The 115,106-nt window shown below is 66.1% G+C and carries 96 protein-coding genes, 1 pseudogene and 1 riboswitch (1 of these 98 running past the window's edge); of the genes and pseudogenes, 35 read left to right on the top strand and 62 right to left on the bottom strand.

The window, feature by feature from the left end:
* Positions 1-193: 193 nt before the first annotated feature.
* Positions 194-571, bottom strand: coding sequence for a cytoplasmic protein (locus VNN77_12215; protein ID HXG52157.1), 378 nt, complete (start codon positions 569-571; stop codon positions 194-196).
* A 1,225-nt stretch (positions 572-1,796) separates the two neighbouring features.
* Between VNN77_12215 and VNN77_12210 the strand changes: the two genes are divergently transcribed.
* Positions 1,797-3,077 carry an MFS transporter gene (locus VNN77_12210; protein ID HXG52156.1) on the top strand — a complete coding sequence of 427 codons (1,281 nt, stop codon included), beginning with the start codon at positions 1,797-1,799 and terminating at the stop codon, positions 3,075-3,077.
* 119 nt (positions 3,078-3,196) lie between these two features.
* Here the strand turns inward: VNN77_12210 and VNN77_12205 are convergent, their stop codons facing one another.
* Genes VNN77_12205 through VNN77_12190 form a run of 4 tightly spaced genes read right to left on the bottom strand, consistent with a single transcriptional unit; the run spans position 3,197 to position 7,774 of the window.
* Positions 3,197-3,409: a hypothetical protein gene (locus tag VNN77_12205; GenBank protein HXG52155.1), complete on the bottom strand. Its 213-nt coding sequence runs from the start codon at positions 3,407-3,409 to the stop codon at positions 3,197-3,199.
* Positions 3,410-3,454: 45 nt separating this feature from the next.
* A complete protein-coding gene (locus VNN77_12200; GenBank protein HXG52154.1) occupies positions 3,455-5,080 on the bottom strand; it encodes an acyl-CoA synthetase in 1,626 nt (541 codons plus the stop codon).
* A 45-nt stretch (positions 5,081-5,125) separates the two neighbouring features.
* Positions 5,126-6,043: an enoyl-CoA hydratase/isomerase family protein gene (locus VNN77_12195; protein ID HXG52153.1), complete on the bottom strand. Its 918-nt coding sequence runs from the start codon at positions 6,041-6,043 to the stop codon at positions 5,126-5,128.
* Between the two features lie 54 nt (positions 6,044-6,097).
* A complete protein-coding gene (locus tag VNN77_12190) occupies positions 6,098-7,774 on the bottom strand; it encodes a UbiD family decarboxylase (protein ID HXG52152.1) in 1,677 nt (558 codons plus the stop codon).
* Positions 7,775-8,735: 961 nt separating this feature from the next.
* Here VNN77_12190 and VNN77_12185 point away from each other — a divergent pair.
* The gene (locus tag VNN77_12185; protein HXG52151.1) at positions 8,736-10,517 is read left to right on the top strand and encodes a thiamine pyrophosphate-binding protein; all 1,782 of its coding nucleotides are present in this window, start codon (positions 8,736-8,738) and stop codon (positions 10,515-10,517) included.
* 58 nt (positions 10,518-10,575) lie between these two features.
* The gene (locus VNN77_12180) at positions 10,576-12,363 is read left to right on the top strand and encodes a thiamine pyrophosphate-binding protein (GenBank protein ID HXG52150.1); all 1,788 of its coding nucleotides are present in this window, start codon (positions 10,576-10,578) and stop codon (positions 12,361-12,363) included.
* 219 nt (positions 12,364-12,582) lie between these two features.
* Here VNN77_12180 and VNN77_12175 read toward each other — a convergent pair whose 3' ends face one another.
* The 4 genes from VNN77_12175 to VNN77_12160 form a co-directional block, all read right to left on the bottom strand.
* Positions 12,583-13,656: an AbrB family transcriptional regulator gene (locus tag VNN77_12175; GenBank protein ID HXG52149.1), complete on the bottom strand. Its 1,074-nt coding sequence runs from the start codon at positions 13,654-13,656 to the stop codon at positions 12,583-12,585.
* 173 nt (positions 13,657-13,829) lie between these two features.
* Positions 13,830-14,378, bottom strand: coding sequence for a hypothetical protein (locus VNN77_12170; GenBank protein HXG52148.1), 549 nt, complete (start codon positions 14,376-14,378; stop codon positions 13,830-13,832).
* A 156-nt stretch (positions 14,379-14,534) separates the two neighbouring features.
* Positions 14,535-14,882 (bottom strand): tetratricopeptide repeat protein, encoded by a 348-nt coding sequence (locus VNN77_12165; GenBank protein ID HXG52147.1) that lies wholly within the window; start codon positions 14,880-14,882, stop codon positions 14,535-14,537.
* 31 nt (positions 14,883-14,913) lie between these two features.
* Complete coding sequence (locus VNN77_12160; protein HXG52146.1) at positions 14,914-16,032, bottom strand: response regulator; 1,119 nt, start codon at positions 16,030-16,032, stop codon at positions 14,914-14,916.
* Positions 16,033-16,149: 117 nt separating this feature from the next.
* Between VNN77_12160 and VNN77_12155 the strand changes: the two genes are divergently transcribed.
* Entirely contained in the window at positions 16,150-17,988 is a 1,839-nt protein-coding gene (locus VNN77_12155; GenBank protein HXG52145.1) for a universal stress protein, read from the top strand.
* A 67-nt stretch (positions 17,989-18,055) separates the two neighbouring features.
* On the opposite strand, the gene VNN77_12150 is transcribed toward VNN77_12155, so the two are convergent.
* The 13 genes from VNN77_12150 to coaBC form a co-directional block, all read right to left on the bottom strand.
* Positions 18,056-18,742, bottom strand: coding sequence for a queuosine precursor transporter (locus tag VNN77_12150; protein HXG52144.1), 687 nt, complete (start codon positions 18,740-18,742; stop codon positions 18,056-18,058).
* 38 nt (positions 18,743-18,780) lie between these two features.
* The gene (locus tag VNN77_12145; protein ID HXG52143.1) at positions 18,781-19,791 is read right to left on the bottom strand and encodes an ABC transporter substrate-binding protein; all 1,011 of its coding nucleotides are present in this window, start codon (positions 19,789-19,791) and stop codon (positions 18,781-18,783) included.
* Between the two features lie 48 nt (positions 19,792-19,839).
* Entirely contained in the window at positions 19,840-21,552 is a 1,713-nt protein-coding gene (gene recJ / locus VNN77_12140) for a single-stranded-DNA-specific exonuclease RecJ (protein ID HXG52142.1), read from the bottom strand.
* 9 nt (positions 21,553-21,561) lie between these two features.
* Entirely contained in the window at positions 21,562-22,461 is a 900-nt protein-coding gene (secF, locus tag VNN77_12135) for a protein translocase subunit SecF (protein HXG52141.1), read from the bottom strand.
* A gap of 7 nt (positions 22,462-22,468) precedes the next feature.
* Positions 22,469-24,061 carry a protein translocase subunit SecD gene (gene secD, locus VNN77_12130; protein HXG52140.1) on the bottom strand — a complete coding sequence of 531 codons (1,593 nt, stop codon included), beginning with the start codon at positions 24,059-24,061 and terminating at the stop codon, positions 22,469-22,471.
* 4 nt (positions 24,062-24,065) lie between these two features.
* Positions 24,066-24,401 (bottom strand): preprotein translocase subunit YajC, encoded by a 336-nt coding sequence (gene yajC / locus VNN77_12125; GenBank protein HXG52139.1) that lies wholly within the window; start codon positions 24,399-24,401, stop codon positions 24,066-24,068.
* A 15-nt stretch (positions 24,402-24,416) separates the two neighbouring features.
* Complete coding sequence (tgt, locus tag VNN77_12120) at positions 24,417-25,535, bottom strand: tRNA guanosine(34) transglycosylase Tgt (GenBank protein HXG52138.1); 1,119 nt, start codon at positions 25,533-25,535, stop codon at positions 24,417-24,419.
* Between the two features lie 73 nt (positions 25,536-25,608).
* On the bottom strand, positions 25,609-26,646 hold the full coding sequence (gene queA, locus VNN77_12115; protein HXG52137.1) for a tRNA preQ1(34) S-adenosylmethionine ribosyltransferase-isomerase QueA: 1,038 nt from the start codon (positions 26,644-26,646) through the stop codon (positions 25,609-25,611).
* Between the two features lie 133 nt (positions 26,647-26,779).
* Complete coding sequence (locus tag VNN77_12110) at positions 26,780-27,538, bottom strand: slipin family protein (protein HXG52136.1); 759 nt, start codon at positions 27,536-27,538, stop codon at positions 26,780-26,782.
* 11 nt (positions 27,539-27,549) lie between these two features.
* Positions 27,550-28,866 carry a nodulation protein NfeD gene (locus VNN77_12105; protein HXG52135.1) on the bottom strand — a complete coding sequence of 439 codons (1,317 nt, stop codon included), beginning with the start codon at positions 28,864-28,866 and terminating at the stop codon, positions 27,550-27,552.
* Positions 28,853-29,605: a uracil-DNA glycosylase gene (locus VNN77_12100; GenBank protein ID HXG52134.1), complete on the bottom strand. Its 753-nt coding sequence runs from the start codon at positions 29,603-29,605 to the stop codon at positions 28,853-28,855. The genes VNN77_12105 and VNN77_12100 overlap by 14 nt, the downstream gene beginning before the upstream one ends.
* A gap of 61 nt (positions 29,606-29,666) precedes the next feature.
* Positions 29,667-30,212 (bottom strand): DUF4416 family protein, encoded by a 546-nt coding sequence (locus VNN77_12095; protein HXG52133.1) that lies wholly within the window; start codon positions 30,210-30,212, stop codon positions 29,667-29,669.
* Between the two features lies 1 nt (position 30,213).
* Positions 30,214-31,395, bottom strand: coding sequence for a bifunctional phosphopantothenoylcysteine decarboxylase/phosphopantothenate--cysteine ligase CoaBC (gene coaBC, locus VNN77_12090; protein HXG52132.1), 1,182 nt, complete (start codon positions 31,393-31,395; stop codon positions 30,214-30,216).
* A gap of 329 nt (positions 31,396-31,724) precedes the next feature.
* Between coaBC and VNN77_12085 the strand changes: the two genes are divergently transcribed.
* Both VNN77_12085 and VNN77_12080 read left to right on the top strand, forming a co-directional pair.
* Positions 31,725-32,510 carry a VacJ family lipoprotein gene (locus VNN77_12085; protein HXG52131.1) on the top strand — a complete coding sequence of 262 codons (786 nt, stop codon included), beginning with the start codon at positions 31,725-31,727 and terminating at the stop codon, positions 32,508-32,510.
* Positions 32,511-32,667: 157 nt separating this feature from the next.
* Positions 32,668-33,027, top strand: a complete 360-nt coding sequence (locus tag VNN77_12080; GenBank protein HXG52130.1) for a hypothetical protein — start codon at positions 32,668-32,670, stop codon at positions 33,025-33,027.
* Here VNN77_12080 and VNN77_12075 read toward each other — a convergent pair.
* Positions 33,024-33,989 carry an RluA family pseudouridine synthase gene (locus VNN77_12075; GenBank protein HXG52129.1) on the bottom strand — a complete coding sequence of 322 codons (966 nt, stop codon included), beginning with the start codon at positions 33,987-33,989 and terminating at the stop codon, positions 33,024-33,026. The two genes, VNN77_12080 and VNN77_12075, sit on opposite strands and share 4 nt — an antisense overlap.
* A 45-nt stretch (positions 33,990-34,034) precedes the next feature.
* Here VNN77_12075 and VNN77_12070 point away from each other — a divergent pair, with 45 nt between their 5' ends.
* From VNN77_12070 to VNN77_12050, 5 genes are all read left to right on the top strand, one after another.
* Entirely contained in the window at positions 34,035-35,153 is a 1,119-nt protein-coding gene (locus tag VNN77_12070) for a mannose-1-phosphate guanylyltransferase (protein HXG52128.1), read from the top strand.
* A 1-nt stretch (position 35,154) separates the two neighbouring features.
* Positions 35,155-35,949, top strand: a complete 795-nt coding sequence (locus VNN77_12065) for a tRNA (adenine-N1)-methyltransferase (GenBank protein HXG52127.1) — start codon at positions 35,155-35,157, stop codon at positions 35,947-35,949.
* A 148-nt stretch (positions 35,950-36,097) separates the two neighbouring features.
* Complete coding sequence (locus VNN77_12060) at positions 36,098-36,883, top strand: ABC transporter ATP-binding protein (GenBank protein HXG52126.1); 786 nt, start codon at positions 36,098-36,100, stop codon at positions 36,881-36,883.
* Entirely contained in the window at positions 36,873-37,661 is a 789-nt protein-coding gene (locus tag VNN77_12055; protein ID HXG52125.1) for an ABC transporter permease, read from the top strand. The genes VNN77_12060 and VNN77_12055 overlap by 11 nt, the downstream gene beginning before the upstream one ends.
* Complete coding sequence (locus VNN77_12050; protein HXG52124.1) at positions 37,658-38,458, top strand: ABC transporter permease; 801 nt, start codon at positions 37,658-37,660, stop codon at positions 38,456-38,458. Before VNN77_12055 ends, VNN77_12050 begins: the two co-directional genes overlap by 4 nt.
* Positions 38,459-38,461: 3 nt before the next feature.
* On the opposite strand, the gene VNN77_12045 is transcribed toward VNN77_12050, so the two are convergent.
* The 3 genes from VNN77_12045 to VNN77_12035 all read right to left on the bottom strand — a co-directional run bounded on the left by VNN77_12045 (position 38,462) and on the right by VNN77_12035 (position 41,126).
* Entirely contained in the window at positions 38,462-39,472 is a 1,011-nt protein-coding gene (locus VNN77_12045; GenBank protein HXG52123.1) for an ABC transporter substrate-binding protein, read from the bottom strand.
* Between the two features lie 161 nt (positions 39,473-39,633).
* Positions 39,634-40,344 (bottom strand): glycosyltransferase family 2 protein, encoded by a 711-nt coding sequence (locus VNN77_12040; protein ID HXG52122.1) that lies wholly within the window; start codon positions 40,342-40,344, stop codon positions 39,634-39,636.
* Complete coding sequence (locus tag VNN77_12035; GenBank protein HXG52121.1) at positions 40,341-41,126, bottom strand: PAC2 family protein; 786 nt, start codon at positions 41,124-41,126, stop codon at positions 40,341-40,343. The genes VNN77_12040 and VNN77_12035 overlap by 4 nt, the downstream gene beginning before the upstream one ends.
* Before the next feature lie 167 nt (positions 41,127-41,293).
* Between VNN77_12035 and VNN77_12030 the strand changes: the two genes are divergently transcribed.
* Positions 41,294-42,028: an SDR family oxidoreductase gene (locus VNN77_12030; GenBank protein HXG52120.1), complete on the top strand. Its 735-nt coding sequence runs from the start codon at positions 41,294-41,296 to the stop codon at positions 42,026-42,028.
* Between the two features lie 60 nt (positions 42,029-42,088).
* Positions 42,089-42,574, top strand: coding sequence for a tetratricopeptide repeat protein (locus tag VNN77_12025; protein ID HXG52119.1), 486 nt, complete (start codon positions 42,089-42,091; stop codon positions 42,572-42,574).
* Positions 42,575-42,580: 6 nt separating this feature from the next.
* On the opposite strand, the gene VNN77_12020 is transcribed toward VNN77_12025, so the two are convergent.
* On the bottom strand, positions 42,581-43,906 hold the full coding sequence (locus VNN77_12020; GenBank protein ID HXG52118.1) for an acetyl ornithine aminotransferase family protein: 1,326 nt from the start codon (positions 43,904-43,906) through the stop codon (positions 42,581-42,583).
* A gap of 82 nt (positions 43,907-43,988) precedes the next feature.
* Positions 43,989-45,479, bottom strand: coding sequence for an aldehyde dehydrogenase family protein (locus VNN77_12015; protein ID HXG52117.1), 1,491 nt, complete (start codon positions 45,477-45,479; stop codon positions 43,989-43,991).
* A gap of 163 nt (positions 45,480-45,642) precedes the next feature.
* Between VNN77_12015 and VNN77_12010 the strand changes: the two genes are divergently transcribed.
* The 3 genes from VNN77_12010 to VNN77_12000 all read left to right on the top strand — a co-directional run bounded on the left by VNN77_12010 (position 45,643) and on the right by VNN77_12000 (position 51,753).
* Complete coding sequence (locus tag VNN77_12010) at positions 45,643-48,576, top strand: GAF domain-containing sensor histidine kinase (protein ID HXG52116.1); 2,934 nt, start codon at positions 45,643-45,645, stop codon at positions 48,574-48,576.
* Between the two features lie 87 nt (positions 48,577-48,663).
* The gene (locus VNN77_12005) at positions 48,664-49,689 is read left to right on the top strand and encodes a tripartite tricarboxylate transporter substrate-binding protein (GenBank protein ID HXG52115.1); all 1,026 of its coding nucleotides are present in this window, start codon (positions 48,664-48,666) and stop codon (positions 49,687-49,689) included.
* A gap of 54 nt (positions 49,690-49,743) precedes the next feature.
* Positions 49,744-51,753: a tripartite tricarboxylate transporter permease gene (locus VNN77_12000; GenBank protein HXG52114.1), complete on the top strand. Its 2,010-nt coding sequence runs from the start codon at positions 49,744-49,746 to the stop codon at positions 51,751-51,753.
* Here VNN77_12000 and VNN77_11995 read toward each other — a convergent pair.
* The 5 genes from VNN77_11995 to VNN77_11975 all read right to left on the bottom strand — a co-directional run bounded on the left by VNN77_11995 (position 51,701) and on the right by VNN77_11975 (position 58,497).
* Entirely contained in the window at positions 51,701-54,070 is a 2,370-nt protein-coding gene (locus tag VNN77_11995; protein HXG52113.1) for a xanthine dehydrogenase family protein molybdopterin-binding subunit, read from the bottom strand. The genes VNN77_12000 and VNN77_11995 overlap by 53 nt on opposite strands.
* Positions 54,067-55,386 carry a CCA tRNA nucleotidyltransferase gene (locus VNN77_11990; protein HXG52112.1) on the bottom strand — a complete coding sequence of 440 codons (1,320 nt, stop codon included), beginning with the start codon at positions 55,384-55,386 and terminating at the stop codon, positions 54,067-54,069. The genes VNN77_11995 and VNN77_11990 overlap by 4 nt, the downstream gene beginning before the upstream one ends.
* Before the next feature lie 66 nt (positions 55,387-55,452).
* Positions 55,453-55,824, bottom strand: a complete 372-nt coding sequence (locus VNN77_11985; protein HXG52111.1) for a response regulator — start codon at positions 55,822-55,824, stop codon at positions 55,453-55,455.
* Between the two features lie 103 nt (positions 55,825-55,927).
* Positions 55,928-57,253 carry a pitrilysin family protein gene (locus VNN77_11980; protein HXG52110.1) on the bottom strand — a complete coding sequence of 442 codons (1,326 nt, stop codon included), beginning with the start codon at positions 57,251-57,253 and terminating at the stop codon, positions 55,928-55,930.
* Positions 57,250-58,497, bottom strand: coding sequence for a pitrilysin family protein (locus VNN77_11975; protein HXG52109.1), 1,248 nt, complete (start codon positions 58,495-58,497; stop codon positions 57,250-57,252). Before VNN77_11975 ends, VNN77_11980 begins: the two co-directional genes overlap by 4 nt.
* Positions 58,498-58,723: 226 nt before the next feature.
* On the opposite strand from VNN77_11975, the gene VNN77_11970 reads away from it, so the two are divergent.
* From VNN77_11970 to VNN77_11955, 4 genes are all read left to right on the top strand, one after another.
* The gene (locus tag VNN77_11970) at positions 58,724-60,160 is read left to right on the top strand and encodes a UbiD family decarboxylase (protein ID HXG52108.1); all 1,437 of its coding nucleotides are present in this window, start codon (positions 58,724-58,726) and stop codon (positions 60,158-60,160) included.
* A 168-nt stretch (positions 60,161-60,328) separates the two neighbouring features.
* A complete protein-coding gene (locus tag VNN77_11965) occupies positions 60,329-60,979 on the top strand; it encodes a DUF4126 domain-containing protein (GenBank protein ID HXG52107.1) in 651 nt (216 codons plus the stop codon).
* 7 nt (positions 60,980-60,986) lie between these two features.
* Positions 60,987-61,847, top strand: a complete 861-nt coding sequence (hemQ, locus tag VNN77_11960; GenBank protein ID HXG52106.1) for a hydrogen peroxide-dependent heme synthase — start codon at positions 60,987-60,989, stop codon at positions 61,845-61,847.
* Between the two features lie 16 nt (positions 61,848-61,863).
* On the top strand, positions 61,864-62,625 hold the full coding sequence (locus VNN77_11955) for a glucose 1-dehydrogenase (protein HXG52105.1): 762 nt from the start codon (positions 61,864-61,866) through the stop codon (positions 62,623-62,625).
* A 297-nt stretch (positions 62,626-62,922) separates the two neighbouring features.
* Here the strand turns inward: VNN77_11955 and VNN77_11950 are convergent.
* From VNN77_11950 to rimP, 9 genes and pseudogenes are all read right to left on the bottom strand, one after another.
* Positions 62,923-63,126: pseudogene (locus tag VNN77_11950) on the bottom strand (DnaJ domain-containing protein).
* A 65-nt stretch (positions 63,127-63,191) separates the two neighbouring features.
* On the bottom strand, positions 63,192-63,677 hold the full coding sequence (locus VNN77_11945) for a hypothetical protein (GenBank protein HXG52104.1): 486 nt from the start codon (positions 63,675-63,677) through the stop codon (positions 63,192-63,194).
* A 293-nt stretch (positions 63,678-63,970) separates the two neighbouring features.
* Positions 63,971-65,746: a phosphoenolpyruvate carboxykinase (GTP) gene (locus tag VNN77_11940; GenBank protein ID HXG52103.1), complete on the bottom strand. Its 1,776-nt coding sequence runs from the start codon at positions 65,744-65,746 to the stop codon at positions 63,971-63,973.
* A 176-nt stretch (positions 65,747-65,922) separates the two neighbouring features.
* Positions 65,923-66,822, bottom strand: coding sequence for a tRNA pseudouridine(55) synthase TruB (gene truB / locus VNN77_11935; protein ID HXG52102.1), 900 nt, complete (start codon positions 66,820-66,822; stop codon positions 65,923-65,925).
* A 29-nt stretch (positions 66,823-66,851) separates the two neighbouring features.
* Positions 66,852-67,193 carry a 30S ribosome-binding factor RbfA gene (rbfA, locus tag VNN77_11930; protein ID HXG52101.1) on the bottom strand — a complete coding sequence of 114 codons (342 nt, stop codon included), beginning with the start codon at positions 67,191-67,193 and terminating at the stop codon, positions 66,852-66,854.
* A gap of 37 nt (positions 67,194-67,230) precedes the next feature.
* Entirely contained in the window at positions 67,231-67,518 is a 288-nt protein-coding gene (locus VNN77_11925; GenBank protein ID HXG52100.1) for a DUF503 domain-containing protein, read from the bottom strand.
* A 21-nt stretch (positions 67,519-67,539) separates the two neighbouring features.
* Positions 67,540-70,293, bottom strand: a complete 2,754-nt coding sequence (infB, locus tag VNN77_11920) for a translation initiation factor IF-2 (protein HXG52099.1) — start codon at positions 70,291-70,293, stop codon at positions 67,540-67,542.
* 283 nt (positions 70,294-70,576) lie between these two features.
* Positions 70,577-71,917 (bottom strand): transcription termination factor NusA, encoded by a 1,341-nt coding sequence (gene nusA / locus VNN77_11915; protein ID HXG52098.1) that lies wholly within the window; start codon positions 71,915-71,917, stop codon positions 70,577-70,579.
* On the bottom strand, positions 71,889-72,374 hold the full coding sequence (gene rimP, locus VNN77_11910; protein HXG52097.1) for a ribosome maturation factor RimP: 486 nt from the start codon (positions 72,372-72,374) through the stop codon (positions 71,889-71,891). The genes nusA and rimP overlap by 29 nt, the downstream gene beginning before the upstream one ends.
* Positions 72,375-72,550: 176 nt before the next feature.
* Between rimP and VNN77_11905 the strand changes: the two genes are divergently transcribed.
* Genes VNN77_11905 through VNN77_11890 form a run of 4 tightly spaced genes read left to right on the top strand, consistent with a single transcriptional unit; the run spans position 72,551 to position 76,253 of the window.
* On the top strand, positions 72,551-73,651 hold the full coding sequence (locus VNN77_11905; protein ID HXG52096.1) for an ATP-binding protein: 1,101 nt from the start codon (positions 72,551-72,553) through the stop codon (positions 73,649-73,651).
* A gap of 1 nt (position 73,652) precedes the next feature.
* Positions 73,653-75,101, top strand: a complete 1,449-nt coding sequence (locus VNN77_11900; GenBank protein ID HXG52095.1) for a sigma-54 dependent transcriptional regulator — start codon at positions 73,653-73,655, stop codon at positions 75,099-75,101.
* A gap of 4 nt (positions 75,102-75,105) precedes the next feature.
* Entirely contained in the window at positions 75,106-75,765 is a 660-nt protein-coding gene (thiE, locus tag VNN77_11895) for a thiamine phosphate synthase (protein HXG52094.1), read from the top strand.
* Complete coding sequence (locus VNN77_11890; GenBank protein ID HXG52093.1) at positions 75,762-76,253, top strand: MaoC family dehydratase; 492 nt, start codon at positions 75,762-75,764, stop codon at positions 76,251-76,253. Before thiE ends, VNN77_11890 begins: the two co-directional genes overlap by 4 nt.
* Before the next feature lie 25 nt (positions 76,254-76,278).
* Here VNN77_11890 and dnaB read toward each other — a convergent pair whose 3' ends face one another.
* The 3 genes from dnaB to queF form a co-directional block, all read right to left on the bottom strand.
* On the bottom strand, positions 76,279-77,652 hold the full coding sequence (dnaB, locus tag VNN77_11885; GenBank protein HXG52092.1) for a replicative DNA helicase: 1,374 nt from the start codon (positions 77,650-77,652) through the stop codon (positions 76,279-76,281).
* Between the two features lie 141 nt (positions 77,653-77,793).
* A complete protein-coding gene (locus tag VNN77_11880; GenBank protein ID HXG52091.1) occupies positions 77,794-79,785 on the bottom strand; it encodes a cation:proton antiporter in 1,992 nt (663 codons plus the stop codon).
* Positions 79,786-79,849: 64 nt separating this feature from the next.
* The gene (gene queF, locus VNN77_11875; GenBank protein ID HXG52090.1) at positions 79,850-80,206 is read right to left on the bottom strand and encodes a preQ(1) synthase; all 357 of its coding nucleotides are present in this window, start codon (positions 80,204-80,206) and stop codon (positions 79,850-79,852) included.
* A gap of 147 nt (positions 80,207-80,353) precedes the next feature.
* Between queF and VNN77_11870 the strand changes: the two genes are divergently transcribed.
* Entirely contained in the window at positions 80,354-81,109 is a 756-nt protein-coding gene (locus VNN77_11870) for an iron-containing redox enzyme family protein (GenBank protein ID HXG52089.1), read from the top strand.
* Positions 81,110-81,125: 16 nt separating this feature from the next.
* Here the strand turns inward: VNN77_11870 and VNN77_11865 are convergent, their stop codons facing one another.
* The 3 genes from VNN77_11865 to ilvD form a co-directional block, all read right to left on the bottom strand.
* A complete protein-coding gene (locus VNN77_11865; protein HXG52088.1) occupies positions 81,126-82,202 on the bottom strand; it encodes an alpha-hydroxy acid oxidase in 1,077 nt (358 codons plus the stop codon).
* Between the two features lie 204 nt (positions 82,203-82,406).
* Positions 82,407-82,727 carry a hypothetical protein gene (locus VNN77_11860; GenBank protein ID HXG52087.1) on the bottom strand — a complete coding sequence of 107 codons (321 nt, stop codon included), beginning with the start codon at positions 82,725-82,727 and terminating at the stop codon, positions 82,407-82,409.
* 37 nt (positions 82,728-82,764) lie between these two features.
* Positions 82,765-84,438, bottom strand: coding sequence for a dihydroxy-acid dehydratase (ilvD, locus tag VNN77_11855; GenBank protein ID HXG52086.1), 1,674 nt, complete (start codon positions 84,436-84,438; stop codon positions 82,765-82,767).
* Positions 84,439-84,747: 309 nt separating this feature from the next.
* Between ilvD and VNN77_11850 the strand changes: the two genes are divergently transcribed.
* A complete protein-coding gene (locus tag VNN77_11850) occupies positions 84,748-85,338 on the top strand; it encodes a hypothetical protein (GenBank protein ID HXG52085.1) in 591 nt (196 codons plus the stop codon).
* Here the strand turns inward: VNN77_11850 and VNN77_11845 are convergent.
* The 12 genes from VNN77_11845 to dinB all read right to left on the bottom strand — a co-directional run bounded on the left by VNN77_11845 (position 85,328) and on the right by dinB (position 99,897).
* The gene (locus VNN77_11845; GenBank protein ID HXG52084.1) at positions 85,328-87,289 is read right to left on the bottom strand and encodes a TRAP transporter fused permease subunit; all 1,962 of its coding nucleotides are present in this window, start codon (positions 87,287-87,289) and stop codon (positions 85,328-85,330) included. The two genes, VNN77_11850 and VNN77_11845, sit on opposite strands and share 11 nt — an antisense overlap.
* A gap of 58 nt (positions 87,290-87,347) precedes the next feature.
* Positions 87,348-88,376 (bottom strand): TAXI family TRAP transporter solute-binding subunit, encoded by a 1,029-nt coding sequence (locus VNN77_11840; protein ID HXG52083.1) that lies wholly within the window; start codon positions 88,374-88,376, stop codon positions 87,348-87,350.
* A 125-nt stretch (positions 88,377-88,501) separates the two neighbouring features.
* Complete coding sequence (locus tag VNN77_11835; GenBank protein ID HXG52082.1) at positions 88,502-89,725, bottom strand: MFS transporter; 1,224 nt, start codon at positions 89,723-89,725, stop codon at positions 88,502-88,504.
* A 328-nt stretch (positions 89,726-90,053) separates the two neighbouring features.
* Complete coding sequence (locus tag VNN77_11830; GenBank protein ID HXG52081.1) at positions 90,054-91,124, bottom strand: DUF6282 family protein; 1,071 nt, start codon at positions 91,122-91,124, stop codon at positions 90,054-90,056.
* Between the two features lie 327 nt (positions 91,125-91,451).
* Positions 91,452-92,453: an LLM class flavin-dependent oxidoreductase gene (locus VNN77_11825; GenBank protein ID HXG52080.1), complete on the bottom strand. Its 1,002-nt coding sequence runs from the start codon at positions 92,451-92,453 to the stop codon at positions 91,452-91,454.
* Between the two features lie 93 nt (positions 92,454-92,546).
* Positions 92,547-93,743 (bottom strand): CoA transferase, encoded by a 1,197-nt coding sequence (locus VNN77_11820; protein ID HXG52079.1) that lies wholly within the window; start codon positions 93,741-93,743, stop codon positions 92,547-92,549.
* A 23-nt stretch (positions 93,744-93,766) separates the two neighbouring features.
* Positions 93,767-95,014, bottom strand: coding sequence for a Xaa-Pro peptidase family protein (locus tag VNN77_11815; protein HXG52078.1), 1,248 nt, complete (start codon positions 95,012-95,014; stop codon positions 93,767-93,769).
* Between the two features lie 184 nt (positions 95,015-95,198).
* Positions 95,199-96,419, bottom strand: coding sequence for an MFS transporter (locus VNN77_11810; GenBank protein HXG52077.1), 1,221 nt, complete (start codon positions 96,417-96,419; stop codon positions 95,199-95,201).
* 36 nt (positions 96,420-96,455) lie between these two features.
* Entirely contained in the window at positions 96,456-96,680 is a 225-nt protein-coding gene (locus VNN77_11805) for a DUF167 domain-containing protein (GenBank protein HXG52076.1), read from the bottom strand.
* 197 nt (positions 96,681-96,877) lie between these two features.
* A complete protein-coding gene (locus VNN77_11800; protein ID HXG52075.1) occupies positions 96,878-97,885 on the bottom strand; it encodes an aldo/keto reductase in 1,008 nt (335 codons plus the stop codon).
* 11 nt (positions 97,886-97,896) lie between these two features.
* On the bottom strand, positions 97,897-98,592 hold the full coding sequence (locus VNN77_11795) for an HAD family hydrolase (GenBank protein HXG52074.1): 696 nt from the start codon (positions 98,590-98,592) through the stop codon (positions 97,897-97,899).
* Positions 98,593-98,805: 213 nt separating this feature from the next.
* Positions 98,806-99,897 (bottom strand): DNA polymerase IV, encoded by a 1,092-nt coding sequence (dinB, locus tag VNN77_11790; protein HXG52073.1) that lies wholly within the window; start codon positions 99,895-99,897, stop codon positions 98,806-98,808.
* A gap of 100 nt (positions 99,898-99,997) precedes the next feature.
* A riboswitch (ZMP/ZTP riboswitch) is annotated at positions 99,998-100,081 on the top strand.
* Between the two features lie 175 nt (positions 100,082-100,256).
* Between dinB and VNN77_11785 the strand changes: the two genes are divergently transcribed.
* From VNN77_11785 to VNN77_11775, 3 genes are read left to right on the top strand one after another with little or no spacing between them, the layout of a single operon-like run.
* On the top strand, positions 100,257-101,399 hold the full coding sequence (locus VNN77_11785; protein HXG52072.1) for an alanine--glyoxylate aminotransferase family protein: 1,143 nt from the start codon (positions 100,257-100,259) through the stop codon (positions 101,397-101,399).
* A gap of 1 nt (position 101,400) precedes the next feature.
* A complete protein-coding gene (gene serA, locus VNN77_11780) occupies positions 101,401-102,984 on the top strand; it encodes a phosphoglycerate dehydrogenase (protein ID HXG52071.1) in 1,584 nt (527 codons plus the stop codon).
* Positions 102,985-103,012: 28 nt separating this feature from the next.
* A complete protein-coding gene (locus tag VNN77_11775) occupies positions 103,013-104,320 on the top strand; it encodes an adenylosuccinate synthase (protein HXG52070.1) in 1,308 nt (435 codons plus the stop codon).
* Between the two features lie 7 nt (positions 104,321-104,327).
* Here VNN77_11775 and VNN77_11770 read toward each other — a convergent pair whose 3' ends face one another.
* The gene (locus tag VNN77_11770; GenBank protein ID HXG52069.1) at positions 104,328-105,350 is read right to left on the bottom strand and encodes an extracellular solute-binding protein; all 1,023 of its coding nucleotides are present in this window, start codon (positions 105,348-105,350) and stop codon (positions 104,328-104,330) included.
* A 169-nt stretch (positions 105,351-105,519) separates the two neighbouring features.
* On the opposite strand from VNN77_11770, the gene VNN77_11765 reads away from it, so the two are divergent.
* The 3 genes from VNN77_11765 to VNN77_11755 are packed head-to-tail and all read left to right on the top strand — an operon-like array spanning position 105,520 to position 106,555.
* A complete protein-coding gene (locus VNN77_11765) occupies positions 105,520-105,825 on the top strand; it encodes a DUF883 family protein (protein HXG52068.1) in 306 nt (101 codons plus the stop codon).
* A 9-nt stretch (positions 105,826-105,834) separates the two neighbouring features.
* Positions 105,835-106,245 carry a phage holin family protein gene (locus tag VNN77_11760; protein ID HXG52067.1) on the top strand — a complete coding sequence of 137 codons (411 nt, stop codon included), beginning with the start codon at positions 105,835-105,837 and terminating at the stop codon, positions 106,243-106,245.
* Complete coding sequence (locus VNN77_11755; protein HXG52066.1) at positions 106,238-106,555, top strand: hypothetical protein; 318 nt, start codon at positions 106,238-106,240, stop codon at positions 106,553-106,555. Before VNN77_11760 ends, VNN77_11755 begins: the two co-directional genes overlap by 8 nt.
* Before the next feature lie 7 nt (positions 106,556-106,562).
* Here the strand turns inward: VNN77_11755 and ggt are convergent, their stop codons facing one another.
* Entirely contained in the window at positions 106,563-108,239 is a 1,677-nt protein-coding gene (ggt, locus tag VNN77_11750) for a gamma-glutamyltransferase (protein HXG52065.1), read from the bottom strand.
* A 105-nt stretch (positions 108,240-108,344) separates the two neighbouring features.
* Here ggt and VNN77_11745 point away from each other — a divergent pair, with 105 nt between their 5' ends.
* The 3 genes in view from VNN77_11745 to VNN77_11735 are tightly spaced (each overlapping or abutting the next) and all read left to right on the top strand, a layout consistent with a single transcriptional unit that may run on beyond the window.
* The gene (locus VNN77_11745) at positions 108,345-111,566 is read left to right on the top strand and encodes a PD-(D/E)XK nuclease family protein (protein HXG52064.1); all 3,222 of its coding nucleotides are present in this window, start codon (positions 108,345-108,347) and stop codon (positions 111,564-111,566) included.
* Entirely contained in the window at positions 111,559-114,984 is a 3,426-nt protein-coding gene (locus tag VNN77_11740) for a UvrD-helicase domain-containing protein (protein ID HXG52063.1), read from the top strand. Before VNN77_11745 ends, VNN77_11740 begins: the two co-directional genes overlap by 8 nt.
* Positions 114,981-115,106, top strand: the 5' portion of a protein-coding gene (locus tag VNN77_11735; GenBank protein HXG52062.1) for a ribonuclease H-like domain-containing protein. It continues 465 nt past the right edge of the window; 126 of the gene's 591 nt are visible here — the first part of the coding sequence; the start codon lies at positions 114,981-114,983; its stop codon lies beyond the right edge, outside the window. The genes VNN77_11740 and VNN77_11735 overlap by 4 nt, the downstream gene beginning before the upstream one ends.

Raw genomic sequence — 115,106 nt, 5'->3', positions numbered from 1 at the left:
TGCCGGCGGACCGTACCGAGCTTTGGGACCGCTCTCCTCTTTCCGAACAAACGCTGACGGCCGACGCGCGAGCCGAGAAGATGGCAGACCAGTCCCACGCAGGAATCTGCGGGCATCGAGAAGTCGTCGGGCCGCTCTGGCGCGGCCCGGCGGTGCACATCAACAAAAGAGCCGCGACCTTTTTCCTTCGGCGTCACTTCTGTGCGCAAGCGCCGATACCCGGCTTCATTTCCACAAGGATGACGTGGGTGGGTGTGTCTCCGGTGTTGATGCCGATGTGGACCTGCGAATTCGACCACATGACGTCTCCGGCATTGAACTGTCGCTGCAAAATTTTTCCGTCGGGCAGAGCGATGCTTCGCTTGAACGTCGACAGAGCGTACACGACAAAGGCCGGATGCCTGTGCTGCTGTGTCTTCTCGCCTGGGCTGTCTTTGTAGTCCAAAACGCGCACGCAGTCGTTTTCAAAGATGACTTTGTACTTGTCTCCATCCGTACTGACCGGATCCTGTGCGAAGGCCGCCATGGAGAAAAGCAGACATGCAATGAAGCCGAGCAGCAGTTGGTGCATATGTGCCTCCTGAGTTGCCGGATGGCTCAGCACTATAGCTGCGGCATCACTAAAGATCCAGTTGGAGCCGCGTAACTATTGAGTCAACTGCCCCGCATGTTCCGGTCCAGCGGGGACGGTCGGTCGCCGCGAGGAATTATAGTTATAGGGGGTCAGGTCTAGTATCGTAGCATTCGTGTTAAACGGCACCGCTCAATTACTGCCACCCATGCACCTCCTTTAGCAATTCAACCGCTTGCGGTGGCGTTACTACCCAAATGCCAACAAGCCGAAGCGCGTCCTGCCTTCCGTGCGTAATGAAATCATTGAGGTTGAGGGTAACAAAGAGGTCACCACCCGTGCGCACGTGATGGAAAAGATGTTCGACGTCCCGCTCTTGGTTCGCGGTAAGCGCACTCGCTGTTGGGAAAAGGATCCGTCGAAGTTCTTCGCTCATGTCCGGTCCAGCTAGGACATCTGGTCCGCCCAAAACGCTTGCGTCAAGCGTGAAAAGCTCTGGCTGTGGAGCAAGGGAGGACGCCTTTTGTACTCGGTGCCGACCCTTGAGCTCTTTCAACATAGTGTCCGTGCGCTGTAACTCGATTTGCCCGGTCTGCGCCCAACTCTCCAGGATGTTTAGATCTCGGTTCCGACCTTTGGCATTAATGCATCCTGTATCGAGCGTTACGCGACGCGGCCGAAGGCTAGTTGTCTTCCATGCCTCACGGCTAAACGGCCATGTGCAACCAGCACAGGCTGCGGCACCTTTTTTATTGTGGTGACCGCATTTCACGCACTCGAACAGATCGTCTTCCTCGGGCATCCGTTTTCTGTGCCGTTTAACTAATTTATGTAAGCTGGTCAGCCTATCCCGGCCGGCCGTTTTTGAACTTGGGACTGATTCTATAACCGTCTCTGGGTAGTTAGCAAGAAATGCAATCGTTATAGGGGGTCAGGTCTAGCATTGTAGCACAATTCAATTTCGGCCAAGCCCACTGTTCGCGGATGCTTGACCATGGAGGCCCGCAACGGACTGGCAATCGGCAGTCGTGTTGGCCTTTGGCCGGGGAGCACGCTGCGTCCCCGCAGCCGGCCGAGAAGACAAAACTAGAAAGCGCCCTGTCCCCCTTTTCCTCTTCTCGCGCGCCGCCGCGATCTCTGGTACCTTACGCTGAAACGTTGTCCTGGCCTCCCTCGCGCACTTTGTCGGCGGTGAATCGCAAGGGCAACCGAGGGAAGGTCGTTCATGTCCATCGCGAGCCGGCTACTTCGCGCGCCCCGGATCTTTTACGGCTGGTACATCGTTGCCGCCTCGGTGGCGATGAATTTCTACCTCTCCCTGGTCTTTTTCCAGGGCTTTCAATCCTTCTTTCTGCCGATTTCCGAGGAATTCCACTGGGACCGCGCCACCACCTCGGGGGCTTTTTCGCTCCGCCAGCTGGAATCGGGGCTCCTTGCGCCCCTGCTCGGATTCGTCGTCGACCGCTGGGGACCGCGCAACGTGATCCTTTGCAGCGTCGTCGTGACCGGCGCGGGCATGATCCTGATGAGCTTCATCACCAACCTGTGGATGTTTTACGGCGCCTTCCTGGTCATCTCGTTCGGCGCGAGCGGCGCCTCGCACGCGATTTCCTGGCCCGCGGCCATCGTGAACTGGTTTCAACGGCTTCGCGGCCGGGCGCTGGGACTCGCCTGCATGGGTCCCGTCGCCAGCGGCCCTTTTCTTTTCACGATCGCGATGCTGGAGGAAGCCGTGGGATGGCGCAACGCCGTCCGTCTGGCGGGTCTGGGGACGTGGCTCATCGGCGTCCCTCTCGCGCTCATGGTGCGCTCGGAGCCGACCCGCTACGGCTATCTTCCGGACGGGGATCCGCCGGAACGCAAATCCGAAATGGCGGCCGGTGGAAAAGCGAGGTCCAAAGACGCCGGCGCTGCGCTGAGCGTCGGCGAGGCCGTCCGCACCCGGGCGTTCTGGCTCCTGCTCCTGGTGCTGGCGCTGCAGTTTGTCGGCCTGAGCGGCGTGACCGTGCACCTGATTCCCCTGCTCGAGGACAAGGGCTACAGCTCCACGGAGGCCGCGAGCATTCTCGGGCTCGTGTTTCTGTTGAGCGGCATCGGGCGCTTCGGCAGCGGGATCGTTTCCGAGTGGATCGACCGCCGCGCGGTCCTGGCGGGCCTTTTGGCGTTTCAGGTCGGAGCCGCGCTTTCCCTCACGCAGATCCAGCCGGCGGCGCTGTGGCAGGCGGCGCTGTTCGCTCTTTTCTACGGCATAGGCTTCGGCGGCATCATTCCCTTGCGGTCGCTCTTCATCGGGGATCTCTTCGGGTCCCGCTCGTTCGGCGCCATCCAGGGCCTGATTCAAGGCGGCGCAATCGCCGCGGGCGTGCTCGGGCCCGTTTTCTTCGGCAGGGTCTTCGACGTCACGCGGTCCTACAATCTCGCTCTCTACATTTCATCGGCGATCTCGGCGATAGCCATCCCCGCAGCCTTCCTGCTCCCCCGCTCCTCGAAGCGACGCCAGGCGTAGCCCCGGTTTCTTCCACCGCAAGGCCGCTGCGGCCGGTTCAAGGGCGAGCTGCGCTCTCGCGCATCGCCTCGGCTACGGACTCGCTGAACCGGCATCGCCGTCGCCGGCCACTCCGAGCGCTACAGGGCGCGTTCGCCGCCCGGGTCGAGCTCTGCGGCGTCGTCGCATCGCCTTCTGGCCCAACACCCGGCGCAGTAGGATTTTTCGCAGGCCAGGCACGTGTACCAGGCATGGCGCCGAAGCTGCCGTCTCGCCTCCAGGCCGCGCGCGCCGATGTCCCAGTCGTGCCACTCCGATTCCGGAAGGGGTTTGAAGCAGCGGTTGCACTTCACGTCGTCAGTATAGCATCCTTTCGCCCCGAGTCGCCCCCGGCCGCCTTACCTTCGCTCCTCGCCCGGGACCAGCGCCGAGCGAAGGATCTTGCCGATGGGGCTTTTCGGCAGTGAATCGGCGAACTCGACCACGTGAGGAACCTTGTACGGCGCGAGCCGCGCCCGAAGATGGCTGCGGATCGCTTCGGCGAGCCGGTTCGACGGGGCCCGCCTGTCGCGCGGCACCACCACCGCCCTGATCCGGTTGCCGATCTCGCGGTCGGGCAGGGGCACGACCGCGGCCTCGATCACGTCGGGGTGCTCCTGCAGCGCGTTTTCGATCTCCACCGGCGAGATGAAGATTCCGCGGCTCTTGAAACAATCGTCCTTCCGGCCGGCGATGAAGAAGTACCCCTCCTGGTCCCGATACGCGAGGTCGCCGGTGAGATACCAGCCATCACGGATCGCCGCTTCGGTTCGCGCCGCGTCCCGGTAGTATCCAAGGAAAAGGCCGGGATCTTTCGTCGAGATGGCGAAGTGGCCGAGCTCTCCGGGCGGGACGGACCGCAGATCGTCGTTCAGGATTTCCACGGCCGTGCCGGGCAGCAGCCTGCCGACGGAGCCCGGCTTCACCGGGTGGCGCGATCCGTGGCCGACGACGAGCTGGTACTCGGAGACACCGTAGTGCTCGTAAAGCTCGCACCCCACTCGCCTCTTCCATTCCCCGTATGTCGCCTCCCGAAGGGCCTCGCCCGTGGAATGAGCGCAGCGAAGGCTGCGGAGATCGTACCGCTTCTCGAAATCGGGCTCGGCGAGCATACGGCGGTAGACGGTCGCCACCGAGTAAAGCACGGTGACCCGGTGCCGCTCGACGGCCGACAGGATGTTTTCCACCGTAGCGCGCCCGCCGAGGATCGCCCCGGTGACCCCGTTTCGCAGCGGAAAGAGCAGGTTGTGTCCCAGAGCGCTGATGAAGCTCCACTCGCCGGTCGCCATCACCACGTCGTTTTCCCGTGGCGGAAGCCGGTAGCGGTTGAGATCGCCGAGCGCGACGATCCAGCGATGCGCGTGGACGATGGCCTTGGGCTTCGCGGTGGTGCCGGAGGTGCAGACGATGAACGCCGGCTCGTCGGCCGCCGTGTCAGCGCCGGCGAAGGTCTCCGCCCTCCCTTGCACCAGCGACTCCCACGCCAGCTCGCCGGCAGCGGCGCCGCCGGCGCAGATGAGACGCTCGATGGAGCTCGACGGCCGCAGAGCGCGCACCACGCCCGCGCGCGAGCTCTCGGTGATCGCCCACCTGGGCTCGGTCCGCTCCAGGATGGCTTCGAGGTCGGCCATGCCGAGCAGCGAGTTGACGAGCACCGGAATCGCTCCGGCCTGGAGCGTCCCCAGAAACGAGACCGCGAACTCGACGGAGCTGGGGAGAAGAAAGAGAACCAGGTCTCCTCGTTTCAATCCCAGCCCGGCCAGATTCGCCGCGAGCGCCGTTGCCCCGCGATGGAGTTCCTCGTAGGTCGTGACGCCGCCGTCGTGAACCAGCGCGGGCCGGGGGCCGAAGCCGCGCTCGATCTGCCGGCCCAGTACCTCGGCGGCGATATTGAGGCGCGCCGGGACGGTCCGGTAGCCCGGCCAGGGCCATTCTCCTTCAGCCGGTACGCCTTGGGTCGGCGAGGTTCGTTCCACTGCCGTCACGATGCCGGCGCCTTCGCCCCGTGCCGGGGCCTCGAAGCGCCGCTCCTACGTTTTCTTCTTTTTCGCCTTCGTGTCCGGCGGCGCGAACGGCCAGCGCGCATGGTACGGGTAGCGATAGTCGGGCCGGCGCTTCTCCTTGAACGCGCGCATGCCCTCGAGGCAGTCTTCGGTGCGGGTGATCTCCAGCACGGCGTCGAGCTCCTGCCGGTAGCCTTCCTCGGTGCGGTTCCAGTTCCAGTACATCTTGATCAGCCGCTTGGCGTGGCGCACGGAAAGGTACGGGTTGACGGCGATCCGGCCCGCGAGGTTGAAAGCCTCCTCCATCAAACGCGCGTGAGGATAGACGTCGTCCACCAGCCCGATCCGCAGCGCCTCCTTCGCGTCGATGATCTCGCCGGTGAGGATCAACCGCATCGCCCTGCCGATCCCGACGAGCTTCGGCAGGTTCCTCGCGCCGCCGCTTTCGGGCACGAATCCCGCGGCCACCGCCACCTCGCCGAAGCGCGCCCGATCGGAGGCGAGCCTCATGTCGCACAGCGCCGCCATCTCCAGACCGACGCCCACGGCCGGACCGTTCACGGCCGCGATCGTCACCTGCGGCAGATCCTCGAGCTTTCTCATCGCGCTCTGGAGCACCCGATGGCGCAGGTCGTTGAAGAAGTGCTCCGCCATTTCCTTGTAGGGCCCGGTGATGCCCATCGAGCCTTCAAAGGCCCCGAGCGCTTCGCCCTCCGAGGGGAGATCTCCGCCGGCGCAAAATCCCCTGCCCTCGCCTGTCAGAATGACGACCTTCACGACCGAGTTGTGGGCGATCTCGTTGCAAAGGGCGTCGAGCTCGAGCCGCATCAGCGGGTCCACCGCGTTCAGGCGGTCCGGCCGGTTGAGCGTGATCTTGCCGATGCAGGGCTCGCCGGGCCGAAACGGGTTGTCGTGTATCGACCATTTGATGGCTCTGAAGTTCATGCTGGCTCCTCGAGACCCGAGCTTTGAGAAATGCGGCTCTGGGATCGCCGGCCTCTATTCGTCCTTCGGCTCTCCGTAGTACGAGGCGTTGACCGGCGTCTCCTTTGCAGGCCGCCGCTGCCCGGCGATCTTCTCTCCGGTTTTCCAGAATTCTCCGGCGACGGCGAGCCTCGCCTCTTCCTCCAGCTCGTCGTTCCAGTCGCCGAGGGAATAGCCGTACCACGGCGATTCGGGCTCGATCCGCGGCAGACCCAGCCGGTTCCACAGCTCGAGCGCTCGCTCCATGTACTCCCTCTTCGGCAGCGAGATGGGCGGGAACGTCTGCTTGAGCGTCGCGTCCCAGAGGAGGCAGGAGTCGTCGGCCGATCCGCGCGCGTCGTGGCGCGGCGCGTGGCCGACGTCCATGCCGCGAACGATCTGGACGTCGCGGTGCGGCTGGGAACGGTAACCCAGCGCCCAGAAGACCGCGTCGAGGTTTTCCGGATCGATGTCGTCGTCGACGGCGATCACGATCTTCGACATCGAGGGACGGAAGGCCACCGCGCCCATCAGCGCGCGCTGGACCTCCGCGCGGCTCGGCTTTCTCATCTGGACGACCGTGAGCTTTTGCGTCGCCGTAAGCGGCTCGTGGAGCATCACGCGAACCACGCTCTTCACCCCGAGCACGTTCCTCAGGTGGTCGAGATAGAGCGGCTCGTAAGCCATCTTTTTCATCACGCTCGATTCCGAGGGCGTCACCTGGCTGATGATCGAGCAGAGGATGGCTTTCCTGCGCCGCGTGATCGCGGTGACCTCCATGTAGGGATTGTATTCCTTCGGGTTGACGTGGCCGTGCGACTCGCCGAACGGCGCCTCCGGCTCGAGGAACTCCGTGTTCACCCAGCCCTCGATGACGATCTCGGCGTCGGCCGGGACCAGGAGCGGCACGGTCTTCGCCCGCACGACGCGAATCGGCGCCTTCACCAGCCCGCCCGCCACGGTGTACTCGTCCACGTCGTAGTTGAGCTTTTGCGCGGCGACGTAGGAGATCGCGGGCACGCCGCCGATGCTGAGCGCGGCCGGCATCTTCTCGCCCCGGGCGCGGTACTTCTCCCAGTGGATATAAATACCCTGTCCCAGCTCGAGGGACGGGTTGCACCCGACGCGATCCGGCGCCTTGATCATGGCGCGATAGGTGCCGATGTTGTGAATGCCGCTTTCCGGGTCCTTCGTGATGTAGTGAGCGGCGCTCACGTAGGGAGCGTTGTCCCAACCCGGAGTGGAGATCGGCACCGGTATCCCGTCGACGCCCTGTCCGGGAGCTTTGAGCTCGCTTCCCTGGAGGACGATCTCGTGAACGGGCGCCGCCCGGGAGGGAATTTCCACCGGCGGGATCGGGTTGGCCCTGGCCTGCGCCCAGAGCTCGTTCACCCTGGCGGGATCGGCGCCCAGGCCGATGCCGTAAATCCTGCGGTTAGCCGCGAGAACGCCGATCGCCACCGGAATGTCGTACCGCCTGCCTTTGGCGTCGACCGGCTTTTCGAAGAGAAACGCCTTGCGGTCCCGTTCCTTGATGCCGCCGCGAAACTGCCAGCGGACCAGCGGGTGCATTTCCGTATCCTTGCAGACCGGCTCCTTCACCCGGACCAGAAGGCCCTCGCGCTCGAGCCGCTCCAGATGCTGGTGGAGGTCCGGGTAGCGGCGCGGCGCGATTGCAACGCCCGCGGTCTTGACTGACCTCGATTTCGCCATTGCGGATTCCGTGCTTGCCTGTGTAACGCTCGCCGCGGAAAAACCAGCCGCGGTTCGAAGCCTTCTTATCCCAGCGCCGTGGAAATGTCCACCAGCCCGCGACCGCGACGTTTGCGGCGCCGGTGTCATCGGATCGCGGAGAAGGCATCTTCGATTTCCTCGGGACTTCGGTCCATCAACGACCGCGACCGTATTCTGGAATTCCGGGGTCCGCCGGGCTCGCCGTCCTGTGTATCCGGCCTCGACACAAGTAGCTACCGGGAGCTACATTGCTGTGTGAGATCCGTCCGGTTCCGTATTCACGCGCGCCACCTTGTCCGCTCGCACGCGGACGACGTCCGCGCCCTGCTGGGCCGGCTGGCGTTTATAGAACTTTCGCCGCCCGTGCTAGCGAGCGCCCCGGACTCCTTCCCGAAACCCGCGAGAACTTCGGAAGCGTTCATCTGGCATCGATGGATTTTCTGCGCAAGCAAGGACACCCGTAACGCTCGCGAGCTATGATAATCGGCTCATTACCTGCGCCCACAATCATTGGATCACCTTGTCCGCCTTCACCAGCACATTGGGCGGAATCGTAAGACCGGTAGCTTTTGCCCGGTCCCATTGTATGGTTTCAGACGCAGAGAACGGCGACAGAGACCCGATCTTGTAGATTTTGCCGACCGGTTGAGCTGCACCGGACGCCGGGGCGCCGGCCTTGACGCGTCGAGCGTTTTCCGGATAACTATGATTCACCGCGGAGGCTCGGGGGACCGAGAGGGTGAACCCCGAGATTTCCCCGGGGCCTTGAAACGTCTCTCCGGCGAGTACCGGTCGGAATCCCCCGGTGAGATAAGAAACACTTTCGCCGCGCGCAGGCCGCTCAAGCGACAGGGGTGAGCAGAAAGCCGGAATCTCCGCGCGCGCCCCGGCCGGCGGCAAGCTGCGATTCCGGTCTTGGGGAACCTGAGGAGGACCATAAATGGCAAAGCCCGCCGCGAAGGAAACGATCAAGAAATCCAGCCAGCGCTGGCAATCCGACGTCATCGTCGACCTTATCAAGCAGTTCGAGTTTCCCTATATCGCGCTCAATCCCGGTGCGAGCTTCCGCGGCCTGCACGACTCCCTGGTCAACTACGGCGAGAACCAGCCGCCAATGCTCCTCTGCAACCACGAGAAGATCGCGGTGCAGATCGCGCACGGCTACGCCAAAGCCACCGGCCGCCCGATGATGGCGATCGTCCACAACGTCGTCGGGCTGCTGCATGCTCCGATGGGGATCTACTACGCCTACATCGACCGCTGCCCGGTCTTCATCGTCGGGGCGACCGGCCCGATGGACGAGAAGCTCCGCCGGCCGTTCATCGACTGGATCCACACCGCGTTCGCCCAGAGCGATGCGATCCGCAACTTCATCAAGTGGGATTACCAGCCCGGCAGCATCCACGGCGTCCCTGACTCCTTCGCCCGCGCCTACTCGATCATGATGACCGAGCCGCAGGGGCCGGTTTACGTGTGCTACGACTCGGCGCTGCAGGAAAGCCCGCTCAAGGAGGAGCTGCAGCTCCCGAGGTACACCGTGAAAATCCCCTCCCGGATCGCGCCCGAGCCCGCCGCGATCGAGCAGGGCGCCGACATGCTGGTGGCCGCCGAGAACCCGTTGCTGCTCACCGAGTACGCCGCGCGCATGCCCATCGGCTTCCAGCCCACCGTCGAGCTGGCGGAAACCGTCGGCGCGTCGGTTTACGACGTCAACAAGCGGCTGGGATTCCCCAACCGCCATCCGCTGAGCGTCAGCTTTCATCCCGACGCCTTCAAGGGCGTCGATCTCGTCGCGGCGCTGGACGTCGTCGACTGGACGCGAGGCTCGCACAAGCTCAATACCCAGACGCGCGAGATCACCGTGGTGACCGAGCCGGACTGCAAATGGATCGACGTCGGTTTCGCCGACATCGAGATCAGCAAGTGGGCGACCGACTACAACAAGCACCACAACTGGGATCTCCGCGTGCTCGGCGACACCGCGCTGGCGATTCCCGCCCTCACGGCCGCCTGCCGCAAGCGGATCGACGGCGACAAGCGACTGGCGGCGCGCGTCGCGGAGCGCAAGCGGGCGATCGGCGAGCGGCATGCGCGCCAGTGGCAGAAATGGCAGGAGCAGGTCAAGGAGCAGTGGGACCAGCGCCCGATGGCCGAGTCGCGTCTCGCGCACGAGGTCTGGCAGGTGATCAAGGACGAGGACTGGGTGCTCACAGCCAACACGCTCAAAGAGTGGGTGCACAAGGTCTGGGACTTCGACCGTCCCTACCGCCACGCGGGCCGCGAGCTCGGCACCGGCACGCAGATCGGCATGTCGATCGGCGTGGCGCTCGCCTACAAGGGAACGGGCAAGCTCGTGGTCGACCTCCAGCCCGACGGGGATCTGATGTTCGACCTCGGCGCGCTGTGGATGCCGGTCAAGCACGAGATCCCGATGTTGATCGTGATGTACAACAACCGCGCCTACTACAACGACTGGGCGCACCAGATCCACATGGCGCACCAGAGGGGCACCGACCCCGCCCGCGCCTACATCGGCATGGACCTCGAGGCGCCGGCCCCCGACTTCGCGCACATCGCGCGGGGCATGGGATGGTACGCCGAGGGGCCCATCGAGGACCCGGCCGAGGTCGCCCCGGCGCTGCGGCGCGCGATCGCCCGGGTGAAAGCCGGAACGCCCGCGCTGGTGGACACGGTCGTCTGGCGGCGGGGCGAGAACGCGTAAAGAGGTCGCCGACCGGGAAGGACCTGAAGAGAAGAAGGATTTCGAGGAGGAACGTTCAATGGCAAAGCCGGCCACCCAAGCCCAACCCATCAAGAAGTCCGACCGGCGCTGGCAATCCGATGTCATCGTCGACATGATCAAGCGCTACGGCTTCGAGTACATCGCGCTCAATCCCGGCGCGAGCTACCGCGGCCTGCACGACTCCCTGGTCAACTACGGCGAGAACGATCCGCCCATGCTTCTCTGCCCGCACGAGAAGATCGCGGTGCAGATCGCCCATGGCTACGCCCGGGCGAAGGGCAGGCCGATGATCGCGATCGTTCACGACCTGGTCGGGCTGCTCCACGCGCCGATGGGCATCTACTATGCGTATCTCGACCGCGCGCCGGTCTTCATCATCGGCGCCACCGGACCGATGGCGGAGCCCAAGCGCCGCCCCTTCATCGACTGGATCCACACCGCCAACGTCCAGGGCGAGGCGATCCGGAACTTCGTCAAGTGGGACTATCAGCCCACCACCGTCGACGGCGTGCCCGGCGCCTTCGCCCGTGCGTACTCCGTGATGATGAGCGCGCGCCAGGGCCCGGTCTACATGTGCTACGACGCCGGGCTGCAGGAGGCTGAGCTCGACCACGACGTCGAGATGCCGCCCCCGGGGGCGATCGAGGTTCCGGCGCCGCCGGCCGCCGATCCGGCGGCGCTCGAGAAGGCGGCGGACACGCTCGCCGCCGCGCGACGCGTCGCGATCATCGCGGATTTCGCAGCCCGGCCGCCCCATGGCTGGGACCACGTCGTCGCGCTGGCCGAAACCCTCGGCGCCTCGGTCTGGGACGTGGGCTCCCGGCTCAACTTCCCGACCGACCATCCGCTGAACCTCACGATGGACCCCGAGGGCTGCTACAAGGACGTCGACGTCGTCCTCACCCTCGACATTGCCGACTTCGAGAAACCGACCCACGTGCGCGACATTGCGACTCGCACGGTCGTGAGCAAGGTGCCGGCCGGCGCCACCTGGATCGACATCGGCTTCACCGACGTCGAGATCAGCAAGTGGTCGATGGACTACGCCCGGCCTTTCTACGCGCACCAGCGGATGACCGCCGACCCGGTCACCACCGTGCCGCGGCTTACGCGCATGCTCGAGGAGCGGATCGCCAGGACGCCGGGGCTCGCCGAAAGGATCGCGCGCCGCAAGCAGGAGATCGCCGCGCGCCACGCCGAGGTCCGCGCCCGGTGGCGCAAGCAGGCCGAGGAGCACTGGGATCAAAAGCCGATGACCGTACCGCGCCTCGCGCTCGAGGTGTGGGAGGCGATCAAGGGCGAGGACTGGGTCCTGACGGCGGGCGATCTCGGGAGCTGGGGCAAGAAGCTCTGGAGCTTCGACCGCCCCTACTGCCACGGAGGCCGCGAGCTGGGCACCGGCACGCAGATCGGAACCTCGCTCGGCGTCGCCCTCGCCAACAAGGGAACCGGGCGCCTGGTCGTCGATCTTCAGCCCGACGGCGACCTCATGTTCGACGCGGGCTCGCTCTGGGTCGCGGCGAAATACAGGATTCCGATGCTGATCGTCATGTTCAACAACCGCGCCTACTACAACGACTGGAACCACCAGCTCGTGCTGGCGCGGACCCGCGGCACGGACCCCGCCCGGGCGCACATCGGGATGGATCTCTTCGACCCCGACCCGGACTTCGCCGGCCTGGCGCGATCGATGGGCTGGTACGGCGAAGGGCCGATCGAGAACGGCGACGATCTCGGGCCGGCGCTGAAGCGCGCCATCGAGCAGGTGAAACAAGGCCGCCCCGCCCTGGTCGACGCGGTCTGCGACCGCCGCAACCACGGCTGAAGCCGGATTGAACCGGGGTTCCGCAACCCGGCCGACAAAGCGAGGAGCGGCCCTGGAGCGGCGAAGGCGCCGGAACGCGAGGCTTCAGAGCCTTCGTGCGCCGGGGCTCCGAGTGTGGGCATGAACCACGGGCTTTCATCGAGGCAGCCCGATCGGTCCCTGCTCCGAGGCACCGGCCCATCGTCTTCGCTGCGGCTGGCGCACGAGGCGCCGAAGTGATCACGTCCGCGGCGCGCCCGACCGGGCGAGGACGCGTCCCGCCCACGCGTAGATGTACTGCGTGCCCATGTTGACGGCCACGACCCGGAAGAGGTGAAACGCCACCACCAGGGGCACGCTGATCTGCAGGGCCTGGGCGGTGATGGTCATCTCGGCAAGGCCGCCGGGGGCGGTCGCGATGATCATCGTGGCGATCGGCAGGCTGAAAAGGCGGGCGAGGACGGCGGCGACGGCCGCCGAGGCGATCAGGATGAAGAATGAGTTCAGCAGCGCGAACGGCACGAACAGCCGGTAACGGGCGAAGAAGGCCCGCTCGTAGCGCGCGCCGAGCACGAGCCCGAACATCAGCTGGGCGAAATCGGTCATCCAGCCCGGGACCGCCGACAGGCGGACGCCGGCGATCGTGAGCGCGGCGCCGAAAAAGATCGGCGACAGCAGGTAGCCGTTGTGCAATCCCAGCCGCTCCGAAACTTCTCCCAGGGCGAAGCCGGCGGCGAGCCACGGCACCAGGATAGCGTAGTCGAGGGGAAGCGACGGGCGATAGGGACTCGCCTCGAGCGGCACCCCGCCGTAGGTGAGCGCGAACGGAATCACGATCACCACGATCGAGACCCGCAGGCTGTGGGCGACGGCCACGGGGACGATCTGCGCGCCGTTGCGCTCGGCCAGCACCGCCATCGCCATCGCGCCGCCCGGTATCGAGGCGAAGAAAGTCGACTTCTCTTCGACGCCGGAGACCCGGGTGAGGATCATCGCCCCGAACGCGCCGACCACGAAAGCCGCGGCGGTCGCCGCCAGGATCGCGGGAAAGTTGGCCCCCAGGGCCGCCACCACGGGCGGCGTGAAGTAGAGGGAAACCGAGGAGCCGAGAACCACCTGGCCCATCTGCCGGGCATAGGGCGGCGCCAGCATCCGCACTCCGGCGAGGTTGAGCGCGGCGACCGCGATCATCGGCCCGACCATCCAGGGGATCGGCGTATCGAGGCGGTCGAAGAGATAGCCGGCGGGAAGGCCGACGGCCACTGCCCTGAGAATCGCCGCAAGCCGCTTACGTAGATCGCTCGATCCGCTCATCGCCCACCGAATTCCGAAATCGCAGACGGTCCTGCGCGCCGTCGAGCAGTCCGAGCCCTGTGCCGCGGTGCGGCGCTCCGCAATCCGAGCTTCGAAACGCGAAGCTCGGACTTCGAAATCCGCAGTGCGATTGCGCGGGACCGGAATGCCCGGCCCCGGGCGTCAGGGGTGGACTACAGCTTGCCCTGGGACCTCAGGTAATCGATCCGCTGGCGCACGATCTCTCCGAGATCGGAGTTCGGCAGGCCCTCGGGAATTTCCAGGGAATCGGCCCCCAGCTGGGACAGCTTTTCGTTGAGCGCGTGCAGGCTCAGCCGGATGCGTTCGTATTCCTGCAAGTATTGGCGGCACGCCAGGATGTTCTCGTCGATCTCTTCCAGGCATTTGCTCAAACGGCGGCTCTCGTCGCCGAAGGACTTTCTCAGGTGCTCGACGTTCGCTTGAATGATCTGCTCTTCGACCGGCCTGATCTGCTTGGCGATTTCGTTTTTCATGTCCTGCAGAGCTTGCAGCAATCGCTCGTACGACTGTTCCTCTCTCATGAGATCCTCCGGCATTTGAATTCTCGAATCCTTGAGAACGTAATGGTGCGCCAGCGACTCCGAAACCCGCTTCTTCACGAGTGCCAGCGCCGCCCGGGCGTCCCGGATCTTTTCGTCGAGCTTCGCCTCCTCGGCCAGAAGCCTGGCGAGCTTTCCGATCGGACCTGATGCCGGCGTCACCTCGTGCCCTTTCGCGTCGGTCGCGCGGGGATTTTGGCTTGCAGGACTTCTATGTATCCACTCCCGCGACAAACTGCAAGCGGTTTTTGGCGACGGCGCGCGGGAGAAGGGAAAGAACCGACGGGAAGCCCGATCCGAAGACGCGCGACGGCGAAGCTAGTCTTTCTTGGAGGCCTTTTGCTCTTCGAGCTGCCGCTTCCAGCCGAGGGTGCGGGCCTGCGCCGCGACTCGCTCGGCTTCCGCGATCATTCCCTTGCGCTGGTAGAAGATCGACAGGCTCGTGTAAGCCAGCTCGTCCTGCGGCGCGACCTCGATCAGCTTCTCGCCGACCGCGATCGCGTCGTCGAGCTTCTCCTGCTGGGCATAGGTCATGGCGAGCGCGTGCAGCGCGTCGGGATAAGCCGGGTCGTCCGCAAGAGCCGCCCGATAAGCGGCGGCCGCCTCTTCGAGGCGCCCCTCGGCAAAAAGCTCCATTCCCCGGATGTAGAGCTCTTCCTTGGTCATTGCCGCGTCGGGATGAAGCGTCGGTGAACGTTCAATGGAGGCTCGGTCGTCGGGGCTCTCGGGCCCGTCGGGGGCGACATTGCTGGAGAAGAAGTCTCTTGAGGAGGACCGGGTTGACGGGTTTTTTGAAGATCGCCCCCTGAAGGCCCTCCAGACAGCTTCGCTTGATGATATGGTCTTTGTCGTAGTTGAAGGCCGTCATCAGGACCACCGGCAGCCCCGGGAGCTCCTTCTTTACCGACTGGTAGAGCTGGTAACCGTCCATGTCGGGCATCACCACGTCGCTCAGGACCATGTCGAACTCGCCGTGCCCCAGCTGCTCCAGCGCCTCGGCGCCCGAGGCCGCGGTCGCGATCTCGCAGCGCTCTTCCTCGAGCAGGTCGCGCAGCGACTGGCGAATGCCGGGGTCGTCGTCGACCACCAGCACCCGCAGGCCGCTCAGCGGATAGCGTGCGTCGACCTTCGACCGCGCCGCGCACGAGCCCGCGTCCTCGACGCGAAGGTCGGCCATCATCTTGCCGCCGAGATATTCCCGCGTCCCGTACTCGCCCTCCTCGGCCATCCGCCCGATGCGGCTCGTGATCTCCTGGATCTTGCGGATCTGGGAAGCCACCGACTCGATCCGCTCGGACTCGACGATGTAGTCCTCGTCCGTCGAGACGCGCCCCACGTAGCAGCGCAGCATCTCCACCTGGTTGACGAGGACCTCCAGGGAGTTGTTGATCTCGTGCGAAAGTCCGATGGCCACCTCGGCGAGAGTGACGAGACGATCCCGCCGCCGGATCTCGCGGATGTCCTTGGCGAAGCCGATCGAGCCGACCTCGCGCCCCCGCTCGTCATAGATGATCGATGCGGAAATCGCCACCGGGATCAGCTCACCCTTTTTCGTCTTGAACGTGGTCTCGAAATTGCGCACACGCCCCCTGCCGTCGCCCGAGTCGGCCCGCATCGCCGCCATGACCTTGCGCGCTTCGTCGAGGCTGGGATATATCTCCAGGACGCTTTTGCCCAGCACCTCGCCCGGCGAAAAGCCGAGGTTCTGGCGCGCTCCGTCGTTGTAGAAGGTGACGATACCTCGCCGGTCGACCGAGATGATGATGTCGGGGCAGCTCTCGACGAGCTTTTGAAAGTATTGTAGGGGTAGAGACATACGCCCGGCTAGATTTCCTTATGATAGATCCAACGTTCACGATAATGCAAGCATGGGGTCTCCGGGCGGCCTTCGAGGGCTCCTGCCCGCGAAAATCCGCTTCGATTCTTCCGCTTCATGCAGCCCCCCAAGGACACGCGGCAGCTTAACTGGCTCCTCGCCTGGGCCGTTGTCTTTTGCGACATCGGCACCTCGGTGTACTACGTTCCCGGGATTCTCTACGGCTACGTCAGGGACGCGACCCCCTTTTTCGTCCTGCTCACCACCGGCGGATTCATTCTCCTTTCGCTCAAGTACATCGAGATCTCCTGGCGCAATCCCGAGGGCGGCGGGGTCGTCACCATCACCACCAAGGCCTTCGGTCCGATGTGGGGCTGCCTCGGCGGCATGCTCATCACCGTGGACTACTTCCTCACCACGGCGATTTCCGCCGTGTCGGGCTTCGAGTACGTCGGGAGCGTCTTCCCCTCGCTCGACCCGCACATCGTCCTGATCTCCTGTGCCGGCGTGGCGATCCTGGCCGGGCTGAACATCATCGGCATCCGCGAGAGCGCCACGGTCGCCTTGGTGATGGCCTCGGCTTCGTTCCTCGCGAACCTCGTGGTGATCGCGACCGCGGTGGCGGTCATGGACGCCGCGCAGTGGCAGGCGGTGCTCCGCCATTTCCAGATGGGAAAAGGGATCTCGAACTACGATCTGCTCGTCGGCTTCGGCTCGGCGTGGCTCGCCTTCTCGGGGCTGGAGAGCATCAGTCAGCTCAGCCCCGCGATGCGTTTTCCGTTGCGGCGGACGACGCGTTACGCGATGGCCGCCGTCATCGTCACGATGCTCGTCACTTCGCCGGTCCTCACCGCGCTTTCCATCGGTCTGCTGCCCGAGAACGTCAAGGCCACCCAGACCGAGCGTTTCATCTCCGAGCTCGGCGCCGCCGTCGGCGGCTTCGGCGTCAAGCTCGCGGTGGTGCTTACCGCCTCGAGCCTGCTGCTTTTCGCGGCGAACACGGCCATCATCGGCGCCTATCACGTCTTTCTCGCCCTGGTGAAGGGAGGTTTCCTGCCGCGGATCGTGGCGATGCGGAGCACCACGTTCAACACGCCGCACATCGCCATCGGGATCGCCACGTTCGTCCCGATAATGGTGATCGTCCTGACCGGCGGCGAAATGAAGGTCCTCGGCGACATGTACGCCTTCGGCCTGCTCGGCGCGTTCGTCTTCTCTTCGCTCAGCCTCGATACGATCCGCTGGAACCTCGGGCGGCGGGACCCGGGCTTCTGGATCGGCGTCCTCACCACCGGGATGGTCCTGGTGGCCTGGGGCGTGAACCTGGTGGAGAAGGAGCTGGCCACCTACTTCGGCGGCGCGGTGACGGCGATCGGCATGCTCACGGCCGTCGGCGTGCGCCGCGCCTGGTTCCTCGACCTGCTCGTCCAGGTTCCTTTCATCCAGCGGCTCCAGGCGCGGGCCTACCGGGCGAGCGAAGAGCTGGTCAAGGAGGAGCTGCAGGGATTGATGACGCTCTCGGAAGCGGTGGAGGTGAAGGCGCTCTACCCCTCCTCGACCCTGATCGCCGTCAGAGACGAGGTCCCGCGCCTGATCCAGGAAGGGATCATCCGTGCCCGCGGCAAGGGTGAATCGGCGCTCTACTGCATCTACGTCGAGGAGTGGCCGGGTCTGTTCGCCGGCGATACGCCGCACGTCCCCAACGAGGAGGGACGCCGCACGCTGAGCGCCGCCCTCCAGACCGTCAAGCAAAAACAGGTCGAGATCGTTCCGATCTGGACGGTCTCGCACAACGCGGCCGAGGCGATCGCCAAGGCTGCCAAGGCGCTCGACGTCGACTCGGTCATCATCGGCGCGTCGCGTCGGTCGGCCTTCTACCATATGCTGCGCGGCCACGTCGTCAAAGGGCTGATGAAAAAGCTGCCGCGCGACTGCCACCTGATGATCGTGAACTGAGAAGGGACGCGGCTCGACGAAGGGGCACGCGCTCTGGCCGGCCCGGAAGAAGCCGGCGCTCAGACGCCTAGCTGGTCGTGGCCGATCGTTCGATCAGACGGTGCGCCTCCTCCAACCCCAGGAACCGGTCGATCAGCGAGTGGCCCAGGTAGATGAACGGCGTCATGCCGACGGCGATCAGGAACTTGTACGAGTAGTTCGACGCGGCGACGGTCAGGAACTCCGCCGTCCGGATCTTTCCCGGCAGCCAGAAGGCGATGGCGATGATCACGAAGCTGTCGATGAACTGCGAGATCGCGGTCGATCCCGTGGCCCGGAGCCAGAGCAGCCTGCCGCCCGTGCGGTGGCGGACGATCCAGAAAACCGCGACGTCAACGAGCTGGCTGACGGCGAATGCGGTCACGCTGCCGGCGATGATCCACAGCGACTGGCCGAAGACCGCCCGGAACTGCTCGTCGGTCACGGGCGAAAACGGCGCCGCGGGCACCTCGATTGCGGCGAACAGCACCACGAAGGCGTAGACGATCAGGGCGATCGTGATCAGCGTGAGCCGTTTCACGCCCTCGCGGCCGAAGTACTCGTTGATCAGATCGGTGGTGAGAAAGACCACCGGCCACGGGATGACCCCGATGCTCGCCGTGAAAGGGCCGATCGTAAAAAGCTTGCCGCCGGTGACCTCGCCCAGGATCGCGTTGGTGACGAAGACACCGGCGAGCACCAGAAAGACGAGATCGCGGCGGGTTGGAGCGTCCATATCGGTCGGCGCCGCTTGCCGCAGCCGGGGCGAAGCCCCTACTTCGTCATGCCCAGGCTTTTCAGGAAGCCCGAGCGCTCGAGTTGCGCCACGAAGGAGTTGTCGAAGAACTCCTTCGGATCGGCGTTCTTCGCGTTCGGGAACTCCCTCTCGTCGAGATATTCGAACTGCGCCTGGACTGCCTCGGGGCGCACGGCGAGGCTCAGCGCCCAGTAGGGCGCGAACGCCTCGTAGGTCCCGTCCACGAGCTTCGGCTCCTCGATCTTGGCGTATTTGGCGATCGCCTTCTTCGCCGTCGCCGGATCCTTGCGCGACACCGCCACGCCCTCCGCAATCGCCTTGAGGAACGCGAGCACCGTGTTGGGGTGGTTCTTCAGGTATTTCTCGGTCGTGCCGTAGGCGACCTGGAAGGCCGGAATGTTGAGCTTGCCGATATCGACGAGCAGATTCAGCCCGGCGTCCCTGGCCTTGAGCGTGTTGGGGGCGGAAAGGGTCCCGGCTTGGGTCTTGCCGCCGATCACCGAGCTCAGGATCGCTGGCACGGTCTGCACGTAGAGAATCTGCACGTCGCGGTCGGGAACCAGGCCGTGCTTCTTCAGCGCCTCGCGCGTCGCCGTGTCCAGGGCCGCCCTCGGCGTGCTCGCCGCGACGGTCTTTCCTCTGAGGTCCTGCACGCTCTTCAGCTCTCTGGCGCCCCAGAGTTGAAAGACCAGCTGCTGCATCGTCCCGCCGAAATACTTCACCTGTCCGCCGCGCAGCCGCGCGTTGATCAGGTCGGGACCGTCGGTGTAGAAGTCGGCCTGTTCGGAGATCACGGCCTGAGCCGAGACCTGGGGATTGAGCAGCTGGAGCTTCGAGTTGAGCCCGTGCTTGCGAAAGAGCCCGGCTTCATGCGCCACCCACACCGGGGTGAAGGCGCCGCTCGGCTGCGCGTAGGTGACCACGACTTCCGTTTTCTCCGGCTTGCCGCCGTCCGCGGCGAACGCGCGGGACGCCAGCAGGGCGACGAGCGGGACAAGGAAGAATTTTCCGATCGTGAAACGAACCATGGCTTCCGCGGCTCCTCTTTCCTTTTCGGTTTGCGCGCCCGCGACCGATCACGCCGGACGCGCGTCGACGATTTTCAACTCGATGGTTGCGGTCCCGCTCCACTCGTTCTCGGTGAGGCGGTACACGAGATCCATGCTGTTTCCGGGGGCGGGGCAGGCGTCGCCATCCGGCCCGAACGCGACCGCGGTGACGAACCGGCCGCTCTGGCGCAGGCGGAAACGCGAGCCTCCGGAAAACGGCTTGCGGTCGCAGACCTCGACTCCCCTTGTTAGCAGCAACGGCTCCGGATTTCCAATGCCGAAGGGCTTGAGCGACTCCAGGTCGCGCGCCAGCCCGCCGCCGATCAGCGAGAAATCGATCTCGGCGTCGATCTCGAGGGGCGGCTCGAGGTCCTCGGGGGAGAGCCGCTGGCGCGCGCTTTCCTCGAAGGCCTCCGCAAAACGGGCGAAATTCTCCTCCCGGATCGTCAGCCCGCCGGCGTACTCGTGGCCGCCGAACTTTTCCAGGAGCGCGCCGCAAGCGCGAAAGCCCTCGACCATGTGGAAGCCCCGGATGCTGCGGGCGGAGCCCTTGCCGAACCCGCGGTCGAAACCGATCACCACCGCGGGCCGGTAATACTTCTCGACGACGCGGGAGGCGACGATCCCGAGCACCCCCGGGTGCCACCCTTCGCCCCCGACCACGAGCGAAAACCGCTCCGCGGCGCCGCCGGCGGCGTCGGCCTGCGCCAGAGCCTGCTTGAGCACCTCGGACTCGAGCTTGCGCCGCTCCTGGTTGTGGGCCTCGAGCTCCCGGGCGATGCGCAGCGCGACCTCGCTCGAATCCGTAGTGAGCAGCTCCACCACCTTGAGGCCGTAGTCCACCCGTCCGGCGGCGTTGATGCGAGGGCCGAGCTGGTAGCCGACCTGCCCCGCGCGCACCTCTCCGGGCGCGATGCCGGCGACCTGCTTGAGCGCGACGATCCCCGGGCGGGCGGAATCGCCCAGCTCCTTGAGGCCGCGGCGGATCAGGGTGCGATTGACGCCCCGCAGCGGCACCATGTCGGCGATCGTGCCGAGAGCGACGATGTCGAGATAGCGACGCAGATCGGGGTCGCCTCCGTCCCGAAATCGCCCCGCATCGCGCAGGCGAGCGCGCAGCCCGATCGCCAGGTAGAAGGCCAGGCCGGCCGCGCAAAGCCCTTTGTCCGGGAACTCGCAGTCCGGCCGGTGCGGATCGATCACCGCGACAGCGGGCGGCAGCTCGCCGCAAATCTCGTGATGGTCGACGACCACGACATCGAGCCCCATCGCGGCGGCCGCTTCGATCTCCCGGGAGCAGGAGATTCCGCAGTCGACCGAGACGACCAGTCCCACGCCGCGCTCGCGCAGCCGGGCGAGCCCCTCGACGTTCAGGCCGTAGCCCTCCTCGATCCGGTGCGGGACGTGAAACGTGCATTCGGCCCCGATCTCCGCCAGAAAGGAGACGAGCAGGGCCGCGCCGGTGGTACCGTCGACGTCGTAGTCGCCCCAGATGGCGATCGGCTCGCGGTGCTCCACCGCGCGGACGATGCGGGAGACCGCCGCCTCCATGCCGGCCATGAGAAACGGCGACGGAAGATCATGGCGCAGGCTGGAGGAGAGATAACGTCTGGCCTCGGCGCCGTCGTCGAGGCCGCGCAGCAGGAGCAAACGGGCCAGGAGCGGCGAGACGCCGAGCTCCCGGCAGTGGCGGTCCACCCGATCGCGATCGACTTGTCTGACGATCCAGTGCTTCGCCATCCGCCCGCGTCACGCCCTGGCTTTTTTCTCCCAGAGGAGAATGACCGGGCTCGCGATGAAGATCGTCGAGTAAACCCCGGAGATGAAGCCGACAAGGAGGGAGAAGGCGAATGGCCGGATGACGGCGCCGCCGAGAAAGTAAAGGGCGAGGAGGACGAGCAGCGTGGTGCTGGTGGTCAGGATGGTCCGGCTGAGCGTCTCATTGATGCTGAGATTGATGATGTTCTCCAGCGTGTCGCGGCGGATCTTGCGCATGTTCTCCCGGATGCGGTCGCAGACCACGACCGTATCGTTGACGGAAAAACCCACGATCGTGAGCAGCGCCGCGATGATCGTGAGATCGAACTCGTAGTTGGCCAGGAGCAGCGCTCCTACCGTGACCAGCACGTCGTGAACCAGCGCGATGATGGCGCCCAGCCCGAAGCGGAGCTCGAAGCGGACCCAGATGTAGGCTCCCATCATGATCGTGGCGAAGATCACGGAGAGAACGCCGCGGCGCCGCAGGTCCTCCCCGATCTTGGCGCCGACCGACTCGATGCGGCGCACCTGGAAGGCCTCGGGGCCGAACTGTCCCGCGAGCGCCTTCTTGACCTGCTCGCCGAGCGCGCCGAGCTCGACCGCGGTCCGATCGAGCCGCACCAGGTACTCGTTCTCGCCCGGCTGGCCGAAGTCCTGGATGACCGCGCTGCCGAGACCGATGGTCTCGAGCCCCTGCCGGATCCGAGCGATCGCGGTCGGCTGCTGGAACTTGAGGTGGACCACCGTCCCCCCGGCGAAATCGACCCCCAGATTCGGCCCCTTGACGAACAACAGGATCAGGACGGCGAGGTTGACGGCCGTCGAGACGGCGACGGCGATCTTGCGGTACTTGGTGAACGGGATCCGGGTCCCGGGCTTGATCAGCTCCATGGTGCCCTCAAATACTGATGCGCTCCAGGCGGCCCGCGCTCATGCGGTAGTCGTAGTAGATCCGCGTGATGTACACGGCCGTCAGGACCGTGGTGATGATTCCGGCGCAAAGCGTCACGGCGAATCCCTTGATCGGCCCGGTGCCGAACTGGAACAGGATCACTCCCGAGAGGAAGGTGGTGATGTTCGAGTCCATGATCGAGGGGAGCGCGTTTTGATAGCCCGCCTCGATCGCCGACCGGACGGAGCGTCCGGCGCGGAGCTCTTCGCGGATCCGCTCGTTGATCAGCACGTTGGCGTCCACCGCCATCCCCACGGTGAGAACGATGCCCGCGATGCCCGGCAGCGTCAGCACCGCCTGGAAGCCGGCGAGGATCGCCATCATGAAGAGCACGTTGAAGACGAGCGCCGCGACCGCGACCACGCCCGCGCCGCGGTAGTAGACGATCATGAAAAGAACCACGAGGGCGCCGCCGACGATGAACGAGGTGATGCCCTGCTGGATCGAGTCGCGGCCCAGCGACGGGCCGACCGTGCGCTCCTCGACGATCTCGACCGGCGCGGGGAGCGCTCCGGCCCGCAGCACGATCGCCAGGTCACGCGCTTCCTTGATGTCGAAATTCCCGGTGATCGAGGCCCGGCCGCCGCCGATGCGCTCCTGGATCACCGGCGCCGAATAGACCCGGTTGTCGAGAATGATGGCGAGGCGCCGCTTGACGTTGGCGGCGGTGATCTGCTCGAAAAGCCGGGCTCCCGTGGAGTTCAGGATCAGCTCCACGTAGGGGCCTTCGAGCTGCGTGCTCGGCCGCACCCGCGCGTCCGCGATGTACTCGCCGGTCATGAGGGTGCGCGACTCCAGCAGGTAGGGAACCTTTTCGCCTCCCTTGCCGCCGTCCGCGCCGTAGCCGTAGAGGATCTGCCGCCCCGGAGGCGGCCCGCTGCGCAACGCTTCCTCGAGGTTGCCCGTGTCGTCGACCAGCTTGAACTCGAGCAGCGCAGTCTTCCCGATGATCTCCTTCGCGCGTTCGGGGTCCTGGATGCCGGGGAGCTGGATCAGGATGTCCTGGCTTCCCTGGCGCTGGATGGTCGGCTCGCTGACGCCGAACTGGTCGATCCGGTTGCGAATCGTCTCGAGCGACTGGTCGACGACCAGCTCGCGGAGCGAGCGCAGCTCCTCCTTGCTGAGCGCCACGGAAAAGGTCGTCCGGCCCCCGGCGGCCTGGCTGCCGACGATCTCGAGGCCCGGGAAATCGCTCTTGAGAACTCCGCGCACGCGCTCGGCGTCCGCGGAAGCCGCCGCAATCTGCAGGGTCTGCCCGGAACGCTCGACGGACACCCCCGAGATGCCGCGCTCGCGCAGAACGTTGGCGAGATCTCCCCGCGCCCGATCGAGGTTGTTCTCGATCGCGCGATCGACCTTCACCTCGAGCACCAGATGGCTTCCCCCTTGAAGGTCGAGGCCGAGATGGAGCCGGTTCTCCGGCAGCACGGCGGACCACCACGAGGGAAGCTTCGTCGTGAGCGAAGGGAGCAGGCAGATCACCGAGGCCAGAGTGGCTACGAGAAGAACCGAGAACCGAATCGCAACGCTCCGCCGCATGCCGCTACTCCTTGGGCTCCTTCCCGGCGGATTTCTCGCCGGTGACCACCGCCGCGATCTGCGGCCGGTGAACGCGGATCCTCACGTTGGGAGCCACTTCGAGCGTCACGACGTTTTCCGCCAGGGCTGTCACCTTACCGTAAATTCCTCCCGAGGTCATCACCTCGTCGTTCTTTTTGAGCTTCTTGAGCATTTCCTGGTGCTCCCTCGCCTTCTTCTGTTGCGGCCGGATCAGCAGGAAATAGAAAATAACGAACACCAGGACCAGCGGCAAAAAGTTGAGCAACGGGCTCGGACCGTCCACCGCGGGCGCGCTTTGCGCGAACGCCACATCCAACATGGTTCCTCCTCCGGATCAGCGACCGCGCAGAAGGACGCGGAACCCGGACTCCTCGATCCAGTCGTCCAGCCGGCCCCGGCGGATCGCTTCCCGACACCTTTCCATAAGGCGATGGTAAAAGTAAAGATTGTGCAGCGTGTTGAGCTGCGACGAGAGGATCTCCCCGGACACATAGAGATGGCGCAGGTAGGCGCGCGAAAAGCTCCGACACGCGTAGCAGCGACAGGCCTCGTCGAGCGGCCGCGGGTCGTCGGCGTACTCGAGCCGCTTGATGCTGAGCTTTCCCTGCGACGTAAAGAGCGTGCCGTTGCGCGCGTTGCGGGTCGGAACCACGCAATCGAAGAGATCGAAGCCCGCCCTGACCGCGTTGACCAGGTCCTCCGGCGAGCCTATCCCCATCAGGTAGCGCGGCCGATCCTCGGGCAGCAACGCCGCCGTGAAGGATGCGATGCCGTGCAGCTGCTCGGGCGGCTCGCCCAGCCCCAGCCCGCCGACCGCGTATCCTTCGAACCCGAGCCGGCCGAGCTCCCCGGCGCACCAGCGGCGCAGATCCTCGTAGAGCCCGCCTTGAACGATGCCGAACACCATCTGATCGGGCTTGCGCCGGGCGGCGAGGCAGCGCTCGGCCCATCGCACGGTGCGCTCGGTCGACTTCTGCGCGTACGAGCGAGGCGCGTCGTGCGCGAAGCACTCGTCCAGCGCCATGGCGATATCGCTGCCCAGGGATTCCTGGGCCTCGATGGCCCTTTCCGGGGTGAGCAGGTGAAAGGAGCCGTCGAGGTGAGACTGGAAGCGCGCGCCCTCCTCCGAGATCTTGCGCGTCGCGGCGAGACTGAAGACCTGGTAGCCGCCGCTGTCGGTCAGGATCGGCCCCTTCCAGGCCATGAAGCGGTGCAGGCCGCCCAGCTCCCGGATCCTCTCCGTCCCGGGACGAAGATAGAGGTGGTAGGTGTTGGCCAGAACGATCTGGCAACCGATCTCCTCGAGGTCGCGCGGCAGCATCGCCTTGACCGTCCCCTGGGTGCCGACCGGCATGAAAGCGGGCGTTTCGATGCTCCCGTGCGGAGTCTTGAGACGGCCCACCCGCGCCCCCGTCCTGGAGTCGCGGCTCACTACCGTAAAGCTGGAAAGCATTCTCGTTTCTCGGCTCCCCGTTCCCAATCTTCGGTTTCGATCGACCGGATCCGCGAACCAAAAGACCCTCGGGCTAGAGGATCAGCATCGCGTCCCCGTAGCTGTAAAAGCGATAACGGAGCCGGACCGCCTCGGCGTAAGCCTGGCGCACCAGCTCGATCCCCGCGAACGCCGCCACGAGCGCCAGCGGCGTCGATCCGGGGAGGTGAAAATTCGTGACCAGCGCGTCCACGACGAGGAAAGGAGTCCCGGGACGGATGAAGAGGCGGGTGATCCCCTCGTCGGCCTCGATCCTCCCCCTCTGCCGCACCACCCACTCGAGCACGCGCGTCGTCGTGGATCCCACGGCGACCACCCTCCGCCCGAGCTGCTTAACTCGCCGGATGGCCTCCGCGGCCTCCGAACCAAGGCGGTATCTCTCCCCTTCCATCCGGTGACTGTCGAGCCGCCCACCGCGCAAGGGCTGAAACGTACCGGGGCCGACGTGCAGCGTCAATAGAGCCCTGCCGATTCCCCGGGCGGCGAGCTGCTCGAAGAGCTTCCCGGTAAAGTGAAAGCCCGCGGTCGGAGCGGCGATCGCTCCCGGGTTCGCGGCATAGACCGTCTGGTAGCGCTCCCGATCGAGAACGGCCGGCGCCCGTCGGCGCGTGATGTACGGCGGAAGCGGAGGCTCGCCGCGGGCCTCGAGCTGCGCGGCGAAGTCGCCGGAGTGGTGAAACTCCAGCGCAAAGCGGCCGCGTCCCAGATCGCCCAGGACTTCGGCGGCGAGATCGTCCGCGAAGCGGATCCGGCTCCCCACCCGGGGCTTCTTGGCCGAATCGATCAGCGCCATCCAGAGGCTGCGCTTGTCCGGAAAGCGCTCCAGCAGCAGCACCTCCGCCGCGCCGCCGGTCTCCTTCACGCCTCGCAGCCGCGCCGGAAAGACCTTGGTGTCGTTCAGCACCAGCAGGTCGCCGGGATCGAGGAAATCTCCGAGGGACGCAAAGACGGTATGGATCAGCTCGCTCCGGTCGCGGCGAACCACCATGAGGCGCGCCGACTCGCGTTCGCCGGTCGGGTAGGCCGCGATCAGCGATTCGGGTAGCTCGTAGTACAGATCGTCGACGTTCATCCGCTGGTCCGGCGCGACGAGCCTCGCCTTCCGGCCGGCGCGGCCCCGAGGACCGCGGCCGAGACCGCCGCGACCCCGGGCTCGGGCCGCAAACCATGAAGCAGCCGCGCGGCGGAGCGACCCGCCCCGGGGGCTAGGCCTGATCGCTTTTCTTCAGGAACGGCGTGAGCAAGTCGATGGGAACCGGGAAAATCGTCGTAGAGTTCTTCTCGGAGGCGACCTCGACGAGGCTCTGCAGGAACCGGAGCTGCAGAGCCATCGGCTGCTGTCCGATGACCGCGGCGGCATCGGCGAGCTTCTGGGAGGCCTGGAACTCGCCGTCGGCGTGAATGATCTTGGCCCGCCGCTCCCGCTCGGCCTCCGCCTGCTTGGCCATCGCGCGCTGCATTTCCTGCGGCAGGTCGATGTGCTTCAGCTCGACCAGCACGACCTTGATCCCCCAGGGATCGGTCTGCGCGTCCAGGATCTCCTGGATCCGGCTGTTGATCCGCTCGCGCTCGGAGAGCAGCTCGTCCAGCTCGGCCTGCCCGCAGACGCTCCGCAGCGTCACCTGCGCGAGCTGCGACGTGGCGAAAAGGTAGTTTTCGACCTCCCGCACCGCCTTGTTGGGCTCCAGCACCCGGAAGTACAGAACCGCGTTGACCTTGACCGACACGTTGTCGCGCGTGATCACGTCCTGCGGCGGAATGTCCATCGTCACCGTGCGCAGGTCCATCCGCACCATTTTCTCGATCCCGGGAATCACGTACACCAGCCCCGGTCCGCGCGCCCCCACCATCCGCCCGAGGCGGAAGATGACCGCGCGCTCGTACTCCTTCAGGATCTTGATGCCGCTGATGACCGCGGCGCCGACAATGATGATAAACGTCCACAAGGGTCCCAACACTGGCATGGATGCCTCCCCTAAGAGCCCGCCGATTGCTTCTCGGGGATGCGGCTGACCTTCAGCCGCATCCCCTCGTAGCCCACCACCTTGACCTTTTCCCCGACCTCAATAGCACTGTCGGCTTCCGCGTTCCAATACTCGCCGTGGACGAAGACTTTGCCGACCGGGGAAAGCCGGGTGCGCGCCTCGCCGACTTCTCCGATCAAACCCTGGTATCCCAGGCTGGGCTTGGCCTTCTGCGACCTGAAGACGAGATAGCTCACCGCCAGGACGAAGGAACCGAGCGTCGCGACCGCCGTGAAAACGATGGAGCGATCGACCGCCACCTCGGAGTTTTCGGTATCGAACAACAGGAGCGAGCCGAACGCCAGCGCAACCATCCCGCCGATGCCGAGGACGCCGAAGCTCGGGGCGAAGGCTTCGCCGATCAGCATCGCCACCCCGAGCACGACCAGCGCGAGCCCGGCGTAATTGAGCGGCAGCAGCTGAAAGGCGGTCAGCGCGAGCAGCAGGCAGATGGCGCCCACGACTCCCGGGAAGATCGTCCCGGGATGGGAAAATTCCATGTAGAGCCCGAGAATGCCGGCCATCATGAGCAGGTAGGCGATATTCGGGTCGGCGAGCGCGTTCAGGATTTTCTGCTTCAGGCTCATGTCGTGGCGCACCACGCGCACGTCCTTGAGCGAAAGCACGGTCTGTTTGCCGTCCAGATCCACCGTCCGCCCGTGGGCCTGCCGCAGAAGGTCGTCGATATCGCGCGCGATGATGTCGATGACGTTTTTCTTCAGCGCCTCCTGCTCCGTGATCGAAACGCTCTTGCGCACGGCCTGGATCGCCCATTCGGTATTGCGACCGCGCTTCTGGGCGATCGTCTCACTGAACGAGGCGACGAAGTTTTCCATCTTTTCGCCCATCACGCCCTTCACTTCCTGTCCTCCGCCCGCCACCGGATGAGCGGCCCCGATGTTGGTCCCCGGCGCCATGGCCGCGATATGCGCGGCCATCGTGATGAAAACGCCGGCCGACCCGGCTCCCGCCCCGCTCGGCGCGACGTAAACCACTACCGGGATCTGGGCCCCGAGGAGATCCTTCACGATGGTCCGCGTGGAGGTCAGCAGCCCGCCGGGCGTATCGAGCTGGATGATCAGCGCCCGCGCCCCGTTCGCCCGGGCACGCCCGATGCTCTCGCGGATGAAATCGTCCACCGCCGGATTGATGCTGCCGTCGACTACGATCAGATCGACGTGCGGCCCGGTTCCCCCCTCGGGTTGGGCCGCCGCCAGGATCCCTGCGGCGAGGAGCACGAGAAGAAAAACCCGCTTAAGCGTCCGCACCGCGCAGCTCCTTGATCACCTTCTTGATGTCTTCCCAAACCAGCTTCTTGTCCGCCGGGTTGCGCAGCAGATAAGCGGGATGGAACGTCGGCATCAGCTTGATGCCGTGATAGCGATGCCAGTTGCCCCGCAACCGCGTGATCGGGGTCTTGCTCTGCAGCAGGGTCTGAACCGCGAACTTGCCGAGCGCGACGATGATCTCGGGACGCACGAGCTCGATTTGCTTCTTGAGGAACGGCTCGCACGCGGCGACCTCGTCGGGCTCCGGGTTGCGGTTGTCGGGCGGGCGGCACTTCACCACATTGGCGATGTAGACGTCCTCGCGCCGCAGCCCCATCCCTTTCGTGATGATGTCGGTCAGCAGCTGTCCGGCCCGACCGACGAACGGCTCGCCCTGCAGATCCTCCTCCCGGCCCGGCCCCTCGCCCACGAACATCAACCGCGCGCGCGGATTGCCCACCCCGAAAACCAAGTGGGTCCGACCCGCGCAGAGCTTGCAGCGCCGGCAGTCGCCGATCAGCGCCCGAAGCTGCTCCAGGCTCTGAGCCGAAAGCGCCTCGGCCGTCCCGGCGAACAGATCGCCTTCCAGCCCGCGCAAGAGTGCCCCGGTCGGCTCCGCCCTTTCAGTGCGCTGGCTCCGGGGCAAGAAGGCGAGCCCCGCACGTTGCCGCCGCTCGAGGTGGCGGCGCAGCGACGCCGCCAGCCCGGCCAGCTCGCTCGGATCGACTTGGCTTTCCATCACGAAAGTCCTCGAACGATCTTAGCACTCGACGCCGAGTGGCCGCAATCGCCGCCACCTCTCAGCGCTTCCGCTCGCGGAGCTGCTTCAGGTAGGCCGCTCGGACCGCGGCGAAGAAGGCGAGCGTCGGCGCCCAGGCGTAGTCGCGGTAGGTGTGAGGCTGGGGCTGAAAGGCGCCGCCGCGATAGATCAAAGTCGCCTCGGCGAAAATTCCCGACCCGAGATAGACACGATGGCCGGCGTTCTTGGTCGACGCCAGCACGATCTTCCCCGCCTCCAGGTAACCGGGATCGACGTTGACCCGCCGCCGCACGATCCCGTCACGCAGCTCGCCGTGGCGCTCCTCGATCACCTGAGCCGAGAGCTTGAACCCGGCCAGCCGATCCGGGCTCCCGAGGGGGGCGAAGGAGACGAAGCGGCGCACCAGGTTCGGCCCCATCTCTCGCTCGTAGTAGGTCGACACGTTCCAGGGCAGCGGCTCGCTTACGGCCTCGACGCACCCGAAGATCGTCTCCAGCTCCCGCGCGACGGCCTCGAACAGACCGGCATCGGAGTAAAGAAGCGCCGCAAAATATTTGACGGGGTCGGGCTCCCTCGGGGCTCCCATCTCAGCGGCTTCGCTTGAGAACCACGAGGCGGTCCAGGATGCGGTCCGCCAGCTCCTCCTTGGTCATTCGCGGCAGCTCCTCGACTCCGCCCAGGCGATCGAGGATCGTGGCGGTGTTGTAGTCGACGTTGAACCCGCTGTCGCTCCGGCTGACGTCGTTCGCCACTACCATGTCGAGACCCTTTTCGCGGAGCTTTTTCTCGGCATTGGCGACGACATTTTCGGTCTCCGCGGCGAACCCGACCAGCACTCTGCCGTCCCTTTTCCGGCCGAGGTCCCGCAAAATGTCGGGATTAGGCTCGAGCCGCAGGCTGAGGGAGGCCGTTCCTCGCTTGATCTTCGCCGGCGCGACCTCGGCGGGGCGAAAATCGGCGACCGCCGCGGCCATGATGAGGCCGGTGCAGGAGGAAAAGGCCTCGAGCACCGCCTGTCGCATCTCGGCGGCGGTCGTGACCGAAACCACCTCCACGCCGGGCGGCGGTACGAGCGCCGTCGGGCCGCTGATCAGGCGGACCTGTGCGCCCCGCCGCGCCGCCGCCCGGGCGAGCGCATAGCCCATCTTGCCGGAGGAGCGGTTGGCGATGAAACGCACGGGATCGAGCGGTTCGTGGGTCGGCCCCGCGGTAACGACGAGCTTCTCTCCCTCGAGGTCCTTGGGCTTGAGCAATCGCCGGGCCTGCTCCACGATCAGTTCGGGGTCGGGCAAGCGCCCCTTTCCCTCGTAGCCGCACGCGAGATAGCCTTCCGCGGGCTCCATCACGTGATATCCGAGTTGCCGTAGCCTGTTCAGATTCTCCTGGAGCACCGGGTTCGCGTACATATGGACGTTCATCGCAGGGGCGATCAGGATAGGCGCCCGCGTCGCCATCGCGACCGTGGTCAAAAGATCGTCCGCGATCCCCCAGGCCAGTTTGCCGATGACGTTGGCGGTGGCGGGCGCGATTATCAAAAGATCGGCGGAGTCCGCCAGCCGGATATGCCCGATCTCGGATTCCTGCGTCAGGCTGAAGGTCTCGGTGGCCACTGGCCTCCCGGAAAGCGTCTGAAACGTGAGCGGCGCAACGAAATTCCTCGCGCCGCGAGACATGATCACCTGGACCGCAAAACCCCCCGCAACCAGCAGCCGCACCAGCTCCACCGCTTTGTAGCAGGCAATCCCCCCGGTCACTCCGACAACGATCATGATCCCCTCTGGGCACCACCGCTGGAAGCTCGAAAATAGACGATTATTCCCATAGTTGCAAATCGGTTTTCCAGCCGCTGGCCGTCAAAGGATTGTCACCTTTACGCCCTGTGTCACCGCATTGTTTTGCCGGACGGCCGCTCAGCCTACCGGACGCTGACAGAACTCTTTTGCCGTTCCGCCAACTGCAAATGAGACGTGATGCCCACGTTGGCACGCATTTGGCTTTCTCTAGCGCTATTCTCGCGATGCCTGGATACCCGCGGACAGCGCTTGCTAAAAGTGCCGGGTTCAGGTAAGTGACAACCGACGCACAAGGAGTCAGTCGAATGAGCCACCATGGAGTCTCTTGCACGCTGCCGGTAAGTTTTATCGTCACCCTTCTGGGCTGCCTCCTGTTCTTGCTACCGGCGGCGAATGCCGAGCCGGTCTCCGACACTGGCGCAGTCGAGGTCCTGGTCGGCCATGCGGCGGCGGCCGGCGACGCATCCGCGGCGGCCGGGGAGGACTTCGAATCGGATCCGCTCGAAAGCTTCAACGAAAAGATGTTCTGGTTCAACCGCGAGGTGCTCGACCGTTTCGTCGTCAAGCCTGTCGCGACGGCCTGGGATTTCGTGCTTCCAGACCCGGTGCAGCGCAGCATCCATAATGCGCTCGACAATCTCGCCGTGGTCCGCCGCGTCGTCAACAATCTCCTGCAGGCCAAGCTGGGCGGCGCCGGCAGGGAGGTGGCGCGCTTTACGATCAACAGTACCATCGGGGTGGTCGGGCTCTTCGACGTCGCGAAGGACGGTTTCGGCATCGAGCAGAGCGACGAGGACACCGGCCAGACCTTCGGCGTCTGGGGAGCCGGCCCCGGACCTTATCTGATCCTTCCGTTTCTGCCGCCGATGACGATCCGCGACGGCATCGGCTACGCTTTCGACGCCGCGATGACGCCGTACATCTACTTCCTGCCGTGGTACGCGAACGTCGGCATCAACGCCACCAACGTCGTCAACGAGCGCTCGCTCAATCTGGACCGTTTCGAGCGGGTGGCCGAAACCACGGTCGACCTGTACGGCGCGGTGCGAAACGCCTATTTGCAGCGGCGCGCGGCGGCCATCCGCCAGTAACGGGCGCCACAGGACGTCCGGCTCCCTCGACGGCGTGCGGCGCCGATGTTGACAACCTGGAATCGGTTCATTATGAAATAGAACCGATTCACGGCAGAACCCGCTTTTGCGCGCAAGCGTTCGCTTGCGTCGCTTCAATCTACGAGTGAGCTCGACCATGGCCAGGACCAAGAGAAAAACCACCGGGCGATCCGCCAAACATCGCTCGTCGGCGTACTTCGACGACACCGCGCACGAGGAAACGGAAGACGAAAACCTGCCGAGCGACGAGGCGGGCAGGCGCAAGATCAAGAAGAACTACGAAGAGCTGCTGGGGATTCGCATCGAGAAACTCAGGGGCCGGATCCTCAACCGCGAGAAAATCAACAAGACCGTCGACGGGGTCTACTTCATCTGCTTCGAGTGCAGGAAGATCTGCCACAACCTCGACGAGGGTTGGGTCGAAGAGGCCGAAACCCAGAACAATTTCTGCGCCGCCTGCGCGAAGACGAAAGGCATCCGGGCCTCCGCCGCTTAATCGCCGGCGCGCAGGCGCGAAACGAACTCCTCCAGATCGGCCGGCAGCGGCGAGCGTACCGTCAACCTCTTCCCCGTCGAGGGATGGGGAAGCTCAAGCTCGAAGGCATGGAGAAAATGGCGGCCGAGCGCCGGGTGCTCGGCACCGCCGTAGGTCCGGTCGCCGACGATCGGATGGCCGATCGCGGCGAGATGGGCCCGGATCTGGTGGGTGACCCCCGTCTCCATCTCGACTCGCAGCAGCGTCGCGTCGCGGAACCTGGCCGCGACGCGGTAGCGCGTGACGGCTGGCCAGCGTTTGCGGCCCGTGAGCTGCCGTCCCCCGGGAACGATCGCCACCATCCGCCTCGAGTCCCGCGGCGCGTGCGCGAGCGGGTAGGAGATTCTCCCGCGCGCCGGCGTCTTGCCCGAGACCAGAGCCCAGTATCGCTTCCTGACCCGCCGGGTGGCGAACGCCGTGCGTAGCGCCTGGTACGCGGCGCGCGTCTTGGCCGCCACGATCAGGCCGGAGGTTTCGCGGTCGAGCCGGTGGATCAATCCCGACTCCCAGCGGTTGCCGCCCGCGTTCTGCGTTTCCGGCCGCCGGGCTGCGAGAAAGCTCGCCAGCGTGCGGGTGTCGCGCCCTGAAAACCCGTGCGTGTCAAGTCCCGCCGGCTTGTCCAGCACCACCAGGTCGCCGTCTTCGTAGACGATGGGAACCTCGAGTCCGAAATTCGGCGGCGGCGCTTCGGCGAGCAGGAGCTCGGGACCGGCGAACTGCACCACGTCCCGTGCCCGCAGCCGCTCGCCTTTGAGGCACGGTCGCCCGTTGACCAGAAAGCTCTTCCCCCGAATCGCCCGCTCCAGCTGGCGGCGCGAAAGCTGCGGCAGCACGAGATGTGCGAACCGGTCCAGCCTCATTCCGGATTGCGGTGCGGAGACGACCCAGCCTTTGCTCGCGTGCAGCGAAGCTTGATCCGACATGGGAGCTACTTTACTATAGCGCCCACTTCTTGGCGGGACAAAGCGATGGCGTGCTTTTGCGTGATCATGGCGGGCGGCAGGGGGACGCGCTTCTGGCCGCTCAGCCGGGCGCGGCGGCCCAAACAGCTTCTGAAGATCCTGGGGCCGAAATCGTTGATCCGCGAGGCCGTGGAGCGCGCGATTCCGCTCGGCGGCGCCGGCCGAACCCTCGTGGTGACCGTTTCCGAGCAGCTCGACGACCTCGCCCGCGAGATCCCGATGCTGCCGCGGCGGAATTTTCTCGCGGAACCGGTGGGGCGCAACACCGCGCCGTGCATCGGGCTCGCGGCGCTTGAGGTCTCCCGGCGGGACCCCGAAGCCGTCATGGTGGTTCTTCCCGCCGACCACTGGATCGCGGGGCGCAGCGCTTTTCGGCGCACGCTCAGGACCGCTGTCCGTTTGGCGAGCCGGACCGACGACCTGATCACCATCGGAATCCGGCCCGGCTACCCCGAAACCGGCTACGGTTACATCGTCAAGGGGGCGCCGATCAAAGGGTCGCCCGGAGCGTTTCGCGTGGCGGCTTTCAAGGAGAAACCGAACCGTCGCGCCGCTTTCGGCCTCATTCGCCGGGGCGCCCTGTGGAACAGCGGCATCTTCGTCTGGCGCGCGGCCGCGTGGCTGAGCCTCCTGGAGCGCCATCAACCAAAAATCGCCGAGCGGCTCGACAGGATCCGAAGCGCCGCCGGACGTGGCTCGCTCGCCGCTCCGAACCCGCGGCTGCGCCGGATCCTCGCGCGCGAGTACCGAGCGATGCCCGCGATCTCCGCCGACCACGCGGTTCTCGAAAAAGCCGGCGCCGAGGGCCGCATCATCGTGGTGGCGGGAGAATTTGCGTGGAGCGACGTCGGCAGCTGGGCCGCCGTCCACCGCATGATGCGCCGGGACCGCGACGGCAACGCGGGCAACGGCAGGTGGGTGGCCGTGGGCGCCCGGGATTGCCTGGTCCACTCGCCGGAGCGTCTGGTCGTGCTCCTGGGAGTTCGCGGCGTCGTGGTGGTCGACACGCCCGACGCCTTGCTGGTGGGCGACCTCGAGCGCTCGCAAGAGGTCCGGGATCTCGTGCAGTTGCTGGAGAGGCGCGGCTACCGCGCCTACACGGCCGGCTGGCGGTCGGAAGGCTGAGATGTCCGCTACCCGACCCCGCGGCCCGTTGCAGGCCGGGGAAGCCGTGATCCTGCTCGACCGCAAGAACCGGGAATACCTGGTCCGGCTCGATCCGTTCCGCCCGATCGCCGTGCGGGGAGGACGCATCGGCGTCGAGGAGATCGTCGGGCGCGAGGAAGGAAGCGTCGTGCGCTCCTCCTTGAACGAGCCGTTCCTGGTTTTTCGTCCCACCCTCGCCCAGCTCATCCCCGACCTGCCGCGTGCGGCGCAGGTGATTTATCCGAAGGATATCGGGCCGATCCTGGTCTGGGGCGACATTTTCCCCGGAGCCCGGGTGGTCGAGGCCGGAGTCGGAGCCGGCGGGCTCACGATCGCCTTGCTGCGCGCGCTCGGCTCGCAGGGCGAGCTGTTTTCGTACGAGATCCGGGAAGACTTCGCGGCGCTCGCGCGCAAGAACGTCGAGCGCTACTTCGGCCCGGCGCCCAACTGGGTGCTCACCGTCGGGGACGTCGCGGACAAGCTGGCGGTGGCCGACGCGGACCGCGTCGTTCTCGATCTTCCGGAGCCCTGGCGGGTCATCGAGGCGGCTGCAAACGCGCTCCGCCCCGGGGGGATCCTGCTTTGCTACCTGCCCACCGTGCTCCAGTTCAAGGAGCTGATCGATCGGCTCCGGGAAAATCGAGGATTCGCCCGCATCGAGACCTCGGAAACCTTGATGCGGTTCTGGCACGTCGAGGGGGCGAGCGTGCGCCCTCAGCACCGCATGGTGGCGCACACCGGATTTCTCGTCTCGGCGAGACGGGTGAGCGGGTGAAAGAGGAGGACTTTTCGGTCCCGGCCGCGCTCGTTTGCGAGCTTGACTTCGACCGCCCCAGGCACTAAACATGGGGCGCGAAAAAGGCCGCAAGCGTGCCGGCGTCCTTGCGAACCGGCAACGACCTGCTCGCGCCCTGAGACCATCGATGGCCTTCATCCAGGCGCAAAATATCAGCTTGGTTTTCAAGCCGAAGAATCGTCCCCCCGTCGCCGCACTCAGAAACTTCAACCTCGAAATCGAGCAAGGCGAGTTCGTCTCGATCGTCGGCCCTTCGGGGTGCGGCAAGAGCACCTTTCTCAACATCGTCCTCGGCCTGATCCCGGCCGACGAGGGCGAGCTCAGGCTCAACGGCACGCGCATCACCGGTCCCGGGCATGAGCGCGCGATGGTGTTTCAGGAGTTCGGCTTGCTTCCCTGGAGAACGGTCAGGGCCAACGTGGAGCTCGGTCTTGAGCTGAAGGGAGTTCCGGCGTCCGAGCGCGCCGAAAAATCGATGCAGTTGATCAAGCTCGTCGGCCTGAGCGGCTTCGAGAACCACTACCCGCACGAGCTTTCGGGCGGAATGAAGCAACGCGTCGGGCTCGCCCGCGCGCTCGCGACCGAACCGCAGGTGTTGCTCATGGACGAGCCCTTCGCCGCCCTCGACGCCCAGACGCGCGACCTGATGCAGGCGGAGCTGCTGCAGATCTGGGAGCGGACCCGAAAGACGGTTCTCTTCGTCACCCACAGCATCGAGGAGGCGGCTTATCTGTCCGATCGCGTCATCGTGATGACCGCCAGGCCCGGCCGCGCCAAGAACATCCTCAAGGTTGATCTTCCCCGGCCGAGGGACTACGAGATGAGGCTCACGGCGGAGTTCAACGACATCAAGGCCGTCATCTGGAATGGGCTCAAGGACGAGCTGGGGGCCGGGACGGTCGATGGACGGTAAGGCGATCTACCACGATTACCAGAGACCGATCCTGGGAGCGGTGTCGGTCCTCGCCGTCGTTTCCCTCTGGGAGGCCGCGCTGACCTACGTGATCCCGCTGAACCCGTTCTTTTTCACCAAGCCGTCGCTCGTGGCGATCGCTTTCAAGGAGCAGATCATCGACGGTGCCCTGTGGAACGATCTCCTGGTGAGCAGCCGGGCTTTTTTCTGGGGCTTCAGCTTCGCGGTCCTGCTCGGCATCCCCCTGGGGGCTTTCATGGGCTGGAGGCGGCGCGCCGAGTACACGCTCGATCCTTTCCTGACGGCGCTCTACGCGAGCCCTCTCGTCGCCCTCGCGCCGCTCATCATCGTGGTCTTCGGCGTCGGCCTTCTGGCCAAGTCGGCCCTGGTCTTCGTCCTTTCGATCTTTCCCTTCATCTTCAACACCTTCGCCGGGGTCAGGTCGACGGACCGCCTGCTGATCGACGTCGTGAGGTCCTTCGGCGGCCGGGAAAGGGATCTCTACCTCAAAGTAATTTTTCCGAGCACGCTCCCGTACATCATCGCCGGCGCCCGGATCGCCCTCGGCAGGGGGCTGGTCGGAATCATCGTGGGGGAATTCTACGCAGCCTCGGAGGGAATCGGCTACGCGATCTCGCGTTTCGGCGACACCTACCGGTTGCCCGAGATGTTCGCGGGAATCCTGGTGCTGATGATCGCGGCCGTCGTCCTGACCGAAGGAATGCGGAAGCTCGAAGCGCTGCTGGCGCCATGGCGTGCCGCCCAGGAGACTCGATGAAGCGGGTTGCGACCTTCTACGCCGAAAACGAGCACCACATCCTGGGCGGAGGCTTCATCCTGCTCCTGCTGCTTTTCTGGGAATCGACGCCGCTCGTGTTTCCGCTTCCCAAGGGCGTTTCGCTTTTCTTCACGACGCCCTCCCGCGTCGCCGAGGCGTGCTACCAGCTGATCGTCGAGAACAAGATCCAGGAGCACTTCTATACGAGCGCGGTCGAGTTCCTCGCCGGGCTCGGCCTCGCCGTGGCGGTCGGCCTGCCTCTGGGGCTGGTCACCGGCCGCTCGCGCGTCCTCGACGCCATGATCGACCCCTTCATCACCGTCTTCAACGCCACGCCGCGGCTCATCTTCCTGCCGCTGTTCATTCTCTGGTTCGGGATCGGGATCTGGTCGAAGATCATGATCGTCTTCGTCGGCGCCCTCTTTCCCCTTCTCATCAACACCTACGAGGGCGTGAAGAACGTCGACCGGGTGCTGGTCAACGTGGTGAAATCCTTCGGCGCCAGCGAGTGGCAGACGATGAGGATCGTCGTTTTGCCCAACTCGGTTCCCTATCTCGTGGCGGGGCTGCGGCTCGCGATCGGCCGCGCGATTCTCGGCGTGGTCGTGGGCGAATTCTTCGGGGCGAGCAAGGGGCTGGGCTTCATGATCGCCACCGCCGCCACCAACTACAAGGTGGACGTGGTGTTCGTCGGCATGGCGATCTTCATGGGGCTCTCGTTGATTCTCACCATGGCGGTGAAGAAAGTCGAATCCAGGCTCGCCCGCTGGCGCCCCGAGGAAACGAAAACCTTCTAGCCTCTACTTGGCCGGCTTTCGTCCCATCTCCCTGAGAACCTCGTTCAGGAGGTCGCGCGCCACGAACTGCTCGATGTCGGGGAGCGGCTTGCCCGCGGGCCAGCCGAGCTCCGGGGTGGTCCTGGACTGGAACAGCTCCAGCAGCAGGTTGTGGGGAATGTCCGGGCCGTACGCGTCGGCAACCTGCCGGTAGATACCCTCGGCCAGCGCGCCGTCCTTGATTTCGAAGTATTTCTGGATCACCTCCACCGTGCCCTGCTTGTTCTGCTTCACGTAGTCGTTGGCCTTGACCATCGCGCGGATGAAACGCTTCGTCATGTCGCGCTTCTCGCGGATGAGATCGCGATGCGTCATGAAGGTGCCGCCGAGCCGGGGGATGTAATCGCCGGTCTTCACCAGGATTTTCATGCCCGCCTTCTCCGCCCGCGCGGCATGGGGGAAGGAGAGGATGGCGGCATGGATGGAACGGTTGATCAGCGCCGCCACCCGATCGGGCTCGGCGTTGAACGTGATCACCTTGTAGTCCTTGCCCGGTTCCATCTTGAAGAACTTCCCGAGCACGACCACCGCCTCGGTGTACGCCGCCTGCCCCGGCCGCTCCAGACCCACGGTCTTTCCCTTGAGGTCCTCGACCCGCTTGATGTCCGGAGTGGTCGCGATCGTCCACTGCGAGACCAGCGACTCGCCGACGATGAACTGTAGCGGCGCCCCCTTGAGCATCGCTTCCGAGCCGCCCCCCGGGATCGGAACGAACTCGATTTCGCGGGCGATGGCGGCCCTCACGAGGACGCCCGCGGTCGCCGCGATGAACTCGGCATCGAGCCCCTCGGCCTTGAACAACCCCTTGTCCATCGCCACGTAGGAAGGGATATGGAAGCCGCTTCCGCCGATGGTTCTTCCCACCTTGACCTTGACGGGCTGCGCCGCGGCGGGCGGCGAGAAAGTCATGGCCGTCAGCGCGACGGCCGAGACGGCGTTGACGAGCCTCTTGAGACCGATACCCGGGGTACGCATCGATCGCCCCTCCTTGAGTCTTCGACCAGACGGTCCGCCTGGCGCCGGATGACTCCGCTACTTATCCCTTTGGGGCGATAAAGGCAAGACGGCTCCCCGCGCGACGCCCCGGCCCGTGCGGGCCGTCCGGCACGCGCCGGGGCGCGAACCGGGCCGGGCGGCTAGTCGGCGAGGCGAAACCGGATGAGATAGTAGAGGGCGGCGATGCCGTCCTTCCAGGTGATCTTCTTGCCCTCGGCGTAGGTGCGACCGTGGTAGGAGATGGGGACCTCGTAAAAGCGGCAGCGGCGTTTGGCCAGCTTCATCGTGATTTCCGGCTCGAAGCCGAACCGCTTGCTCTTCAGCTCGATCCCCTTGAGGACCTCCGCCCGGAAGAGCTTGTAGCCCACCTCCATGTCCGACAGGTTCAGGTTCGTGAGCATGTTCGAGAAGAAGGTGAGCGCCTGGTTGCCGAGGTAGTGCCAGAAGAAAAGCACGCGGTGCGCGCCGCCGCCGTAAAAGCGCGTGCCGTAAACGACGTCGGCGAGGCCCGCCTCGATCGGCGCAAGCAGGCTCGGATAGTCCTTCGGGTCGTACTCGAGGTCGGCGTCCTGGATGATCACCACGTCTCCGGTTACGTGCGCGAGAGCGGTCTTGAGCGCGGCTCCCTTACCCTGGTTGCGCGGGTGCAGGATCACGTGCAGCCGGTTCAGCGGGTCGGACGCGCGCTCGCTTTCCTGCTGCATCCGGGCCAGAATCTCCCGACTGCGATCCTGCGAGCCGTCGTCGACGACGATGATCTCCTTGGGGGCGGGGAACGCCTTGACCCGGCGGACCACCTCCTCCAGCGTGCGCTCCTCGTTGTAGACGGGGATAAGGACCGAGAGCCTCACTGCTCGAATTCGCGTCGCTTGAGCTCTCGAACGAAGGCGGAAAGCTTCGGATCCGCGTTCACGGCCTCGTTGATCTTCGCCTGGAATTCTGCCGCGGCGTTCTCCAGCGGAGCGGTGTCCAGGCGCAGCCCGAGCCACTGGATGAGCCGAAGGAGCAACGCCAGCGTGCCCCTCGGGTTGGGCGAGACCGACAAATAGTGCGGCAGCGAGGCCCAGAGGCTCACGTGCGGCACTCCCGAGCGCCGGAAGACATCGCTCAGCACGCCGATGATGCCGGTCGGCCCCTGATAACGCGAGGGTTGAAGCCCGAGCTGCTCCATGAGCCGAGGGTCGCTGGAAAAGCCGGTGAGCGGCACCGGGCGCGTGTAGAGCACCTCGTCGAGATAAGCGCCGAGCAACACCACCATCTCGACGCCGCACTCCCGGACGACGCGCAGCATGGCTTCCGAAAAGGTGCGCCAGCGAAGCTGCGGCTCCATCCCGACTCCGAGCACGAAGTCCCGCTCCACGGCGGCGGCCGCGGCGTGATAGAAGTCGTAGGACGGCCAGTGAATCTCCCTCGTCCTGGCTTCCGTCAGCCGGACAATCGGCCGCTGCACCGAGAAATCGTAGAATTCTTCGGGGTCGATGCCCGCAAACCGCACCGCCGCGAGCTGCTCGATCATGTAGCGAACCGCCGTCGTCGCCGATGCCCCCGCGTCGCTCCACCCCCCGAACGAGAGCAGCAGCACGGGGTTTCGCAGGGAAGGCCGCCCGGAGTAAAGCAACGGATCCAAGCTCATGACGAAGGTTGCATTCTAACACACCCGCCTGTGGCCGCTCCAGTATTTTTTACGCCGGCGCGATCCAGCCTCCGCCGGATGCAGGCGGGCCTTCTATGACTCGCCGGCCGCCTTTGCTATATTGCGCTGCGGGAGCGGCGCCAGCCGCCGGCGGAGGACGGGTTTCCATGGAACGCAAGGTTGCGCTGATCACGGGCGGCGCGCGTGGCATCGGCAGGGCGGTCGCCATCGATCTGGCCCAACGCGGCTGGTCGGTAGCCATCTGCTATCGCACGAGCGCCCGGGAAGCGGACGAGGTGGTCGCCGAGGCGCAGGGCAGAGGTGTCGCCGCGATGGCGCTGTGCTGCGACGTTTCGGACGCGACGGCGGCGGCTGCGATGGTGCGGACGGTCGAGCGGGCCTGGGGGCGGATCGACGCCCTGATCAACGGGGCCGGACCCTACGTACGGATTCCGCTGCTCAAGGAGACCGCCGAGGGCTGGAAGGCGATGTTCGACAACAACCTGCATCCCGTTTTCTATCTCAGCCAGGCGGTCGCGCCGGGGATGAAGGAGCGGCGCTGGGGGCGGATCGTCTGCTTCAGCATGGCGAACGCCGACCGGCTCCTGGCTCAGCCGGATCTGACCGCTCATTATATCGCCAAGGTGGGGCTGCTGGTGCTCTCGCGCACGCTCGCCCGGATCCTCGCGCCGTACGGCATCACCGTGAACGCGGTTTCTCCGGGTTTCATCGATACCGGAGCCGCCGACCCGGAAACGCTGCAAGCCACCGCGAAGAAAATACCCGCGGGCTACGTCGGCAGCCTGAGCGATGCCGTCGCGGCGGTTCGCTTCCTGCTCTCCGACGAGGCGCGCTACGTCAACGGCGCCAACATCCACCTGAGCGGCGGCTGGGGTATTTAGCGCGCGAGGGTCGAGAAGCAGCCGCGGCGCGGGCAGGCGCTCCCGAGGGCAGGTGAGCCGATGGCCACTCGAGACGACCGCGAAAGAGCCTACGAGCTGATCAAGCAGGCAATGGACCGGCAGATGGCCGGAGAGCTCGACGAGGCGATCCGCCTGTACAAGCTGTCGATCGAACTCTGTCCGACCGCCGACGCCCACACCTATCTCGGCTGGGCCTACAGCTTTCAGGGGCGTATCGACGAGGCGATCGAGCAGTGCGAGATCGCCATCCGGCTGGACCCGGATTTCGGCAATCCCTACAACGACATCGGCGTCTATCTCATGCAGCAGCGACGGCCCGACGAAGCGATCCCGTGGCTCGAGCGCGCGAAGACCGCCAAACGTTACGAGCCGCGCCACTTTCCGTATCTCAACCTGGGACGGCTCTATCTCGCCAAGGGAATGATCCACCGGGCGCTGGAGGAATTCCGCGGCGCCCTCGCCTTGACTCCGCAAGACAAGGATCTCGCGCGGTTGATCGAGCAGCTGGAAACCAAGATCCAGTGAGCGATCTCACCCGCCGAGCTCGCGCAGCGCGTCGGCGAAAATCTCGACCGCGGCGTCGGCGTGCTCCCGGGTAACGATCAGCGGCGGGCAGAAGCGGATCGTGCTCTCGCCGCATCCCAGCAGCAGCAGTCCCTTTTCGAAGCACCGCTGCACCAGCCGGTCGCGCAGCGAGGGATCGGGAGCGCGGCTTCCGTCCGCCTTCTCGATCTCCACTCCGATCATCAATCCGAGCCCGCGCACGTCGCCGACCACGGCGCCCCGCAACCGCTCCAGCCGGCCTTTCAAATGCGCCCCGACCTCGGCTGCGTTCTGGATCAGACCGTCCTCGATCAGCGCGATCGTGGCGAGCGCCGCCGCACACGCGACCGGGTTGCCGCCGAAAGTGCTGCCGTGGCTCCCGCGAGGCCAGGTGCTGATGTCGGCGCGCGCGATCATGGCGCCGATCGGCATCCCGCTGGCGAGGCCCTTCGCCACGCAGAGGATGTCCGGTTCGACTCCCCAATGCTCGCAGGCGAACATCCTGCCGGTCCGGCCGAAGCCGGACTGGATCTCGTCGGCCACCAGCAGGATGCCGTGCTTGCGACAGAGCTCCTGCAGCAGCGGGAGAAACTCCGGCGGCGGCACCACGTACCCGCCTTCGCCCTGGATCGGCTCCACGAAAACGGCGGCGACCTCCTCCGGCGCCACCTCGTGGCGGAAGAGCCGATTTTCGATGTCGGCGACGCAGGCGATGCCGCAGCTGCCGTACTGCAGGCGGCAGGGGCAGCGGCGGCAGTATCCGAAAGGAACGTGATGCACGTCGGGAATCAACGGGGAAAAATGGGCTCGATGGGAGGCGCGGCTTGCCGTCAGCGAAAGCGCGCCCAGCGTGCGCCCGTGGAACGCCCCCCAGAACGCCACGACGTGCTTGCGCCCGGTGGCGAAGCGCGCAAGCTTGAAGGCGGCTTCCACGGCTTCGGTGCCGGAATTGGTGAGGAAGACTTTTTTCGGAGCGCTTCCCGGCGCGAGCCGGGCCAGTTTCTCGAGCAGCTGCGCCATCGGCTCGTAATAGAAATCGCTGCCGCAGATGTGAATGAGCCTTTGCGCCTGCTCCGCGATGGCCGCGACCACTCGGGGGTGCGCGTGTCCGGTCGAGGCCACGGCGATTCCCGCCATGAAATCGAGAAACCGGTTGCCGTCGACGTCCTCGACGATCATTCCCCGGCCCTGGTGGACGACCAGGGGATAGACGCGGCCGTAAGCGGGCGCGCTGTACGACCGATCCTTTTCGAGCAGGGCCTTCGCCCGCGGTCCCGGCGGCGGGACCTTGATGTGAGGGGCGTCGTTCACCATGGGTTGCTCGCTTCGCGCTTTTCACCTCCGGGTCCGGCCTGAAGCACGGCGGAGAACCGCGCCGGATCCGGCCGGCGCGACCCTAATCGACGTTGTCAATTTGCGCCTTCTGCAGCTTTCCCGAATAGTCGACGTACACCGATTTCCACTCGGTAAAGATGTCGTACACCGTGGTGCCCGCCTCGCGGTGGCCGTTGCCGGTGTTCTTGACGCCGCCGAACGGAAGGTGGACCTCGGCGCCGATGGTGGGGCCGTTGACGTAGGTGATCCCGGCCTCGATGTCGCGCACGGCGCGGAAAGCGCGGTCGACGTCGCGGGTGTAAATCGAGCTGGAGAGCCCGTAAGAAGTCCCGTTCATCACCTCGATCCCTTCCTCGAAGCTCCCGACCTCGATGATCGAGAGCACCGGGCCGAAGATCTCCTCCTGCGCGATGCGCATCGAAGGGCGCACCTGATCGAAGATCGTCGGCCGGTAAAAATAGCCGTCGGCGCAGCGCCCTTCCTCGTAAGTCGATCCGCCCGTCAGCAGACGCGCCCCTTCCTGCTTGCCGATCTCGACGTACCGCTGCACCTTTTCGCGTGCCGCCTGATTGATCAAGGGACCCATCTCGACGCTCTCGTCGAGCCCGTCGCCGATGCGGATCTTCTCGGCGCGCGCCACGAGCATGTCGGTGAACCGCTGCTTGATCGCCCGATGCAGGATCAGCCGGCTGGTCGCCGTGCAGCGCTGGCCGGTGGTGCCGAAGGCGCCCCACAGTGCTCCCTCCAGGGCAAGATCCAGGTCCGCGTCCTCCAGGACCAGCTGGGCGTTCTTGCCGCCGAGCTCGAGCGCGACCCGCTTGAGCTGCTGGCCGCAAACCGCGGCGACCTCCCGCCCGACGGCGGCGGAGCCGGTGAACGAAATCAAGGCCACGCGCGGATGCCGCACCAGAGCGGCGCCGACCTCTTCACCGCGCCCGTGGACCAGGTTCGCGACTCCCGGCGGCAGGCCGGCCTCCTCCAGGATCTCGAACAGCTTCACGGCAGTGTGGGGCGTGTCCTCCGCCGGCTTCAGGATCACGGTGTTACCGCAAAGCAGGGCCGGAAAGAGCTTCCAGGTGGGGATCGCCATCGGGAAATTCCACGGCGTGATCAAGCCGCACACCCCGACGGGCGAGCGAACCGACATGGCGAATTTGTCCGGCAGCTCCGACGGCGTGGTCTCGCCGAAGAGCCGCCGCCCCTCGCCGCCAGCATAAAAAGCCGTGTCGATCCCTTCCTGGACGTCGCCGCGGGTTTCCTTGAGGATCTTTCCCATCTCCCGGGTCATGACCCGCGCGATTTCCTCCTTGCGCTGGCGCAGCAGCTCCCCGACTCTATAGAGCCGCTCGCCCCGCTTCGGCGCGGGAACGAGCCGCCAGTGCCGCGCGGCCTTTTCCGCGGCGCACACCGCCTCCTCGATATCCTGAGCGCTCGACGCCGGAAACTCGCCGATCAGATCATGGCGGTTGGCGGGATTGCGGTTCTCGAAGGTGCGCCCGCTCCTCGCGTCTCGCCACCGGCCATCGATATAGTTCTTGAAGATTTCCGCCATGGCACCCCCCGGGTATGTGCCGCCGCACGGCGGGTCCTCTGTTGTATTCGCGCCCATTCTAGGAGTCTCCCGCGCCGAAGACAACGGCTCCGTCCGCCCGTCACCGTGCCGCGCTAAATTTCCTTTATTTTCCAGCGGGATTGGCATAGTATAGCAACCGGTCATGGCGCGCTACCTCGAGCCGCTCTTTGCGGCGGCGGACGAAAATTGCCACCGGCTGCTGCGCTGGGTTCTGATTGCCACCGGCGCGGCCCTGGTTCTGGGCGGCGCGCCCCTGCCGGTCCATCCGTTCTGGGCTTACGGCTTCCTTCTTGCGTGGGCCGCCTCCAACGTGGCTCTCCACCGGCGATCCCCCGTGCCGCGGGGAGCTGGATTCTACGCTGCTTTGGGTCTCGTCGACTTCGCGGGCTCGATGTTCGCGCTCCTCCTGAACGGGCAGGCGAGAAGTGAATTCTACGCGATGTACCTGCTGTCGGTTGCGCTTGCTTTTCTGAGCCGCGATCCCGAGCGCGCCCTGATCGGCGCCGGGCTCGTGGTATCCTTCTATTATTTCGCTGTGGCCGGCCGGAGCACGGGGGAACCGGGGCTTTATCTCGGCGTCCTGGCCACGCTCGTGAGCGCCTTGATCGGGGGCCGGATCGCGCAACTGCTTCACCGCCAAGGCGACGCGGCGGAGACCGATCCTCGACGCCGGTCGGGCGGCGAAGCGGAAATTCAGCGGGTCCTGATCGAACTCAACCAGGAGATCGCGACCCTCGACGTTCCGACCCTGACGCAAAAGCTCGCCGAGCTCGCGCGTGCGTTCCTCGCGGCCGATATCGCGGACGTGCGGCTGGTGGACGGCTCGACGGTGCGGCTCCTCGCATGCTCCGGCGGGAGAGCGTCGAGCGGGGACGCTCCGCTGGGAAGCCGCTCGGGGCGGTTTGTTCGGTTGATCGAGACCCGCGAGCCGGTCGTGGCCTCGGACGTTGCCCGGGAAAGCGCTGCGCTGAAATCCGGAGCGACACGGTATCCGGGTGTTCGCGGCTACCTTGCCGTGCCTTTCCTGTCCCGTCAGGGTGAGGTCATCGGAGCGCTGCGCGCCCTCACCTACGAGCCGCGCGAATTTACTCCGCGGGAAGTCGCGCTCCTGCAGCAGATGGCGAGCTGGGCGGCCATCCTGCTCGAAAACACCCGCCTGATCGAAAGACTCAAATCGTCCAACTCCGAGCTGGAGCGGACCTCCCGCGAGCAGCTCGCCTTGCGCAGTCTGCTGGCCGATGTTTTTCTGCTCGAGGTCGAGCCGTGGCTGAAGAAACTGACGACGGAAGCGGCTGCGCTCTTCGGAGCCGATCTGGCGTGGCTCCGGCTCCTCGACGAGCGGGGCCGGATCGCCACGCGCGCCGCTGCGGGAGACGAAGCCCTCGTCGGACGGTTCCAGACCGGAGTGGAGAACAAGCTGGCGGGGCACGCGCGGTGGATTCTCGACCACAAGGAGCCGCTCGCGGTTTACGACCTGGCTTTCGATTCCCGGCGGCGCTACGCCGCCGCCGCCCGGGCAGCCGACCTGCACGGGTTCCTCGGAGCGCCGATTCTCAGCCGCGACCGCGAGCCGCTCGGATTGATCGCGATCCTGACGCGTCGGCCGCGGGAGTTCGCCGCGCGCGAAAAACACCTGATCGAGCAGCTGGCGAGCAGCGCCGCGCTCGCGATCGAGAACGCTCGCCTGCTCGGCGATCTGCGGGACAAGACCCGCGAGCTGGAGTCTGCCAACCAGCGACTGGAAACTCTCCTGGAGGAGCAGGCCGCGCTGCGCGAGATCGTCCGCCAGATCAACCTGCCCGACCTCGACCAGCTGCTCACCGTGCTCGCGGAGCGGGCGCTGAAGCTCCTGCGCGTTGACCACATCCAGGTGCGGCTGGTCGACGATAACGGAGCGATCCGGACCGTCGCCTTGGCCGGAGAGGGCGCCGAACGGTACCGCTCGCAGACGCGCGCGTCGGGCGAGGGGCGGTCGACCTGGATCATGAAGAACCGCCGGCCGCTCGTGATCCGCGACGTCGGTCAGGACATGTATTTCGGCCCGGGCAACCTCATGCAGGAGCTCGGCGTAAAGGCCTACCTCGGCGTGCCGCTGATCTCGCGGCAGCAGCAGGCGATCGGGGTCCTGATCGCCACCAGCCTGGGCGAGCGCTCTTTCACCAACGACGAGATCGTGCTGGCCGAGCAGCTCGCCGCCGGTGCCGCCGTCGCGATCGAGAACGCCAAACTCTTCCAGGAAGTCCAGGAGGCCTCGAAGAAGATCGAGGAAGCCTTCCGCACAAAGACCGCTTTCATGAACACCATGGCGCACGAGCTGCGGACCCCCATCAGCGTCATTCTCGGCACGCACGAGCTTTTCGCCCAGGGAATTTACGGGGAGCTCACCGAAGAGCAGAAAGAAGCCTGGGAGCGGGTTCGCCGCAACGCTCAGGCCCTTCTCGATCTGATCAACGAGATCTTGAACCTGGTGCGCCTGGAGTCGAAAAGGGTGCCGTTGCAGATCGACCGGGTCGAGATCGCGCCGCTGCTGCTGGACCTTGTCTCGGGTCTGCAGCCGCTCGCCGCCAAGAAAGGGCTGGAGCTGAATCTGGCGGCGGCCGGGGACATCGCGATCGAGAGCGATGCGGCCAAGATCAGAACCGTGCTGCAGAACCTGGTTGCGAACGCGATCAAGTATACGGATCGCGGGCGGGTCGACGTCCGCGCCTCGCTCCTCGACGGGCCGGCGGGAACCGGCCGGGTGGCCCTGTCCGTGAGCGACACCGGGATCGGCCTCAAACAGGAGGACCTCAAGCGCATCTTCGAGGCTTTCTACATGGCGGAGGGGGTCGACCGGCAGAAGTATCCGGGGACGGGACTGGGGCTCTGCATCGTCCAGCGTCTCGTCGAGCTGCTGGGGGGCAGCGTGGAGGTGGAAAGCGAGCTGGGGAAGGGGTCGACCTTCACCGTGACGCTGCCCGTGAACCACCCGCAAGCCCGGGCGCGGCCGCAGGAACCGGGCGGTCGGCGGCACCCGCCCGCCGGAAAGCCCGCCCTGAATTCCGAGCCCTCCAACAGCAAGAACTCCGTTGATTGATTTTTAGAAATCAATCGGATAGCCTTTGCCAACTCGCCGGATTCCGGTCCCGCTCCCGAGCGGCACCAACCTCGGAGGAAAGAAGCTATGGATCGAAAGGCAACTCGACGGTGGCTGGCGGTGGTTTTACTGCTCGCTCTGCACGGATCCGCCGCCGCGCAGGATTTCTACAAGGGCAAAACGATTCGCATCGTGGTCGGCTTCTCGGCCGGCGGCGGCTTCGATACCTATGCGCGCGCGATCGCGCGCCACATGGGCAAGCACATTCCCGGGCACCCCGCGGTCGTGGTCGAGAACATGACCGGCGCCGGGAGCTTGATCGCCGCGAATCACATTTTCAAGGTCGCCAAGCCCGACGGCCTCACGATCGGCCACTTCATCGGGGGGCTGTTCCTGGGGCAGGTCCTGGGTCAGAAAGGCATCGAGTTCGACGCGCGCAAGTTCGAGTTCATCGGCGCGCCGGTCACGGACCACGTGGTCTGCGCCCTCACCAAGGCAAGCGGCATCACCAGCGTCGAGAAATGGATGGCCTCGAAGACCCCGATCAAGATGGGCGGCATCGCGCCCGGCACCTCGACGCCGGACAACGCCACGCGCATCCTGAAGTACGCTCTGGGGCTGCCGATCCAGCTCGTGAGCGGCTACAAGGGGACCGCGGACATCCGTTTGGCGGCGGAAGCCGGCGAGATCGCGGGCGGCTGCTGGGGATGGGATTCCGTGAGCGTTACCTGGCGCAAGGGACTCGACAGCGGCGAGGTGGTAGTGGTCCTGCAGGCGAACCGCAAGACCCACCCCGACCTGCCCAAGGTGCCGCAGGCCATCAAGCTCGCCAAGACCGAGGAAGGCCGCAAGCTGATCGAGGTCGGCATTCACGGCGACAGCGAGATTGTGCGCACCTACACGCTGCCGCCGGGAACACCGAAGGACCGCGTCCTGCTGCTCCGTAAAGCCTTCGAGGCGACACTGAAGGATCCCGAGTTCGTCGCCGACGCGAAGAAATCCAAGCTCAACATGGATCCGGTCTCGGCCGAGGACATCGAGAAGGACATCGCCGGCCTGTTCAAGCTCGATGCCGCGACGGTGGCCAAGCTGAAGGAAATCCTCTACAACTGACACGCCCCCGAAAAGCGAACGGCCGCATCGAACGGCGCCTCAGGAGCTCAGGGAATGGAATTCGTCCAAGCGCTCATCTCCGGGCTGATCCAGTGCTTCAACTGGTCCACCCTTTCGCTGATGCTGATCGGCATCGCGATCGGGTTCGTCGTCGGCATTCTCCCCGGGCTCGGCGGGCCGACGGCGATGGCGCTCATGCTTCCGTTCATCTTCAAGATGTCGGCGGTGGAGGCGTTCGCGTTCCTGTTGGGGATGACCGCCGTCACCGCGACAACCGGCGACATCACGTCGGTTCTGTTCGGCGTCCCGGGGGAGCCGACCACGGCGTCCACCATCGTCGACGGCCATACGATGGCCAAGAACGGCGAAGCGGGGCGCGCGCTGGGGGCGGTGCTCATGAGCTCGCTCGTCGGCGCCATTTTCGCCGCGGTCGCGCTCGCGGTCGCCGTGCCCGTCATCCGCCCGCTCGTCCTTTCCTTCGGCTCCCCGGAATTCTTCATGCTCGCCCTGCTCGGCATCACGTTCGTCGCCTCGCTCAGCGGCGAGGACGTGCTCAAGGGCATCATCGCCGGCGGCATCGGACTGATGCTCGCAACCATCGGCCTGGACCCGATCTCGGGGATCCAGCGCTACACCTTCGGCCAGCTGTTCCTCTGGGACGGCATCGGGCTCGTTCCCATCACGATCGGTTTTTACGCCATTCCGGAGACGATCGAGCTGGCGGTGCTGGGCACCAGCATCGCCAAGCAGGAGGTGGGCAAGCTGGGCGGCGTGATGGAGGGGGTCCGAGACACGTTCCGCCACTGGTGGCTCGTCATCCGCTGCAGCGCTCTCGGGACCTTCACCGCAATCATCCCGGGAATGGGGGCGGCGACCACGCAGTGGCTGGCTTACGCTCACGCGGTGCAGAGCTCGCCCAACAAGGAGCGTTTCGGCAAGGGCGCCGTCGAGGGAGTGCTCGGCCCCGGCGCGGCCAACAACTCGACGCTGGGAGGAAGCCTCATAACGACGATCGCCTTCGGGGTGCCGGCGAGCGTGGTCATGGCGATCCTGCTCGGGGCTTTCATCATTCAGGGAATCGTTCCTGGGCCGGACATGCTTCTGCCTCCTCCCAAAGGCAAGCTCGACCTCACCTTTTCGTTCGTCTGGGTCATCATTCTGTCGAACATCGTCACGGTGGCGGTCTGTTTCGTGTTCCTCAACCCGCTGGCGAAAGTAACTCAGGTGCGCGGCGGGATCATCATTCCCGTCATCCTGGTGCTGATCTACTTGGGGGCGTTCGCGGAGAAGAACGCCTTCCCGGACATGATCGTGGTGCTGTTTTTCGGCGCGCTCGGCTGGATCATGGAAAAGCTGGAATGGCCGCGGCCGCCCGTCCTGCTCGGCCTCGTGCTCGGGCCTCTCGCCGAGAACCGGCTCTTTCTTTCCACCGATAATTACGGCCTTGCCTGGACCACGCGCCCCGGGGTGATCGCGATCTTCCTTCTGACCCTGGCCGGCATCTTCTTTCCGATCCTCAAGGGACGAAGCGAAGAAAGGGCGAAGCGAAGCGAGCGGCCGGAAGGCGGTGCGACGATCCGCACCGCAACGCCCCATCGCTTCCATTTCGGCGCGCCAGCGCTCTTCAGCCTGGTGGTGGTCGTCACGCTGGCAGCGGCGCTGTGGCAAAGCCGCAACTTCGGCTTGCGCGCCGGCCTGTTTCCGTGGGTCGTCGGCACCCCGACGTTGCTTCTCGCGCTCGGCCAGCTTGTAAAGGACATGTTCGCCCGGGACAAAAAACCGGCTGCGGCGGCCGTGGAGGTTCCACCGGAGATCGCCCGGCGACGGACGCTCAACATTCTCGGCTGGACGCTCGCCTTTTTTCTCGCGATCTGGTTTCTGGGTTTTTCCTACGCGGTGCCGTTGATGATGCTGCTCTACCTCAAGTTTCCGGGCCGAGAGGGATGGCCGATAACGCTCGCGGTAACGGCGTGCACCTGGCTTTTCTTCTGGGGGCTGTTCGAGCGCGCGCTCAACGTTCCTTTTCCCGAGGGCCTGGTCTTTCAGCTTTTCGGCGCCGGATAGCCGCTTCATCCGGCCGGACGCCGACGGCACCCCCCTGTTGCCGCAGGGCGCGCCACACCTTTTCGGGCGAGAGGGGCAGATCGAAGAGCCTGACTCCTGCGGCCCGGTAAACGGCGTTTGCGATCGCCGCCGCAACCGGCAATAGCCCACCTTCCCCCATCCCTTTGGCGCCAAACGGACCGGGCCCGTTGTGGCTTTCGATCAGAACCGTCTCCAGTCGGTCGGGCAGATGGGCGAAGGTCGGGATCCGGTAGTCGATCAGGTTGGGATTCAAGAGCTGGCCGTCCCGATAGACCATTTCCTCGAACAGGCTGTGGCCGATAGCGTTCACCACCGCCCCTTCGTCCTGCCCCTCGCACAACACCGGATGGATCGCCTGCCCGACGTCGGACAGCGAAATGTATTTCACCAGCCGGATGACCCCGGTTTCCGGATCGACCTCGACTTCGGCGGCTCCCCAGCTGATCTCCCAGAAGGTCGTCGGCGAGCCCAGCGCCGCCTTGGTGCTCTTGATGTCCTGATAGGCGCCCCGCCCGATCAGCTCGCCGCCTTTGGAGAGAAAAACGTGCTGCATGATCCGCGCGAAGGAAACGGACTTTCCCTTGCCCGCGTGCACCGCGCCGTCGCGCAGCGACAGCCGATCCGGCCGGACCCCGAGGAGCTTCGCCCCGTGACGGATGAGCTGCCGCTTGAGGTCCTGAGCCGCCCGTTGAACGGCGAGCCCCATGACCACCGTGGAGCTGCTGGCGTTGGTGTTGACGTCGTAAGGCGTGACGTCGGTATCGAGCTGCGCCACGGTGATCCGGTCGAACGGCAGCCCCAGCTCTTCGGCCACGATCTGGCTGAGCGCGGTTCTCGCTCCCTGGCCGATCTCCACCGTGCCGGTGAGCAGCACCACGCTTCCGTCGGCGTTCAGCTTGACCGCGGCCGACGAGATCTTGTACGTACCGCCCCCGTCTTTCATGCATACCGCCAGCCCCTTGCCGCGACGCGGCTTCGCCCTTTCCCGCCAGCCGATCTCCTCGGCGGCCCGCAGCAGGCCCGCCCTGAGATCGCAGTCCACGGGCGTGTCCCCCGGCGTATACAGCTCCCCCTTCCTGAGCAGGTTCTTCAGGCGAAACTCGAGCGGGTCCAGGCCGAGCGCTTCGGCGATGATGTCCATCTGCGACTCGTAGGCCCACGTGACCTGCAAGGTTCCGAACCCGCGGTAGGCTCCGGCCGGAACCGTGTTGCTGTACACGGTGTAGGCGTCGGTCTTCATGTGAGGCAGCCGGTACGGTCCGAAGCAGCGGTAGCCCGCCTTTTGCGTGACCCGGGGGCCGGCGTCCGCGTAGGCGCCGGTGTTCATGTGGATAACGCACTGGCGCGCGACGAGCCTGCCGTCCCGGGTCACGCCGGTCTTGATCCGCACGCGGGAAGGATGGCGGGTCACCGTCTTGAAGCTCTCTTCGATCGTGTGCACGAGCCGGACCGGGCGGCGCGCCTTCCAGGAAAGCGCGGCGGCCAGAGGCTCGGTCTTGACCGCAAGCTTGCCGCCGTATCCGCCGCCGACGTACGGAACGATGATCCGGATGCGGTTCAGCGGCAAATGGAAGATCTCGGCGAGGTGCTCGCGGAGGGTAAAGGGCTCCTGCGTCCCGGTCCAGAGCGTGATGCGATCCCCTTCGACGTGCGCCACCGTCGCGTGCGGCTCCATGGAGAAATGCTGCACGCGCGGGAAGGTGAAGGTGTGGTCGAAAACGTAATCCGACTGGGAGAATCCTTTCTCCACGTCTCCTTTGGAGTAGCTGAAGCGGTAGCAGAGGTTGGTCCCCGCGAACTCCTTCGGCGCCTCGTAGCGCTGGCCCATCAGCTCGCCGCCGGAGGAAGCCGTATCGTGCACCAGGGGAGCGCCCGGCGCCAGCGCCTCTTCGATCGAGGTGACCGCGGGAAGCTCCTCGTAGTCCACCTCGATCAGATCGAGCGCCTCTTCGGCGATCTCCTCGTCCGCGGCGGCCACGGCGGCGACCGGATCGCCCGCGTACCGCACCTTGTCGACGGCCACGATCGTCTGGTCCTTGTAAGCGGCTCCGAACATCCCGAGGTGCCGCTGGTCCTCGCGGGTGATCACGGCGTAGACGCCCGGCAGTCGCTCCGCCTTGCTGGCGTCGACACGAAGCAGCCGGGCGTGCGCATAGGGGCTCCGCAGGACCCTGGCGTGGGCCATCCCCGGCAGCGCCACGTCCACCGTGTAGAGCGCCCGGCCTGTCGTCTTCTCCTCGCCGTCGATGCGCGGCTGCGCTCTGCCGACAATGTTGTATGCCCCCGCTTTCTTCATCCTTGGACCTCACGCTTGTAGTGTCGCCGCACCCAGTCGACCGCCGCTTCGCGGGTGGCAAGCTCGCCCGAGAGCTGCCTCTCTTCGACCTGCCCGAGGATCTCGCTGAAAAGCGGTCCCGGTTCGAATCCCATCTCGATCAAGTCCGCCCCCCGCAGAAGCGGCGCCGGACGGATCTCCTCCTCTTTGAACTCCGCGAGCTTTTCCTTGCAGAACCGGTAGTATCGCAGGTCGCCGTTCCCCGCCAGCGCGTCGATCCGGGTGAGCTCCAGCAGCTCTTCGATGCCCTCCTGGCGCAGGAAACGCTTGAGCGTGCTCAGGCGCATGTTGGGCGCCTGCGTGTGGCGCAGATGGTTGCGCACCAGAAAAGCGACCCGCTCCCATGCGGCCCGCCCTCGCTTCAGCCGCTTCAAGACGGCTTCCGCCATCTCGGCGCCGAGCTCCGCGTGGCCGTAGAACGTGATCCGTTCCCCTTCGCGGCGCTGGCAGGCCGGCTTGCCGATATCGTGCAGCAGGCAGCCGTAGGCCAGCGTCTCGGACGGGTTCTCGAGATGGCCGAGCATCAGCAGCGTGTGCGTGAAGACGTCCCCTTCCGGGTGATAATCGGGGCTCTGCTCCACGCCTTTCAACGCCTCGATCTCCGGTAGGATCGGCCGGAGCAGCCCCGTCTCGTCGAGCAACTCGAACCCGCGCCGCGCTCCCCCTTCCGTGAGGATGCGCGTGACCTCGTCGCCGATCCGCTCCCAGGAAATCGTCGTGATCCCGCCGGCCAGCTTCCGGATGGCGGCGAGCGTGTCGGGCTCGATCTCGAAGCCGAGCGCTGCGGCGAAGCGGACTGCCCGGATCATGCGCAGGCGATCTTCCTCGAACCGGGCGGCGGGATCCCCGATCGCGCGCACCCGGCGTCTCCTGAGGTCCTCGACGCCTCCCACCAGATCGATGATCTTGTCGGCCAGCGGGTCGTAAACCATCCCGTTGATGGTGAAGTCTCGGCGCCGGATGTCCTCTTCGAGCGTGCCATAGCGCACCTCGCTCGGTCTGCGGCCGTCGAGATACGGACCGTCGAAGCGGAAGGTGGCGACTTCGTACCCCTCGCCATCGACGATCACCAGCACAACACCGAACTGCGCCCCGACGGGAACGGTCCGGTCGAACAGCCGCCGGACCTCTTCGGGTCTGGCGTCCGTCGTCACGTCGTAATCCTGCGGCTCCCTGCCCAGCAGGAAATCGCGCACGCAGCCGCCCGCGAGATAGCTCTGGTATCCGTGCTCGCGCAACCGCTTGACGATCGCAACCGCCTGGTCCTTCTGGGGCATGGCAGCCTCGCGGGTCGGCCTTTTGGGAGAGAGCCGGAACGGGAAGCGTGAGACCGGGGCTTCCGGTCACTGACCGGAAGGCAGCAATTCCCGGACCTTACCCTGGAGTTCCTGAAAAGTGAACGGTTTGACGATGTAGCTGTTGCAGCCGGCGTCCACGCAGCTCTTGAGATCGGTGTCGCGGAACAGCGCCGTGGCGGCCAGGATGGGGATGTCCTTGGTCTCCGGATGCGAGCGCAACGCGCGCGCGGTCTCCCAGCCGTCCATTCCCGGCATCATGATGTCCATGAGCACCAGCTGCGGCTTTTCCGCAATCGCCTTCTCGAGCCCCTCGCGGCCGTGCTTCGCCGAGATCGGCTGAAAGCCCATCAGCTCGATCTGCCACGCCAGCAGCTCGCGCATGTCGGCGTGGTCTTCCACGATGAGAACTTTCTTCATGTTCCCGGCTCGCGGTGACGTATCCACTATGCCGCAGCCGTCGGCGGACTGTCAAGCAATTTGCCGCGCCCGGAAACGGCGAGCGCGGAAATCGACCTCCGTGTCACCCGCTGTCGCCGATCTTCTTCGCGTCGCCGACGATGACCGTAATGAGCTTGTCCGGGTGCAGGTATTTTTGCGCCACTCGCAGCACGTCCTCGCGGCTCACCCGGCGGATGTATTCCGGATACCGCTCCGGATAGTCCAGGCCGAGCCCGAAGTACTCCACCTGGGCCAGAAAGCTTGCCATCCTGCGATTGGTGTCGAGCCGCAGCGGGAAGCTTCCGATCAGGTATTGTTTGGCGTCGCTCAGCTCCTCTTCCCCGACCGGCTGCTCCCGGATCCGCCGGATCTCCTCGCGCGCGAGCCGGATCGCCTCGCGCGCGGTCTCGTTCCGGGTCTGCATCACGAACTCGAACGTGCCGCGGCCTTTCTCGGCGCCGAAATAGCTGTACACCGAATAGGCGAGCCCCCGCTGGTTGCGGATCGCCTCCACGGCGCGCGAGGAAAAGCCGCCTCCGCCGAGAATGTAGTTCATGACCTGAACGGCGTAGTAGTCGGGATTTTCGCGGCCGATGCCTTCGTGGCCCAGAATGATGTTGGCCTGCGTCAGCTCCTTGTCGACGCGCACCGTCCGCGCCGCCTCGGGAACCGCCGGAGTGAGCGGGCCCGCGGGAGGCTCCCCTTCGCGCCAGGAACGAAACGCCGCCGCAACGGCTCGCTCCATCTCGGCATGGGAGATGTCGCCGACGACCGCGACGATGGTCCGGTTGGGCCGGTAATACCGGTGGAAGAAGTCCAGCAGATCGTCCCGGCCGATCGCCCGGAGGGAAACTTCGGTGCCCTCCACCGGCTTGCCCAGCCGGCTGTCGGGATAGAGCGTCTCCTGGAATTTCCTCTGCGCGACGTCCCCGGGATTTTCCTCCTTGGCCCTGATGAGCGCCGCGACCGACTGCTTCTGCCGATCGACCTCTTCCGGCGGGAAGACCGACTCGGTGAGGATCTCCGAGAGCAGCTTGAGGCCGGTGTCCAGATCTTTTTTGAGAATCGTCAGGCTTACCGTTACCAGGTCCTCGGCGCACGAGGTGGACAGGCTCGCGCCGATGAAGTCCAGCGTCTCGTTGATCTGCAGCGCCGAGCGCTCCCTGGTCCCGTACGTGAGCAGGCGAGCGACCAGGTTGGCCGCGCCCTCGCGGTCGCGCGGGTCGTAGCGGGAGCCCGCGGCGATCAGCAGCTCGATGGCGACCATCGGCAGCGCCCTTCGCTCCGAGGTCACGAGCACCAGGCCGTTGTCCAGCACCGATCGTTTGGGAGCCAGTCCGGCGGACGAAGAGGTCACGGCAAGACACTCAAGCAGCGCGACTGTGGAAAGCCATAGAAACGGTTTCACTGCACGTTTTCCGATGTCGGCACGAGGATCCCTACGGTGCGGCGGTCGCGGTCCAGGTACTGTCGGGCGACCCGGACGACGTCGTCCCGACTTACCTTGCGGATCCCGTCGAGATAATTGTTCATCAGCCGCCAGTCGCCGACCGCTTCGTAGTAGCCGATCTTGAGCGCCTGGCCGAAGACCGAATCTTGCGCGAAGACGAACCCGGCCTCGATCTGGTTCTTGGCCTTTTCGAGCTCGCGCTCGGTCACGCCCTCGGTTTTCACCCGGTCGATCAGGGCGTCGATCTCCCGCTCCACCGCCGCGACGTCCCGGCCGGGCATCAGCTGCGCCGTTATGGAAAGGACCGGCGGATCGACCGAGACACTGCTGTAGTCCGCGTCGATGCTGCGCGCCAGGCGCTTCTCGTACACCAGCTCGCGGTAGAGGCGGGAGCTGCGCCCTCCCGCCAGGATGTAGGTCAGCACCTCCAGCGCGAAGCTGTCCGGGTTCTTCAGGTTAGGCGCGTGGTAGTAGATCAGAATGAACGGCAGCTCGGCGGGCCTTTTCAGGATCACGCGCCGCTCGCCGCGCTGCGGCGGCTCGACCACCTCGACCTTCGGTGGCTGAGGGCCTCGCTGGATCGCGCCGAACGCGGCCTTGATCTTCGGCAGGACCTCGGCGATCTCGAAGTCTCCCACCATGACGATGAAGGCGTTGTTCGGCACGTAATAGAGCCTGTAGTAATCGACGAGATCCTGCCGGCTCAAGCGGACGATGTCTTCCATCCAGCCCACGACGGGCCGGCGGTAGGGATGAACCAGATAGGCCACCGCGCCGGTCGTCTCCGCGAGCGCCGAGACCGGCTGGTCCTCGGTCCGCAGCCGGCGCTCTTCCTGGATGACCTTCTTTTCCGGCTCGAAGAACTCCGCGCTCAGCGACGCGTTGGCCATCCGGTCCGCCTCCAGCTCGATCTCGACCCCGATCTTCTCGCGGCTCATGGTGGCGAAATAGACCGTGACGTCCTGGGTGGTAAAGGCGTTCGAGCGCCCCCCGTTCTTCGCTATGATGCGCGAGTACTCCTCGGGCCCGACCTTGGCCGTCCCCTTGAAGAGCATGTGCTCGAGAAAGTGCGAGAGCCCGCTCTTGCCGTCCTTTTCGTTGCGCGAGCCCACCCGGTACCAGACCTGAAAGGTCACCGCCGGGCTCTTGCGGTCCTCGAGCAGGAGAACCTTGAGCCCGTTGTCGAGCACGAACTCTTGCACCGGCGCGGCCACGGCGGACGGACGGAAACTCGACACGGCCAAAAAAGGGATAAAGAAAAGGATTGATCGCCGCATCGTCAAAACGTTCTCAGCGTAAAGGAAGCTCCGCCGGTTGGCAAGATGCCGAGGGCCGCGTTCGGTTTCCCGGACCGCTCGAAGAGCGGGGCGGCTGTTTGCGCTCCGGAGCGCCTCGGGCTACTATGCCGTCGAACGGCGGAGGTCCGAAATGGCGGGCGTCATCGACATGCGGGAATACCTTGAAACTCTGGAAGCGATGGGCGAGCTTCGTCGCATTTCCGGCGCCGACCTGAACCTCGAGGTCGGCGCGCTGACGGAGCGCGCCGCCGAGAAGGAAGGACCGGCGCTCCTGTTCGACCGATTCGACGGCTATCCCGCGGGCTTTCGGGTCGTGACCAACGTCTTTCGCACCTGCCGGCGCACGGGACCCGCGATGGGAATCGACTCGAACCTCAAAGGCGTCGACTATCTCTACGCGTGGAGAAAAAAGCTCGCCTCCTACAAGCCGGTGCCGGTCGAGCAGCTCGAAGGCGGGCCGATTTTCGAGAATCAAATGAGCGGCGACGAGGTCGATCTCCACCGATTTCCCGCCCCGCGCTGGCACGAGCTCGACGGCGGTCCATACATCGGCACCGGTTGCGGCGTCATCACGCGGGACCCGGAAACCGGGCGGATCAACATCGGTACCTACCGCGTCATGGTCCAGAACCGCAACACGGTATCGGTCAAGATGAACATGGGGAAGCACGGCCGGCTCGCGTTCGAGCGGGCGCGCGCCGCCGGGAAAGCGCTTCCCGCCGCGATCACGCTGGGCCAGGGCCCCGCGATTTTTCTCGCCGCGCAGATGCCGCTGCCGCCGGACGTCAACGAGTACGAGTTCGCGGGCTACCTCCAGGGAGCGCCGGTGCCCGTGGTCCGCGGCGGCGTGACAGGGTTACCGATTCCCGCGAACGCGGAGATTGTCCTCGAAGGCGAGTTGCCTCCGATGAAGGACGAGGAAATGCCGAAAGAAGGGCCGTTCGGCGAATGGCCCGGCTACTTCACCGAGGAGAACGTCGGCGAGACGCCCGTGATGGTCGTCAAGCGCGTCTACTTCAGAAACGATCCCATTCTCCTCGGCGCCCCGCCGCTCAAACCGCCGGCGAGCTATCTGCCGATCCCCCTCGGCGCGGCGACGCTCTGGGAGCAGCTTGAGAAAGCCGGCGTTCCCGACGTCAAAGGAGTATGGGGATTCGTCTACGGCGGTCAGCCCGGGCCGTTCACGGTGATCTCCATCAAGCAGCGCTACGCCGGCCACTCCAAGCAGGCCCTGCTGGTGGCGGCGGGAGCTCGCGCGGGCGCTTACGGCGGAAAATTCGTGGTCGTGGTCGACGACGACGTGGACATAACCAACCCGGCCGACGTGATCTGGGCGGTGGCGACCCGGTGTTACGTCCGCGAGGGGGTGGACGTGGTCAAGGGGGTATGGGCGTCGGTGTGCGAGCCGGCGCTGCCGCCCGAAGAGCGTTCGCCGCGCGGCTACACCTCCGACCGGGTCTTGATCGACGCCTGCCGTCCCTACAAGTGGATGGATCGGTTTCCGCCGGTCAACGCTTTCCCGAAGGAGTTCAAGGACCGCGTCGAGGAGAAGTGGAAGATCGAGTAAGGAGTTTCCCGTTTCCGGTTCCCGCTGAGCCGTGAGCAGCGAGCAGTTCGTACCGGTCTTCGGTTTCCGGTCCCCGGTCGTTCTCCCTGAGCTTTTCAACTGCGGCGAGGCGGCCCGGAACGGCTTGAACCTTTACCGCCATGAACGCCGCAGCCGGCGTACGCGGCGATGGAGCTCGCCATGGGCACCCTGGAAGCGTTGAGCCTGGCGATGGGCACGGCCTGGACTTCGGGCATCAACCTGTACGCGACGGTGGCCGCTCTGGGGATCGCCGGGCGGCTGCAGATGATCGCTTTACCTCCCGACCTCGAAGTCTTGACGCATCCGCTCGTCATCGCCGTCGCCTGCGTGATGTACGTGGTCGAGTTCTTCGCCGACAAGGTCCCCTACGTCGACAGCGGCTGGGACGTGCTCCATACTTTCATTCGCGTCCCTGCCGGAGCGATCCTGGCGGCACGGTCTCTCGGAGACCTCAACCCGGCGCTGGAGCTGGCGGCGGTTCTCGCCGGCGGAACCGTAGCCCTGGCCGCCCATGCGACCAAGGCGGCCACGCGGCTGGCGATCAACGTCAGCCCGGAGCCGTTCAGCAACTGGGCGGCGAGCGTCGCGGAGGACCTCACCGTCCTGGGAAGCCTGTGGATGATCTTCAATCACCCGCTCATCATGTTGCTGCTGGTCGCGGCTTTTACCGCCGCCGTCGCCTGGCTGACGCCCAGGCTCTTTCGGCTCGCCAGGCGAGGGTTCCGGGCGCTCCGCGAACGGCTGCGCGGCGCCAAATCCGACGAGCCCGTGTTGCCGGGGGCCACGCCGTCGAGCTGAGATCCCGATGAGTCCCGAAGCTCCGTTTCCGCAGACCGTTCCCCTCCCGGCCGCCCCGCTCACGCTGGACGGCTCCTACGTACTGCACCAGTTGTTCCGGATCCGCTGGCCGGCGTGGCGCGCGCTCGGCGCGTCGGACCAGCGAACGATTCTCGACAGGGCGATGGCGCTTTTCGCCTCCCTCGAGCAGGCCGACCCCGGCCGGACGGCGCTCTATTCGGTCGTCGGACACAAGGGCGATCTCATGATCCTTCATTTCCGGCGCACCCTCGACGAGCTGAACCAGGCCGAGCTGCGGATCGCCCACAGCCGGTTGCGCGAGTTTCTCGAGCCCGGACCTTCTTACGTGTCGGTGATCGAGCTGGGGCTCTACGAGGCTTCCGTCAAGCTCTATGCCGAATGGCTCGCGAGGGGACTTCAACCGGGGACGGCGGAGTGGAACCGGGAGGTCGACGCCGAGCTCGCTCGGCAGCGCGAAGCCTCCGCGGCCCGCCTCTGGCCGGAAATACCCTTGCGCCGTTACCTCTGCTTCTATCCGATGAACAAGCTCCGGGGCGAGCACAAGAATTGGTACAGCGAGCCGATCGCCCGCCGGCAGGCGATGATGCGCGAGCACGGCTTGATCGGCCGGCGCTACGCGGGGCGGGTGATCCAGATCATCTCCGGCTCGATCGGCTTCGACGACTGGGAATGGGGAGTGGACCTCTTCGCGGACGACCCGCTGGTCTTCAAGAAGCTGGTCTACGAAATGCGCTTCGATGAAGCCAGCGCCGTCTACGGGCTGTTCGGCGGTTTTTTCGTCGGCCTGCGCTTTCCTCCGGCCAACCTGCCGACGCTGCTGGAAGGGAGAACTCCGGCATTCACGTGAGATAGGGGGAGACGACGTGCGACTGCAGAACAGGGTTGCGATCATCACCGGGGCGGCCCACGGAATCGGCCGTGCCTACGCGCGCCGCTTTGCCGAGGAGGGCGCCCATGTCGTGATCGCCGACATCGACGCCCGCGGCGGCGCGGCCGTTGCGGACGCGCTCTCGGGAGCGGGGCTTTCGGCCTGGGCGCGCCCGACGGATGTCAGGGACTTCACTTCGCTCCAGGGCCTGGTGCGGGAGACGGTGGATCGCTACGGCCGCATCGACGTGCTGCTCAACAACGCGGCGATCTACGTAACCCAGCGATTGTGGAAAGGGCCGCTCGAGGAGCTCGAGCCACACGAGTGGGATCGGGTTCTCGAGGTCAATCTGAAGGGCGTCTTTCTCTGCTGCAAAGCGGTCATTCCCGTGATGAAGCGTCAGCGCGCCGGCAAGATCATCAACATCGCCTCCGGCACGTTTTTCAGCGGCTCGGGCAACATGCCGCACTACACCGCCGCCAAGGGAGGCGTGGTGGCGCTCACGCGAGTGATGGCGCGCCAGCTCGGCGACTGGAACATCAACGTCAACTGTATGACCCCGGGCTCGACGATGAGCGAGGAGGCGGTGACCGACGCGGTGCGCAAGCGCCGCGAGGGTAGCGTCGAAAAGCGCTGCTTCAAGCGGGTCGAGACGCCCGCGGACGTCGTAGGCACGGCGCTCTTCCTGGCGAGCTCCGAAAGCGACTTCATGACGGGCCAGCTGCTGGTGGTGGAAGGCGGGGGCGTCCTCTACTGAACGGGACGCCCGGAGGTCTCAGGTCTGCGCGGTCACGCCGTAAACGTGGCCGCATTCACTGCAGAAGATGATGTTGAAAGGGGACAGCACGAACTGCTTCCCGCGCGTGCCGCCCGAGCCCCCCTTGCGCGAGACCACGTACTCGATCCCGACCGCCGCGCACTGCGGGCACTTGGGCTGAGGCTCGACCTTTTGCTTGAACTCGTAGGAGAAGCGAAAACCGTCGCCGGGGCTTGCGCCGAACGTCTCCTCCCGGCTCTCGCGCTCCCGCGGGCCCTCGCCCTCAGGGCGCGTGGCCTGGTCGTAGTCGGCGCGCTTGGCCGAGTCCGAAAGCACGCCGTACGCCTCGAGGACCTGCTTGAACTTTTCCGCCGCATCCCTGTCTCCCGGGTTCCGGTCGGGATGGTAGCGGAACACCATCTTGCGGTAGGCCTGCTTGATTTCCGCAGGGCTCGCGTTTCGGGAAATGCCGAGCAGCGAATAGTAATCGGGGTTGTCCAAAGCCGATTCGCCTCCGGCGGGGGTTTACCCGGCATCCAGCGTCGGTGCCGGAGAGCCGGCGGGAGCTATCGCCAGCGGCCGTAGCGGGAGCCGGTCCCGGTCAACCGCCCTCTCTGCTTGTACATGCTCACGCATAGATCGTAGATCGCCGACCCGGCACGGTCGTCGGTGACCCGCTCGCCGTCTTGGGTTTCGTACTCTGTTTTGAACAGGCCGTCCTGGCCGGAAGGATGGTTGTTGGAAATGCGGATCAGGCGCGCTTCGAGCCGGTCCAGGTATCCCCCGATGGTCCGTAAGATCTGAACCGGATTGAGAAATTCCTTTGGAGCGGGTACCTTACCCCGCCTTTCCTTTCCCGCTTGATCCAGCGCCTCGATGTCCTCGTCGGTGTAGCTCAGCGTGACCGGCATTTCGGCCGGCGGCGACTGATAGCCGCATCGTACGAGGTACTGGCCGGCCTCCGGCTCGATGACAAAGGTTCTCAGGCCGCGCAACTCCAGGTCCTGCCCGATACACCGTAAAGCCATCGAATAGCTGATTCGCCGCTTCATGCGAGCCCCTCGGGCGGCGCCCACGGCTTTGACTGGCATACACCGCTCCCCGGACTTGAAATGGTACGGGCAGGGCGGGAAAAAATCAACTAAAATTTCAGACCGTTACACTGCCCCCAAAAGAGATCTCGAAAGACACCCCGCGAGAGATGGCAAAGGCCTGATCTCACCGTTCCGGTCGCACCGGACGGCGGGGCCTGATTGAAGGGGGTTCGCTCGATCGAGCTCAAACCCGAAAGGCCTCCGTTGTCCGGAGGTTCGCCGGGGCATGCGCTCGACGCCTTTTCGGCTCTTTACTTCGCTTTGAGCCGGCGCGCCAGCGCTTCCTGTTCCTCTCGAATCCCTGCCGGCAGGCGGTCACCGAACCGCTCAAAGAACTCTCGCTGGCTTCTCAGGTTCGCCATCCAGCCGTCGCGCTCCACGCCCAGGAGCCGCTCGAGGTCCGAGCGGCCGAGGTCGAGCCCGCCGCCGTTCAGGCTCGAAGGCCTGGGCAGATAGCCGATCGCGCTCTCCTCCGCCTGGCCGGCCCCCTTGCAGCGCTCGACGATCCATCGCAGCACACGGAGATTTTCCCCGAATCCCGGCCAGATGAACTTTCCGTGCTCGTCGCGCCTGAACCAGTTCACGCGGAAGATTTTGGGCGGTCTCGAGGCTCGCTTTCCCATCGCGAGCCAGTGGGCCCAGTAATCTCCCATGTTGTAACCGCAGAAAGGCAGCATGGCCATGGGGTCGCGGCGCACGACGCCGACCGCTCCCGTGGCCGCGGCCGTGGTTTCCGAAGCGAGAGTGGCGCCGAGAAATGTGCCGTGCTGCCAGTCGAACGCCTCGAAAACCAGCGGCACGAGGCTCGCCCGCCGCGCCCCGAACAGGATCGCGCTGATCGGAACCCCCTGGGGCGACTCCCATTCGGGCGCATAGGTGGGGCACTGCTTCAGCGAAACGGTGAAGCGCGAATTGGGATGGGCGGCGGGCTCGCCGCTGTCGGGATTCCATGGGCGGCCCCTCCAGTCCAGAGCACCTTCGGGCGGGGGATCGTCGTGCCCCTCCCACCAGACCGTCCCGTCCGAACGCAGGGCGACGTTGGTAAAGATCGTGTCTCGGCCGAGCATCGCCATCGCGTTGCGGTTGGTTTTCGAGCCGGTCCCGGGAGCGACGCCGAAAAAGCCTGCTTCCGGATTGATCGCCCAGAGCCTGCCGTCCGGGCCGATGCGCAGCCATGAGATGTCGTCCCCGATGGTGCGGATTTTCCAGCCCTTCATCCCTTCCGGCGGGACGAGCATCGCCAGGTTGGTCTTGCCGCAAGCGCTCGGGAACGCGCCGCAGATGTAGCTCACTTCCCCTTCCGGACTCTCCACGCCGACGATCAACATGTGCTCCGCCAGCCAGCCTTCCGCATGCCCCAGCTTGCTCGCGATCCGGAGCGCCAGGCACTTCTTCGCCAGCAGCGCGTTGCCGCCGTAGCCCGAGCCGACGCTCCAGATCGTGTTGTCCTGCGGATAGTGGCAGATGAAGCGGCGCTTCGGGTCGAGATCGGCCTTGCCGTGGAGACAGCGAGTGAAATCGTCGGAGTCCCCGAGATGGCGCAGCGCGACGTTTCCCATCCGCGTCATGATCCGCATGTTGAGCACGACGTAGACGCTGTCGGTAACCTGGATCCCCACCTTGCTGAACGGCGAGCCCTCGGGGCCCATGAGAAAAGGAATCACGTACAGGGTGCGACCGTGCATCGAGCCGGCCAGAATCTTCGCCAGGCGATCGTACGATTCGGCGGGAGCCATCCAGTTGTTGTTCGGACCCGCGTCGTCCCGCTCGGGCGTGCAGACGAAGGTCAGGTCCTCCGTGCGCGCCACGTCGTTCGCCGCGCTACGGTGGAGATAGCACCCCGGCAGCTTTTCGCCGTTGAGCGGCATGAGGTCGCCGCAGCGCAGCGCGATCTCGATCAAACGGTCGCGCTCATCCTCGGATCCGTCGCACCAGAAGACGTCGTCGGGGCGGCAGAGATCCGCGACCTCCTTGACCCAGCTTTGAACGTGGCGGTTGGCCGTTACCGGCGCATTCGGGTTGCTCATGTGAAAATCATCTCCCCCTGTGGTTTCCCGGCACCATCTCGCGGGCCGGGGCTCAGATTCTGTCTGCAGGAGCTTGCGAACTTCGCGGGAGGCTGGTTCGGCCGGGCGCTGCCAGACACTCGATCAAACTATCCGATCGGCCGGCGGGAAGTCAACCGAGCCCGGCCCCCCGGCCGCTACTCGCGGAACACGCGGGCGAGACGCCAGCCGCAAGTTGCGGGTCCATCGCTCCACTCCACCAGGGCCACCAGGCGCCCTTGCGGATCGACGACCCGCACCAGGGTTTCTCCCTGCTGCGGCCTTCCGAGCTGGCTCAGGATTTTCTGCTGTCCCAGCCTGAGCTGGGTGACCCAGCGGCGGTCCCAGCAGACCGCACGGATGTGCGCCAGGGCCGAGTTGATCGGCAGTAGAGGAGAGCGACTCTTGCCAAGGAGGCGCTCGACCACCTCCATCTTGAGCGCCTGGTCGAGCGTAAGGGGGCCGCAGGCGGTCCGCCTCAGGCTCTTCAGATGCGCACCGCAGCCCATGGCGGTGCCCATGTCGGCGGCAAGCGTGCGCACGTAGGTTCCTCGCGAGCAGGTCACCTCGAACTCGATCTCCGAGTCGCTGAGCTTCTTCAGTCCCAGCCGCTCGACCCGAATCGTGCGCGGCTCGCGCGGCACCTCTTTGCCCTGCCGGGCCAGCCGGTAAAGACGCATGCCGTCCTTCTTGAGGGCCGAAAACATCGGGGGCACCTGCTTGAGCTCGCCGGTGAACCGGCGCGCGAGGTCTTCCAGCTCCGGCTCGCCGAAGAAGGGAACTGGGCGCACCTCCACCACCTTGCCGGTCGCGTCCTGCGAATCGGTGGCCACCCCGAGCGCCATGATTCCGCGGTAGCTCTTGGGCGCGCTCAAAAACACGTCTGCGATCTTGGTACCTTCGTTGACGCCGACCACCAGCAGGCCGGAGGCAAAAGGATCCAGCGTGCCGAGATGCCCGACTTTCCGCGCGCCGAGCAGCGTCTTGACCCGATGCACCACTTGAGCCGAGGACGGCCCTTCAGGCTTGTCGATGAGCAGGATCCCGTTTTCCAGCATGGCCGGCACATCCGCGGCGCGACGCCGTCTCAACGCTTGGCTTGTTTGAGCAGGGCGTCGATGCGCTGAGCCTGGTCCTGGCTTTCGTCGTGAACGAACTCGATGGCGGGAACGAACCGCAGATTCAATTGCCTGGCAACTTTCGACCGGATAAACCCCGCCGCGCTCTTGAGCCCGGCCAGCACCTCGTCCTTGTCGGCCGCCCCTCCGAGAGTGGTGAAATAGATCCGGGCCTGCCGCAGGTCCCGGGTGACCTTCGCACCGGTGATGGTCACCTCCCGGATGCGCGGGTCGCGAACCTCGGCGCGCAGCAGCTCCGAGATCAGCTCCACGAGCAGATCGCCGACGCGGTCGGCGCGCTGGTAGTCCATGGCTCCGGTATTCCCGAAATTTCCGAGCCGCCGCGGGCTAGCAGGAGAAAAACTCGGTTTCGGCCTTTCCCACCTGTGCCAGCCCGAGGCCGTCGATGAATTCGACGAGCTTCTGGAGCATCGCCTCGACCACCTGCCGGCTGCTCCCCACCGCTCCAAAGCCGAGAACGGCGTGCTGCCAGAGGTCCTGGTCCCCGCACTCCGTCACCGAAACGTTGAAGCGGTTGGCCACGCGTGCCTGGATGCTCCTCAACACCCCCCGTTTGCCTTTCAACGAGTGGTTCTCGGGCAGGAGGAGGCTGAGCTTGAGAACTCCCACCACCATGATGGAGGACTACGGCCGGAGCTATGCCGGGCTGACGCGCGGAGCTTCCCGGCCCGCAGCGGTCGGCGTGATGCGACGCGCCACCGCCACGCGCTCGAACGCTTCGATGATGTCCCCTTGCTTGATGTCCTGGTAGCCCTCCAGCGACAGCCCGCACTCGTAACCCGCCGTCACTTCCCGCACGTCGTCCTTGAAACGCTTGAGGCTTGCGAGCTTGCCCTCGTGCACCACGACGTGATCGCGGAGCAGCCGCACCAGGTTCCCGCGCTGGATCTTGCCTTCGGTGACGTAGCACCCGGCCACCGTGCCGACGCCGTGAATGTTGAAGATCTGCCGGACCTCCACCCGGCCCAGGGTCTGCTCGCGATACGTCGGCTCGAGCATCCCTTCCATCGCAGCCCGGACGTCGGCCACGGCCTCGTAGATGACCGTGTACAGGCGCACGTCGACCCCTTCCTGGCTCGCGAGGGCCGCCGCCTTCGACTCCGGCCGGACGTTGAAACCGATCACGATGGCGTTCGAGGCCGCGGCCAGCAGGATGTCGCTCTCGGTGATGCCGCCGACCGAACCGTGAATCACCCGCAGCTTGACCTCTTCGCTGGAGAGCCGCCCGAGCGCCTCGGTGATCGCCTCCACCGATCCCTGTACGTCCGCCTTCACCACCACCCGCAGCTCCTTCACGTCGCCGGCCTTGATCTGATCGTAGAGCTCCTCGAGCGAAACCTTGCTGCTCTTGACCAGCTCCGCTTCGCGCTGCTTTCTCTTGCGGTACTCGGCGATCTGACGCGCCTTGGCCTCGTCCGCGACGGCCACGAACGCGTCGCCGGCCTGCGGCACCCCCTGGAACCCGAGGATTTCCACCGGGAACGAAGGAGGCGCCGCTTCCACCTTGCGGCCGCGATCGTCGATCATCGCGCGCACCTTTCCGTAGAACGCGCCGCACACGAAGGCATCGCCCACGCGCAGCGTGCCCTCCTGCACGAGCACCGTCGCCACCGGGCCGCGGCCGCGGTCGAGCTTGGCCTCGATGATGGTTCCGCGGGCCAGCTTGTTCGGATTGGCCTTCAACTCCAGAATATCCGCCTGCAGGAGCAGCATCTCGAGCAGGTGTGGAATTCCTTCCTGGGTCTTGGCCGAAACCGGCACGAACACCGTGTCGCCCCCCCAGTCCTCGCTGACCAGCCCGTACTCGGCCAGCCCTTTCTTGACGCGCTCGATGTCGGCATCCGGCTTGTCGATCTTGTTGACCGCGACGATGATCGGCACGTCCGCCGCGCGCGCGTGGTTGATCGCCTCCACGGTCTGCGGCATGACGCCGTCATCGGCGGCGACCACCAGGACCACGATGTCGGTCACCTTCGCGCCCCGGGCGCGCATCGCGGTAAACGCCTCATGGCCCGGGGTATCGATGAACGTGACGCTGCGGCCGTCGACCTTGACGTCGTACGCGCCGATGTGCTGCGTGATGCCGCCGTGCTCCTGCGCCGTCACGTTGGTCCGGCGGATGGCGTCGAGCAGCGACGTCTTGCCGTGATCGACGTGCCCCATGATCGTGACGACGGGCGGGCGCGGAACCGCCGCTCCCTCCTGTTCCTCGACCTGGTGCTCGAGCGCGAGCGCCTCCTCGGCGTCGAACGCGACGTTCTCCACCTGGTGATCGAACTCCGCGGCCAGAAGAGTCGCCGTGTCGGCGTCGAGCACCTGATTGATGGTGGCCATCATCCCGAGACCCATGAGCTTCTTGATCAGCTCGCCGGCCTTGACGCCCATCTCGCGCGCCAGGTCCCCGACGGTGATCACCTCCGAGATCTTGATCACGCGCTTGCTCGCCTTCGGGATCGTGATCTCGGTCTTCTTTTGCTCCTTGCCGGGCAGCGCGCGCTTTTTCTTCGGGATACGGCCGGCCCGAAACTCCTTCTCGCGAAACTCGAGAACATCCTGCTTCTTGACCACACGCTTCTTGTGGCGTCCCGGCTTGGCGGGCTTTTCCTCGCCTTCGCCCGCCGGCTTCGGCGCCGCTTCGCCCGCAGGCCGCACCCCTGCCGCGCCCGGTCCCACGGGCGTGGCCGGACGCCGTGCGGCGCCGGGCGCGGGTGGCGGCGTGACGGTCCGGCGCAGATCGATTCGTCCCAGGATCCGCGCTCCGGCGCGCGGGGCCTCTTCGGCCGGCGCTTGCGGTTTGGCCTCGGCCGGCGCCGGCGCGGCAGGCTTCTCTTCCGGCTTTGCCTCAGCGGGCTCGGACGAAGGCTCCGCCTTCGCCTCCGCCGGGCGGGCCGGCTCGGCTTCGGGCTCCGGAAGAATCACGGGCTCGGGGACATCCGGTTCCTGGTCCGGCACCGGAAGGTCCGCCAGCTCTTCGACGAACATCGGCGGCTCGGCCTCGGCCGGCGCGGGAGCTTCCTTCGCGGGTGCGTGGACGGGCTCGGCGGGCTCTTCGGCCCTCTCGCGCGGCTGAACCACCTCGACCCGGCTCGTGCGCCGGCGGATGACGTTGGTGCGAACGCGCCGCTCGACGACGGTCTCGCGCGCCTCGATCTGCCCCACGCCCTCTTCCTCGGACCTCACCACCCGGTCGGCGACCACCTTTTCCTCGCCGACGTGCACCTGGGGCTTTTCCTCCGCCGCCAGGGCGGCACGAACCCGGGCGACCTCCTCGTCTTCCAGCGCGCTCTGCGCTTTGCGCCCCCGGATGCCCAGCTTTTCGAGGTGGGCGATCAGATCCTTGGTCTCGATCCCCAGCTCTTTAGCCAAAAGATGGACTCTCGTTTTTCCCATCTGGTAACTCCCAATGCCCTTCGCTCAAATCGCGTACCAGCCTTTCCCGCGCTTCCCTGCTCACCTCCACACGAAAAGCCCGAAAAACGCTCTTGCGCCTGACGAACGCCGCCCAGCATTCGCGCCGGCGGTGCAGATAGCCGCCGCGTCCGCCGGAGCGCCGCAGCATCCGGAGCTTGCCTCCGGCTTCCGCGACCACGCGAATCAGCCTCTCCTGGTCGTCTCTGCCGCCGCAACCGAGGCAGGTCCGCTGCGGCCGATGCCGCCCCCGCGACATCTCGAGCTAGGCCTCCGGCGTTTCCTCCTGTTTCGCAGCCTCGGCCTCGGCCGCCTCACGCTCGGCTGCCGCGGCGGCCGCAGCCGCCTCTTCCTCCTCGCGGCGGCGCTTCTCGGCGACGTATTCACGCGCGGACTTGTGCAGCGCTTCGGCTTTCTCCTTGCTGATCCCCTCGATCTCGAGAATCTCCTCGAGCTCGCTCGCCGCCACGTCCTCGGCCGACTTGAAGCCCGCCTGGTAGAGGAGCTCCGCTACCAGATCGTTGATTCCCGGAATCGACCCGATCGAAAGGCGCGCGCGACGCGTCTCTTCCTCGGCTTCGGCCTCGCTGCGCACGTCGATGCGCCACCCCGTCAAGCGCGACGCCAGCCGCACGTTCTGCCCTTTCTTTCCGATGGCGAGCGACAGCTGATCGTCCGGGACGATCACCTCCATGCTGTGCTCCTCGTCATCGATGATGATCTTGGAAACCTTAGCGGGGGCCAGCGCCCGGCAGACGTACTCCGCCGGATCCGCGGTCCAGTGAACGATGTCGATTTTTTCGCCGCGCAGCTCCTGGACCACCGCCTGCACCCGGGTCCCCTTCATGCCCACGCAGGCACCCACCGGGTCGACATCGGGGTCATGCGAGACCACCGCGATCTTCGCCCGCCCTCCGGGCTCGCGGGCAGCGCCCTTCACCTCCACGATTCCTTCATAGATCTCGGGCACTTCCTGCTCGAAGAGCTTGATCAGCATTCCCGGGTGCGTTCGGGAGAGCACGATCTGCGGTCCCCGGCTGGTCATATCCACGCTGACGATGTAGGCGCGGATACGGTCGCCCTGGCGGTAGCGCTCCCGCGGCACCTGCTCCTTCTCAGGAAGGATCGCGTCGGTGCGGCCGAGGTTGACGATGATGTTGCGCTTCTCGAACCGCTGCACAATGCCATTGACCAGCTGCCCTTCGCGTCCCTTGAACTCGTTGTAGATGATCTCCCGCTCGGCGTCCCGCACGCGTTGCACGATGTTCTGCTTGGCGGCCTGGGCCGCAATGCGGCCGAACATGCTGGAGTCGAGCTTGCAGAGCAGCTCGTCGCCGATCTCGGCCTCCGGGTCGAGGGTCTCGCGGGCTTCGGTCAGGCTGATCTCTACCGCCGGATCCTGCACGGTCTCCACGACGGTCTTCGCCTCGAACAGCTCGACCTCGCCGATCTCCGGATTGAACTTCGCCTCGATCTTGCGCTGGGCGCCGAACGTTTTCTTGGCGGCGGAGACCATGGCATTTTCCAGGGCGCTGATGAGAATCGCCTTGTCGATGCCTTTCTCCTTGCTCACCTGCTCAATGACTCGATTGAGATCTTGCTGCATAGGAGCCGCTCCAATCGTGCTCGTAATTGGACTTTTCGATCAGCTCGAACGGGATCGTGTACGCCTTGCCTTCCTGCAACACCTCGATCCGCTCGCCGCCGACGGATTTCAGGATCCCCAGAAACGAGCGCCGCCCCTCGATCGGTTCCCGGGCGCGGACGCGAATCCGCTTACCGACGTAGCGCGCGAAGTGCTCCGGCTTCTTGAGCGGCCGGTTGACCCCGGGCGACGAGACTTCCAGGGTATAGGCGCCGTCGATCAGGTCCCGGCTGTCGAGGAGATCGCTCAGCCGGCGGCTGACATGGCTCAGCTCGTCGATGTTGACGCCGCCCGTTCGATCCAGATAGATCCTCAGCACCCGACCCCCGCGGCGCCCTTCCCGGCGAAACTCGATGTCGACCACCTCCATGCCTTCGTTCTCGGCCACCCCCGTCGCCAAATCCCAAAGCTCGGTCATTTGCGGATCCGTTGTCATGCCCTTAAAACAAAAAAAGCGGGCAAAGCCCACTTCGGGTGTAACCGCCTAAAGTGTAAGAATTTTTTACCACATGCACCCGCGCCATGCAAGCCCGACCGGAGTTTGCGCCCTACCGCCTATCTGTTATGATTTTTTGCTGCCCGGACGACTCCTCCATGAGAGCCCGAGACTACCGCCTCGCCCCGAAAATTTCCTGGCAGCAGATCCTTGCCAGCCTGGAAGACGGCGTGGTGATGCTTGACCCAGAAAGCAGGATCACCGCCTTCAACGAATCGGCGGAAACCCTGACCGAGCTGCCGGCTTCGCAGGCGCTCGGCCAACCGGTCGCCACGGTCTTCCGGTCCGAGCCGTGGCTGGTCGAAGTCGCCCGCAAAAGCGCACCCCCGCATCACGAGAGCGTCCGGACCGAGGGCGAAGTGGTGACCCGGTCGGGGCGCAAGGTCGCGGTGGCCGCCACCGCTTCGCCGCTCCAGGACAACCACGGCAGCTTCCTCGGGAGCATCTTGCTGCTGCGCGACGTCACCCACCGCAAGGAGCTCGAGGAAGACCTCAAGCGAGCCGACCGCATGGCGGCGATGGGAATGTTCGCCGCGGGCCTCGCCCACGAGATCCGCAACCCCCTCGGGGGCATCAAGGGCGCCGCGCAGCTGCTGCGGCGCGCGGTGGAGCGCGACCCGGCGCTCCGCGAATACACCGAGATCATGATCCGCGAAGTAGATCGCGTCGACAAGCTGATCGACCAGCTCCTCGATCTCTCGCGCCCGGCGGCCGTGGACCTGGCGCCGCTCAACATCCACGAGGTGCTGGAGGAAGTTCTCCTGCTCGAGGCGCAGGAGGCGGCCGAGCGCGGCATTGCCGTTCAGAAGCGGTTCGACCCCAGTTTGCCCCCGATTCTCGGGGACCGCGCCCAGCTCACGCAGGTTTTTCTCAACCTGATCAAGAACGCCTTTCAAGCGACTCAAAAAAACGGTACCGTAACCATCACCACCCGGGTGGAGACGGACTTTCACATCCGCGGCCGGGGGGCCGGGCGCAGCCGCTTCATCTGGGTCGACGTCGAGGACCGGGGAGTGGGCATCAAGGAAGAGGACCTGCCTCACATCTTTTCGCCCTTCTTCACGACGAAAACCAGCGGCACGGGGCTCGGACTGGCGATCTGCTACCGCATCGTCAAGGAGCACGGCGGCCTGATCCGGGTCGAGAGCGTCGAGGGGAAAGGGAGCGTTTTCAAGGTATCGCTGGTGGTGGCGAGCTAGCATGGATCAGGGCAAGATACTGGTCGCCGAGGACGAGGAATCGCTGCGCTTCGTGCTCAAGAAAGCGCTCGAGGACGAAGGCTATTTCGTGCAAACCGCTGCCGACGGCGCGGCCGCGCGCCGGCTGCTCGGCGAGGCCGCGTTCGACGTCTCGCTCCTGGACATCAAGCTGCCGGATGTCGACGGGCTTGAGCTGCTCAAAGAACTCAAGGAAAACGGCGTCGAGACCGCGGTCATCGTCATGACCGCTCAGAACACGATGCGCAACGCCATCGGCGCCATGAAGAACGGCGCGTTCGACTACATCACCAAACCGTTCGATCTCGAAGAGGTGATGCTGCTGGTCAAGCGGGCGCTCGACAGCCGCAAGCTCAGCCGGGATTTTCGCGAGCTCAAGGAGGAGGTCAAGAAGCGCTTCGAGCCGGGAGTCAACATCATCGGCACCAGCTCGGCCATGCAGCGGGTCTACAAGACGATCGGACAGGTCGTCGACAACCAGGCGACAGTCTTGATTCTCGGCGAGAGCGGGACCGGCAAGGAGCTCGTCGCCAAGACCATCCACTACAACTCGCCGCGCTGGAACCAGCCGTTCGTCGCGGTCAATTGCGCCGCCATTCCGCGCGACTTGCTCGAAAGCGAGCTGTTCGGCCACGAAAAGGGGGCGTTCACCGGCGCCCTGGACCGGCGCATCGGCAAATTCGAGCTGGCCGAGGGCGGGACGCTCTTCCTCGACGAGGTCGGGGACATCCCGCTCGACCTGCAAACGAAGCTCCTGCGCGTGCTGCAGGACCGTGAATACAGCCGGGTCGGAGGGCGCGAGGTGCTCAGGGCCAACGCCCGCATCCTCGCCGCAACCAATCAGGATCTCGAGCGGGCGGTGCGCGAGAAGCGCTTTCGCGAGGATCTCTACTTCCGCCTCAAGGTGATCCCGATCCACCTGCCGCCGCTGCGCGAGCGCCGGGGCGACATCCCGCTGCTCGTCGGGTACTTCATCGAGAAGATCAACCGCGAGATGGGGATCCGCATCTCCGGCGTCTCGCCCGAAGCGCTCAAGCTGCTCGAGGAGCACAGCTGGCCGGGCAACGTCCGGGAGCTGGAGAACGCGCTCATCCGGGCGGCGGTGCTGTCTTCCGGGCCCATCCTGTTCCCCAAGGACTTCAGCCTGCAGAACAAGCAGGCGCCGGCGGCGCTCGAGGTCGATCAGCTCTCCCTCGAAGAGCTGATCCGGCACAAGCTCGAAGACTATTTCAAGCGCACCAAGGGCGTCGACGTCGACAACCTCTACTCGCTGGTGATCGAGCGCATCGAGCGACCGCTGATCGAGCTGACGCTGAAGAAGACGCGCGGCAACCAGATCCGCGCGGCGCAGATCCTCGGAATCAACCGCAACACGCTGCGCAAGAAGATCGCCGATCTCCGCATCGAGGTGAAGAGGGAGAGCAGCTCCTGAGCCGATGAGCCGACCGCCCCTGCGCCTCGAGCCGCTGTACGCCATTCTCGACCCGGATCAGACCGCCGGCCGCGGTCCCGAGGCCGTCCTCGCCGCGCTGCTGGCGGGAGGCGTGCGGCTGCTGCAGCTGCGCGTCAAGAGCGGCGGCGCGCGGGCTTTTCTCGCGCTCGCCGAGCGGGCACGGCAGGCCACCCGGGCCGCCGGCTGCCGGCTGATCGTCAACGATCGGGCCGACATCGCCCTGGCGAGCGACGCCGACGGCGTCCACCTCGGGCAGGAGGACCTGCCCCTGTCGCGCGCGCGCGCGCTGATGGGCTCGAAGATCGTGGGGATTTCCACCCACACCGTCGAGCAGGCGCTCGAGGCCGAGCGCGGCGGCGCCGACTACATCGGCTTCGGTCCGGTGTTCGGCACCACCACCAAGGAGACCGGCTACGAGCCGCGGGGGACGGAGATGCTGCGACGGGTGCGGCGCGCCGTGACGATTCCCGTGGTCGCCATCGGGGGCATCGACGAAGCGAACGTCGCCGCGGTCTGGCGCGCCGGCGCCGACAGCGCGGCGATGATCGGCGCGCTCGTCCGCGGCGACGCCGCCGCCGCGGCGCGACGCATCCTGGCCGCCCACCGCGCCCTGGCCTCCGGCGCGCGGCAGGAGGGCTCATGAGGCGCGACGGCTTCACGGTGCCGCCCGAGGAGCGGTACTTCGAAGACTACACGGTCGGATCGGTCCACGAGTTCGGCACCGCGCGGGTCGAGGAAGCCGAGGTGCTGGAGTTCGGCCGGCGCTACGTTCCGCTTCCCTACCACACCGACCCCGACGCCGCCCGGCAGAGCATCTACGGCGGCCTGATCGCCAGCGGGTGGCACACCGTGGCGCTGATGATGCGGCTTTACGCCGAGCACTACCTCTCGCGCGTCGCCAATCTCGGATCGCCCGGCTGCGACGAGCTGCGGTGGACCAGACCGGTCTTTCCCGGGGACGAGCTCTCGGTGCGCGTCACCGTCCTCGACGCCCGACGCTCGGAAAGCAAGCCGGACCGGGGCATCGTCCGCTCCCTCGTGGAGACGCTCAATCAAAAGCGCGAGGTCGTAATGACCCTGACGATGGTCAACTTCGTACGCTGCCGGAGGTCCTCCTCCCGACCCGGTTGACCCGAAAAGGCCTTTGCAGCGGGGCTCAGCCCTCTTCCGCCTCTGCGTAGTAATCGTCGTCCCGCTGCGTGTAGTTCTCGAACCGGGTGTACTGACTGAGAAAGGTGAGCGTTACGGTATCGGTGGGACCGTTTCGCTGCTTCGCGACGATGACTTCCGCGATTCCCTTGTTCTCGGATTTCGGGTTGTAGACCTCGTCGCGGTAGATGAACATGATGACATCGGCGTCCTGCTCGATCGCCCCGGACTCCCGGAGGTCCGACATCATCGGCCGCTTGTCCCCCCGATCCTCGACCCGGCGGTTGAGCTGGGAGATGGCGATCACGGGGATGTTCAGCTCCTTGGCGAGAGCCTTCAGGGAGCGCGAGATCTCGGAGATCTCCTGCTCGCGGTTGCTCGCGGTGCCCATGCCGCGCATCAGCTGCAGGTAGTCGACGACGATCAGGCCCACCTTCTTGGAGCGATCGCGCACCAGCCGCCTGGCCTTGGCGCGCAGCTCGAGCACCGAGATCGCCGGCGTATCGTCGATGTAGATCGGCGCCTCGTGGAGCCGGCCCGCCGCGCTCGCCAGCTTCGGAAAGTCGCGCTCGCCGAGGTAACCCGAACGCATCTTGGAGTTGTCCACCCGCGCCTCCGAGCAAAGCATGCGGAGCACGAGCTGCTCGCGGGCCATTTCCAGGGAAAAGACCGCCACTCCGACGCCGCGAAACGCCGCGTTGGTGGCGATATTGAGGCTGAAAGCGGTCTTGCCCATGCTCGGCCGGCCCGCGACGACGATCAGGTCCGCGGGCTGGAGGCCGGCGGTCAGCCGGTCGAGATCGTCGTAACCGGTCGGCACGCCGGTAACCATCTCCTTGCGCTCGTAGAGCCGCTCGACCGCCTTGAGCGTGTCCTTGATCATGTCGCCGACGGCGACGAAGGAAGCTTTGATCTTGCGCTCAGAGATGTCGAAGATGACCTTCTCGGCGTTGTCGAGGAACTCCTCGACGTTACCCTGCTCCTCGAAGCCCCGGGTGGCGATGTCGGTGGCGGCGTTGATCAGATGGCGCAGGATCGATTTCTCCCGCACGATCCGGGCGTAGTACGCGATGTTGGCGGCGGTCGGCACGAAATCCGCGAGCGAAGCGAGGTAGGCCGTGCCGCCCACCGCCTCGAGCTCGCCGCGGCTCTTGAGCGCCTCGCTCAAGGTGATCAGGTCGACCGGCTCGCTGCGATCCGAGAGCTCGATCATCGCCCGGAAGATCTTGCGGTGCGATTCGCGGTAGAAATCCTCCGGGCGGAGCAGCTCGAGGACCTGGTTGATCGCCTCGTTCTCGAGGAGGATGCCTCCCAGGACCGAAGACTCGGCTTCCAGGCTTTGGGGCGGGACCTTACGGAGGTTCTCTTCGAGCGTTGCCATGCTTCGGGAAGGCGGGCGAAGACGGGCGCCGGCGGCGCGGGCGTCCGCCGTTCTCCCGTCGATGCCTCTGGACCGGGAAAATTTTTTCAAAAACGTACACGATGGGGAATAAAAAGCAAGAAAAATTTCCGCCGCCGCGCTTCAGCCCGAAGCCGGCGGATTGAGCGCCCGAACGGCGTCGTCGAGAGCCTGGTGCGGTCCCGACAAAACCAGGCGGTCGCCGACCGCCAGAACGAAGTCGGGGCCGACACCTTCGCAAGGCTTGCCGTCGCGCACCACCGCGATCACCAGCGCTCCGGTCCGCTTGCGTAGATCGAGCTCTCCGAGACTGCGCCCCGCGGCCGGGGAGCCCTCCAGGATCGAGACGATGTCGGTGGTGGTCCCGGCCAGGAAATCGCTCAGCTCATCGAGCCGCCTCCCCTGGAGGCGCAGCCCCCGCAGCGTCCCGTAGTGCTCCTTTCGGATCAGGTCGACCTGGAGGGAGATCACGTTCCGGGGAACGTGGTATTCCTGGAGCACCCGGGCGAAGATTTCCACGGAAGTCTCGAATTCTTCGGGAATCACCTGGTCGGCCCCCAGCTGGTAGAGATGCTCGATTTCGGCGACATAGCGCGTCCGGACGATCAGGTAGACGTCGGGCCGCAGGCGACGGGCCTGGGAGACCACGCGGGCGGTCGCCGCCGGATCGGAGATCGCGACCACGACCACCCGCGCCCGCTCGATCCCGACCTCCCGCAGGATTTCCGGTCGGGTCCCGTCCCCGAAAACGATCGGCTCGCCGGCGGCCCGCGCCGACCGTACCAGATCCGGATTCATCTCGAGAACCGTATACGGGATGCCCACTTCCTTCAGAACCCGCGCAAGGTTCTGGCCGTTCAGCCCGTACCCCACAACGATCACGTGGCCCTGTTCGGGCCGGTCCCCGGCGGCCTCGCCCTCGACGCGCGGGCGGCGCGCGGCGCGGCCTAAAGCCTGCTCCAACCCGAAGGCAAGGCCGTGGACCGATTGAATCAGGAACGGCGTGGCCATCATGCTGAGGATCGACGCCGCCAGAAAGATCTGTTCGCTTTCCGGCGTGAGCAGGCTGTAGGCCATGCCGGCCTTGGCGAGAATGAAAGAGAACTCGCCGACCTGCGCCAGGCTGAGGCCGAGAACGATCCCGAGCCTCACGGAACGGTACAACCGCCAGAAGACGACGAAGACCACCACGGTCTTGATGGCGACCAGGAGGAGCAGCTCGACCAGCGCCGGAGCCAGCTCGCGGGTGAGAAAACCCAGGTTCAGCAACATGCCGACCGAGATGAAGAAAATTCCGCTGAAGCAGTCCCGAAGCGGCAGCACGTCGGCCACCACCTGATGGCTGAGCTCCGATTCCGAGATGACCAGCCCCGCCACCAGCGCGCCGAGGGCGAGCGACAGTCCCGAGGCAGACGCCAGCCAGGCGGTCCCGAGGCAGACGAAAACGACGAACAGCACGAAAATCTCGCGGTTGCGCAGCCGCGCGACCTGGTGCAGGAGAAACGGCAGCAGCCTGCGCGCGGCAAGGACCATCACCGCCAGAGCCGCCACCGCCACAGCCGAAGCCCGCCCGACCTCCGCGAGCGAGCCCCCGGCCGCCCGTCCCAGGACCGGAACGAGCAACGCCATCGGAATGATGCAAAGGTCCTGGAGCAATAGAATGCCGGCCGCCAGCCGCCCCTGGATCGAGTGGGTCTCCCCGCGCTCGTTGTAGATCCGAAGCACGATCGCCGTGCTGCTGAGAGAGACCAGAAAACCGTAGAAAATACCCACCTCGAGGGGCGCGCCGAACAGCCGGGCGACCGCCGCCACCGCCGCCACCGTAAGGAGCACCTGGAGCGTTCCCGCCCAGAGGAGCCGCCGCGCCGAGAGAAAAATCGTTTCCAGTGAGAACTCGACTCCGATCGTGAAAAGCAGCAGCACCACGCCGATCTCCGCCAGCAGCTCGACCTGAGCCACGCTCTTGATCAGGCCGAGCGCGTGCGGGCCGATGATCACCCCGGTCAGGAGAAACCCGACGATCGAAGAGAGACGCAGCTTGTGGAAAACGAAGACGATGGCGAGGGTCGCCGCCAGCACGATCAGGAGCTCCTTGAAAACGTCCAGATCGGGCATGGCCGTCACTCGAGTCGAAGGCAGCTCGTCACGGGCGCAGGAAGGAGCCGGTCCGGCCGGGAGGTCAACCCGCCCTGTATTCCGCCGTCACCACGGTATGGATCCCGCCGCGAACGTTGAAGTCGCCGGTGACGGTCATCGATTTCGGCCGGCAGGCCTGCACGAGATCGTCCAGGATGCGGTTGACCACGGCCTCGTGGAACGCGCCCTGATCGCGAAACGACCAGAGATAGAGCTTGAGGGACTTGAGCTCCAGGCAGAGCGTGTCCGGGACGTAGCGGATGCGGATCGTCGCGAAGTCCGGCTGTCCCGTTCGCGGGCAGACGCAGGTGAACTCGGGGCATTCCATGGCGATCTCGTAATCGCGCCCGGGACGGGGATTGGGGAAAGTTTCGAGCTCGGTTCGCGGTTGCGCGCCCATGGCGCCATCTTAGCGGCTTTTGCGCCCCGAGGCTACCTTGACAAGGCGGGGCGCCAAATGGTAAACGCCGCCGTACCCGACGGGAGGTCTCCGCCGGGGCGGAGGGAATCTGTGGAAAAGCCCAGGGAACCGAGGGCCGGGGAGAAAATGACAGCCGACGAAGCGCGAGCGTACGTCGACTACCTTTACGCCGCGCTCTACCAAGCCTGGCGCGAAAAGATCCACGCGAGCGAGTTCATGACCCGGCTTCGCGAAGGGAGCCTGCCGCTTCCGGTCATCCGGCAGTTCTTCAAGAACTGGGGTCGTTTCTCGCTCGAGGTCAACGGGCTCAACGCGGTTTCCTACTACACGCATCTGCCGTTCTTCGTCCGCAACTTCGATCTGCTCGGCCCCTTCTGCGCCAAGATCGCCGACGAGCTGATATCGCCCCGGCCGCCGGGCCACGTGCTGGTGCTGTTGCAGACGGCGGAAGCGATGGGGCTGAGCCGCAAGGAGATTCTCGAAGACCCCTATCTCCCCGCCGCGCGCGCGATCAACGACTTCTGCCACAAGATCTTTCTCGACGGCTCGATCGTCGAGCTGTGGGGGCTGCACGTCTTCGAGGAATCGCTGTCGCAGTGGTCGGGCGAGTGGTACACCGCTCTCACCACCCGCTACGGTTTCACCCGCGAGCAGGCCGTCTATTTTTCCACGCATGAAGAGGCCGACCTGGAGACGCACGCGCTCGGGCAGGGCGGCGAACAGGCGATGGGCCACGGCGCTTTCAACCGGGCGGTGCTGACGCGGGCGCTCCAGGACACCGTGGAGTTCCGCGCCGGCTACTCCCTTGAGTACTGCGCGCTCACGATGATCGACCTGCACGCCCAGATGAAGCGGGCGGCGCTCGAGCACCCGTATCCTTGAAAGAGGCCGTGCCGGCTCAAATCAGGCGTCCGCCCGGCAGGTGGGGAAAGGCGCTCATCTCGTGCGGCAGCGCCACCGGTGGCGCTGCGCATACGTAGTTGGGGTTGAGCTGGTCGACGCTCGTCACGCCGAGCAGCCCCATCGCGACCACGATCTCCTCTTCGAGCAGCTCCAGAACCCGGACCAGCCCCTCCTCGCCCGCAGCTGCGAGCCCCCAACCCTGAAGCTTGCCGATAGTCACCGCGTTCGCGCCCAGCGCGATCGCCTTGAGAACGTCCGTGCCGCGCAGCACGCCGCCGTCCAGGACGATTTCCGCCCTGCCCTTGGCGACGCCGACGATCTCGGGAAGCACGTCGATGGTCGCCCGCCCGTGGTCGAGCTGGCGGCCGCCGTGGTTCGAAACGTAGAGCACCTCGACGCCGTGGTCGAGCGCGATCCTGGCGTCCTCGGCGGTCGCGATCCCTTTGAGAATGAGCGGCATGCCGGCGATCTTCTTGATCGCCGCCATCGTCTCCCAGGTGAGCGCCGCCTGATACTGGCGGTTCGACTCCACCCGCTTGCTCGGCGGCAGCCATCGATTCATGAGCTGGCGCTCGCGCCGGCTGTAGTGGGCCGTGTCGAGGGTAAGGCAGAGGGCGACGTATCCCGCCTGCCGCACCTGCTCGAGAACGCCCTCGACCCACCCCAGATCGCCGCGCAGATAGAGCTGGTAGATCTTGACCGCCTTGCTCGCGGAGGCGATCTCCTGGAGCGAGGGTTGAGTCACCGAGCTGATGAAGCAGAGCGTTCCGAACCGCTCCACCGCCTTCGCCACCGTCGCTCCGCCTCCGGGTGTGATCGCCTGCAACGAACCGATGGGCGCGGTCATCACCGGGATCCGCAGCTTGTGCCCGAGGAAGGTGGTGGAGGGATCGATGCGGCTCACGTCCACCAGGACCCGCGGGCGAAAGGCGAGACTGTCGAAGCCGAGCCGGTTGCGTCGCATCGTCGTTTCCGACTCCGAGCCGCCGGTGAGGTAATCCCAGACTTCCTGGCTGAGCTTTCGCCGGGCCTCGACGATGATTTCCTGGTTGGTGACGAAATCCACGCTCATCGCGCCTGCTCCTCCGCCGTACCCCGGCTGCTTCGCTCCTTCGAGAATTCGACCGTTCCGCTTCGTTCAAGCCGCGCCGGGCGGAAATCGAATCCGACGGAGACGCCCCGCGCGGCCGGCCTGCCGGAAGGTAACCAACCGCAGGCGGCCTGTCAAATGAATCTCCCGGCTGTCCGGCGGGACCGCCTCGGCTCGGCGAAGCGCTCAGCTCAACCCGATCGGCGCGCCCGGCGTGGGACGGCGCTCGCCCTCGAGAATCGCGAACAATCCGTCGATCCTGATCTTGAAGCGGCGCAGCTCCTCTTCCGCCGACCGGCGCGCCGCGAGAACCGATTCGGCGAGCTCCTCGAGCTTTCGCTGGTTGTAGGCCTCGCGCTCCCGGCTGAGGGCCAGCTCCCGCTCGAGCAGGACGACGCGCCGGTCGAGCTCCCGCGCCCGGGCACGGAGCGCGAAATAAGCCCCGAGCGCCGCCGCCGTGGTGCTCGCGCCGAAAATGGAAAGCCAGACGGTCCAGCTCTCGATCATGCTCCCTCCTCGCCGGGCCGCCCGGAAAGCCCGCCGCTCAGCGCGTGACCGCCCCCTCGGACGCGGACGCCACGAGCTTGGCGTATTTCGCCATCACTCCGCTCCGATAGCGCGGCTCGGGAGCGGACCACGCCGCCATCCGCGATCGAAGCTCGGCTTCCGAAATCTCCACGTCGAGACGGCGCCGCTCGATGTCGAAGACCACCGTGTCGCCGTCGCGCAGGGCGGCGATGGGCCCGCCGGCCGCCGCTTCGGGAGCCACGTGACCCGCCATCAGGCCGTGCGTCGCTCCGGAAAAGCGCCCATCGGTCAGCAGCGCTACGGAATCGCCGAGGCCGGCCCCGACCAGCGCGGCCGTGACGCCGAGCATTTCGCGCATCCCGGGCCCGCCCTTCGGACCCTCATAGCGGATGACGACCACGTCGTCGGGCTTGATCTCCCCGTTTTGAACGGCGCGAAAGGCGTCTTCCTCGCGGTCGAAGACCCGCGCCGGCCCCCGGTGATGCGTCCGCTCGTGGCCCGCGATTTTCACGACGCAACCCTCCGGGGCGAGGTTGCCCTTCAGGATAACGAGGCCGCCGGTCGGCTTGAGCGGCCGTGCGATCGGCCGCACCACCTCCTGGCCGGGCGTTTCGCGAGCCGCGCGAGCCGCTTCGCCGATCGTCTGGCCGCCGACGGTGATCGCGTCGGCGTGCAACAGGCCCGCCTCGAGCAGTCTCTTGGCGACGAGCTGAATCCCGCCCGCCCGGTAGAGGTCGTTGGCCACGAACCGCCCCCCGGGCTTGAGATCGGCGATCAGCGGCGTGCGCACGCTGATGCGATCGAAGTCGTCGATGGTCAGCTCCACCCCCGCTTCCCGGGCGATGGCCAGCAGGTGGAGCACGGCGTTGGTCGAGCCGCCGGTGGCGGCGACCGCGGTGATCGCGTTTTCGATCGATTGCCGGGTGATCACTTCACTCGGTCTCAGGTTGCGCCGCAGCAGGTCGACGACCAGCCTGCCGGCCGCAAAGGCCGCTTCGTCCTTCTCCGGCGCCGTTGCGGGAATGCCGTTGGCCCCCGGCGGCGAGATGCCGAGGAACTCCATGACCGTCGACATGGTGTTCGCGGTGAACTGCCCGCCGCAGGCGCCCGCACCGGGGCACGCCCGGTCCTCGACCGCCTTCAGCTCTTCCGCGCTGATCTTGCCGCGCCCGTAAGCACCGACGGCCTCGAAGACGTCCTGGATCGTCAGATCGCGGTCGCCGAGCCGCCCCGGCGCGATCGATCCGCCGTAGAGCGCCAGCCCCGGAATGTCCAGGCGTGCGAGCGCCATCACCACTCCCGGATTGGTCTTGTCGCAGCCGGAGATGCACACCAGCGCATCGAAATGATTGCCGCGCGCGACCAGCTCGATCGAATCCGCGATCAGCTCGCGGCTGATCAGCGAGCATTTCATCCCTTCGGCGCCCATGCTGATGCCGTCCGAGATCGACACGGTGTTGAACTCCATCGGCGTGGCTCCGGCCGCGCGGATACCCTCCTTGACCCTGGCGGCGAGCCGCCGGAGATGGTAGTTGCACGGTCCGATCTCGATCCAGGTGTTGGCCACTCCCACGATCGGCCTTGCCAGGTCTTCGTCGGAGAACCCGGCCGCCTTGAGCATCGCTCGCGTCGGCGCGCGGTTCGGTCCGTCGGTGATCACTCGGCTTCGGGGTTTGAGATTTTCTGCCATCGAACACTCCTCAAGCTGGGTCTGCGGAACCGCCGTGATGGCGGGCTCGCTGGCATCGAGGTTTCATGGCCCGTCCCGCGGCCGCTTTGGCGCGATTCAACCGTTCAAAAATTCAAACGTTCAGGTGAAAACCGAGATGCCAGGATCTCGAAACCGATCGATGTCCCGCCGCCAGCGAATCAAGTTCTTTGTAACATAGCCGGGCGGCGGCGGCGTTTGCAAGTTTCGGCTCCCCTTCGAGGGTCCGGGAGCTCTTGAAGCGTTCACGACGGCTCCGTATGTTGATCGCGGATGAGCGGCGCCAGACAGGTGGCAGCAGCACTGCTCGGACTTTTCATGACCGCCGCAGGTTCGACGCCGACGCCGTCGCCCGGACTCGACCGGGAAGCCGCCGACCGCCTGCAACGCAAGATCGACGAGATCGCGCGAAACGGCGCCGCCCGGCCGGTCAAGCCGAAAACAACCCGATTCTCCGAGAACGAGATCAATTCCTATCTTGCGTTCAATCTGCGGGAGAAAACGCCCGCGGGTCTGACCGATCCGCGCGTCGCTCTCCTGGGCGGCGGGCGCCTGGCGGGCCGGGTGATCGTCGATCTCGACGAGTTCAAGCGGCAGCGCGGCACCGGGGGGTTCGCCGATCCGTTGACCTACGTCTCCGGCCGGGTGCCTCTCACAGGGCGCGGCGTGCTGCGCACCCGGGCCGGGAAGGGTCGCTTCTATTTCGAGTCCGCGGAGCTTCGAGGCATCCCGCTCCCGAAGGAGATCGTCCGGGAGCTCGTGAGCTTCTTCTCGCGCACGCCGGCAAACCCCGCCGGCATCGACATGGACGCCCCGTTCGATCTCCCGGCGGAGATTCGCGAGATCGCGGTCGAGACCGCCAGCGTCACCGTCATCCAGTAGAGGCGCCGCCGCCGATGAGCCCCGGCGCGCCAGCCCTCTCGCGCGCAAGCCATTCCACCGACCACAAGACGGCGGCCAGGAGCAGTCCGGCCCCGTTGCTTCCCCAGGTGAGCAGTGCATGGTCGCCGCTCTGAACGACGGGGACCAGCAACCCCATGGCGGCGGCGAGAAAGAGCGCGCGGCGCGCCAGCCCCAGCGGCCGAAAGAGATAGCCCACGAGCCCCACCCCCAGCAGAATCGCGCCGCCGATCGCGGTCACGATGGAAAGGGCCACCTCGTACCAGGTCCCGATCAGCAGCAGCGACGGAGAAAGAACGAAAAGAAACGGCACGACGTAAGCGATGGCGCAAAGCCGCATCCCCTCCCAGCCGGTTTTGACCGGATCGGTCTTGCCGATCGACGCGGCCGCGTAGCTCGCCAGACAGACCGGGGGCGTGATCATGCTCAGCATGCCGAAATAGAAGATGAACAGGTGCGCCGCGATCGGCGCCACACCGAGCTTCGAGAGTCCCGGCGCGACCAGCACGGCGAGCAGGACGTAAACGGCGGTGGTCGGCATGCCCATGCCGAGGACCATGCTCACGCCCGCGGTCAAGAGCAGGAGCAAAAAGGTACTCTCCTGGCCCAGGCCCAGCAGGGTCAGGGTCAGCGTGAACCCGAGCCCCGTGAGCTGCAGGATCCCGATGACCACGCCGGCCAGGCCGGTGATCGCGGCGATCTCCAGCATGCCGCGGCCCGCGTTCGTCAGGATCTTCAGGATCTCCCGCGGCCCCAGCCGCACGCCCGGCGTGAGCCAGCCGACGACCAGAGCCGCGCCCGCCGCCAGCAGGCCCGACTCCTCCGGCCGGCGGTTCAGGAAAAACATGCAGAGTATCAGCACGCCCAGCGGAATCACGAAGCTTCCGGAGCGCTTCAGGACCGGCAGCAGGCTCGGGAGCTCGGCGGGCGGCAGGCCGCGAATGCCGTTGCGCGCCGCGAGGAGATCGACCTCGATGAAGAGCGCCGCGTAGTACAGCAGCGCGGGCACGAGCGCCGCCAGAGCGACCTGCGCGTAGGGAACCTGCAGATATTCCGCGATGAGGAACGCCGCGGCTCCCATGACCGGCGGCATGATCTGCCCGCCGGTGGAAGCCACCGCCTCCACCGCGGCGGCCACCGGCGGTGGATAGCCCGCCTTTTTCATCATCGGAATCGTGAACGCGCCGTCGACCACGACATTGGCCACGGCGCTGCCGCTGATGTTGCCGAACAGGCTGGAGGAGACGATCGCGATCTTGGCCGGCCCGCCGCGGAAGCGCCCCATGAGCGCGAGCGAGAAGTCGCTGAGAAACTCGGCTCCCCCGACGGCGTAGAGCACCTCGCCGAAGAGGACGAAGACCACGATGATGCTCGAGCCGACCTGCAACGCCTGGCCGAAGATCCCGTTGGCGTCGAGATAGAGGTACGTGGCGAGCCGCGCGACGGCCCAGCCCCTGCCGTAGAAGTCGCCGGGAAAAAGATGGGCGAAGAGCGCGTAAAGAACGAAGCAGGCGGCGATGGTCACGAGCGGCAGGCCGACGAGCCTGCGGCACGCTTCCGCCAGCAGCAGGACTGTGGCGCAGCCGAGCACGACCCGCTCCGGCGAGATCTCGCCGAGCGAATTCACGATCTCGGGGTAGTAGAGGAAGATGTAGAGCCCGGTCGCGCCGCCGCCGAGAGCCGCGGCGGCGTCGAGCCGGGGAAGCCGCCGCGCGTGCGCGGAGCGGGCGGGAACGAGCAGGTAGGTTGCCGAGAGACACAGGGCGAGAAAAAGCCCCATGTACTGCTCGTTGAACACGAGCCAGCCCAGGCGCTGGGGCACGCTGAGAAGAAAAACGATCCCGGCGACGGGGATTGCGGTCAGCAGGCAGCGGATCGCGCCGTCGGCGGGGCCGCCGAGAGATCGAGCGCGAGCGGTTTCCTCGATTTCCATCGAGTCTGCCGGACGTCGCCGCGCGGGCCTGACGCGCGCGGGCCCCGGTTCTGCAACTCTACCGGCAGATTTCTTTCATGCGCGCCTCATGCCTGGCGGTCCAGGCCCCGACTTCCTTGTAGAAGCTGATCGCGCCGGGATGGTAGGGAACGGTAAAATTCGTGATCGCCTGCGTCTCCTTGGTCCAGCGCTTGAAAAGCGGATGGATCGATTGCAGCTCCGGCAGGTTTTCCCACCACGCCTTCACCAGCGTATAAACGGTTTTTTCGCTGACCTTGCTCGAGCCGGCGAGCTGCAGCGGGTACCCGATCACGTAGGTCTCTCCCCGAATGCCCGTGGCCGGCGCCGACTTGACGATCGAAGCGCCGTAGCGATCCATGATCTTTCTGGCCGCGTCGTCGTTGGGAATGCTCAGGAAGCGGATCGGCTCCATGGCGTTGACCTCTTCGATGATGCCGATCCCCACGCCCGTGAACGACGCGTCGACCTTTCCTTCCGGGACCGCGCGGATCCCGTCATTGAGGTTGGAGACCCGAACCGGCACCACGTCCGAGGGCTTCAGCCCCGCGGCCTCCAGCGCGGCGTTCTGCCAGGTCTGATTGATCGCGTGCCCGCCGTAATCCCAAGCCAGCCGCTTGCCCTTGAGGTCGGCGACCTGCTTGATGTCGGATTTGTCGCGCACGATCAGCCCCACGGTGAACGGAAAGACGCCGCCCGAGATGATCCTCACGCCTGGGTGGGGCTTCTTGTAGTTGCCGGTTCCGGTCGCGGCCATGTAGGAGTCGAGAATGTTGATGATTCCCATCTCGATCTCGCCGCTCTCCAGCAACGGAATCCACGCGTTCGGCCCGTTGTAAGGCTGTACCTTGGCGCCGATAGGGGTCTTCTTGCTCGCGACGGCTGCGAGACCCGAGGCGATTGCGTGCGCGCCGGTTCCCGCAGGATTGGTCCCGATCGCGACCGTCCGCGGGAGACCGGTCTCCTTGTTGGTAACCGGCCCGCAATCCAGCCTGGCTGCTGACGCCGGCGGCGCTGAAAGCAAAAGCGCGAGCAGAACCGGAACCGGAAAGTGTACGGGGATCCGCATCGGCTTCCCTCCGCGTCATCGAGTCGATAAGAAGGCGGGCGGATGTCCGGCCGCCGGGCGGGGCACGGCCGTATATCCCTCTTTCTCGGCGGCGATGTCAAGGCCCGCCCGCCGCGGCCGTTTGCTCACGCGGGGCGCTTCGGGGGTTTGGCAAGCCACATGCACAGGGCCGAGAGCGCGCCCACGCCGCCGAAGATCGAGAATCCGGCGGCGTAGCTCCGGGTCAGGTCGTGGGAAAGGCCGGCGATCACCGGGCCCATGAAAGTTCCGAGCGTGGTGATCGAGCGGCTCATCCCGTGAATGGTCGCAAAGGAACGCGTGCCGAAATAGTCGGCTCGAATCGGCTCCTGCAGGGAGGCCAGCCCGCCGTAAGCCAGCGAGTAGACCACCATGAAGGTCGTAAAGAGCGTCGGCCCCGATGCCCGCCCCATTACGAGAACCGAAAGGGCGAGCGACAGGAGCAGCGCGATGATGAGCCGCCGCTTGTCCATCAGGTCTCCCAGCCAGGCCACGCCGAGGCGTGCGGGGGCGCCGATCAGCGCCGAAAGACCCAAAAGGCTGCTCGCGGCCGCCGTGCTCCAGCCGCGGTCGACGAGCAGGATGACGAAATGGACCGAGACGCCCTCGGTGACAAGGTGGCGCAGTCCCATGGCGATCGAAAGCAGCCAGAACGATCTCGTCCGCATCGCTTCCCTCAAAGTGAACTCGACCTCGTTCGAGGAGCGCGGGTACGTCTTTCCGCCGTCGTCGGCCTCGCCGCGCAGGGCGCCGGCGGGCGACCGGTACTGAAGGTAGATCCGGCTGATCACGACCGCGAGCGGCAGGCTCACGGCCAAGAGCGCCAGCCCCGACAGGATCGCCGCCGCCCTCCAGCCCCAAAGCCCGATCATCCAGCCGACCACCGGCACGAGCGCGCCGGAGAGCCCCGGGCCCATGCGGTAGATGCCGAAGGCGAGACTGCGCCGCTCGCGAAAAACCTGGGCGATGGCGACGCTCACCGGCATGTTGTTGCCGAGGCTCGACCCCAGCACGATGCCCAGCACGATCGCCGCATAGAGCATCGGAAGGGAATTAACGATGCTGAGGCAGAAAAAGCCCAGGGCGCCGAGGCCGATGCCCACGTACATCATCCTCGGCGGGCCGAAGCGATCGGTGGCGTATCCTTCGAGGGGCCCGAGCAGCCCGGACTCGATCCGCGCCAGGGAAAAGGCTCCCGAGATCGCGGTCCGGCTCCAGCCGAACTCGCGCTCAAGGGAGGGAAAATAGGCGCTGAGGCCGAAATAGCTGAGGCCGGTATAGACCGCGTGCGCCGCGCAGCCGGCGATCACCATCCACCACTTCGGATCCATGCGGCTCATCTCCGGGCTCGAGGAGCGCAGGCGCCCCTCGCGGACAAACCAGAAGAGCGAGCTTTGGGTTGGCGGGGCGCCCCGCACCATCGGGGCGCCTTTCGCCGGAAAACCTGCTGAGGGGCTCCTGGCAGGAAGACATCCATCGGAAGCCGGGCCGAGACCTGGAGAGCGCGGGCCCGGGACGTAAAAGCCCCGCTGCGGCCCGAGCGGCGGGATACCCCCTCCCGGGGCGGAGGCGGGCCGCGACGCAGCGGTTCGTGGACTGCAATCCGAAGGCCTCGGCCGCGACCCGCCGGCACGCGATGTCCGCCAACTCAGGAGCTCGCTAGTGCTTCCGCCGGTACCCTGCAACCGCCTCAGGGCTCACCGTGGCGGCTTCCGCCTGGTCGAGCCACATGAGCTTCGCCGGATTGTCCTGCAACATCATCTTCACCTCCGCCGGCTTGATGCCGAAGCCGAGGAGCGCGCGAATGAAGACGCGCATGCCGTCGATCGCGTCCATGTGGAGCACCTGGCCGAAGTCGCTGCCGATGATGCAGCGGTCCGGTCCGATCTCCTTGATCGTCCGGATAGTTTCCATCGGATCGGCGACCGGCTGGTACAGGCTGGGAATCATCGGCTGGCAGTAGGTCCCGACGTAAACGCCGAGATCGCGAAGCTGCTTCATCTCGTCGAGCAGGAGCTTGTTGAGCTCGAGCAGCGGATGGTCGAGGGTCGCGCGCACGCCGATCTCCTTGGCCAGCCGCGCCAGCGGCAGCAGCTCCTGGAAATCGGTGTGGCCGAAGCCGATGCCCACCTTTTTTTCAGCCGCCATCTCCATGATCTGCCTCACCTCCGGCAGCACCTTCCCGTCCTCGTCGCACAATCGCACGCCCTCGTGCTCCGGATGGCCGGCGCCGCGCCAGAAGCCGTAGGAGGTGAAGGTCGGGAACCAGATCATCTTGAAGTTCGGGTACTGCAGGCCCACGCGGACGTAGTCCGGCCGCATGCCGAAGCACATGCCCGCCCCACCGTAAACCTCGACGCGATGCGTCAGCTCCCCGCGTGCGACCAGCTCGTCGATGTGCCGTTGCACGAGGTACGCCGCCGGAGCGCTGAGATTCCAGTGGTCCTTGAAGGCGATCGCCCGCATGCCGCACCGCGACGCCTCGACCGCGATCTGGATCATGTCCTGCGAGCGATGGACGAAATCGGGATACGCGTGGATGTGGCAGTCGATGGCGCCCTTGAGCAGCTCGTCCTCGATCCCGGGATGGATCTTGAGCATCTCCGGGTTGTCCTTGAGCATCTGGTAGAAATAGTCCTTGGCGTTGAGCTGGCGCACCCGGGCCACGCTCAAGGTCCGTCCGACCATGAGCTGCTCGGCCGCCTGGGCATCTGCAGCGAAGTCACACATGGAACCCTTCTCCCTTCCTCTGTTTGTTGATGCGTTCGATGATGGCTCGGTGGTTCAAGGAGCTCGCTCGTCGGCAGACCTCGCCCGAGAGAAGGACGACACCTGGCGAGCGCGGGCCCGGGACGCAAAGCTCGTTGCGTCCCGGGCGGTCCGACGATCCAACCCGCGGGCAGCATGGCGCCCGGCGAGGCACCGGCCCTTGGACCGCGGTCGAAAGGTCTCGTCCCGGGCTCCCCTGATACGATGTCTACATGCTCGCAAACTCGCTGATGGTCAGCTCAAAAGTCCAGGATAAAAACCGGGAACCGGAAACCAGGGACTCGAAACCTATGAGCGTTGCCAGGCTTCCAGGAACCGCCTGGCGTCCTCGACAACTGGCTCGGTCACGGGTACGTACGGAATCACCATCCGGGTCACCCCGGCTTCTTCGAACTCTTTCATCCTTTCCTTGATTTCTCGGACGTCGCTGGCCGGAACCACCGGCAGCTTGTCCATGTATTCGTCCGTCAGGGCGCCCATGGCGGCCTTGAATCCGCCCTTCTGAAACGCTTCATGAATCGCGTCGACTTCCTTCTCGAATCCCATTCCGCGGAGCATGTCGCTGTAATGATCGGCGATGTTGTAAAAAGTCAGCACCTGCCGCAGCTTGGCCCGGGCGAGGGTCTTATCGGGATGGAGCGAGACGCGGCTCTTGGCGATGATCTCGATCTTGCTCGGGTCCCGGCCCGCAGCGACGGCGCCTTCGCGCACGCGCGCCGCGATTTCCTTGACCTTCGCCGGAGTCGCCATGTTGATGAAGACGCCGTCGGAAATTTTCCCGACCAGCTTCGTCATCTGAGGGCCCAGGCCCGCGAGATAGATCGGCGGATGGGGATATTGCGGCTTCCAGGAGAGCTGGAACCTCGTGCCGGTTCGATAGATCTCGCCCTCGTACTCGACCCGCTCGCCGGCGGCGACCCTCCGGACGATGTCGATGTATTCCCGCGCCCGTTTCAGCGGCCGGTCGAACACGCCCCCGTGCCAGGCGGCGATGCTCTTGTTCGCCACCCCGAGCCCCAAAAGCAGCCTGCCTCCGGAAAGGTCCTGCAGCGTCGCGGCCTGGATGCCGAGCGTCACTGGGCTCCTGCCATAGATATGGTAGATCGCCGTGCCCAGTTTGATCCTTTTGGTTCTGGTGGCGACGCCTGACAGCAGAACCATCGGATCGGTGCTGTTGGATTCGCCTTTCCAGAACGCCCCGAATCCCGCCTGCTCGGCCAGCTCGATCAGCTCGACCACGCCAGCCGCCGGATAATGGGCGGCCGAGTTGATTTCGATGTCGTAGATCATATCGACTCCTGTCCCGTGTCGTGTCCGGGCGGCTTCCGCCCCGGCGCGGATCCACCCCGGGAAGCGGTGCCGCCGAAAATTCCGCTCGAGCCGTCAACCGTGAAACGTCTTGACGACGCCTTGCGCGATCCACTCGTCGACGACCTCACGACCGTACCCCATTTCGGTCAGAATCGCTACGGTGTGCTCACCGACGAGCGGCGGCGCGCCGGAGGTTTTTGCCGGAGCTCCCTGGAAAGCAACCGGCCCGCGGACAAAGCCGAGCTTCCCGGATTTCGGGTGCTCCACTTCCTCGGTGAGGTCAAGGTGTCGGACCTGAGGGTCGGCAAGCGCTTCGGCGACGTTGTAAAGGGGAGCGGCGGGAACGTCGCGGGCGGCAAAACGCTCGAGCCATTCCTGCCGCGTTCGCCTTGCAAAAACGGAGGCGAGCTCGGCCTCGAGCTCTTCGAAGTGCTCGCGCCGGGCGTCTCGCGAGGCAAACCGGGGATCGGATGCGAGATCCTCGCGCTCGAGAGCCTGCAAGAAAGACAACCAGAATTTTTCCGGCACCGAGCAGTGGACGACGACCGGCAACCGGTCGCGGCAGACGAAAGCGAACGCGTGCGCGTTCTTCACCCGCGCCTTGCGGTCGGGAACGACTCCGGTCCGGAGAAACCCGGCCGCCGTTTCTCCGATGAACGAAAGCGTCGCCCGCAGGAGCGAGGTCTCGACCCGCAGGCCGGAGCCGGTCCGGCCGCGCGCCGCGAGCGCGCCGAGAACGCCGTACCCGGCGGAGAGTCCGGTCACGTAATCCGAAATCGCCATTCCCATGATCTTCGGCCGATCCACGTCGTTCAGCAAGCTGAGAAGGCCGCTGGCGGCCTGCCCGAGAGTGTCGAACCCGGGCTTGTCGGCGTACGGTCCGGTCTGGCCGAAGGCGGAAATCGAGCAGTAAACCAGACGCGGATTCAACGCGCTGAGCTTTTCGTATCCGAGGCCCAGCCGCTCGGCCGTTCCCGGGCGGAAGTTCTCGATGAAAACATCCGCCGTTTTGATCAACTCGATACAGATCTCCCTGCCCGCGGTCGATTTCAGGTCGACCGCGAGGCTTTCCTTGTTCCGGTTGAGATGCGCGAAGTTGAAGCTGAAGCAGGGATCGGGCGCAAAGTAACGATAAGGGTCGCCGTCGGGGGGCGATTCCAGCTTGATCACGCGCGCGCCCAGGTCCGCCAGCAGCGTCCCGGCATACGGGCCGGTGACGAAAGTCGCGCACTCGATCACCGTGACGTCGTTGAGGAGCTGAAAGGGCATCGACGGGGTTGGCGGAGACCCGCTTACCGCGGCGCCACGAGGATCTCGTCGCGCGGGAAGCAATCCATGATCTCCGCGCCGTTCTTCGTGACCACCAGCATGTTCTCGAGGCGCACGCCACCCACCCGGGTCTCGCCCTCACGGCACTCCACGGCCAGCGTCATCCCCTCCTCGAAGACCTGCGGGTGATCGAACGACCAGAGCCGGTTGATGATCGGCATGTCATAGCCCGTGCTCGTCCCCAGGCCGATCCCGTGGCCGATCTCGCTCGCCAGCAGCTCGACCTCGCTCTTGTACCCCCAGCGCTCCGCCGGGGGAAAATGCTTCGCCGCGTCCGCGGTCGTCTTGCCGGGCTTGATTTCGTCGATCACCGCGTCGACGCGGTCGCGGACCGCCTTGTACCAATCCTTCTCTTTCGCGGTCGGCTCGCGCCCGACGATGAACGTCCGGTACGTGCAGCTCCCGTAGCCCATGTAGGTCGCGCCGCAGTAGGAGCCGTAAACCAGATCGCCGACCTGAATGATCCGGCTGGTCGCGTGACAGCCGCGATCGAAGGTCATCGGGCCGGTGCGCCACCCGCCGGGCACGGCCGATTCGAGCCCGTATTCGTAGCCGGCCGCCGAGGCGAGCGCCATCAGGTCAGTGTCCTTCATCCCGGGTTTCAGGCTCTCCCAGACGCGAAACCACACGCCGTCGACCATCGCAGCGCAGGTCTTGAGACAGCTGATCTCGTCCTGATTCTTGATCATGCGAGCCTCGAGCATGAGGCTGCGGGAGTCGACGATGTTCTTGATGCCCGCCTGGATCAACGCCTCGCGTGCGGTTCCGTCGAAGCCGCCCAGGCCGAGCTTTTCTCCGAGAAGGCCGCGCTTTTCGAGCTCCGCCTTGATCTCGCCGGCGAAGGCCCTGGCTTCGGCGGCGGAGGCTTCCGGGCCGGGCGAACCCGTGAGCCAGGAGCGCGCCGGGCGCCACTCGCGGATCCATGGGCACTGATCGGGCATCTGATGGTAGTAGCCGTCGTGCTCGTACATGACGGGATCGTGCTCGGCGAAGAACAGGACGTAGCGGCACATCGGATAGGCGAAGCCCTTCAGCGCCGTCAGGTAACGGATGTTCTGATGGTTGGCTTCCAGAATCGCCGCGATGCCGTACCTGCGCATGAGCATCCGTGCACGCTCCACCCGCTGGCGCCGCATGCGGTCCGGATTGAGGCGCTCCTGCCAGTCAGCCGTCTCGGGGCCGAAGGTCAGTTTGGACGCCAGTTTGACCATGACGAACCTCCTGGAACTGGTTCGGTGTGCGAGCCCTCGTCCGCCAAGGCTCCTCCTCGGCGGACGAGTCTATTATTATGGAAAGGCGCGGGCTTGCAACCGATTGCCCGCGTTTCCTCCGGGCGCAAAGAGCCCCGGCCCCTGCAAACGCCCCGAGCCGAAGCCGCGAGCGCGGGCGCCTTCCTCAAGAGCGAAGCCCGGCCCCCGGGCCGCGCGAGCGGGCGAAAACGACCGCAGCGAGCCCGAACGCCAGGAGCGGAAAGAGCGCGATCGAGCCGACTGCGGCGGGCAGGCCGCGGGCGTCGGCGACCAGCCCCGCTGCGAGCGGAGCGAGAAAAGACAAAGCGGCGTTGGCGGTGAAGATGAAAGCCACGATCGTTCCCGAGACGCTCTGGGGCGCCGCGTCCATTGCCGCCGTGATCAGCACCGGCCTGAGCGCCCAGAGCACCAGCCCGATAGCGCCGAAAGCCGCCGCGAGAGGCCAGCCGGTTTCGAGGAAGGGGACCGCGGCGATCGCGAACACGCTCGCCAGAGAGAACAGCATGATCAGGAAATTCCTGCCGAACCTGTCGGAAATCCAGCCCGCGAACGTCGGGGCGGTCCCGGCGAAGAAAAACAGCACGGACATGTAAAAGCCCGTGGCGCCGGCGCCGAGCTTGAGATGCAGGCTCAGATAAAGGGGCAGGAACGCGCTCAACGCGACCTGGCCCATGGCGCGCAGCGTGGAAACCGCGACGAGGCCCAGGACGGTCCTGTTCTTGAGGACCTCGTTCCACAGCACTCTCCGGTACTCGCGCGTGCCTTCGGCTGGCGCGGCCGCCTCCGCGCCGAGCAGGGCGTAAGCGACGCCCACGACCAGGCCGGGAACGGCCCATACCTGCAGCGCGGAGCGCCAGTCCAGAAACGTGAGAAGGAACCCGATGGCGAGCGGGCCGATGACTTCTCCGAGGTTGCCGCTGCTGTCGTGGACCCCGACGGCAAACGTCCGCCTTTCACGATAGCGCGAGGACAGGATCGCAAGTGACGGCGGATGGAACCCTCCCCCTCCGAGCCCGCTCATCGCCATGAAGACCGCCAGGGCCGCAAAGCTCGCTGAAAGGCTCAAGCCCAGGCTCGCCATGCCGAGCAAAACGAGACAGAGGCCGACGAGCCAGTGCCGCCCGCGCCCGCGGTCGGCGAGAAAACCGCAGGGCATGCTGCCCGCCGCGGCCATCAGGCTCCGCGCCGAGACCAGCGCTCCGGCCTGCGCCATGCTCAGGCCGAGCGATGCCGCGATCAAAGGGAGCACCACCGCAACCACCGCACCGAACAGGTGCTCGGTGGTGTGGGCGATCGAGTTGGCGGCCAGTCGCCCCCACGCGGCGAATGGCCGGGCCATGGCGTACGTCGTTTCCACCCTGGACATTTCTCTCCTTCCGGCCGCGGCGCACGAACGGCGATGCTAGCCTATCTCGACGATCTTCTTTCGCGCCGAGCGGCCGGCGACGATGCGCACCGCCGATTTGCGAACCGAAAAATAATCTGCCAGAAGCTCCAGCACCGCCTGGTTGGCTCTTCCCTCGGCGGGCGGAGCGTTGACCGACACCCGGTACTCGCCGGGCGCAAGCTCGATCACGCCCTCCTTCTTCGCCGCCGGTTTGACGATCACCCGGATGCGAATCGACATCGTTCGGCCGCCCCTCGGCGGGTCAAAAGATTCAAGGAAAAGTCGCTCCGCTCCGGTTCAAACCGTTCACACCGTTCAACCGCTTCGCTCCGTTCAAGCCGTGCGCCGCTCCGCAGCCGCAAACTGCTCACGGCTTACTGCAACGGGGGGCAGGCCGGAAACCGAAGACCGGAAAGACAAGAACCGGAACCCGGAAATCATCCATCGGCAAGCCTTCCGAAATCGGTTCTCCAAAGCTCCCGCAGGCGCGCGAGCTGCTCCGCGGAAAGGCCGGCGGCGCCGGAGCACGCGACCGCCTGGTCGATGTGGCCGGTATTGGAAAACCCGACGAGCACGCTCGACACCTCCGGCTTCATCAAAGCAAAGCGAATCGCCGCCCCCGCGAGGCTCCCGGGGTCGACCCCGAGCGCCTCGCGCACCTTCTCGGCGCGCTCGCAATCGAGCCGGTAGTCCGAGCCCGGGGAGAGCGGCTCCGGGCTGCTTCCGCCGCCCGCGCTCGGGTCCGATGTCAGCGCCCCCGCCGCGAGCACCCGGATGACGAAAGCCCCCATTCCCTTCGCCGCCGCGCGATCGATGATCCCGCGGTAATCGAGAGCGCTGAAACCCTCAGGCACCGGCTGCCCCGCGCTCGGATTGAGCAGGTTGTAGTACGCCTGGAACGCGTGGAACTCGCCGCTGTCGACCAGCTCGCACAGGGCGCCCGGATCGCCGAGGCCGCTGAAGCCGAAGTAACGGACCTTGCCCTTGTCCCGGGCCGCCTTGAAGGCTTCGATCACCCCGTTCGGACCCAGCACGTCGGCCGGCGTGAGGCTGAAACGTCCGGCTGTGCCTCCCTTCGATGTCACCCGGGTGTGGAGCTGGATCACGTCGATACGGTCCCGCCCGAGCCGTTCGAGCGCTCCGTCCACGGCCTGCGCCGTGGCGGCCTTGACATCGCCCAGAGCTTCCGGCCCGAGGCGAATCTTGGTCGAAACGACCGCCGGGGCCCCGAGCTCCCGTAAAATGCGGCCCAGGTTCCCCTCGGACTTGCCCAGACCGTAGGCAAACGCGGTGTCGAAATAGTTGATGCCGCAGTCCAGGGCATGGCGGACCGCCCGCATCTGCTCGTCGTAGGAGGCTTTGACCATCAGCACCGCGTTGTTGCCGCAGCCGAACCCGATTTCGGAGATTCTCAGATCGGTTTTTCCGACGCTTCGATACCGCATGCCTCTCCCCGTCAGAGCTTCGCCAGCACGGACAGCACGGCCTCCGTATCCGACAGATCCGGAAGGCAGGCATCGGGACCGTAACCGCGGAGCTCTTCGACCGGATATCGTCCCGTTCCGACCAGGAGGCAGCGCATCGCGTTTTTTCTCGCGCAATCGAGGTCCTTCGGCGTATCGCCGACGATGATGCAACGCTCGGCGGGGATGCTCCGGCCCGCGAGCCTCTCGTAGCGTCGCCTGGCAATCGGCGGCAGCTCTTCGCGGTAACGGGAGTCGCTCGCATACGCGCCGCAGGCGATGTAGGAACGCAACCCCGCCGCTTCGAGCTTGATCGCGGCTGGTGCCTCGAGGTTTCCCGTAACCACTCCCAGTCCCACGGCCGGCTCGGCGGCGAGCGCCGCCAGCAGCTCCCGCGCTCCAGGGAGCGCGCGAACGGAGACCGCGCCGCGGCTGAGTGCTTCGGCGTAGCTTGCGGCCAGCTCCCGGGCAAAGCTTGCCCATTTTTCCGGGGTCGTCTCCACCTCGAGCCCCGCCTTCCGGAAAATCTCGAGCACGATCAGAGGATCGGTGTTGCCGTCGGGAACCACCGAGCGGATGTCGGCGGCGACCCCGAAGACCCGCGAGACTGCCTCGTTGAACGGCATAAAGCCGTTGCGCGTGCGCGTGAGCGTGCCGTCGATGTCGAACAGAACCAGGCGATCCGTCAAAACAGCGAAAGTTTCTCACAAACTCGCCGGCAATGCCAGCCGCGGCAATAACGTTCTTCGGTTCCGGCTTTCCGGTTTACGCGCCGGCGAGCAGTAAGCAGTGCCCCGTGAGCAGTTGGCCGCGGGGAGCGGCGCACTGCTTGAACGGAGCGAAGCGGTTGAACGGCTTGAACGGTTTGAACCGGAGCGAAGCGACCAGCCGGAGCGAAGCGACTAAAAAAGCCTTTCCAGTCGAAGGCCGACGAGGCGAATCGCTTTCCCGCGCGGATTCTCGCGCGCGTCGAAGAACGGCAACAGAAGCTTGAGCGCTTCGCGCTTGACCCGACCCGTCGCCTCCTCGTCGTCGACCGCCGAAAACCCCTCTTTCACGCTGCGCGAGCGGTTCCTGGTCTCGAAGTCGGAGAAGCGCACCGTCAGCGTGAGGGTTCGAAAGCCGGAAAAGCCCCGCGCGCGCAAGCGGGAGACGACGCGTTGCGCCATCCCGTCGAGCCGCTCCGCCACGAAAGCGATGCTCCGCGTGTCCCGCTCGAAGGTCTCCTGCTCGCCGATGGACTTGGGCGTCCACTCGTTCGAAACCGCCGAGTCGTCGATGCCGCGGGCTTTCTCGAACAACTTGCGCCCCCATTTGCCGAACCAGTCCGACAGCGTCGCTTCGGGGATCTGCCGGAGGTCGTTGACGGTGTTGATTTTCCTCTGGCGGAGGAACGCTTCGCTTTTCGGGCCGATGCCGGGAATCGCCCGCACGGGAAGCGGGTCGAGAAACGCCTGGACCTCTTCCGGCCGGACCACCGTGAGGCCGTCCGGCTTCTGGTGGCCGGAGGCGATCTTCGCGACGAGCTTGTTCGGCCCGATCCCGACGGAGCAGCCGAGGCCTTCCTTCTCCCGGATCTCGGCTTTGAGCGCTTTCATGCGCTCGGCGGCGGCCTCGAAGCTCCCCAGCGACGAAAGATCGAGATACGCCTCGTCGATGCTCGCCTCCTCGAACGAATCGGCGGCGCGCGCGAGGATCTCCATGATGCGGGTCGAAACCTCCGCGTAAAGGGGGAAGTTCGGCCGCACGAAAACGGCGGCGGGCTCACCGCGCCGGCGCGCCGCCTCGGCGAGCCGCCAGGCCCGCGAGATCGGCAGGGCCGAATGGATGCCGTAGCGCCGGGCGGCGTAATTGGCGGTCGTCACCACGCCTCTGCCCCGTCCTCCCTTGGGGTCGGCGCCGACGACGACCGGAAGACCCCGCAACGCCGGATTGTAGCGCTCCTCCACCGCGGCGTAGAAGGCGTCCATGTCGACGTGCACGATGATGCGCATGGTTGGCGGAGGCGCCCGCCGCTCTTTTCTTACCACAACTCCTTGCGCTGTTTCCCGCCGGCCGTTGACAAGGGAACCGGGGTGCGGTAGATGTTTTCTGTACGTTTTGCGCGACTGGCGTCAACGTGGAATTAACCACGGGGGAGTGCAAGGCATAAGACGGCCGAACGCCTGGGTCTCTTAGCCCAAGAGGTTCAGGCTTTTTTTATTGCTCGCGGTACTCAGGCGGCCGCCCGCGGAAAGTTGATGCCGTTGATTCGTGCGACGTACCCGCTGAAGCATTCCTTCGCTCGCCCCAGGGGCCGCGGGTCGCCCCATGCCGCGGCCGGCCGCGCTCCGCTCGAACGGGAGACGAATTCATGATCAAACACTACCTGCTCTCGCCCGGTCCGACTCCGATCCCCAACGAGGTCGCGCTGGCGATGTCGGAAACGATGATCCATCATCGCACGCCCCGGTTCAACGAGGTGTTCGAAGAAGCGCGGCAGGGGTTGAAGACCCTCTTCGGCACGCGTAACGACGTTCTCATGCTCGCCTCCTCCGGTACCGGAGCGATGGAAGCGGCGGTCGCCAACTTGTTTTCCCCGGGCGAGAAGGTGCTGGTCGTCAACGGCGGCAAGTTCGGCGAGCGCTGGCTGCAGATCTCGCGCGCCTTCGGCCTCGCCCCGGTGGAGGTGAAGGTCGAGTGGGGCAAGGCGGTCGAGGTGGGCGCGGTGGAGGAACAGTTGAAGACCCACCCGGACCTCAAGGGCGTCCTCATCCAGGCGAGCGAAACCTCCACGACGGTGCTGCACCCGGTGCGCGAGATCGCGAAGCTCACGCGCAACGGCCCGCTGCTGATCGTCGACGGCGTGACCGCCGTCGGGGTGCTCCCGGTGCCGATGGACGCGTGGGGCATCGATGCCCTCGTCACGGGGTCGCAGAAGGCCCTGATGCTCCCTCCGGGCCTCGCGTTCGTGGCGCTGAGCGACCGTGCATGGAAGCGGACCGAGAGCGCGACCCTGCCGCGGTTTTACTTCGACCTCAGGCTTGAGCGGAAAAACCAGGCGAAGGGCTCGGGCGCGTTCACGCCGGCGGTTTCCCTGATCTTCGGCCTGAAGGCCTCGCTCAAGATGATGGAGCGGGAAGGCTTCGATCGCGTCTACGCGCGCCACGAGCGCATGGCGCGCGCCACCCGCGCCGCCGCCGTCGCCCTTGGGCTCACGCTGCTCGCCCCGGAGCATCCCAGCCCGGCCGCCACCGGCGTCTTCCTGCCGCCGGCCGTCGACGCCGACCGGGTGCTCGACTACCTCCGCGACCGGATGAACGTCACCTTCGCCGAGGGCCAGGACAAGCTGAAGGGCAAGGTGATCCGCATCGCGCACGTGGGCTACATGGGCGCGTTCGACGTCATTACCGCGATCGCCGCGCTCGAGATGGCGCTGCGCAGGTTCGGGGTCGAGCTGCCGTTCGGCCGCGGCGTGGCGGCCGCCGAGGAAATCCTGATGGAGGCTCTCGCATAGAATGAAGATTCTCGTGACCGACTCGCTCGCGCCGGAAGGGCTCGAGGTGTTCCGCCGCGCCGGCGGCTTCGAGGTGGACGTTCGTCTCGGGCTCAAGCCGGACGAGCTCAAGAAAATTTGCGCCGACTACGACGGCTGGGTCATCCGCAGCGGCACCCGAATCACCGCCGAGCTGATCGAGGCGGCGAAGAAGCTCAAGGTGATCGGCCGCGCCGGGGTGGGCTTCGAGAACATCGACGCCGAGGCCGCCACCAAGCGCGGCATCGTGGTGATGAACACCCCCGGCGGGAACAACGTGACGACCGGCGAGCACACCATCGCGCTGATGATGGCCCTGGCGCGCCATATCCCTCAGGCCGTCGCGTCGCTCAAGCGCGGCGAGTGGGACCGCAACCGCTTCGTGGGCGTGGAGCTGTGCAACAAGACGCTCGGCGTGATCGGGCTCGGCAACGTGGGCCGCATCGTCGCCGAGCGGGCCGTCGGCCTGCGCATGAAGGTCATCGGTTACGACCCGTTCATCCCGCCCGAGAACATCGCCCGGATGGGCGTGGAGCCCGTCGCGCTCGAGGAACTCTTCGCGAAATCCGACTTCGTCACCGTGCACGTGCCGTTGACGTCCGAGACCCAGGGGCTGATCAACCGCGACGCCATCGCCCGGATGAAGACCGGGGTGCGCATCATCAATTGCGCCCGCGGCGGCATCGTCGACGAGAAGGATCTGGCGGACGCCATCCGGAGCGGCAAGGTGGCCGGCGCCGCGCTCGACGTCTACGTGGAGGAGCCGCCGCCGCCCGATCACCCGCTGATCCGGATGGAGCAGGTCATCACGACTCCGCACCTCGGCGCGTCCACGGACGAGGCCCAGCTGAACGTCGCGGTCGCCGTCGCCGAGCAGATGGTCGACTTCCTGTCCAAGGGGGTGGTGCGCTACGCCGTGAATGTGCCGTCGGTGAGCCCCGAGCTGCTCGAGATTCTGCGCCCCTACCTGACGCTCGCGGAAAAGCTCGGCAGCCTGCAGGTGCAGATGGCTGGAACGCTTCCCACGCAGGTTCACGTCGAGTATCGCGGCGACGTCACCCAGTACAACCTGGCGCCGCTGACCGTCGCCGTGCTCAAGGGGCTTCTCACCCCGATCATGGAGTCGGGCGTGAACTACGTCAATGCTCCGGTGATCGCCCGCGAGCGCGGGGTGCAGGTCGTGGAATCGCGCGGCGAGCAGGCGGGCGACTTCACGAGCTCGATCACCGTCAGGACCAGGGCGCGCGGCAAGGAGCTGGAGGTCGAAGGGGCGATCTTCGGCAACCGGTACCCGCGGATCGTCCGCGTCGACAGCTTTTATCTCGAGGCGGTCCCCGAGGGTTACATCCTGATCCTGCGCAACCGGGACGTCCCGGGAGTGGTCGGGGCGGTCGGAACCATCCTCGGCAGGAACGGCATCAACATCGCGGGGATGGAGCTGGGACGCACGGAAAAAGGGGGCAACGCCATCTCGTTCACCCACGTCGACGAGCCCGTTCCGAAGAAGGCGCTGGAGGAGCTGCGCGCTCTGCCGCAGATCGTCTCGGCAGAGCTGGTGAAGCTGTAAGAACGGCGGTCTCCGAATCGAGCGAGCCATGGCCAACGTAGCGGTCATCGGGGCCCAGTGGGGCGACGAGGGAAAGGGCAAGATCGTCGACCTCTTCGCCGAGCACGCCGACATCGTCGTCCGCTTCCAGGGGGGCAACAACGCCGGCCACACGCTCGTGGTCGACGGCAAGAAGACCGTCCTGCACCTGATTCCTTCGGGGGCGCTGCACGCGCGCAAGCTCTGCGTCATCGGCAACGGCGTCGTCGTCGACCCCGAGGTGCTGCTCGCGGAAATCGCCGAGCTCAAGCGGGCTGGCCGCCTGCTCGACGACGCCATGCTGCGGGTCAGCGATGCGGCGCACCTCATCATGCCGTACCACAAGGCGATCGATCTTGCGCGCGAGAGGATCCGCGGCCGGGGCAAGATCGGAACCACGGGGCGGGGCATCGGTCCGGCCTATGAGGACAAAGTGGCGCGGATCGGCATCCGCTTTGTCGACCTGCTCGAGGAAGACACGTTTCGCGAGAAGCTCAGGCGCAACATCGAGGAGAAGAATATCTACCTCAAGGCGATCCTGAAGGAGAAAACGCTGGACTTCGACCGGATTCACGACGCCTACGCCGTCTACCGCGACAAGCTCAGGCCCTACGTCACCAACACGAGCATGCTGCTGGAGCGCGAGATTCGCGCCGGAAAGCGGGTGCTCTTCGAGGGCGCGCAGGGCACGCTGCTCGACGTCGACCACGGCACCTACCCCTATGTCACCTCCTCGAACACCGTCACCGGGGGGATCTGCACCGGGGCCGGTGTGGGGCCGCAGCACGTCCAGCAGGTGATCGGGATCTCCAAGGCCTACACGACGCGCGTCGGCGGCGGTCCCTTTCCCACCGAGCTCAGCGGGCCCGAGGGCGAGGCGCTCAAGCGCGAGGGAGTGGAGTACGGCGCCACCACCGGCCGGCCGCGCCGGTGCGGCTGGTTCGACGCGGTCGGCGTGCGCCACGCGGTGCGGTTGAACGGAATGAGCGCGCTCGCGCTCACCAAGCTCGACGTGCTCAGCTCGTTTCCCAGGATCGCGATCTGCACCGCTTACCGCTGCGACGGGGAGCTGCTGGACGACTTTCCCTCGAGCACCAAGATGCTGGAACGCGCCGAGCCGGTCCTCGAGGAATGCGAGGGGTGGAACGAGCCGCTGTCGCACGTGCGGAAGTTTTCCGATCTCCCGCGCAACGCTCAGAAATACGTGAGCCGGCTCGAAGAAGTGGTGGGGGCCGAAGTGATCGTGGTCTCGGTCGGACCGGACCGCGAGCAGACGATCGTGCGTCGCAACCCCTTCGACGGTCCGGACCGCGGCTGACGAACGATCAGCGGAGCTTGAAAATCTCCAGGTACTGCTTCACCGTCGCGTTGAAGTCCTGGTAATCCTCCGGATTCTCGATCACGTACTTGAAGCCGCGGAACAGCCGCGGCGGATCGGGATCGACGTCCCGCCGCACGGGGATCCGCTGGAAGCCCCGCAGCTGCTCCTGGCCTTCCTTCGAGAGAATGTAGTCGTAGAAGAGCCGCGCGGCGTTCGGGTGCGGCGCTTTCGCGCCGATCATCGCCGGGTTCACCTGCGTGACCACCGGCTCGAGCGGCAGCCAGTCGATGGGCGCGCCGCGCGACGTCATGCGCTGGATCGTCTGGTTGTAGGCGATGATCAACGGGTACTCTCCCGCCACCGCGAGCTGCACTCTCTCCGTGTTGCCGCGCTTGAGGACCGGTTCCTGCGCCGCGAGCTTGCGGAAAAACGCGATCGCCTTCTCCGCCCCCCACACGCCCTTGAGCCCCTCGAGCATCCCGTAGGCTTCCGTATCGAGCGAGATCTGCCCACCCTTCCACTTCGGGTTGAGCAGGCCCTCGTAGGTTTTGGGCACGTCTTCGCGCTTCACCAGCTTGGTGTTCCAGCCGAGGACGTAACTGTTCACGTAGTAGGCGGTCCAGAACCCCTCCTTGTCGACCAGCTGGTCGTCGATCGCCTTGCTCTCGGGGCTGTGGTAGGAGGCGAGGAGCTTGCGCTGCATCAGCGGCAGCACCATCTCGCCTCTGCCGACGACGACATCCCAGTCGTGCCGGCCGCCGCGCGACTCGGTGAGGATCTTGTTCAGGAGCGGCCCCCCGCCGGTTCGAAACAACGTGACCTTGATGAAGGGATATTTTTTCTCGAACCGGTCGACGGTCGCCTTGCTCTGGTCCAGCGTCATCGTCGTGTAGTAGACGAGCTGTCCTTCTTTTTTCGCTCCCTCGACGACCTTCGGGTCGGGAGCCTTCTGGGCCCGAGCGGCGGACGGCAACCAGAGAAGCGCGGCGAATAGCGAGGCGACGATTGGAAGCCGGTGCTTGAACATGGGTTTCCTCCTGGCCCTGTAATTCGGTCCTTCCGCCCGCGTAATGTATGCAATGGCGCCGGCGAAATCAACGGCGTCGGGGGAGGCTTCCGGGGCGCCGGCGGTCCTTGCATCACCGCCGGGGGCTGTTATCATGCGTGGATAGAAATCCCCGGGGGCAGGAGGAGTTATGAACGGAGACGCGGCCAGGGAGAAACTCGTCCAGGATCTCAAGACGCTGATCAACGACGCCGAGGAACTGTTGAAGGTCACCGCCACCCAGGCGGGCGAAAAGGTCGCCGCGGCGCGCCAGAAGATCGAGCAAAGCCTGATCGAAGGCAAGAAGTCGCTCGCCGACGCCGAAGCGGTCTTCGTGAAGAAGACCAAGGAGTTCGCCGACATCGCCGACGACTACGTTCGCGAAAACCCCTGGACCGCCGTCGGCGCCGCCGCCGGTCTGGGGCTCGTGCTCGGAATGCTGATCCGGCGCGGCTGAGCCGACTGCATGAGCCAGTCCGAGCCCCCCAGGAGCGCCCCGGATCCGGCGGGCATCGCGCCCTCGTTCAGGGCGGCGGCCGCCGCCGCAGCCGCCGCCCTGCACACGCGGCTGGAGCTGCTGACCACCGAGCTGCAGGAGGAGCGCGAAAGGCTCAGGGTGACCCTGCTGCTCTCGCTCCTCCTGTTTTTCGGACTGAGCCTCGGCGTGATCCTGCTGACGGTCTTTGCGGCCGCTCTTTTCTGGCAGGCGGGTTGGGTCTACGCGCTCGGGGCGCTCGCCGCCCTCTATCTGGCGATCGGCATCGGAGCGGGCTTGCTCCTGCGCCGGAGGTTCCTCGCCGGCCCCCCCCTGCTTTCCGCCACGCTGGCGGAGCTCGCCAAGGACTGCGAGCGGCTGAGGTCATCCGTCCATGAATAGCCGCCTGAAGGAGCTCGCCGCACGCCGCGAGGCGCTCGTGGCCCGGTGCGACCGCGACCGCGCCGCCCTCGCCGCCGCGTGGCGCGAGGCGCGCCGATCGCTTACCTGGAGCGGGGTCCTCGGCGCCGCCGGAAGGTTCCTCGGCACTCACCCGATCTTGCTCGCGGCTCTTTCCGCGCTGTTCGTCGGAAGCTACCGCCGCAAGGTCAGGCGCGCCTCGTCGAGCGTCGTCCAGGCCTGGAAGCTCGCCTATCCGCTGTGGCGCTGGTGGCGCGACCGGCGCCCGCGCCAGCCCGCGAGCCGCGCCTAGGCGGCGGTCATTCCGAGCGCGCCCGCTCGTCCTTGCGCGGATCGGCGGCCCCTGAAACCTTTCCCGAGCGCGCCACGATCGCCTGAACCACTCCCAGAACGTTGCGCTCGCGGAGCCGGTGGCCCCGCCGCTCCAGGGCCTTTTTGGTCTCGGGCGCCACCGCGGCCTCGACCTGCAGATCCTCGGGCACCCACTGGTGATGAATGCGTGGCGCCTCGACCGCCTCCCTTGCCGTCATCCCGAAGTCGATGATGTTGAGCAAGGCCTGCAGCGTGGCGCTGATGATGCGCGGCCCCCCGGCCCCGCCGACGATCACCTCCGGGCGCTCTCCCCGCATGACAATGGTGGGAGACATGCTGCTCAGCGGCCGTTTCCCGGGCGCGAGCGCGTTGGCGCCGTTGCCGACGAGCCCGTAGACGTTGCCCCCGGGATGAATGGCGAAATCGTCGATTTCGTTGTTGAGCACGAAGCCCGCCCGGCCGGCCAGCACCTTGGAGCCGAAGCGAGTGTTGATCGTCAGCGTGCAGGCCACCGCGTTGCCGAGGCGATCGAGGACGTTGAAATGGGTGGTGCCGCCGAGCTCTGCCCTGGCGCGACCCGATCCGTAGTGGGCGGCGGGATGCGTCTTCACCGCCGAGATGCGGCCGCGGATCCATCCGGCGTGCGCCTTCGAGATCAGGGCGGCGACCGGCACCTTGACGAAGTCGGGATCGCCCAGGAACTGGGCCCGGTCGGCGAAAGCGTGCTTCATCGTTTCGGCGAGCAGGTGGAGATACGTGGCGGAGTTGTGGGGGATCGCCCCGAGCCTGTAGCCTTCGAGAACGTTGAGCATCTGCAGGATCGCCACCCCGCCCGAGCTCGGCGGCGGCATGGCGATCACCGTCCGGCCGCGGTATTTGCCGAGCAGCGGCTCGCGCCAGACCGGTTTGTAGCGCTTGAGATCGGCGAGTGACAGCACCCCGCCTTCCTTGCGGACCGCCTCGACGATCGCTTCGGCGATCCAGCCCTCGTAGAAAACCCCGGGCCCGCCCGAAGCGATCGCCTTCAGCGACTCGGCGAGTTCCGGCTGGCGAATGCGTGCTCCCTCCGGCGGTGCCCCGTTGTTGCCGAGGAAAAGCCGCGCGAGATCGGGGAACCGCTTCATGTTCTCCGCCTGGCGCTCGATGGCGTAGCGCAGCGCGGCGTCCAGGGGAAATCCTTCGCTCGCGTAGCGGATGGAGGGTGCCATCAACGCCGCAAGCGGCATCGTTCCGAATCGCTTGAGAGCCTGAGCCAGACCGGCGACCTCCCCCGGCACCGCCACCGCCAGCGCGCCGGTCACGCTGAGCGAGGGAACCGCCTTGCCGCCCCGAACGTAGAGCTCCGGCCGCGCCGCTTCCGGCGCCGTCTCGCGGAAATCGAGCGCGTGCGCCTTGCGGTCGCGCGCGTCGTAGATCACCATGAAACCGCCGCCTCCGATGCCAGACGACGCCGGGTCGACCACGCCGAGCGCGAACGCGGTGGCGACCGCGGCGTCGACCGCGTTGCCGCCGCGGCCGAGCACCTCCATTCCCGCCTTCGTCGCCAGCTCGTGGTCCGATACCACGAGGCCGCCGAAGCCCGAACGCCCGGCGGCCGCGCCGACGGCCGACGACCAGAACAGGACGAGGAGAACGACGACCCGGAAAGCGCGCTCGATGGACATGACGATGTCCGCCCCTGTTTAAATCTTCGACCGTGCTTTTGCAACCGGAAATCTTTGACGCGCCGCGCCGTTGTGTTAACGTTGGCTCTGCACCCGAACAACCGCATGAAAGCCTTTTTGGGTCCCTTCCATCCCGAACTGGAGAATGCCCTGGCGGAGGCGATCCGCAGCCTCAAGGCGGCCGACCCGATGGCGCCGGCCCTCGTTGTTGTCCCCTCGGCGGCTCTTGGCCGGCGCGTGCGCGTGCTGCTCGCGAGCGAGCGCCGGCTCGCCCTGCTGAACGTTCACCTCTGGACCTTCCATCAACTCTACGTGCAACTGCTGCGCGAGCTCCCCCGCTCGGTCGAGCCCGACCCGGCGGACGATCTGATCTTCGAGGAGGCGCTCGGAGCCTGGATCCGGGGCGCGGGAGCGCAAGCGCAGTCGTTCCTGCCGGTCGTCGAGAAGGCCGGCGGCTGCGCCGCCCTGTGGCAGACCCTGCGCGATTTGCGCGACGCGTCGGTCGGCCCCGAGGTCCTGGCGGCCGCCGTCGAGGAGGGGCTCTTCGAGCCCCGGGACGCCCCCAAGCTCGAGGCCCTCGCCCGCCTTCACGCCGGCTTCAGCGAGCACTGCCGCGAGCGGTCGCTCGCCGATTACGCCGCTTTTGTCACCGCGGCCAACGAGCGCGCCGCGACCTCGCGCATGCTCGGCGGCTTCGCCCGGATCTTCTACTACGGCTTTTACGATCTCACTCAGGTTCAGCTCGAAGCGTTTCGGACCGTCGCGCGCGCTTACCCGACCGTGTTGTTTTTTCCCTGCGTGCGGCGTCATCCCGCCTGGGCCTTCGCCGAGCGTTTCTACGAGCGCCACATCCAGGGGCTCGTGACCGAGGAAACGGTGCTGCTCCCCGGCGGCGGCGCGTTGCCGCTCTTCGAAACCGGCGGGGCGGCCGGGCCCGATCCGGCGGCGACCCGGCCCGCGTGCGCGATCTGGAGCTGTCCCGCGCCGCGCGACGAGTGCGTCGCCGCGGCCAAGGAGATTCTGCGCCTCAGGCACGACGAGGACATGGCCTTCTCCGAGATCGGCGTGGTCGCGCGCGCCGCCGAACCCTACGCCCGCCACCTCGTGGAGGTCTTCCGGGAGCACCGAATTCCGGTTCATTCCTCGTTCGAGCTCCCGCTGGTGGAATCGCCCCTGGTGAAATCGGTGGTGCTGCTGCTCCGCCTGGCGGAACGGGACTATCCGCGCAACGATTTCGTCGACCTGGTCTCCTCGCCCTACTTCGACTTCCGTGCCTGTGTCGGGCCGGGACCGGCGCCCCGTCCCGACCTTTGGGACATGCTGACCCGCCGCCTCGGCATCACCCGCGGGGTGGAGGAGTGGTCGCGCCTGAAGCGCTTCGTGGATCGCGGCCTGGAAATCGAAGCGGGCGGGGACGAGGACGGAGGCGAGCGGACCCTGCGATTCGCCGCCGAGCAGGTGTCCGTGCTCTGGAGTCTCTTCAGCGCGCTCGAGCGCGACCTCGGCGGCCTGCCCGCCGCGGCGCCTTGGAACGAGCATGCCTCCGCCTGGAGAGCGCTGCTGGAGAAATACTTCGGCATTCGCGACGGCGACGCGGCGGAGGAGGAGACCGCGGCGCAACGAGCCAGCCGCGCCGTCCTGGAGACGCTTTCCGCGCTCTCGACTCTCGACGTCCTCGGTTCGCGTCCGTCGCGCGCCACGTTCGCGGCGCTCTTCGAGCGCTGGTTGGAGCGGAAGTCGCTCCCCGTTTCCGATCCCCACGCCGGCGGCGTCGCCGTCCTGGACGCCATGGCGGCCCGGGGCTCGCGTTTCCGCGCGCTCTTCGTTCTCGGCCTGAACGAAGGCCTGTTCCCGCGCACGATCCGGGAGGACGCGTTCCTGCGCGACCGCTCGCGGCGCGTGATCGAAACGGTTCTCGGCTGCAAGATCGCGGAGAAGCTCGCCGGGTTCGAGGAGGAAAAGCTGCTGCTGGCGCTGCTCGCGGACGCGGCGACCGAGCGGCTTTACGCTCTGTACTCGCGGTCCGACGAGAACGGCGTCGCGCTGGAGCCGTCCTGGTACGTCGCCGAGCTGCGGCGAATCTTCGCCGCCGAGCCGGTCGCGATCCCGAGAAGCATCCTGGCCAAAAGGACGCTCCCCGCGTTTCGCGACGAGTTCCTCCTCCCCGAAGAGCTGGCGATCCGTTTGAGCCTCGACAGCCAATCGCCCGCCCCCCTGCTGTCCCATTTCCCCGCGATGGAGGCGCTCTGCCGCCGGGGCGCGCAGGCTCTCGAGGTGCTCGAGAACGCGGACGGGCCGCTGAGCGGCCACGACGGCATGACCGGCCACCTCGAATCCCCGTGGCGACGTCTGGCGGACGGCGGCGTCTCACCGACCGCGCTCGAACGCTATGCCCGCTGCCCTTTTCAGTTTTTCGCGCTGAACGTGCTGGGACTCGAACCGCAGGAGCGCCCGGAGGAGCAGAGCGGTGTGAGGCCGGTCGAGATCGGGTCGCTGGTGCACCGGATCTTGAAGGATTTTTTTCAGCAGCTGATGGATCGCGGCTACTTCGCCCGCGGGTCCAGGGGGATCGACGCGGAGACGCTGCTCGAGTCGGTGGCGCGCTCGACCTTCGACGCCTATGAAAGGGAAGCACCGACCGGATACCCGCTGGTGTGGGAGATCCTGCGCGACGAGACCCTGCGCTGGCTCAAGCAAACCGTGGCGGCGGATCTTCAGGACCTCGCGCAATCGGGCCGGCGGCCCGTGGCGCTCGAGACCGAGCTGGAGGGAACCGTCACGGGCTGGCCCGCTCCCGCGTCGACGGTGCGGTTTCGGGGGCGGCTCGACCGGATCGACTTCGACCCCGCGGAGCGCCGGCTGCGGGTGATCGACTACAAGTTCAAGGCGGGGAAGAAACCGTCCGCGAGCGACGTCGACCTGATGCGGTCCGCGCTCCGCGGCGAGAAACTTCAGCCGCCGATCTACGTGCTCCTGGCCCGGGACTGCGGCGTGCCGAAAACGCCCCGGCCGTCCTCCGTCGAAGCGGCCTTTTACTACCTCGCTCCCCGGTGGAGCGGCGGGCCGCTCCTCCGCCGGGTCCTGCCGCAAGACTGCTGGGAGGGAGCGACGGGAAGGGGCCTGCGGCAAACCCTTTCCTTTCTGATCGAGGGCGTCTATCGCGGTTTGCATTTCATCCGGCCGGGACCGGCCTGCCGCTACTGCGAGGTCGCCAACGTCTGCCGCAAGGATCATTTGCCGACCGTGTGGCGCGCGGCCTCGGATGCGCGGGCGGCGGCGCACGCGGAGCTGGCCAGGCAGCAGGTCGCCGGAAAGAGCGATGAGTAGCGCGGACCTGATCCTTCCCGACGCCCGCGAACGCGAGCGTGCGGCGACCACCTTCGACCGCAATGTCGTCGTCACCGCGGGCGCGGGCACCGGCAAGACCACGCTCCTGGTCGACCGGCTCGTGCATCTCGTCCTGCGCGAGCCCGATCCCGTGCCGATCACTCGCATCGTGGCGCTGACCTTCACGAACAAGGCGGCAGCGGAGATGCGCCTTCGCCTGCGGGAGCGGCTGCACTCCTACGTTGCCGTGCGGCTCGACTCGAGCCCGCCCGACGCGGACGCCGCGAAGGCCGCGGCCGCGGTGCGCGATCTGATCGGCCGGTACCAGTTGAGCAAGGGCGAGATCGACCGCCGCTGCGGGGAAGCGCTCCGGCAGATCGAGCGGAGCTATATCGGCACGCTGCACAGCTTCGCGGCCCTGCTGCTGCGGCTCTACCCGGCGGAAGCCGGCGTCGACCCGCAGTTTTCCGAAGACGACGGCCTCGCCTTTCGCAAGCACTTCGCGGAGCAATGGAGCCTCTGGCTCGATCGCGAGCTCGGACGCGAGGGCGGGCGGCGCGGCGCCTGGCGGGCGCTGCTCGACGCGATCGATCTGGAGACGCTGGAGCAGGTGGCGTCCTCGCTCTGCTCGGAGATGGTGCCGCTCGAAAGCCTTTGCGGCTCCGGCGCCGCCGAAGAACTGGATGCCGTCCTCCGGAGCTGGCTTGCAGCCGAGGCGCAGACGGCCCGGGAGCTTCTCCGCCGGTATCCCGAGGAGCGGCACCAGCTCGACCGCTGGTTGCGTCACTGTCTGGCGGTCATCGAGGGGGTGTTGAAGGACGGGGAGATCGCGCCTGGCGCCTTCGCCGAGCAGAAACGGTGGTTTGCGGAGAAGGGCCTGCGGCGGGCGGGCGGGTGGAGTGACGCCGATTTCCGCGAGCTCCAGCGTCTGGCGCGCGTCGCGCGCGGGCTGCTCGGCGGCGACCGGGCGGTGACGGCGGTGCTGCGCGAGCTGCTGGTCCCTTTGGCGGAGTCCTGCCGCCGGAGCTTCGTTCAGGCGGGCTTCGTTTCGTTCGACGGGTTACTGGTGCGGGCGAGAAACCTGCTGCGCGATCATAACGCCGTGCGCGAGGAGCTCAAAGGTCTGTTCAAGGCGATCCTCGTCGACGAGTTCCAGGACACGGATCCCGTGCAGTACGAGCTCATCCTCTATCTCTCCGAGCGGCCGGGGGAAAGCGCGAACGACTGGCGCGCCGTGCGCCTTCAGCCCGGCAAGGTGTTCGTCGTCGGCGACCCGAAGCAGTCGATCTACGCTTTTCGGCGCGCGGACATCCAGGGCTACCTCGACGTCGTCGAGCGTCTCATCCTGCCCCAGGGAGGGACCGAGTGCCGGCTGACCACCAATTTTCGCAGCGCCCCCGGGATCCTGGACGTGGTCAACGGCGTCTTCGAACCGTTGATCCGCGAGCGGAGCGGGCTGCAACCGCGCTACGTTCCGATCGAGCCGCCGCGGCGCCCCGAGGCGAGCCCCGACCGATCCTCCCTGCCCCGGGTGCTCTTGCGCAGGGTCGAGTCGAGCGAGACCCTCAATGCCGACCGGGCGCGCCGGCTGGAGGCCGAGAGTCTTGCGCGCTGGCTGGAAGAAGCCGTCCTCGGAAAAGTCATGCTGCCGGGCCCGAACGGGGAAGCTCCCGCCCGTCCGAGAGACATCGCGTTCCTCTTTCGCAAGCTCACCGACGTGCATCTCTACCTGGAGCCGCTGCGGCGCCGGGGAATCCGTTACGTGGTCGAGGGCGAGAAGCATTTTTACGCGACCCAGGAAATCGTCGACGCGGTGAACCTGCTGCGGGCGGTTGACAATCCGTACGACCGGGCGGCGCTCGTCGGGCTGCTGCGCTCGGCCGTCGGCGGGCTTTCCGACACCGAGATCTACCGGCTGCACGCCGAAGGGCTGCTCGATTATCGCAGCCTGCGGCGCCCCGCGGCGGGCGCCGCACGAGCTCTCGAACCGGTTCGCGACCTCTATGCCGCTCTCGACCGTCTTCACCTCGAGACGCGCCTGATGCCGGTACCCGACGCGGTCGAGCGTGTTTTCGACGCGGTCCCGATCCGGCTCCTCGCGGCGCGCTCGTTCAGCGGCGAACAGGCGGTCGCCAACCTCGAGAAGATCCGGCAGCAGGCCGCGGTCCTCAGCCGCCAGGGACCGGCCACCTTCAAGGCGGTGATCGCGCAGCTCGAGCGGCGCGTGCTCGAGGTGGAAGAGGAGAGCGAGAGCGCGCTCGCCGAGGAGACGGTCGACGCGGTGAAGATCCTCAGCATCCACAAGGCCAAGGGTCTGGAGTTCCCGATCGTGGTTCTCCCCGACGCGCGCGGGGCGGTCGCTCCGGGACGCCCCGAAACCGGGGTCCGCTACGACTGGTCGACCGGGCTGATCGGGCTTCGCGCCGGCGAGCACGCCAACCCCGCCGCGATCTACCTGGACGAGGCGGGGCGCCGTCGGGAAGAGGAGGAGCAGAAGCGGCTCTTTTACGTCGCGATGACGCGCGCCCGCGAGCATCTGGTTCTGTCGAGCCCGCCGTTGAAGGTCGACGGGGGGAGCTTCGTCGCGATGCTGCAGGAGTCGGTTCCCGAGCTGACGTCGCTCCGGCGGCCCGGACGGATCGCGGTCGGGAAGGGAACGCTGCAGGTCGAGGTCGTCTACGAGACGCCGCAGCCCCCGCGCCGCAGGCCGGCGGCGCAAAGGACCCCGCCGCGCGAAAGCTGGGAATCGTTCGCGCGCCAGTGGGCGGCGCGCCAGCGCGAATACGACGAGGCCGGGCGTACCCCGCTTTTCGTCTCGCCCACCGCTCTCGAGCGGCAGGAGAAAGGCGCGCCGCGGCGCCGGCGCGACCTGTTCACCGCGCTCGACCCGCGGCTCGTCGGCATCCTCGCGCACCGCTTCCTCCAGGCCCTGGACTTTCGCGCGGCGCGCGACGGGGCTGCTCTCGAGGACGAGCTCGAGCGCTTCCTCGAAGCCCTGCCGGAAGCCGGGATCGGACCGAGCCGCGCCGCCATGCTTCGCGAGCTGCGCGAGATCTTTAAGGGGTTTGCTTCCTCGCCGGCTTTTGCCGAGCTCGCTTCGGCCGACATCCTCGGGCGCGAGGTCCCGCTGCTGATGCCGTGGGGCGGCCGGATCATGGAGGGCGTCATCGACCTCGTCTACGAAAGGGAGGGAAGGCTCTATCTCGCCGACTACAAGACCGAACGGGTCCGCCCCGCCGAGCTGCGGCAGGCGGCGCGGCGCTACCGCGGGCAGGCGCGTATCTACGCGTGCGCCGCGGCGAGCGCGCTCGGGCGCGAGGTCGCCGGCTTCAAGGTGATTTTCGTGCGGCTCGGCGAGGCGGTGGAAATCGGCGCAACTCAGCTCAGTGAAAAGGAGGCGCGGCCGGCCGGTCCATGAAGATCCTCTTCTTCGACATCGAGACGGTACCCACGGAACAGGCGCTCGAGAGCCGCGGTTTGCTGGAACCGCAGATGCAGCTCGACGAGGCCGAGCTCGTCAAGAAGCTCAGCCTCTCGGCC

It is taken from the genome of Candidatus Zixiibacteriota bacterium (assembly GCA_035574315.1).
Taxonomy (GTDB): Bacteria; Desulfobacterota; Binatia; order UBA9968; family UBA9968; genus DATLYW01.
Note: the sequence above shows the minus strand (reverse complement) of the source record. Positions and strands in the feature narration are given on the sequence as shown.

Excerpts from the sequence above, each read along its gene's own strand:
- VNN77_11990 (HXG52112.1), bottom strand. The coding sequence starts at position 55,386 with ATGCCCCAGAAGGACCAGGCGGTTGCGATCGTCAAGCGGTTGCGCGAG.
- infB (HXG52099.1), bottom strand. The coding sequence starts at position 70,293 with ATGGGAAAAACGAGAGTCCATCTTTTGGCTAAAGAGCTGGGGATCGAG.
- VNN77_12095 (HXG52133.1), bottom strand. The coding sequence starts at position 30,212 with ATGGGAGCCCCGAGGGAGCCCGACCCCGTCAAATATTTTGCGGCGCTT.
- truB (HXG52102.1), bottom strand. The coding sequence starts at position 66,822 with ATGCTGGAAAACGGGATCCTGCTCATCGACAAGCCTGAAGGGCCGTCC.
- serA (HXG52071.1), top strand. The coding sequence starts at position 101,401 with ATGAAGATTCTCGTGACCGACTCGCTCGCGCCGGAAGGGCTCGAGGTG.
- VNN77_11755 (HXG52066.1), top strand. The coding sequence starts at position 106,238 with ATGAATAGCCGCCTGAAGGAGCTCGCCGCACGCCGCGAGGCGCTCGTG.
- secF (HXG52141.1), bottom strand. The coding sequence starts at position 22,461 with ATGGAGCTGATCAAGCCCGGGACCCGGATCCCGTTCACCAAGTACCGC.
- VNN77_12155 (HXG52145.1), top strand. The coding sequence starts at position 16,150 with ATGCAGCCCCCCAAGGACACGCGGCAGCTTAACTGGCTCCTCGCCTGG.
- VNN77_12020 (HXG52118.1), bottom strand. The coding sequence starts at position 43,906 with ATGGTGAACGACGCCCCTCACATCAAGGTCCCGCCGCCGGGACCGCGG.
- VNN77_12070 (HXG52128.1), top strand. The coding sequence starts at position 34,035 with ATGGCGTGCTTTTGCGTGATCATGGCGGGCGGCAGGGGGACGCGCTTC.
- nusA (HXG52098.1), bottom strand. The coding sequence starts at position 71,917 with ATGCAGCAAGATCTCAATCGAGTCATTGAGCAGGTGAGCAAGGAGAAA.
- VNN77_12190 (HXG52152.1), bottom strand. The coding sequence starts at position 7,774 with ATGGCGAAATCGAGGTCAGTCAAGACCGCGGGCGTTGCAATCGCGCCG.
- VNN77_11825 (HXG52080.1), bottom strand. The coding sequence starts at position 92,453 with ATGATCTACGACATCGAAATCAACTCGGCCGCCCATTATCCGGCGGCT.
- yajC (HXG52139.1), bottom strand. The coding sequence starts at position 24,401 with ATGTTGGATGTGGCGTTCGCGCAAAGCGCGCCCGCGGTGGACGGTCCG.
- VNN77_12100 (HXG52134.1), bottom strand. The coding sequence starts at position 29,605 with ATGGAAAGCCAAGTCGATCCGAGCGAGCTGGCCGGGCTGGCGGCGTCG.
- VNN77_11940 (HXG52103.1), bottom strand. The coding sequence starts at position 65,746 with ATGAGCAACCCGAATGCGCCGGTAACGGCCAACCGCCACGTTCAAAGC.
- VNN77_11815 (HXG52078.1), bottom strand. The coding sequence starts at position 95,014 with ATGGTCAAACTGGCGTCCAAACTGACCTTCGGCCCCGAGACGGCTGAC.
- VNN77_11840 (HXG52083.1), bottom strand. The coding sequence starts at position 88,376 with ATGCGGATCCCCGTACACTTTCCGGTTCCGGTTCTGCTCGCGCTTTTG.
- coaBC (HXG52132.1), bottom strand. The coding sequence starts at position 31,395 with ATGATCGTTGTCGGAGTGACCGGGGGGATTGCCTGCTACAAAGCGGTG.
- VNN77_11905 (HXG52096.1), top strand. The coding sequence starts at position 72,551 with ATGAGAGCCCGAGACTACCGCCTCGCCCCGAAAATTTCCTGGCAGCAG.
- queA (HXG52137.1), bottom strand. The coding sequence starts at position 26,646 with ATGAACGTCGACGATCTGTACTACGAGCTACCCGAATCGCTGATCGCG.
- VNN77_11800 (HXG52075.1), bottom strand. The coding sequence starts at position 97,885 with ATGCGGTATCGAAGCGTCGGAAAAACCGATCTGAGAATCTCCGAAATC.
- recJ (HXG52142.1), bottom strand. The coding sequence starts at position 21,552 with ATGGCGAAGCACTGGATCGTCAGACAAGTCGATCGCGATCGGGTGGAC.
- thiE (HXG52094.1), top strand. The coding sequence starts at position 75,106 with ATGAGCCGACCGCCCCTGCGCCTCGAGCCGCTGTACGCCATTCTCGAC.
- VNN77_12180 (HXG52150.1), top strand. The coding sequence starts at position 10,576 with ATGGCAAAGCCGGCCACCCAAGCCCAACCCATCAAGAAGTCCGACCGG.
- VNN77_11765 (HXG52068.1), top strand. The coding sequence starts at position 105,520 with ATGAACGGAGACGCGGCCAGGGAGAAACTCGTCCAGGATCTCAAGACG.
- VNN77_12060 (HXG52126.1), top strand. The coding sequence starts at position 36,098 with ATGGCCTTCATCCAGGCGCAAAATATCAGCTTGGTTTTCAAGCCGAAG.
- VNN77_12210 (HXG52156.1), top strand. The coding sequence starts at position 1,797 with ATGTCCATCGCGAGCCGGCTACTTCGCGCGCCCCGGATCTTTTACGGC.
- VNN77_11900 (HXG52095.1), top strand. The coding sequence starts at position 73,653 with ATGGATCAGGGCAAGATACTGGTCGCCGAGGACGAGGAATCGCTGCGC.
- dinB (HXG52073.1), bottom strand. The coding sequence starts at position 99,897 with ATGCGCATCATCGTGCACGTCGACATGGACGCCTTCTACGCCGCGGTG.
- VNN77_11995 (HXG52113.1), bottom strand. The coding sequence starts at position 54,070 with ATGAAGAAAGCGGGGGCATACAACATTGTCGGCAGAGCGCAGCCGCGC.
- VNN77_12185 (HXG52151.1), top strand. The coding sequence starts at position 8,736 with ATGGCAAAGCCCGCCGCGAAGGAAACGATCAAGAAATCCAGCCAGCGC.
- queF (HXG52090.1), bottom strand. The coding sequence starts at position 80,206 with ATGGGCGCGCAACCGCGAACCGAGCTCGAAACTTTCCCCAATCCCCGT.
- VNN77_11810 (HXG52077.1), bottom strand. The coding sequence starts at position 96,419 with ATGTCCAGGGTGGAAACGACGTACGCCATGGCCCGGCCATTCGCCGCG.
- VNN77_11925 (HXG52100.1), bottom strand. The coding sequence starts at position 67,518 with ATGGTGGTGGGAGTTCTCAAGCTCAGCCTCCTCCTGCCCGAGAACCAC.
- VNN77_12075 (HXG52129.1), bottom strand. The coding sequence starts at position 33,989 with ATGTCGGATCAAGCTTCGCTGCACGCGAGCAAAGGCTGGGTCGTCTCC.
- tgt (HXG52138.1), bottom strand. The coding sequence starts at position 25,535 with ATGCTTTCCAGCTTTACGGTAGTGAGCCGCGACTCCAGGACGGGGGCG.
- VNN77_11965 (HXG52107.1), top strand. The coding sequence starts at position 60,329 with ATGGAGCTCGCCATGGGCACCCTGGAAGCGTTGAGCCTGGCGATGGGC.
- VNN77_11985 (HXG52111.1), bottom strand. The coding sequence starts at position 55,824 with ATGAAGAAAGTTCTCATCGTGGAAGACCACGCCGACATGCGCGAGCTG.
- VNN77_12145 (HXG52143.1), bottom strand. The coding sequence starts at position 19,791 with ATGGTTCGTTTCACGATCGGAAAATTCTTCCTTGTCCCGCTCGTCGCC.
- VNN77_11785 (HXG52072.1), top strand. The coding sequence starts at position 100,257 with ATGATCAAACACTACCTGCTCTCGCCCGGTCCGACTCCGATCCCCAAC.
- VNN77_11830 (HXG52081.1), bottom strand. The coding sequence starts at position 91,124 with ATGTGTGACTTCGCTGCAGATGCCCAGGCGGCCGAGCAGCTCATGGTC.
- VNN77_11860 (HXG52087.1), bottom strand. The coding sequence starts at position 82,727 with ATGATCGAGAGCTGGACCGTCTGGCTTTCCATTTTCGGCGCGAGCACC.
- VNN77_12010 (HXG52116.1), top strand. The coding sequence starts at position 45,643 with ATGGCGCGCTACCTCGAGCCGCTCTTTGCGGCGGCGGACGAAAATTGC.
- VNN77_11880 (HXG52091.1), bottom strand. The coding sequence starts at position 79,785 with ATGCCCGATCTGGACGTTTTCAAGGAGCTCCTGATCGTGCTGGCGGCG.
- VNN77_11805 (HXG52076.1), bottom strand. The coding sequence starts at position 96,680 with ATGTCGATTCGCATCCGGGTGATCGTCAAACCGGCGGCGAAGAAGGAG.
- VNN77_12215 (HXG52157.1), bottom strand. The coding sequence starts at position 571 with ATGCACCAACTGCTGCTCGGCTTCATTGCATGTCTGCTTTTCTCCATG.
- VNN77_12160 (HXG52146.1), bottom strand. The coding sequence starts at position 16,032 with ATGTCTCTACCCCTACAATACTTTCAAAAGCTCGTCGAGAGCTGCCCC.
- VNN77_11865 (HXG52088.1), bottom strand. The coding sequence starts at position 82,202 with ATGAGCGTGGATTTCGTCACCAACCAGGAAATCATCGTCGAGGCCCGG.
- VNN77_12175 (HXG52149.1), bottom strand. The coding sequence starts at position 13,656 with ATGAGCGGATCGAGCGATCTACGTAAGCGGCTTGCGGCGATTCTCAGG.
- VNN77_12065 (HXG52127.1), top strand. The coding sequence starts at position 35,155 with ATGTCCGCTACCCGACCCCGCGGCCCGTTGCAGGCCGGGGAAGCCGTG.
- VNN77_11835 (HXG52082.1), bottom strand. The coding sequence starts at position 89,725 with ATGGATCCGAAGTGGTGGATGGTGATCGCCGGCTGCGCGGCGCACGCG.
- VNN77_12035 (HXG52121.1), bottom strand. The coding sequence starts at position 41,126 with ATGAGCTTGGATCCGTTGCTTTACTCCGGGCGGCCTTCCCTGCGAAAC.
- VNN77_11760 (HXG52067.1), top strand. The coding sequence starts at position 105,835 with ATGAGCCAGTCCGAGCCCCCCAGGAGCGCCCCGGATCCGGCGGGCATC.
- VNN77_11775 (HXG52070.1), top strand. The coding sequence starts at position 103,013 with ATGGCCAACGTAGCGGTCATCGGGGCCCAGTGGGGCGACGAGGGAAAG.
- VNN77_12150 (HXG52144.1), bottom strand. The coding sequence starts at position 18,742 with ATGGACGCTCCAACCCGCCGCGATCTCGTCTTTCTGGTGCTCGCCGGT.
- VNN77_12030 (HXG52120.1), top strand. The coding sequence starts at position 41,294 with ATGGAACGCAAGGTTGCGCTGATCACGGGCGGCGCGCGTGGCATCGGC.
- VNN77_12085 (HXG52131.1), top strand. The coding sequence starts at position 31,725 with ATGAGCCACCATGGAGTCTCTTGCACGCTGCCGGTAAGTTTTATCGTC.
- VNN77_11770 (HXG52069.1), bottom strand. The coding sequence starts at position 105,350 with ATGTTCAAGCACCGGCTTCCAATCGTCGCCTCGCTATTCGCCGCGCTT.
- VNN77_12055 (HXG52125.1), top strand. The coding sequence starts at position 36,873 with ATGGACGGTAAGGCGATCTACCACGATTACCAGAGACCGATCCTGGGA.
- secD (HXG52140.1), bottom strand. The coding sequence starts at position 24,061 with ATGCGGCGGAGCGTTGCGATTCGGTTCTCGGTTCTTCTCGTAGCCACT.
- ilvD (HXG52086.1), bottom strand. The coding sequence starts at position 84,438 with ATGGCAGAAAATCTCAAACCCCGAAGCCGAGTGATCACCGACGGACCG.
- VNN77_11945 (HXG52104.1), bottom strand. The coding sequence starts at position 63,677 with ATGAAGCGGCGAATCAGCTATTCGATGGCTTTACGGTGTATCGGGCAG.
- VNN77_12000 (HXG52114.1), top strand. The coding sequence starts at position 49,744 with ATGGAATTCGTCCAAGCGCTCATCTCCGGGCTGATCCAGTGCTTCAAC.
- ggt (HXG52065.1), bottom strand. The coding sequence starts at position 108,239 with ATGTCCATCGAGCGCGCTTTCCGGGTCGTCGTTCTCCTCGTCCTGTTC.
- VNN77_12080 (HXG52130.1), top strand. The coding sequence starts at position 32,668 with ATGGCCAGGACCAAGAGAAAAACCACCGGGCGATCCGCCAAACATCGC.
- dnaB (HXG52092.1), bottom strand. The coding sequence starts at position 77,652 with ATGGCAACGCTCGAAGAGAACCTCCGTAAGGTCCCGCCCCAAAGCCTG.
- VNN77_12025 (HXG52119.1), top strand. The coding sequence starts at position 42,089 with ATGGCCACTCGAGACGACCGCGAAAGAGCCTACGAGCTGATCAAGCAG.
- VNN77_11740 (HXG52063.1), top strand. The coding sequence starts at position 111,559 with ATGAGTAGCGCGGACCTGATCCTTCCCGACGCCCGCGAACGCGAGCGT.
- VNN77_11845 (HXG52084.1), bottom strand. The coding sequence starts at position 87,289 with ATGGAAATCGAGGAAACCGCTCGCGCTCGATCTCTCGGCGGCCCCGCC.
- VNN77_12165 (HXG52147.1), bottom strand. The coding sequence starts at position 14,882 with ATGACCAAGGAAGAGCTCTACATCCGGGGAATGGAGCTTTTTGCCGAG.
- VNN77_12195 (HXG52153.1), bottom strand. The coding sequence starts at position 6,043 with ATGAACTTCAGAGCCATCAAATGGTCGATACACGACAACCCGTTTCGG.
- VNN77_11870 (HXG52089.1), top strand. The coding sequence starts at position 80,354 with ATGACAGCCGACGAAGCGCGAGCGTACGTCGACTACCTTTACGCCGCG.
- rimP (HXG52097.1), bottom strand. The coding sequence starts at position 72,374 with ATGACCGAGCTTTGGGATTTGGCGACGGGGGTGGCCGAGAACGAAGGC.
- VNN77_11745 (HXG52064.1), top strand. The coding sequence starts at position 108,345 with ATGAAAGCCTTTTTGGGTCCCTTCCATCCCGAACTGGAGAATGCCCTG.
- VNN77_12045 (HXG52123.1), bottom strand. The coding sequence starts at position 39,472 with ATGCGTACCCCGGGTATCGGTCTCAAGAGGCTCGTCAACGCCGTCTCG.
- VNN77_12110 (HXG52136.1), bottom strand. The coding sequence starts at position 27,538 with ATGCCAGTGTTGGGACCCTTGTGGACGTTTATCATCATTGTCGGCGCC.
- VNN77_11820 (HXG52079.1), bottom strand. The coding sequence starts at position 93,743 with ATGCCCTTTCAGCTCCTCAACGACGTCACGGTGATCGAGTGCGCGACT.
- VNN77_12050 (HXG52124.1), top strand. The coding sequence starts at position 37,658 with ATGAAGCGGGTTGCGACCTTCTACGCCGAAAACGAGCACCACATCCTG.
- VNN77_12005 (HXG52115.1), top strand. The coding sequence starts at position 48,664 with ATGGATCGAAAGGCAACTCGACGGTGGCTGGCGGTGGTTTTACTGCTC.
- VNN77_11890 (HXG52093.1), top strand. The coding sequence starts at position 75,762 with ATGAGGCGCGACGGCTTCACGGTGCCGCCCGAGGAGCGGTACTTCGAA.
- VNN77_12015 (HXG52117.1), bottom strand. The coding sequence starts at position 45,479 with ATGGCGGAAATCTTCAAGAACTATATCGATGGCCGGTGGCGAGACGCG.
- VNN77_11970 (HXG52108.1), top strand. The coding sequence starts at position 58,724 with ATGGCGGGCGTCATCGACATGCGGGAATACCTTGAAACTCTGGAAGCG.
- hemQ (HXG52106.1), top strand. The coding sequence starts at position 60,987 with ATGAGTCCCGAAGCTCCGTTTCCGCAGACCGTTCCCCTCCCGGCCGCC.
- rbfA (HXG52101.1), bottom strand. The coding sequence starts at position 67,193 with ATGGACTACCAGCGCGCCGACCGCGTCGGCGATCTGCTCGTGGAGCTG.